General features: G+C 72.8%; 65 protein-coding genes and 1 pseudogene. 40 read left to right on the forward strand and 26 right to left on the reverse strand.

The genetic code is table 11. From position 1 onward, the window contains the following. Positions 1-104: 104 nt before the first annotated feature. The 5 genes from ACIRSS_RS34675 to ACIRSS_RS34695 all read right to left on the reverse strand — a co-directional run bounded on the left by ACIRSS_RS34675 (position 105) and on the right by ACIRSS_RS34695 (position 6,233). On the reverse strand, positions 105-317 hold the full coding sequence (locus tag ACIRSS_RS34675) for a DUF5988 family protein (protein ID WP_400902479.1): 213 nt from the start codon (positions 315-317) through the stop codon (positions 105-107). A 116-nt stretch (positions 318-433) separates the two neighbouring features. Further along, the gene (locus ACIRSS_RS34680) at positions 434-1,996 is read right to left on the reverse strand and encodes a helix-turn-helix domain-containing protein (protein WP_400902481.1); all 1,563 of its coding nucleotides are present in this window, start codon (positions 1,994-1,996) and stop codon (positions 434-436) included. Further along, positions 1,996-3,381 carry a carboxylesterase/lipase family protein gene (locus tag ACIRSS_RS34685; RefSeq protein ID WP_400902484.1) on the reverse strand — a complete coding sequence of 462 codons (1,386 nt, stop codon included), beginning with the start codon at positions 3,379-3,381 and terminating at the stop codon, positions 1,996-1,998. The genes ACIRSS_RS34680 and ACIRSS_RS34685 overlap by 1 nt, the downstream gene beginning before the upstream one ends. After that, positions 3,378-4,760: an FAD-binding oxidoreductase gene (locus ACIRSS_RS34690; protein ID WP_400902487.1), complete on the reverse strand. Its 1,383-nt coding sequence runs from the start codon at positions 4,758-4,760 to the stop codon at positions 3,378-3,380. Before ACIRSS_RS34690 ends, ACIRSS_RS34685 begins: the two co-directional genes overlap by 4 nt. A 96-nt stretch (positions 4,761-4,856) precedes the next feature. After that, a complete protein-coding gene (locus ACIRSS_RS34695) occupies positions 4,857-6,233 on the reverse strand; it encodes a dihydrolipoyl dehydrogenase family protein (RefSeq protein ID WP_400902490.1) in 1,377 nt (458 codons plus the stop codon). Positions 6,234-6,307: 74 nt separating this feature from the next. On the opposite strand from ACIRSS_RS34695, the gene ACIRSS_RS34700 reads away from it, so the two are divergent. Then, entirely contained in the window at positions 6,308-7,219 is a 912-nt protein-coding gene (locus ACIRSS_RS34700; RefSeq protein WP_400902492.1) for a cupin domain-containing protein, read from the forward strand. A 676-nt stretch (positions 7,220-7,895) separates the two neighbouring features. Continuing rightward, a complete protein-coding gene (locus ACIRSS_RS34705) occupies positions 7,896-8,276 on the forward strand; it encodes an STAS domain-containing protein (protein WP_400902495.1) in 381 nt (126 codons plus the stop codon). On the opposite strand, the gene ACIRSS_RS34710 is transcribed toward ACIRSS_RS34705, so the two are convergent. Then, the gene (locus ACIRSS_RS34710) at positions 8,273-8,674 is read right to left on the reverse strand and encodes an ATP-binding protein (RefSeq protein ID WP_400902497.1); all 402 of its coding nucleotides are present in this window, start codon (positions 8,672-8,674) and stop codon (positions 8,273-8,275) included. The two genes, ACIRSS_RS34705 and ACIRSS_RS34710, sit on opposite strands and share 4 nt — an antisense overlap. Positions 8,675-8,869: 195 nt before the next feature. Between ACIRSS_RS34710 and ACIRSS_RS34715 the strand changes: the two genes are divergently transcribed. Genes ACIRSS_RS34715 through ACIRSS_RS34725 form a run of 3 tightly spaced genes read left to right on the forward strand, consistent with a single transcriptional unit; the run spans position 8,870 to position 11,365 of the window. Next, a complete protein-coding gene (locus tag ACIRSS_RS34715) occupies positions 8,870-9,631 on the forward strand; it encodes a thioesterase II family protein (RefSeq protein ID WP_400902500.1) in 762 nt (253 codons plus the stop codon). After that, positions 9,624-11,189, forward strand: a complete 1,566-nt coding sequence (locus ACIRSS_RS34720) for an acyl-CoA carboxylase subunit beta (protein ID WP_400902503.1) — start codon at positions 9,624-9,626, stop codon at positions 11,187-11,189. Before ACIRSS_RS34715 ends, ACIRSS_RS34720 begins: the two co-directional genes overlap by 8 nt. Next, positions 11,189-11,365 carry an acyl-CoA carboxylase epsilon subunit gene (locus ACIRSS_RS34725; protein ID WP_400902506.1) on the forward strand — a complete coding sequence of 59 codons (177 nt, stop codon included), beginning with the start codon at positions 11,189-11,191 and terminating at the stop codon, positions 11,363-11,365. The genes ACIRSS_RS34720 and ACIRSS_RS34725 overlap by 1 nt, the downstream gene beginning before the upstream one ends. A 7-nt stretch (positions 11,366-11,372) precedes the next feature. On the opposite strand, the gene ACIRSS_RS34730 is transcribed toward ACIRSS_RS34725, so the two are convergent. Genes ACIRSS_RS34730 through ACIRSS_RS34740 form a run of 3 tightly spaced genes read right to left on the reverse strand, consistent with a single transcriptional unit; the run spans position 11,373 to position 14,424 of the window. Then, positions 11,373-12,026 carry a response regulator transcription factor gene (locus ACIRSS_RS34730; protein ID WP_400902509.1) on the reverse strand — a complete coding sequence of 218 codons (654 nt, stop codon included), beginning with the start codon at positions 12,024-12,026 and terminating at the stop codon, positions 11,373-11,375. 20 nt (positions 12,027-12,046) lie between these two features. Further along, a complete protein-coding gene (locus ACIRSS_RS34735) occupies positions 12,047-13,171 on the reverse strand; it encodes a sensor histidine kinase (RefSeq protein ID WP_400902511.1) in 1,125 nt (374 codons plus the stop codon). Next, a complete protein-coding gene (locus ACIRSS_RS34740; RefSeq protein ID WP_400902514.1) occupies positions 13,162-14,424 on the reverse strand; it encodes a nucleotide disphospho-sugar-binding domain-containing protein in 1,263 nt (420 codons plus the stop codon). Before ACIRSS_RS34740 ends, ACIRSS_RS34735 begins: the two co-directional genes overlap by 10 nt. 275 nt (positions 14,425-14,699) lie before the next feature. Between ACIRSS_RS34740 and ACIRSS_RS34745 the strand changes: the two genes are divergently transcribed. Both ACIRSS_RS34745 and ACIRSS_RS34750 read left to right on the forward strand, forming a co-directional pair. Next, positions 14,700-15,647, forward strand: a complete 948-nt coding sequence (locus ACIRSS_RS34745; RefSeq protein ID WP_400902517.1) for a proline iminopeptidase-family hydrolase — start codon at positions 14,700-14,702, stop codon at positions 15,645-15,647. Further along, the gene (locus tag ACIRSS_RS34750; RefSeq protein WP_400902520.1) at positions 15,640-16,599 is read left to right on the forward strand and encodes an ACP S-malonyltransferase; all 960 of its coding nucleotides are present in this window, start codon (positions 15,640-15,642) and stop codon (positions 16,597-16,599) included. The genes ACIRSS_RS34745 and ACIRSS_RS34750 overlap by 8 nt, the downstream gene beginning before the upstream one ends. Here the strand turns inward: ACIRSS_RS34750 and ACIRSS_RS34755 are convergent. Next, positions 16,592-16,837, reverse strand: coding sequence for a phosphopantetheine-binding protein (locus ACIRSS_RS34755; protein WP_086674110.1), 246 nt, complete (start codon positions 16,835-16,837; stop codon positions 16,592-16,594). The genes ACIRSS_RS34750 and ACIRSS_RS34755 overlap by 8 nt on opposite strands. 129 nt (positions 16,838-16,966) lie before the next feature. Here ACIRSS_RS34755 and ACIRSS_RS34760 point away from each other — a divergent pair, with 129 nt between their 5' ends. The 9 genes from ACIRSS_RS34760 to ACIRSS_RS34800 all read left to right on the forward strand — a co-directional run bounded on the left by ACIRSS_RS34760 (position 16,967) and on the right by ACIRSS_RS34800 (position 46,653). Continuing rightward, positions 16,967-18,439 carry an AMP-binding protein gene (locus ACIRSS_RS34760; protein WP_400902524.1) on the forward strand — a complete coding sequence of 491 codons (1,473 nt, stop codon included), beginning with the start codon at positions 16,967-16,969 and terminating at the stop codon, positions 18,437-18,439. A 480-nt stretch (positions 18,440-18,919) separates the two neighbouring features. Beyond that, a complete protein-coding gene (locus ACIRSS_RS34765; RefSeq protein WP_400902527.1) occupies positions 18,920-20,368 on the forward strand; it encodes an AMP-binding protein in 1,449 nt (482 codons plus the stop codon). Further along, entirely contained in the window at positions 20,365-21,579 is a 1,215-nt protein-coding gene (locus tag ACIRSS_RS34770) for a type III PLP-dependent enzyme (RefSeq protein WP_400902530.1), read from the forward strand. The genes ACIRSS_RS34765 and ACIRSS_RS34770 overlap by 4 nt, the downstream gene beginning before the upstream one ends. Further along, positions 21,576-22,052 carry a cobalamin B12-binding domain-containing protein gene (locus tag ACIRSS_RS34775; RefSeq protein WP_400902532.1) on the forward strand — a complete coding sequence of 159 codons (477 nt, stop codon included), beginning with the start codon at positions 21,576-21,578 and terminating at the stop codon, positions 22,050-22,052. Before ACIRSS_RS34770 ends, ACIRSS_RS34775 begins: the two co-directional genes overlap by 4 nt. Then, complete coding sequence (locus ACIRSS_RS34780; RefSeq protein WP_400902535.1) at positions 22,049-23,320, forward strand: methylaspartate mutase; 1,272 nt, start codon at positions 22,049-22,051, stop codon at positions 23,318-23,320. The genes ACIRSS_RS34775 and ACIRSS_RS34780 overlap by 4 nt, the downstream gene beginning before the upstream one ends. A 38-nt stretch (positions 23,321-23,358) precedes the next feature. After that, positions 23,359-24,516, forward strand: a complete 1,158-nt coding sequence (locus tag ACIRSS_RS34785; protein WP_400902538.1) for a cytochrome P450 — start codon at positions 23,359-23,361, stop codon at positions 24,514-24,516. A gap of 105 nt (positions 24,517-24,621) precedes the next feature. Then, positions 24,622-40,335, forward strand: a complete 15,714-nt coding sequence (locus ACIRSS_RS34790) for an SDR family NAD(P)-dependent oxidoreductase (RefSeq protein ID WP_400902540.1) — start codon at positions 24,622-24,624, stop codon at positions 40,333-40,335. Next, positions 40,332-45,611: a type I polyketide synthase gene (locus ACIRSS_RS34795; protein ID WP_400902542.1), complete on the forward strand. Its 5,280-nt coding sequence runs from the start codon at positions 40,332-40,334 to the stop codon at positions 45,609-45,611. Before ACIRSS_RS34790 ends, ACIRSS_RS34795 begins: the two co-directional genes overlap by 4 nt. A gap of 97 nt (positions 45,612-45,708) precedes the next feature. Further along, entirely contained in the window at positions 45,709-46,653 is a 945-nt protein-coding gene (locus ACIRSS_RS34800) for a hypothetical protein (RefSeq protein WP_400902545.1), read from the forward strand. A 216-nt stretch (positions 46,654-46,869) separates the two neighbouring features. On the opposite strand, the gene ACIRSS_RS34805 is transcribed toward ACIRSS_RS34800, so the two are convergent. Together ACIRSS_RS34805 and ACIRSS_RS34810 are read right to left on the reverse strand one after the other, a co-directional pair. Further along, complete coding sequence (locus ACIRSS_RS34805; RefSeq protein WP_400902548.1) at positions 46,870-47,136, reverse strand: hypothetical protein; 267 nt, start codon at positions 47,134-47,136, stop codon at positions 46,870-46,872. Between the two features lie 126 nt (positions 47,137-47,262). Beyond that, positions 47,263-48,042: a thioesterase II family protein gene (locus ACIRSS_RS34810; protein ID WP_400902550.1), complete on the reverse strand. Its 780-nt coding sequence runs from the start codon at positions 48,040-48,042 to the stop codon at positions 47,263-47,265. A 450-nt stretch (positions 48,043-48,492) separates the two neighbouring features. On the opposite strand from ACIRSS_RS34810, the gene ACIRSS_RS34815 reads away from it, so the two are divergent. Continuing rightward, positions 48,493-51,084 (forward strand): LuxR C-terminal-related transcriptional regulator, encoded by a 2,592-nt coding sequence (locus ACIRSS_RS34815; RefSeq protein WP_400902553.1) that lies wholly within the window; start codon positions 48,493-48,495, stop codon positions 51,082-51,084. Further along, positions 51,081-51,239, forward strand: coding sequence for a hypothetical protein (locus ACIRSS_RS34820; RefSeq protein WP_400902556.1), 159 nt, complete (start codon positions 51,081-51,083; stop codon positions 51,237-51,239). The genes ACIRSS_RS34815 and ACIRSS_RS34820 overlap by 4 nt, the downstream gene beginning before the upstream one ends. A 50-nt stretch (positions 51,240-51,289) precedes the next feature. Here ACIRSS_RS34820 and ACIRSS_RS34825 read toward each other — a convergent pair whose 3' ends face one another. Genes ACIRSS_RS34825 through ACIRSS_RS34835 form a run of 3 tightly spaced genes read right to left on the reverse strand, consistent with a single transcriptional unit; the run spans position 51,290 to position 54,285 of the window. Next, positions 51,290-52,252 carry an NAD-dependent epimerase/dehydratase family protein gene (locus tag ACIRSS_RS34825; RefSeq protein WP_400902559.1) on the reverse strand — a complete coding sequence of 321 codons (963 nt, stop codon included), beginning with the start codon at positions 52,250-52,252 and terminating at the stop codon, positions 51,290-51,292. Between the two features lie 13 nt (positions 52,253-52,265). Then, positions 52,266-53,558, reverse strand: coding sequence for a nucleotide sugar dehydrogenase (locus ACIRSS_RS34830; protein WP_400902561.1), 1,293 nt, complete (start codon positions 53,556-53,558; stop codon positions 52,266-52,268). A 43-nt stretch (positions 53,559-53,601) separates the two neighbouring features. Next, entirely contained in the window at positions 53,602-54,285 is a 684-nt protein-coding gene (locus ACIRSS_RS34835) for a PIG-L deacetylase family protein (protein WP_400902564.1), read from the reverse strand. Between the two features lie 289 nt (positions 54,286-54,574). On the opposite strand from ACIRSS_RS34835, the gene ACIRSS_RS34840 reads away from it, so the two are divergent. After that, positions 54,575-63,028, forward strand: coding sequence for an SDR family NAD(P)-dependent oxidoreductase (locus tag ACIRSS_RS34840; RefSeq protein ID WP_400902566.1), 8,454 nt, complete (start codon positions 54,575-54,577; stop codon positions 63,026-63,028). Positions 63,029-63,087: 59 nt separating this feature from the next. Here ACIRSS_RS34840 and ACIRSS_RS34845 read toward each other — a convergent pair whose 3' ends face one another. Then, on the reverse strand, positions 63,088-63,825 hold the full coding sequence (locus ACIRSS_RS34845; protein WP_400902569.1) for a TetR/AcrR family transcriptional regulator: 738 nt from the start codon (positions 63,823-63,825) through the stop codon (positions 63,088-63,090). Positions 63,826-63,895: 70 nt separating this feature from the next. Here ACIRSS_RS34845 and ACIRSS_RS34850 point away from each other — a divergent pair, with 70 nt between their 5' ends. From ACIRSS_RS34850 to ACIRSS_RS34900, 11 genes and pseudogenes are all read left to right on the forward strand, one after another. After that, positions 63,896-64,303, forward strand: coding sequence for a hypothetical protein (locus tag ACIRSS_RS34850; RefSeq protein ID WP_400902572.1), 408 nt, complete (start codon positions 63,896-63,898; stop codon positions 64,301-64,303). Positions 64,304-64,401: 98 nt separating this feature from the next. Beyond that, positions 64,402-64,635, forward strand: coding sequence for a hypothetical protein (locus tag ACIRSS_RS34855; protein WP_400902574.1), 234 nt, complete (start codon positions 64,402-64,404; stop codon positions 64,633-64,635). A 14-nt stretch (positions 64,636-64,649) separates the two neighbouring features. Next, positions 64,650-65,408: an ABC transporter ATP-binding protein gene (locus tag ACIRSS_RS34860; RefSeq protein ID WP_400902577.1), complete on the forward strand. Its 759-nt coding sequence runs from the start codon at positions 64,650-64,652 to the stop codon at positions 65,406-65,408. Then, positions 65,405-67,954: an ABC transporter permease gene (locus ACIRSS_RS34865; RefSeq protein ID WP_400902579.1), complete on the forward strand. Its 2,550-nt coding sequence runs from the start codon at positions 65,405-65,407 to the stop codon at positions 67,952-67,954. Before ACIRSS_RS34860 ends, ACIRSS_RS34865 begins: the two co-directional genes overlap by 4 nt. 97 nt (positions 67,955-68,051) lie before the next feature. Further along, on the forward strand, positions 68,052-68,873 hold the full coding sequence (locus ACIRSS_RS34870; RefSeq protein WP_400902582.1) for a nucleotide disphospho-sugar-binding domain-containing protein: 822 nt from the start codon (positions 68,052-68,054) through the stop codon (positions 68,871-68,873). 556 nt (positions 68,874-69,429) lie between these two features. Continuing rightward, positions 69,430-74,532 (forward strand): annotated as a pseudogene (locus tag ACIRSS_RS34875) (SDR family NAD(P)-dependent oxidoreductase); the annotation flags it as partial. A 26-nt stretch (positions 74,533-74,558) separates the two neighbouring features. After that, positions 74,559-79,229: a type I polyketide synthase gene (locus tag ACIRSS_RS34880; RefSeq protein WP_400904004.1), complete on the forward strand. Its 4,671-nt coding sequence runs from the start codon at positions 74,559-74,561 to the stop codon at positions 79,227-79,229. 14 nt (positions 79,230-79,243) lie between these two features. Then, positions 79,244-89,509 (forward strand): SDR family NAD(P)-dependent oxidoreductase, encoded by a 10,266-nt coding sequence (locus tag ACIRSS_RS34885; RefSeq protein WP_400902584.1) that lies wholly within the window; start codon positions 79,244-79,246, stop codon positions 89,507-89,509. Between the two features lie 121 nt (positions 89,510-89,630). Next, positions 89,631-90,557, forward strand: a complete 927-nt coding sequence (locus tag ACIRSS_RS34890) for an ATP-binding cassette domain-containing protein (protein ID WP_400902587.1) — start codon at positions 89,631-89,633, stop codon at positions 90,555-90,557. Next, positions 90,554-91,381 (forward strand): ABC transporter permease, encoded by an 828-nt coding sequence (locus ACIRSS_RS34895; RefSeq protein WP_400902589.1) that lies wholly within the window; start codon positions 90,554-90,556, stop codon positions 91,379-91,381. Before ACIRSS_RS34890 ends, ACIRSS_RS34895 begins: the two co-directional genes overlap by 4 nt. Before the next feature lie 132 nt (positions 91,382-91,513). Next, positions 91,514-92,092 carry a hypothetical protein gene (locus ACIRSS_RS34900; RefSeq protein WP_400902591.1) on the forward strand — a complete coding sequence of 193 codons (579 nt, stop codon included), beginning with the start codon at positions 91,514-91,516 and terminating at the stop codon, positions 92,090-92,092. A 67-nt stretch (positions 92,093-92,159) separates the two neighbouring features. Here ACIRSS_RS34900 and ACIRSS_RS34905 read toward each other — a convergent pair whose 3' ends face one another. Next, entirely contained in the window at positions 92,160-92,876 is a 717-nt protein-coding gene (locus ACIRSS_RS34905; RefSeq protein WP_400902594.1) for a BTAD domain-containing putative transcriptional regulator, read from the reverse strand. 331 nt (positions 92,877-93,207) lie between these two features. On the opposite strand from ACIRSS_RS34905, the gene ACIRSS_RS34910 reads away from it, so the two are divergent. Continuing rightward, positions 93,208-93,822 carry a ScbR family autoregulator-binding transcription factor gene (locus ACIRSS_RS34910; protein WP_400902596.1) on the forward strand — a complete coding sequence of 205 codons (615 nt, stop codon included), beginning with the start codon at positions 93,208-93,210 and terminating at the stop codon, positions 93,820-93,822. A gap of 158 nt (positions 93,823-93,980) precedes the next feature. Here the strand turns inward: ACIRSS_RS34910 and ACIRSS_RS34915 are convergent, their stop codons facing one another. Then, positions 93,981-94,610: a ScbR family autoregulator-binding transcription factor gene (locus ACIRSS_RS34915; protein ID WP_400902599.1), complete on the reverse strand. Its 630-nt coding sequence runs from the start codon at positions 94,608-94,610 to the stop codon at positions 93,981-93,983. Between the two features lie 273 nt (positions 94,611-94,883). Between ACIRSS_RS34915 and ACIRSS_RS34920 the strand changes: the two genes are divergently transcribed. After that, the gene (locus ACIRSS_RS34920) at positions 94,884-95,783 is read left to right on the forward strand and encodes a ScbA/BarX family gamma-butyrolactone biosynthesis protein (protein ID WP_400902602.1); all 900 of its coding nucleotides are present in this window, start codon (positions 94,884-94,886) and stop codon (positions 95,781-95,783) included. Continuing rightward, complete coding sequence (locus ACIRSS_RS34925) at positions 95,780-96,994, forward strand: NAD-dependent epimerase/dehydratase family protein (RefSeq protein ID WP_400902604.1); 1,215 nt, start codon at positions 95,780-95,782, stop codon at positions 96,992-96,994. The genes ACIRSS_RS34920 and ACIRSS_RS34925 overlap by 4 nt, the downstream gene beginning before the upstream one ends. 46 nt (positions 96,995-97,040) lie before the next feature. Here ACIRSS_RS34925 and ACIRSS_RS34930 read toward each other — a convergent pair whose 3' ends face one another. Next, positions 97,041-98,966, reverse strand: a complete 1,926-nt coding sequence (locus ACIRSS_RS34930) for a putative Ig domain-containing protein (protein ID WP_400902606.1) — start codon at positions 98,964-98,966, stop codon at positions 97,041-97,043. Between the two features lie 310 nt (positions 98,967-99,276). On the opposite strand from ACIRSS_RS34930, the gene ACIRSS_RS34935 reads away from it, so the two are divergent. Both ACIRSS_RS34935 and ACIRSS_RS34940 read left to right on the forward strand, forming a co-directional pair. Beyond that, on the forward strand, positions 99,277-100,269 hold the full coding sequence (locus tag ACIRSS_RS34935) for a permease (protein ID WP_400902609.1): 993 nt from the start codon (positions 99,277-99,279) through the stop codon (positions 100,267-100,269). Continuing rightward, the gene (locus ACIRSS_RS34940; RefSeq protein ID WP_400902612.1) at positions 100,266-100,955 is read left to right on the forward strand and encodes a TIGR03943 family putative permease subunit; all 690 of its coding nucleotides are present in this window, start codon (positions 100,266-100,268) and stop codon (positions 100,953-100,955) included. Before ACIRSS_RS34935 ends, ACIRSS_RS34940 begins: the two co-directional genes overlap by 4 nt. On the opposite strand, the gene ACIRSS_RS34945 is transcribed toward ACIRSS_RS34940, so the two are convergent. From ACIRSS_RS34945 to benA, 4 genes are read right to left on the reverse strand one after another with little or no spacing between them, the layout of a single operon-like run. Beyond that, on the reverse strand, positions 100,952-103,591 hold the full coding sequence (locus ACIRSS_RS34945; protein ID WP_400902615.1) for a LuxR C-terminal-related transcriptional regulator: 2,640 nt from the start codon (positions 103,589-103,591) through the stop codon (positions 100,952-100,954). The genes ACIRSS_RS34940 and ACIRSS_RS34945 overlap by 4 nt on opposite strands. Before the next feature lie 16 nt (positions 103,592-103,607). Further along, positions 103,608-106,070, reverse strand: coding sequence for a benzoate 1,2-dioxygenase electron transfer component BenC (gene benC, locus ACIRSS_RS34950; protein WP_400902618.1), 2,463 nt, complete (start codon positions 106,068-106,070; stop codon positions 103,608-103,610). Between the two features lie 9 nt (positions 106,071-106,079). Continuing rightward, a complete protein-coding gene (gene benB / locus ACIRSS_RS34955; protein ID WP_400902620.1) occupies positions 106,080-106,586 on the reverse strand; it encodes a benzoate 1,2-dioxygenase small subunit in 507 nt (168 codons plus the stop codon). Then, positions 106,583-107,944 carry a benzoate 1,2-dioxygenase large subunit gene (gene benA / locus ACIRSS_RS34960; RefSeq protein ID WP_400902623.1) on the reverse strand — a complete coding sequence of 454 codons (1,362 nt, stop codon included), beginning with the start codon at positions 107,942-107,944 and terminating at the stop codon, positions 106,583-106,585. The genes benB and benA overlap by 4 nt, the downstream gene beginning before the upstream one ends. Positions 107,945-108,120: 176 nt before the next feature. Between benA and ACIRSS_RS34965 the strand changes: the two genes are divergently transcribed. Genes ACIRSS_RS34965 through catA form a run of 3 tightly spaced genes read left to right on the forward strand, consistent with a single transcriptional unit; the run spans position 108,121 to position 110,995 of the window. Then, positions 108,121-109,026: a LysR substrate-binding domain-containing protein gene (locus ACIRSS_RS34965; RefSeq protein WP_400902625.1), complete on the forward strand. Its 906-nt coding sequence runs from the start codon at positions 108,121-108,123 to the stop codon at positions 109,024-109,026. Continuing rightward, on the forward strand, positions 109,026-110,129 hold the full coding sequence (locus tag ACIRSS_RS34970) for a mandelate racemase/muconate lactonizing enzyme family protein (RefSeq protein WP_400902628.1): 1,104 nt from the start codon (positions 109,026-109,028) through the stop codon (positions 110,127-110,129). The genes ACIRSS_RS34965 and ACIRSS_RS34970 overlap by 1 nt, the downstream gene beginning before the upstream one ends. A gap of 14 nt (positions 110,130-110,143) precedes the next feature. After that, positions 110,144-110,995, forward strand: coding sequence for a catechol 1,2-dioxygenase (catA, locus tag ACIRSS_RS34975; RefSeq protein ID WP_400902631.1), 852 nt, complete (start codon positions 110,144-110,146; stop codon positions 110,993-110,995). A 438-nt stretch (positions 110,996-111,433) separates the two neighbouring features. Here catA and ACIRSS_RS34980 read toward each other — a convergent pair whose 3' ends face one another. Next, complete coding sequence (locus tag ACIRSS_RS34980; protein ID WP_400902634.1) at positions 111,434-112,117, reverse strand: TetR/AcrR family transcriptional regulator; 684 nt, start codon at positions 112,115-112,117, stop codon at positions 111,434-111,436. A gap of 118 nt (positions 112,118-112,235) precedes the next feature. Between ACIRSS_RS34980 and ACIRSS_RS34985 the strand changes: the two genes are divergently transcribed. Continuing rightward, complete coding sequence (locus ACIRSS_RS34985) at positions 112,236-112,958, forward strand: hypothetical protein (protein ID WP_400902637.1); 723 nt, start codon at positions 112,236-112,238, stop codon at positions 112,956-112,958. A gap of 123 nt (positions 112,959-113,081) precedes the next feature. Here ACIRSS_RS34985 and ACIRSS_RS34990 read toward each other — a convergent pair whose 3' ends face one another. Further along, positions 113,082-113,972: a glycosyltransferase family 2 protein gene (locus tag ACIRSS_RS34990; protein WP_400902640.1), complete on the reverse strand. Its 891-nt coding sequence runs from the start codon at positions 113,970-113,972 to the stop codon at positions 113,082-113,084. A gap of 123 nt (positions 113,973-114,095) precedes the next feature. Then, complete coding sequence (locus ACIRSS_RS34995; RefSeq protein WP_400902643.1) at positions 114,096-114,293, reverse strand: hypothetical protein; 198 nt, start codon at positions 114,291-114,293, stop codon at positions 114,096-114,098. A gap of 164 nt (positions 114,294-114,457) precedes the next feature. On the opposite strand from ACIRSS_RS34995, the gene ACIRSS_RS35000 reads away from it, so the two are divergent. Then, positions 114,458-114,706: a hypothetical protein gene (locus ACIRSS_RS35000; RefSeq protein WP_400904006.1), complete on the forward strand. Its 249-nt coding sequence runs from the start codon at positions 114,458-114,460 to the stop codon at positions 114,704-114,706. The last annotated feature ends 637 nt before the right edge of the window (positions 114,707-115,343 follow it).

Raw genomic sequence — 115,343 nt, forward strand, 5'->3', positions numbered from 1 at the left:
CCCCGGGGCCGGGCCCACCCCCCCCCGGCGGGGTCTGGGCCGGGCGCCCCACTTGTTCTTTGGTGGTAACCCGGTTTTCCCCCCTGTACCCCCCCCACGACCGGTTATTCGGCGAGTCTGGTGCGGCCGCACCAGGCGAACACCGGGACCTGGTCGCCGCCGCTGGTCGTCGTGAACTCGCCCGCGTGGGAGAAGTGTTCGTAGCCGGCGCCGAAGCTGACCTTCGCGACTTCGCCGAGGCCGCCGACCGTCCATTCCCGGTGCTGTTCGCCCAGTTCTGCCGGGCCACCGGAAAGCGTCACCTTGATGTTCGTCATGGGTCATCTCCGTGGGTTCGTCGGCGCGGAGGAAAAATGTGTTGTTCGTCTCTCGACGATCCCCGACGTGCGCTCGCCGTGTCAATCGGCCCGGACAGGGGTTGACGGTAGGGGTGTTACGCGAGTTCTGCGGCCAGGCGGTGAATGCGCAGCGCCAAGTGGACGTCCAATGCCCGGTCGCCCTCTTGCCAGTCTTGGCCCAGCAACGCCGTGATGCGGTCCAGGCGCTGGTAAAGCGTGTTCGGGTGGATCGTCAGCTCCTCGGCCGCCGGGGTCTTGCGGCGGCCGTTGCGCAGGAAGACCTCCGCAGTGTGGACCAGGTCCGTGCCGCGCTCGTCGTCGTGGGCCAGCAGCGGCGCGAGCGTGCGGGTGACGAACGTGCCCGCGTCCGCGCGCCCGGCCTGGCTCAGCAGGTAGCGGTACGGGCCGAGGTCGGCCGGGGACGCCGTGGAACCTGTGCGTCCCAACGCGTTCAGGACCCGGACGCACGCGGCCGCGTCGTCGTAGGCGTCGGCCAGCGCGGCCGCTCCGGTGGCCGGGCCCGCCAGGCCCGTGGTACCCAGTGACCACGAGCGGACCGTCGCCTCGTCGGCGCGGACCAGGGCGACCACCCGACCATCCACTGTGGACTTCGACGTTGCGAAGTCCCGCAGCCGCGGGTCCTCGCTCACCACGACCAGGTGCGGCCGCCGCAGATCGCGGGCGTGGGCCGGAATCTCGCGGACCCGGCGGGTCACCAGCTGCTCCACCAGTTCCTCCGCCGTCCGGCGCTCGGCGCGCTCGACCGACGCCACGAGGGCGACCGTCATCGCCGAGCGCTCCAGCAACCGGACGTCCGCCTCGGCCAGTGGGGCCTCGGGAACCACTTGCAGTGCCCCGAAATACGCGTTCACCGACGCGAGTGGCACGGTGACCGTCCGCCCGTCCACGCGAGTCCGCCGGGCGGTGGCGAACAGCGCCGACGGCTTGCCGTCGAGCCGCGCGTCCACGAGCGAGCCGGCGCGGGCGGCCGCGCGGACCTCGTCGTGCTCGTCGGCGACCAGCACCAGGCCGCTCACCAGCTCCGACAGCGGGACGACGACGTCTTCGGCCGCGCCGCCGTGCAGCGCCACCTCGCCGAGCCGGTCGTGCAGCCGGACGGCCCGCTCCAGCCGGTCGTTCGCCTCGGCGAGCGCGGTGACCAGTTTCGCGTTCTCGATCGCGATCGCGGCGAACGAGCCGAGCGACGTCAGCAGCGACGACTCCGCCGCGGTGAACCGGCGCACCGCCCGCTGCGACACCATCAGCACGCCGGCCACCTTGCCGCGCAACCGCAGCGGCACGCCGAGGATCGTGCGCAGACCCTCGTCCTCGGCGACGCGGTCGACCTCGCCCAGGTGCGTCAACGCGGCGTCGCCGAGGTAGTCGGCGCTCTGCACGGGTTCGCCCGTGTCGGCCACCTGCCCGGCCAGCCCGCCGTGCGGCGGCAGCACGACCCCGCGCAGCCGCGGGCCGAGCGAGCCGTCGGTGACGCGGATGACGAGCGAGCCGTCCGGCTCGGCCAGCGCGAGGTAGGCGACGTCGACGCCGAGCAGCCGCCGCGCGTGGTCGACCACCTCCTGCACCAGCGCGTCGAGGTCGTGGACCGCCGACAGGCGCAGGACGAGGTCGTACAGCTCGCGCAGGCCGTGGGCGTCCATCAGCCCAGGTGCGTCGTCTCGGCCGGATCCCAGCCCGGGTCGCCGGTGGCGGCGAACCGCGTCCACGCGGCGTTGACCTCGCGGGCCAGCCCGGCCGGCGGCTCGTCGCCGACGAGCGCGGCGGACGCGGCCAGGGAGTCGAACACGAACGGCAGCTCCATGCCGTGGCACGCGCCGAGCCGCGGGGCCCGCCACTCGAACTCGTACCGGAACGAGCGGCCCTGGTGGCTCTCGACGAGTTCCTGGACGCCGTCGCGGAAGACGAGGTCGGTCATGGCCTCGACGAACACCTCGCCCGCCTTCCGGCCGTCACCCAAGCCGTACCCGCGAAGGACGTTCGCCGCGTCCGGGTGCGACGCCGACAGCATCGCCACGGCCTGCTCGTCGGTCAGCACGTCGAGCAGGCCGGTCGGGCCGAAGTACAGCAGCATCTCCTCGTGGCAGGCGCCGGCGATCAGGTCGACGTCGGCGCCCGCACCGGCGCGGATCGCCTCGCCCGGGTGCCGCGGCAGGACGTCGTCGCCGACCAACGGGAGGAACGGGCTCAGGCCGAAGCCGTGGTCCAGCCCGTCTTCGCCGCGCAGGTCGGGGCTGCCGCCGGGCTTGAGCAGCGCGTCCTGCGCGTCGAGCAGCTGCTCGGTGCTCAGCTTCCGGAACGCGTCGGCGGTGGGGGCGACGCGGAGGCGGTCGGCGACCGCCTGCGTCACGCGCTCCAGTTCCGCCCGGCCGCGCACCATGTTCGCGTGTCCACTTTGGACTATCGCGCGCCGGAAAAGGCCGGCCGACAGCGGGGAACCGAGCAGGCACGCGACGCTGATCGCGCCCGCGGACTCGCCGAGGAGCGTCACGTTGCCGGGGTCACCGCCGAACGCCGTGATGTTCTCCTGGACCCAGCGCAGCGCGGCGAGCTGGTCGCGCAGGCCGAGGTTGGTGCCGCCGCCGTCGAGGGGCAGGAAGCCGTCGACGCCGAGCCGGTACTGCACGGTCACCAGCACCGCGCCGCCGCGGGTGAAGGCCGTGCCGTCGTAGACCGGGGCCGAGCCGGTGCCGCCGATGAACGCGCCGCCGTGCACGAACACCAGCACCGGCAGGCCTTTCGCGCCCGGGTCCGGGGTCCAGACGTCGACCGTCAGGTACTCGGCGCCGGGCCGCCAGCCGTTGCCGACCACGGCGGACAGGTCGAGGCCGGGGATCGTCCGCTGCCGTTGCGGCGCGGTGGGCCCGGCCTCGCGGGCGTCGCGCACGCCGTCCCACGACGGCGCGGGCACGGGCGCGGCGAACCGAAGCTCGCCTTCGGGCGCGGCGGCGTAGGGGAGGCCGCGGAACCGGACGCCGGTGGCGATCGCCTCGCCGCGGACGTCGCCGGAGGTGGTGCGGACGATCATGCGGGTGTCCCTTCGGGGAAGACCTTGCCGGGGTTGAGGATGTTCCGCGGGTCCAGGGCGTTCTTGACCGCGCGGTGCAGTTCGAGCACCTCGGGACCGAGTTCGCGCGCGAGGCCGGGTTGCTTGAGCAGGCCGACGCCGTGCTCGCCGGTGACGGTGCCGCCGAGGTCGAGCGCGTCGGCGATGATGTCGTCGAACGCGGCCTGGGCGTTCCTCCGCGCGGTGTCGTCGCCGGCCGGCGTGACCAGCAGCGGGTGCAGGTTGCCGTCGCCGATGTGCGCGACGTTCGCGATGTGGACGCCGTGGCGCCGCGCTGCGGCATCGATGCGGGCGAGCATTTCGGGCACCGCCTGCGTCGGGACACAGACGTCCTCGGTGAGCAGCGGGCCGAGCCGCTCCAGCGCGGGGTAGGCCAGGCGGCGGGCGGCGAACAGCGCGTCGGCCTCGGCCTGGTCGGTCGACTGCGCGGCCCAGGTCGCGCCGGCCTGCTCGAAGCAGTCGAGGATCTCCGCGGCTTCGTGCTCGCCGAGCGCGCCGGGGGAGTCGGTGCGGGCGAGGAGCACGACGTTCGCGTCGGCGCTCAGGCCCATGTTCTTCCACTGGTCGACGGCGGCCAGGCAGTGCCGGTCGACGAGCTCGAGCGCCGAGGGCAAAACACCCCGGGCCGCGACCGCGGCGGCGGCCTGCCCGGCGGCGACGGTCGTGTCGAAGTACCCGGCGACCGTCCGCTCGGCCGCGCGGGCGGGCCGCAGCCGCACGGTCACCTCGGTGATCACGCCGAGCGTGCCTTCCGAGCCGACCATCAGGCCGGTCAGGTCGTAGCCTGCGACGCCCTTCGCGGTACGGCGGCCGAGCCGGACGAGCTCGCCGGTGCCGGTGACGACCTGCAGGCCCAGGACGTAGTCGCGGGTGACGCCGTACTTGACGCAGCAGACGCCGCCGGCGTTGGTGGCGACGTTGCCGCCGATGGTCGACCACGGCGAGCTGGCCGGATCGGGCGGGTACCAGAGGCCGCGCTCGGCACAGGCGGCGCGCAGGTCGTCGTTGACGACGCCGGGCTCGACGACGGCGTACCGCTCGTGCTCGTCGATCTCCTTGACGGCGGTGAGCCGGTCGGTGACCAGCACGACGCAGCCGTCGACGGCGTTCGCCCCACCGGACAGGCCGGTGCCCGCCCCGCGCGTGACGAGCGGGGTCCGGTGGTCCAGGCAGACCTTGACCACGGCCTGGACCTCTTCGGCGGTGTGCGGCCGGACGACCACGGCGGGCGGGGCGTAGGGCGCCCACTCGGCCTCGTCGTGGGCGAAACCCGCCACGACGTCCGGGTCGCGGACCAGCCGGTCCGCCGGCAGCACGGCGGCCAGGTCGTCGATCAGCATCCGCGGGAACCTCCTCGTCACCGGGTTCCCACGCTAGAGCCGCGGCGCCGGTCCGGCCATGGGGAAAGTCCCCACCGGACGCACCCGGGGGTGTGCTCACCCCACAGGGATGACCTCGTTGAACGCCTCGGTCGAGCTCGGGTGCGTGTAGATGGCGTTCCGCAGCTCGGTCGCGGTCACGTCGTGGCGGATGGCCAGCGCGACGGTGTTGACGACCTCCTGCGCGTCGATGCTCAGCAGTGCCGCGCCGAGGACCAGGTCGGTGTCGGCGTCCACGATGAACTTCATGATCCCGCGCGTCTCTTCGACGGTGTAGGCCCGGGGCATCGCGACGATGTCGGCCACCCGCTTCTTGCCGACCTTGATGTTCCGGCCCTGCGCGCGGGCTTCGCGCTCGGTGAGGCCGACGGTCGCCAGCGGCGGGGTGGTGAAGAGCGTGTGCGGCACGGCGACGCGGTCGGCCGTGGTGCGCTTGCCCTCGCCGAGCAGCTGGTCCAGCACGATCCGGGCGTCGTCGAGGGCCACGTAGGTGAACTGCGGGCCGCCGTTGACGTCGCCGACGGCGAAGATGTGCGGCTGGCTGGTGCGTAGGTGCTCGTCTACTTCGACGGCACCGGCCGGCGTGGTCCGGACGCCGGCCGCGTCGAGCCGCAGGCCGTCGGTGACCGGACGGCGGCCGGTCGCCGGCAGCAACGCACTGGCCTCGACTTCGTGCGTCTCGCCGTCCTTTTCGAAGACGACCTTCGCGACGGCGCCGCTGTCCTCGACCTTCGTGATCTTCGCGCCGGTGATGATCCGGATACCGTCGCCTTCGAGGATCTCGCGGGTGACCTCGGCGATGTCCTCGTCCTCACGCGGCAGCAGCCGCTCCGCGCCTTCGAGGACGGTCACGTGCGTGCCGAAGTGCTGGTAGATCGACGCGAACTCGAGTCCGAGGTAGCCGCCGCCGACGACCACCAGCCGCTCCGGCAGCGTCGCCGCCTGCGTGAGCTCGGTGCTGCTGACCAGGTGCTTGCTCGTGGCCAGACCGGGGATCGGCGCGACGACCGGCGCGGAGCCGGTGCTGAGGATGATCGTCGGCGCGGTGACGGTGATCCGGTCGTCCCCTTCGCCGACGGCGACGGTGTGCGGGTCGGTGAACCGGGCGGTGCCGGTGATGACGGTGACGGTGTCCTTCCCGTCGAGCGAGGCGAAGTTGCCCGCGCGGAAAGCGCTGGTCAGGGTGCGGACGCCGGCGATCGAGCGGGCGAAGAACTCCTGCGCGTCGTCTTCGAGGCGGCGGCCGTTCGAGTAGTGGACGAGCATCTTGGTCGGCACGCAGCCGACGTTCGGGCAGGTGCCGCCGTACATGTTTTCGGAGCGCTCGACGAGGACGACGCGCTTGCCGGCGTCGCCGAGCGCGTGCGCGGCGGTCTTCCCGCCCTTGCCGAAGCCGATGACCAGGACGTCCGAGGTGAGCTGGGTGGTTTCCATACGTCCGAGTCTGCTTCGGGCGCAGTGATCCGACCAGGCTTGCCAGTATCAAATAACTGCCCCAAAGTATCACCGTGGACACCGTCAGCCGCCTGCTGCGCATGGCCCAGCTCGGGGCGACGCTCGAGAAGCACTGCCTGCTCGGCGCGGGCACGCGGATGGACGTCGCCCGGTACGGCGAGCTCGAAGTGCCGTTCCACGTCCTCCTGGAGGGCGAGTGCCGGCTGTACGTCGGCCACGAGGTGTTCGACCTGCGGGCGGGCGACGTCGTGCTGATCCCGAGCGGCGCGGCGCACCGGGTGGTCACGGCGGGCCCGGGCCGGGCGCGAGGCACGGTCGAGACGGGCGGGGACGCCTTCACCACGACGCGCAGCGAGCGCGGCGGCGACCCGGTGATCGACCTGTTCTGCGGGCACTACACGGTCAACGCGGGCGCCGGCGCGCTGCTGTTCCGCAGCCTGCCGGGCGCGATCCACGTGGCGTTCGGGCAGTCCGCCGAAACCGACGAGGTCCTGCGCGGGCTGAGCGCCCTGATGCGCGCGGAGGCGAGCCGCGAAGGATCCGGAACGGCGGCGATCCTCGCGGCGCTGTGCACGGTACTGCTGGCAATGGTGCTCCGCACGGCCCGCGGTGCGGCGTGGACGGCGGTGGCCGACCCGGGCATCGCGGACGCGATCGGGAGCATCCTGGCCGACCCGGGGCAGGACTGGCCGATCGAGCGGCTCAGCAGGCAGGCCTCGATGTCCCGCGCGACCTTTTTGCGACGATTCGTCCGGGAGACGGGGACGACCGTGGGAGCGTTCCTGGCCCGCGCCCGCATGATGGCGGCGGCCGAGCTGCTGACCACCACGGACAAACCGGTGGCGGCCATCGCCGACCGCGTGGGGTACCGCTCGGAGTCGGCGTTCACCCGCGCGTTCCGCGCCGAGCTCGGCACCACTCCCGCCCGCTTCCGGCGGGAGTACGGCCCTGGGGTACCGGCCTGAAAGCTGTCGCGCGACACGGCGGCCGGCTGTAGACGGGAAGCCGGCAGCGCAAGAAGACCACGGCGTCACCAGACCTCCCCCGCCCTCCTCCCAAGCCGCTTTCCAGTCGACGACCGGGTTTGTCAAGGCACGCTTTCCCGCCTTGACAAACCCGGGCGGCGACGGACAATCCGAACGGAGGGCGGGGGAGGTCGGACCCGCCTAAGCCGCGGCAGACCTGAAACGGCGGTTGTCCTCTGCCGTGGCTTCAAAGAAAAAGCATGTCCTCGCCGGACGGGCAGGCTCTGGGATGACCGGGGCTTTCCGAGTCCCCTCACCTTTCGAGGTGGGCCGCTGGGTGGTCATCCCGTCGCCTGATCGAGGCCTATCACTTTGAGCCGGGCCCGCAAGCTTGCGCTGTCCTCTCGCTTTGGTCTGTGGGTTGCGGGCCCGGCTCAAAGTGATTTCACGGCCTCAGGCGACGGGATGACCACCCAGCTCTTCTTGTGGTTCGCGCTACGCGCGCCGGTTACTTCGGGAACCAGTGTGCAACGGTTGCGCATCGCTTGTAGGGTGGCAGGACAGCGGTTCAGCCTGAAGCCGTCGTGCCTCGACCCCGCAGCCCCCACCCGGGCTGCCGTGGGCCCGGACCCGGCGTCCGGCCGCCACGGCGTTGTGCCAAGGAGGCCTTCCGCGAATGTTCGCTCCTGAGATCTGCCCGCCCGCCGTCTTCGACGTCACCACCACCGCGCACGCCAGCGTGGTCGCCGCCACCGGTGAGCTCGACCTCGCCGTCACCGAACACCTCGAAACCCTGCTGCGCCGGGAACTCCGGCTCGCGCCGGCCCTCGTCTTCGACGCTTCGGCCGTGACGTTCTGCAGCGCCCGTGTCCTTACGATCCTGGTCGACACCGCCCAGGAGGCCGCCGCGAGCGGGGTGCCGTTCGCGGTCGCGAGCCGGTCCCGCGCCCTGCTGCGCCCGATCGCCGTGCTGCGGCTGGAGCACCTGCTGCCGGTGCGCCGGAGCACCGGGGAAGCGCTGGCCCGGCTCGGCCTGGTGGTGCGGGAGCCCGCCTAGGCTTCTTCGCAGCCGACGCGGGCCCAGACGAGCTTGCCGTCGTCGTGGTGGCTCACTCCCCAGTCGAGGCTGAGCTGGTCCACCAGCAGCAGGCCCCGGCCACCACCGTGGTCGGGGACCCGCAGCTTCGGTTCGCCGGTCCCGATGTCGGCCACCGCGACCGTCAACTCGCACGGGTCGTGCGTGCGGTGGATCCGCAGCTGGCGCGGTCCGCCGCCGTGGACGAACGCGTTCTCCAGCAGCTCCCCGACGACGATCAGCGCGTCGATCAGGTCCGCCTCCCGCAGGGGGCCCAGCTTGGCCTCGGCCCACCGCCGGGCGGCGGTCAACCCGGGCCGGTCGACACCGGCGACGTCCAGCACGTGCCACCCGGCTTGATCGGCTCCGCTCCAGCTCACGCGCACAGTGCGACTCCTCCCGAACACCGCGCTCCCCCACGAGCGCGGCGCGTTCGCAAATGGCGTACCCGCTCCGGCGGCTTTTACTCGCGCGTCCGCGGGGGACCTTAGGGGCCGCTAGGGGTCGTTGGGCCGCCCGCGCGCTGGCTAGCTTGGCCGGACGGAGGCTCCGACCCGGAAAGGCGGTGGGACGACATGGTCGCCCACGACGGCAACGCCGAGGAGAACTGGTTCCGCCGGTTCGCCGCGTCACCCGAGGCGAAGGCGCGGCTGGTCTGCCTGCCGCACGCCGGCGGCTCGGCCACCTTCTACTTCCCCGTGGCGAAGGCACTGGCCCCGGACGTCGAGGTCCTCGCCGTCCAGTACCCGGGCCGGCAGGACCGCCGCCACGAACCGTTCCTGACCAGCATCGGCGCCATGGCCGACCGCGTCGCGGACCTGCTGCGGGACAAGACCGACCGCCCGCTCGCCCTCTTCGGGCACAGCATGGGCGCGATGGTCGCCTACGAGACGGCCCGCCGCCTCGAACGGGACGGCGTGGCCGTCGCGGGGCTGTTCGTCTCCGGCCGGCGCGCGCCTTCGCGGGTGCGTGACGAGAGCGTGCACACGCGGACCGACGCGGGCGTGCTCGAGGAGCTGCGCAAGCTGAGCGGCACCGAGATGGACCTGCTCGGCGACGACGACGTCGTGCGGATGATCCTGCCCGTGGTGCGCAACGACTACCGCGCCGTCGAGACCTACCGGGACACCCCGGGCGAGCCCCTCGCGACCCCGATCGTCGCCTTCACCGGCTCCGCCGACCCGATGGCCACCCTCGACGAGGTCGCCTCCTGGGCCGGCCACACGACCGGCGGGTTCGAGCTGGTGGAGCTGTCCGGCGGCCACTTCTTCCTCACCCGCCACCAGGACGTGATCCTCGGGCGGCTGGCCGCCGAGCTGGGCGGCGTCCGTGTCTGAGGCACCGGCCGCGTTCGCCAACCGGCTCGTCGAACTGCGGGAGACCAAGGACGCGGCGCGCCGCGGGCCGGACGAAGCCGCGACGCGCCGGCAGCACGAGCGCGGCAAACTGACCGCGCACGAACGGATCGAGCTGCTCCTCGACCCGGGCTCGTTCACCGAGCTCGAGGCCCTGCGCCGGCACCGGGCGACCGGGTTCGGCCTGGAGCAGCGCCGGCCGCACTCCGACGGCGTCGTCTGCGGCTGGGGCACCGTCGACGGCCGGACGGTCTTCGTCTACGCCCACGACTTCCGAGTCTTCGGCGGCGCGCTCGGCGAGGCGCACGCCCAGAAGATCCACAAGGTGATGGACCTCGCCGAGGCCGCGGGCGCGCCGCTGGTGTCGCTCAACGACGGCGCCGGCGCCCGGATCCAGGAGGGCGTCACCGCGCTCGCCGGGTACGGCGGCATCTTCCGGCGCAACACCCGCTGTTCCGGGGTCATCCCGCAGATCTCGGTGATGCTCGGCCCGTGCGCGGGCGGCGCGGCGTACTCGCCCGCGTTGACCGACTTCGTGTTCATGGTCCGCGAGACGTCGCAGATGTTCATCACCGGCCCCGACGTCGTGCAGGCGGTGACGGGCGAGGAGATCACGCAGAACGGCCTCGGCGGCGCCGACGTGCACGCGGAGACCTCCGGCGTCGCCGCGTTCGCCTACGACGACGAGGCGACCTGCCTGGCCGACGTCCGGTACCTGCTGTCCCTGCTGCCGGCCAACAACAACGAGGCCCCACCGCGCGTGCCGGCCGGCGACCCGGCCGACCGGCGCACCGACCGGCTGCTCGACGTCGTACCGGTCGACCCCGCCCGCGCGTACGACATCTGCGACGTCATCGCGGAGGTCGTCGACGACGGCGAGTTCCTGCAGGTGCACGCGGGCTGGGCGACCAACGTCGTGTGTGCGCTCGCCCGGCTCGACGGGCACGTCGTCGGCATCGTCGCGAACCAGCCCGCGGTCCTGGCCGGGGTGCTCGACATCGAGGCGAGCGAGAAGGCCGCGCGGTTCGTGCAGACGTGCGACGCGTTCAACATCCCGCTCGTGACGCTGGTCGACGTGCCCGGCTTCCTGCCCGGCGTCGACCAGGAGCACGGCGGCATCATCCGCCACGGCGCGAAGCTGCTTTACGCGTACTGCAACGCCACTGTGCCGCGGGTGCAGCTGATCCTGCGCAAGGCTTACGGCGGCGCGTACATCGTGATGGACTCGCGCTCGATCGGCACCGACGTCTCGCTGGCGTGGCCGACGAACGAGATCGCCGTGATGGGCGCCGAGGGCGCGGCGAACGTGATCTTCCGCCGCGAGATCAACGCCGCCGACGACCCGGAAACCGTGCGGGCGTTGAAGATCAAGGAATACCGCGCCGAGCTGATGCACCCGTACTACGCGGCCGAACGCGGTCTCGTCGACGACGTCATCGAGCCGGGGGAGACGCGGTCGCTGCTGATCCGCTCGCTCGCGATGCTGCGCACCAAGCACGCCGACCTCCCGGCGCGCAAGCACGGGAACCCGCCGGTCTGATGGGCAACCCGGTGGTCCGCGTCGTGCGCGGCGCGCCCGACGAGACGGAACTGGCGGCGCTGATGGCGGTCTTGGCCGCCCTCAGCGCCCGTCCGGTGGAACCCGAGGTGCCGGCCCCGCGCCCGCGCCGCCGGCCGCCGTTCCGGACGGCGACCAGCTGGCGCACCCGCCGCTGAAGCTCGCTCAGGTCCGGACGGTCGTACTGTCCAAATAGGTCAGCACCGCGCGGATGCGGCGGTTCTCGTCGCGGCTCGCCTCCAGGCCCAGCTTCGCGAAGATGTTGCTGATGTGGTTCTCCACCGCGCCCTGCGTGACCACCAGCTGCTTCGCGATCGCCGCGTTCGACAGGCCCTGGGCCATCAACCCCAGCACCTCCGTCTCGCGTGCCGTCAGCGCGTGCAGCGGGTCGCGGTTGCGGGACAGCATCTGCGCGACGACGTCCGGGTCGATCGCCGACCCGCCGCCCGCCACCCGGCGGACCGCTTCCAGGAAGTCGGCCACGTCGGCGACGCGCTCCTTCAGCAGGTACCCGACGCCGGAGGTGCCCTCGGCGATCAGGTCGACCGCGTAGCTGCCCTCCACGTACTGCGACACCACCAGCACCGGCAGCCCCGGGACCTCCTTGCGCGCCGCGATCGCCGCGCGCAGGCCCTCGTCGGTGAACGTCGGGGGCATCCGGACGTCGGCGATGACCAGGTCCGGCTGGTGCTCGCGGACGGCGACCAGCAGGTCGTCGCCGTTGGACACGGCGGCCGCGGTCTCGATGCCGACGTCGGCGAGCAGGCTCTGCACGCCGGCCCGCAGCAGGACGGAGTCTTCGGCGATGACGACACGCATTGTTCCCACTCCCAGGGGGTTCACCAGCGGACGGGCAGGTCGGCGCGCACGACCGTGGGGCCGCCCACCGGGCTGACCACGGTGAGCACGCCGTCGATCGTGGCGGCCCGGTCGGCGAGCCCGGCCAGGCCGCCACCCGGGCGCACGGACGCGCCGCCGTGGCCGTTGTCGACGATCTCGACGACGACGGTCTCGTCGTCGCGGGTCACCCGCACCGTCGCGCGGTCGGCGCCCGAGTGCTTGGTGATGTTGGTCAGCGTCTCGCTGACGATGAAGTACGTCGTCGTCTCCACCGGCGCCGGTGGCCGCGGCTCGACGGTCACCTCGACGTCGACCGGGATCGGCATCCGCGCGGTCAGCGAGGACAGCGCCGCGTCCAGGCCGCGGTCCTGCAGCACCGGCGGGTAGATCCCGCGGGCGAGGTCGCGCAGCTCGGACACCGCGAGCTTGGCGTCCGCGTGCGCCGCGCCGATCAGCTCTCGCACGGCTGCGGCGTCTGCGGGATCGTTCACGTCGAGTTTCAGCTGCGCCCGGCCCAGGCTCATCGCGACGGCTACCAGCCGCTGCTGCGCGCCGTCGTGCAGGTCGCGTTCGATGCGCCGGCGTTCGGCCTCGACCGCGTCGACACCCCGGGCACGCGAGTCACTCAGCTGCCGCGTGCGGGCTTCGAGCTGCTGCGTCCGGTTCGGGCCCAGCATCGACGCCGTCAGCGCGGCGTGCATCGCCCCGATCCGCGGCGCGACGAAGATCCCGAACGGCGGCACGGCGACCGAGACGATCCCGGCGACGAACTCCACGATGCCGAGCGGGAACGCGAGCAGCACGTAGTTCACCTCGTGCCAGGTGACGGGGTCGACCAGCCGGGCCTGCCACGTCTGCAGCAGCCCCGGCCCGTGCGGACGCCGCCGCGGCGCCGGGACGCCGGCGTCGAGCATGGCGCCGGCCCAGCGCCGTTCCAGGTCCGCGAACCCGCGGACGAGCGAGGTGGCCGCGATCAGGATCGGGATGCCGACCCACAGCATGGTGGTCGCGATGCCGAGCACCATCGTGACGAGCACCAGCACGAAGGCGAAGATCCGCAGCGGCAGGCTCGCGATCAGGAAGCCGATGGTGCGCACCACCTTCGGCCGCCCGGTCACCGGCATCGCGCGATCCGTTCCAGCTCCGGCACGAGGTCGTCGAGGGTCGGCGTCGCGAGCATCTCGTCCCGTACCTCGAGCGCGCAGGACCGGAACGACGGTTCCTCCAGCAGTCTCTTCAGTCCACTTCGGACGGACTGCGGCGTGACGTCCTCGAGGTCGAGCACCAGCCCGTTGCCGCGCTTCTCCTGCGCGACGGCCGAAACCCGCTCGCTCCACGTGGTTCCGGGGATGATCAGCTGCGGCACGCCGTTGACGACGGCGTTGCCGATCGTAGCCCCGCCGCCCTGGTGCACGATGGCCGAGCAGCTCGCGAGGAGCTCGTACATCGGCACGAAGTCCACCGCGCGCACGTTGTCCGGGATCTTCTTCACCGAGGCGAGCTGGGACTCGTTGAGCGTCGCGATGACCTCGACGTCGAGGTCGGCGAGCCCGTCGAGCAGGTCGGCCACCGACGTCTCCTCGACGCCGAGCACCTGCCGGTTCGAGATGCCCAGCGTCAGCATCACGCGCGGCCGCTCCGGCGGCTCGAGGACCCAGCGGGGGATCGCCATCGGCTTGTTCTGCGGGATGAACCGCGCCGGCACGTAGTCGACGTCGACGCCTTCGTAGCGCAGGTAGGACGGGTGGCAGTCGAGGGTCTTGACGCCGTGGCGCAGCGCCTCGTCGTAGTCGGCGCCGAACCGCCCCACCGCGGCGGACATCCATTCGACGAACGGGTCCGGCGAGGTGTCCTCGGGGTGGCTCGCGCGCAGGTCGCGGTACTGCGCGGCGATCCGCGCGGTCTGGTCGGCCGCGTACATCATCCGCAGGTGCGGGACGCCGAGCACGTGCGCGACGATCGGGGCCGCGTAGATCATGGGGTCCCAGACGACCAGGTCCGGTTTCCAGCCCTTCGCGAACCGCACGAGCTCGTCGAGCAGCGCGTCCGGGGTGGTCCAGCGGAAGACCTCGACCCAGTGCTCGTAGACCGTGCGGACGTACTCCTCGGTGTAGCGCTCGGGCCGGCTCTCGGAGATGCGGAAGCCGCCCTGCATGGCGTTGTCACCGTCCATCTGCAGCTGCCGGTGGCGCGCGATGTCCAGCTCGTCGCCGAACCACATCGCGTCGAGGCCCGTCTCGGCGAACGACGCCACCTCACGCGGGTTGCGCTGGCCCACGAACCGGACCTCGTGCCCCGCCGCGGCCAGCGCCCAGCCGACCGGGGCCATGCTGTAGACGTGCGTCCTCGTCGGGAACACCATCATCATGACGCGCATGGACGCACTCCCCGGAAGTCGGCTGCTGCTGTCCTCGAAAGTAGTGCGCGTGCGCGGCCACGCCGACCCGGCAACGCGCCGGTAGGGGTCGGCAACCCCTGTTCCCCCACGGAATCCTTCCTCTCGGACGCTGCCGTGCGCTAGGGAGTTCGAGTGGGTTTGGAACGGCTTTAGACGCCCCTTAGGGGCTGGTTCCGGCGGGCCCGCGACGGCTAGACATGAACGTGGGTCCGGCCGCGTGTGCCGGGGCGAGGGATACGAACGAGGTGATGAGCATGGCCGTGGCACCGATCACGAAGGGCTGGGTGCCCTTCGGCGGGTACCGCACCTGGTACCGCGTCACCGGGGAGACCGGGGGCGAAGCGCCCGCTGTCGTCGTGGTGCACGGCGGGCCGGGGAGCACGCACGACTACCTGCTGAACCTCTGCTCGCTCGCCGGGCACGGGTTCCCGGTGGTGCACTACGACCAGCTGGGCAGCGGCGGCTCGACGCGGCTGCCGGGCAAGGGCGCGGACTTCTGGACGCCGGAGCTGTTCGCCGACGAGCTGGACAACCTGGTGCAGCACCTGGGCATCGAGGACAACTACGTCCTCTTCGGACAGTCGTGGGGCGGCCTGGTCGTCGCGCGGCACGCCGCGCAGCGCCCGGACGGCCTGCGCGGGCTGGTGATCGCGAACTCGCCGGCGTCCTACCCGCTGTGGCGCCGGGAGATGGACGTGCTGCGCGCCCAGCTCCCGCCGGGCGTCGACGACCAGCTGCGGGCGCACGAAGCCGCCGGCACCACGGGCGCGCCGGAGTACTTCGAGCTGATGCGCGCGTTCTACGACCGGCACGTCTGCCGCGTGCTGCCGTGGCCCGCCGACTACCTGGCCTCGTTCATGGAGATGGCCGACGACAACACCGTCTACGCCACGATGAACGGGCCGAGCGAGTTCACCGTCACCGGAACGCTGAAGGACTATTCGGTGATCGACGAGCTCGACGACATCGAAGTGCCGACGCTGCTGATCTCCGGACGGCACGACGAAGCCACCCCCGTCACGGTCCAGCCGTACTTCGACCGGATCCACGACGTGCGCTGGGAGATCTTCGAGGACTCCAGCCACGTCCCGCACCTCGAGGAGCCCGAGCGGTTCCGCGAAGTCCTGCTGGGATTCCTGCGGGACATCCACCCCACCGCACCCGCGAGCCGGGTCGAACGAGAGGTCGCCAGTCATGGATGAGGCCACCCGGCCGGGATCGGCGGTCGTCTTCCCCGGGATGAGCCCGTGTCGCTTCGCCGACTTCGGCAAGTTCCTGCTGATCAACCCCTTCGCCCGCCGGCTGATCGGGGAGGCGAACGAGCGGCTCGGCTACTCGCTGGTCGACCGCTTCCGCGAAACCGAGGGCGACTACTCGGCGTACGCGCAGGTCGGGTTCATGCTCACCTGCGTCGCGCTGGCCGAATGGGCCGAGGAGGAGCAGGGGATGAGCCCCGACTTCTGCGCCGGCCCGAGCTTCGGCGAGAAGCCGGCCAGTGTGTACGCCGGGTCGCTGACCTTCCCGGACGCGGTGTGGATGACGGCGGAGCTCGCGCGCTGCCTGACCGAGTTCTTCGACACCGAGTACACCGACGTCGTGACGCACTCGTTCGTCCGCACCCCGGAAGAGAAGCTGAAGGACGCCCTGTCCCAATTGGACGCCAAGGGCGAGTGGTTCGACATCTCGTGCTACATCGACCACGACTTCTACATGGTTTCCGTGCGCGAGAAGAACCTCGACTGGCTCAAGCAGACGGTCCGGAGCATGGGCGGGCTCTCCCTCTACACGATGCGGCCGCCACTGCACTCGCGCGCGTTCGGGGCGCTGCGCCGCAAGGCGGAGGACGAGGTGCTCGGCGACCTGGAGTTCCACGACCCCCTGCTGCCGATCGTCGCCGACCAGGACGGCGAGATCCTGCGCACCGGTGACCAGGTGCGCACGATGCTGCTCGACAGCATCGTCAAGCCGATGCGCTGGCCGGACGTCGTCCACACGCTGGCGGACAACGGGGTGCGCAAGCTCTGGGTCGCGGGGCCGGACACGCTGTTCGGGCGCGTCCGCGTGACCACGAGCCGCTTCGAAGTCGTCACGGTCAACCCGCGCATGGCCCTGCAACCCCGCCGCCGGGGCGCAGGACCGTCGCGGGTCAGCTAGCGGGCTGCAGCGCGGACAGCGTGGTCCACAGCCGGCCGGGGTTCTCGAACGTCTCCAGGTTCAGGGCGTCGTCCTCGAACCGCACGTTGTAGCTCTGCTCCAGCACGGAGAGCAGCTCCACGGTGGCGAGCGAGTCCAGCCCGTACTCGCGGAGCGGGGTCTCTTCGGTCAGTGCCTCCTCGGCGGGCAGGAAGGGGAGGAACGTGCGAAGCGTCTCATCGAAAGTGCTGTCCCACATGGCTACTCCGGATCGCTAGGTTGGGATCTACCGAGAGGAAACCGACCGCCCGGTTCGGTTTTGGACTCTACCGCGCGTCGCCGTCCCGGATCGACGCACTGACACCCCTATTCATTGCGGAGGACTTCGATGGACACGGTTGCCACCAGCGGGCTGCACACGCGGTTCCTGCGCGGCCTCGAACGCTCCGGTGGCGGCGTGGCCGTCCACGTGGGCGACCAGGCGCTGAGCTACGAGCGGCTGCACGAGCTGGCCCTGTTGTGGGGCGGCGCGCTGGCCGAGAGCGGCGCCCGCACCGTAGGGGTGCTGGCGGGCAAGGGCGTCACGGCGTACGCGGGGATCCTGGCCGCGCTGTACGCCGGTGCGACGGTCGTCCCGCTGCGTCCGGACTTCCCGGCCGCGCGGACCGCCCAGATGGTTTCGGCCGCCGGGGTGGACGTGCTCGTCGCCGACGAACGGGGTCGCGCGGTGGCGCCGGCGGGGGTTCCGGTGCTGGGCGACACGCGTCCTTCGGTCGCTTTGCCGGCACCGCTGGCGCCGACGTCGGACACCGCGTACGTGCTGTTCACGTCGGGTTCGACCGGACGCCCCAAGGGCGTGCGGATCGGGCACGAGGCCGTCGACCACTACTTCGGCCTGCTCGACGCCCGCTACGACTTCACGCCGGACGACGTGTTCTCGCAGACGTTCGACCTGAACTTCGACTGCGCGATGTTCGACCTGTTCTGCGCGTGGGGCGCGGGGGCACCGGCGGTGGTGCTGCCGGGAGGGGCGTACCGCAACCTGCCGCGGTTCGCGGCCGAGCGCGGGCTCACGGTGTGGTTCTCGACGCCGAGCGCGATCGACCTGGTCCGCCGCACGGGCGGCCTGACCCCGGGCGCGCTGCCGGGGCTGCGGTGGAGCTTCTTCGCGGGCGAGGCGCTGACGGTCCGCGACACGGCGGACTGGCGGGCCGCGGCGTCGTCGTCGCTCGTGGAGAACCTGTACGGGCCCACCGAGCTGACGATCACGGTGTCGGGCTACCGCTGGGACGACGTTTCGACGCCGCGGGTGGCGGTCAACGGCGTGGTGCCGATCGGTTCGGTGCACGAGGGCCACGACTACGTGCTGCTGGACGGCGACGACGTCGAGGGCGAGCTGTGCATCGCGGGCCCGCAGATGACCCCGGGCTACCTGGACCCGGCCGACGAGCAGGGCCGCTTCCTGGACCGGGACGGCCGGCGTTTCTACCGCACGGGGGACCGCGTGCGGCGCCTGTCCGACGGCTTGGCGTACCTGGGCCGGCTGGACTCCCAGGTGCAGGTGCTGGGCTGGCGCATCGAGCTGACGGAGGTCGAGCACGCCCTGCGCGACTGCGGAATCCAGGACGCGGTGGCGCTGGGCGTGGCCGGAGATGTGGGGACCGAGCTGTTCGTGTTCTACACGGGCGGGGAAAGGCCGGTGCTGGAGATGGTGCGGGCGCTGCGGGCGGTGCTGCCGGAGGGGGTCATCCCGCGGCACTACCGGCACGTGGCGGAGTTCCCGCTGAACTCGAACCGCAAGATCGACCGCAAGACGTTGGCGGCCCGCGCGGCGGAGATCCTGGCGCCGACGCCAGCCTGACGAGGTGAATGACCCACCCGCCCGCGGCCTGACCGAGGGCGGCCGGGACCGAAGGCCGACGCGGGATCGCGGCCGGAACCGGCGAGGGTTGCGGTGGGGGATAGGTAGGCCGTCGCCAGGGACCGTGGCCAGGCGCGGCCCGCGGCCGGGGCGGGGCCGGCAGGGAGTGACCGGCGCGGGCTGCTGTCGGGCCGGCCCGTGCGGCCGGAAGACCGTCGGGCCGACTCAGGAGCGGGCAGGCGGGCCCTCGACTCACCCCCGCCTGACGCAGGCTGCCGCAGCTGGTCGTGAGTGGGAAACAGGGCTAGAACCCCGTTTCCCGCTCACGACCGCTTTGGCGTGCCCGGACCCCGGCCGCGCGGGGCTTAGGGGCCGTTAGGGGTGTGGATCCGCAGGCCGGCGCGGCTAACTTTCCGTACGTCTCCAGGTGTGTCTTCCACGCCGGCCCGGTCATCCTTCGAGTCCTACGGAGTGGCAGTCGTGAACGATTCTCTGGTCCATTCTCTGCTCGACGCCGCGGCGGCTGACGCGGCCGGGGCGTCGGCCGTCCGGGACCGCGTCGGTGCCTGGACCTACGGTGAGCTCGAGGCGTGGAGCCACGCCGTCGCCGTGGTGCTCTCCCGGCACGGCGTCGGGCACGGCGACCGCGTTGTCGTGCAGCTGCCCACCGATCGGGCGCTCGTCGCGCTCTTCTACGGGACTTCGCGCCGCGGGGCGGTCTTCGTGCCGATCAACCCGGCCATGAAGAAGTTCCACTTCGACTCCGTCGTGGCCAACGCCGAACCGGTCCTGGTGCTCACCCCGGAGAACTTCAGTCCCTTTTGGACGGAAGTCGAAGAGGCAAACGGACAGCAAGCCGAAGAAGCAGCGGTAAGCGAAGACGACATCGCCGTCCTCGTCTACACCTCCGGCAGCACCGCCGCGCCGAAGGGCGTGATCGGCCCGCACCGCCAGGTCACCTTCGCCTCCCGCGCCATCCAGGCCGTCCTCGGCTACCGCCGGGACGACGTCGTCTTCTGCCGGTTCCCGATGTCCTGGGACTACGGCCTCTACAAGGTGCTGCTGAGCACGCTCGGCCGCAGCGAGATCGTGCTCGCCGACGCCGAGTCGGACCTGCGGCTGCTGCAGCGGATGCGCGAGGTCGGCGCCACCGTCGTGCCGATCGTCCCGTCGCTGGCCACGATGATCGCCACGCTCGCCGCTCGCGACACCCAGCCGGCCGCGCCCGTGCGTCTCTTCACCAACACCGGCGCGGCCTTGCCCGACGCCACCATCGCGCAGCTGCGGGCCGCGTTCCCCGGCGTCAAGGTCGTCCGCCAGTTCGGCCAGACCGAGTGCAAGCGGATCACGATCATGCCGCCGGACGAGGACACCGAGCGCCCCGGTTCGTCCGGGCTGCCGCTGCCCGGTACGTCCGTGCTGATCCTCGCCGCCGACGGCACCGAGCTGCCCGCGGGGGACATCGGCGAGATCGTCGCCGCCGGCCCGCACGTCATGCCCGGCTACTGGCGGGCCCCGGAGATCTCCGCCCGCGCCTTCCGCCGCGACGAGACCACCGGCGAGCCGCGCCTGCACACCGGCGACTACGGCCGCCTCGACGCCGACGGCTACCTCTACTTCGAAGGCCGCCGCGACGACATGTTCAAGCGCAAGGGCATCCGGATGTCCACTTTGGAAATCGAGGCCGCGGCGATGGACATCCCCGGCGTCCGCGCGGCGGGCGCGATCCCGCCGAGCGAGACGCGGGACCTCGCCATCTGCGTCGAGACCGACCTGCCGCCCACGACCGTGCTGCGCGAGCTGGCCAAGCGCCTCGAGCCGCAGAAGGTCCCGTCGCTGTGCCACGTCGTCGAGGAGTTCCCGCTCACGGCGCACGGCAAGAACGCCACCAAGGAACTCGCGCAGCTGGTTGAGGGGGCCCGCGCATGAGCAAGTACGACGACATCGCCGCGAAGTACGGCACGCCCGCCTACGTCTACGACCTCGACGTCGTCGCCGAGTCGCGGGACCAGCTCTTCGGCCTGCTGCCCGAAGGCTTCCAGCTGTTCTACGCGCTGAAGTCCAACCCCCACCCGGAAATCGGCCGCGAGCTGCGGCGCGGCGGCTGCCGCGCGGAGATCAGCTCCACCGGCGAGCTGGTGAACGCCCTCGAAGCCGGCTTCGACCCGGCCGGCATCCTCTACACCGGACCGGGCAAGACGAACGAGGAGCTGGAGCACGCGCTCGCCGCCGGGGTCCGGCTGTTCTCCGTCGAGTCGCTGACCGACCTGCAGCACGTCGGCGCGGCGGCGCAGCACCAGGGCGTCACCGCGTCCGCCTTGCTGCGCGTCAACACCACCGCGAGCAGCGGCGGCACCGGCATCCGGATGATGGGCCGCCCGTCGCAGTTCGGCATCGACGCCGAGACGCTGCCCGACCTCATGCCCACGCTCAAGGCGGTGCCGGGCACGCGGGTCGTCGGCGCGCACTTCTTCACCATGAGCAACGCGCAGGACGAGGACGCTCTGCTCGGCGAGTACGAGTTCGTGCTCACCTCGGCCGCGCGGCTGCGCGACGAGGTCGGGCTGCCGCTGGAGGTCCTGGACATCGGCGGCGGTTTCTCCTCGCCGTACGCGGTCCCCGGCCCGCGCACCGACTACCCGAAGCTGCGCTCGGGCCTGGAAACGCTGCTCGACCTGCACCTGCCCGAGTGGCGAGACGGCGGGATCGAGCTGGCCTGCGAGTCCGGCCGCTACCTCTCCGGCAGCTGCGGGTCGCTGCTGGCCGGCGTGGTCAACGTCAAGGACAGCCGCGGCAGCCGGTTCGTCGTGCTGGACGCCGGGATCAACGTCGTCGGCGGCCTGTCCGGGATCGGCCGGCTGCTGCCCGCGGCCGTCGGCGTCGAGGAGACCGGGGACGTGGTCGGCAGCCTCGTCGGTCCACTGTGTACTCCCGGCGACTCGCTCGCCAAGGCGGCGAAGCTGCCCGAGCTGGCCTCCGGCGACGTCGTCACGGTGCCGAACGTCGGCGCCTACGGCGTCACCGCCAGCCTGATCAGCTTCCTCGGCCGGCCGACGCCGGCGGAAGTGGTGGTCCGCGGCGGCAAAGTCCTCTCGGTGTCGCGATTGGACTACCAGCGCGTCTACGAGGTTTCGCCATGACCGAAGAACTGCGGGCCTACGGCACCGGGATCGTCACCGAACCACTGCGGCGGACGGTGATCGTCAGCAGCATGGCATCGGACTCCCACACCTGGAACCTGGTCTACCTGGAGCTGCTCGTCGGCGAACTCGGCTTCGACGTCGTGAACCTCGGCGCGTGCGTGCCCGACGAGCTGCTGGAGTCGGAGTGCCTGAGCCGCCGCCCGGCGATGCTCGTGCTGAGCAGCGTCAACGGCCACGGCCACCAGGACGGCCTGCGCGTGATCCAGCGGATTCGCGCCCTCCCGGAGCTGCGCGGGCTGCCGGTGGTGATCGGCGGCAAGCTCGGCGTCGGCGGGGCGCTGACCGCGGAGGAGACGGCGCAGCTGCTGCTCGCCGGGTTCGACGCGGTCTTCGACGACCAGCAGGGCGCGGGGTCCTTCCGCCGGTTCGCCGCGACGCTGTCGGCCGGTGCGACTCAGGTGGAGGCGTGAGCTTCGAAGAGTTCGTCGCGCGACGGCACGCCGCCGGCGAGCTCGTCGTGCAGCCCCGGATGGGGTTCGCGGACCCGGCCGTCATGCGCGCCGGGCTGGCCGCGACGAAGAACGCGGCCGCCGCGACCGTCGGCACGGTCACGCTCGACAGCTACACCCGCGTCTGCGACACCGCTTCCGTGGCGCACGCGCTGGGCAACGGGATCGCGCTCAACGGCTACCCGATCGTCAACCACCCGCCCGAGGTCACCCGCGGCATGCTCGACGGCCTCGAGGGCAGAGACTTCCCGGTGCAGGTGCGCCACGGTTCGGCGCGGCCGGCGGACATCTTCCGCGCCATGATCGCCGCCGGCCTGCACGCCACCGAGGGCGGCCCGGTGTCCTACTGCCTGCCCTACAGCCGCACGCCGCTCGACGAGTCCGTGCGCAACTGGGCGCACTGCTGCGACCTGCTCCTGGACGCCGAGCACCCGGCCGGCCGGCCGCACCTGGAGACGTTCGGCGGCTGCATGATGGGCCAGCTGTGCCCGCCGAGCGAGCTGGTGGCGCTGTCGGTGCTGGAAGCGTTGTTCTTCTACCGCAAGGGCGTGCGCAGCATCTCGGTGAGCTACGCGCAGCAGACGAGCATGGCGCAGGACCAGGAGGCGGTGTCCGCGCTGCGCCGGCTGTGCGCCGAGCTGCTGCCCGACGCCACCTGGCACGTCGTCATCTACGCCTACATGGGCCTGTTCCCGCGGACTTCCGATGGCGCGCGAAGCCTGCTGGGCCGGGCGGCCGAGCTGGCCGTGACGACCGGGTCGGAACGGCTGATCGTCAAGACGACCGCGGAGGCGCACCGGATCCCGACCGTCGCCGAGAACGTCGCGGCGCTGGAACACGCCGGCGCGGCGGCCCGCGCGGTCACCGAACAGGCCGTGGTGGACCCGGACAACCAGGTCTACCGCGAGGCGTACGCGCTCGTCGACGCCGTGCTGAACAGCCACGCCGACCTCGGCCGCGCGATCGTCGTCGCGTTCAAGCGCGGCCTGCTCGACGTCCCGTACTGCCTGCACCCGGACAACGCCGGGCAGGCGCGCAGCTACCTCGACCCGGCGGGCCGGCTCGGCTGGTCGGAGCTCGGGTCGCTGCCGCTGCACCGCGTGGTGGAACGCCGCCACGCCGACCGGATCACCTCGTCGACGCTGATGTCGGCGCTTTCCCACGTCCAGCACGCCTTCGACGCCGAGGCGCTGGAACAACCGATGAGAGCGATTGGGGGCGAGTCGTGACGAGTTCACGCCGGACAGTCCGTGCGTATCCGTTCGACATGCACGAGATCTCCGTTTCCGAGCAGTACCACGTCCTGCAGCGCGAAGAGCCGATGAGCCGGGTGCAGATGCCCTTCGGCGAACCGGCCTGGCTCGCGACGAAGTACGCCGACGTCAAGCTGGTGACGACCGACCCGCGGTTCAGCCGGGAGCTCGCGCAGGGCCTCGACCAGCCGCGGATGCGCCGTCAGCAGATGGGCGACGGCATCATGGGGATGGACCCGCCGGACCACTCCCGGCTGCGCCGCCTGGTGGGCAAGGCGTTCACCGCGCGACGGCTGGAGCAGATGCGCGACGGCGTGAAGGACCTGGTCAACCGCCTGCTCGACGACATGCAGGCCCACGGCGACAGCGCCGACCTCGTCGAAGAACTTGCTCGGCCGCTGCCGGTCACCGTGATCTGCGACCTGCTCGGCGTGCCGCAGGAGGACCACAAGATCTTCCGCGAGTGGACCCAGGCGCTGGTCAGCGACGCGACAGCCAAGGGTGACGTGCTGGACGTCTACGGCGACCAGCTCGACAACTACGTCGCCGGGCTGGTGGCCCAGCGCCGCGAGGAGCCGACCGACGACCTGCTCGGCGCGCTGGTCTACGCCCGCGACGCCGGCGACAAGCTGACCGAGAACGAGCTGATCTCGATCGCCGGCGCGGGCTTGCTCACCGGCGGCGTCGAGACGGTGTCGACGGCGTTGCCCAGCTTCGTCTTCACGCTGCTGACGCAGCCGGAGCTGCTGGATCAGCTGCGGGCGAACCCGGACATCATGCCGACGGCGATCGAAGAGCTGCTGCGGTACGTGCCGATCAACACGGCGGCGATGTTCGCCCGGTACGCGACCGAGGACATCCGCTTCGGCGACGTCGTGGTGCGCGCGGGTGACCCGGTGCTGCCGGCGCTGCACGCGGCCAACCGCGACCCGGAGGTCTTCGCCGACCCCGACCGCATCGACCTGACGCGCAAGCCGAACCCGCACGTGGCCTTCGGGCACGGCCCGCACCACTGCATCGGCGCGCAGCTGGCGCGGCTGGAGCTGCAGGAAGCGCTGAAGGCGATCCTGGCGCGGTTCCCGGACCTGCGGTTCGCGGACGGCCGCGAGGGCGTGAAGTGGGAGTACGGCGTGATCGTGCGGGGGCCGTCGCTCCTGCGCATCGCCTGGTGATTTCCCGCCCCTAGAACGGTTTTCAGGGGATCCGGCCGCGGTGCGCGCCGACCTACGATCGAAAAGACGACCTTGTGCTGGCTTGCTACAGCGGTGGAGTGCGGAATGCGTGAGTTTGAGACCGAATCGAATCGGGCGTCCGGGTTCGCGGAGCGGCTGACCGAACTGCCCGCCGGTGACCGCGCGGCATTCCTGGCCGACGTCGTCCACGACGCCACCCGGGCCGCGCTGCTGGCGGCGCGCCCGGACGTCCCGGCGGTGCTCGACCCGGAAAAGGCGTTCTCCGACCACGGGTTCGACTCGCTGGCGGCGGTGGAGCTGCACGCGCGGCTCACCGACGCCACCGGGCTCGACCTGCCGGTCACCCTGGCCTTCGACCACCCGACCCCGGCCGCCGTCGCGCGCTTCCTGCACGCGGCGGTGTTCGGGGCCGAGGTCGTCCACAGTGGACTCCCGGCGGCGGGCGACCACGACGAGCCGGTCGCGATCGTCGGCATCGGCTGCCGGTACCCGGGCGGGACGGCGTCGCCAGAAGACCTCTGGCGGCTGGTCGATCAAGAGGTGCACACCATCACCGGGTTCCCGACCGACCGCGGCTGGGACCTCGACGGCCTCTACGACCCGGACCCCGACCGCCCGGGCAGCAGCTACGTCACCTCCGGTGGCTTCCTGCCCGACGCGGGCGAGTTCGACGCGGGCTTCTTCGGCATCGCCCCGCGCGAGGCGTCCGCGATGGACCCGCAGCAGCGCCTGGTCCTCGAGACGGCGTGGGAAGCCCTGGAGCGCGCCAAGATCGACCCGACGACGCTGCGCGGCACGCCCGCCGGCGTCTTCATCGGCGCCGAGGCCCAGGAGTACGGCCCGCGCCTGCACGAAGCCCCCGACGGCCTCGACGGTTACCTGCTCACCGGAAACGCGCCCAGCGTCGTCTCGGGCCGCGTCGCCTACGCGCTCGGCCTCGAAGGCCCGACGCTGACCGTCGACACCGCGTGCTCCGGCTCGCTCGTCGCCCTCCACCTCGCCGTGCAGGCCCTGCGCCGCGGCGAAACGCAGCTCGCGCTCGCCGGCGGCGTCGCCGTCATGGGCGGGCCCGGCACGTTCACCGCGTTCAGCCGCCAGCGCGGCCTCGCCGAAGACGGCCGCTGCAAGGCGTTCGCTGCGGCCGCCGACGGCACCGGCTTCGCCGAAGGTGTCGGCGTCCTGGTCCTGGAGCGGCTGTCCGACGCGGTCGCGAACGGCCACGCCGTGCTCGCCGTCGTCCGCGGCACCGCCATCAACTCCGACGGCGCGTCCAACGGCCTGACCGCGCCCAACGGCCCGTCGCAGCAGCGCGTGATCCACCGCGCGCTCGCCGACGCCCGGCTCGAAGCGTCCGAAGTGGACGCCGTCGAGGCGCACGGCACCGGCACCCGGCTCGGCGACCCGATCGAGGCGCAGGCCCTGCTCGCCGCTTACGGCCAGGACCGCGAGACGCCGCTGCTGCTCGGCTCGATCAAGTCCAACATCGGCCACACGCAGGCCGCGGCCGGCGTGGCCGGCGTGATCAAGATGGTCGAGGCGATCCGCCGCGGCCGGCTGCCCAAGACCCTGCACGTCGACGCGCCGACCCCGCACGTCGACTGGACCGCGGGCGCGGTCGAGCTGCTCACCGAGGCCCGCGAGTGGCCGGCGGTCGAGCGGCCGCGCCGCGCCGGGGTGTCGTCGTTCGGCGTCAGCGGCACCAACGCCCACGTCATCATCGAGCAGGCGCCCGCGACCGCCGACGAGCCGGGCACCACCGAGCCGTTGCCGGTCGTGCCGCTGGTCGTCTCCGCACGCAGTGAGGAAGCCCTGCGGGCCCAGGCGGGCAAGCTCGTGTCCACTGTGGAGGGCGCGGACCTGACCGAGGTCGGCTTCTCGCTGGCCGGCACCCGCGCCGCGCACGACCACCGTGCCGTCGTCGTCGCCGAGAGCACCGAAGACGCCGTCCGCGGCCTGCGCGCGCTCGCCGCGGGTGAGCCGGACGCGTCCGTCGTCACCGGGACCCGCACGCCGGGCAAGCTCGCGATGCTGTTCACCGGCCAGGGTTCGCAGCGGCTCGCCATGGGCAAGGAGCTGTACCTCGCGTACCCGATCTTCGCCGAGGTCTTCGACGAGGCCCTCGACCACCTCGACGTCCAGATGGACCGCCCGCTGCGCGACGTCCTCTTCGGCGACGACGCCGAGGAGCTGAACGGCACCCAGTACGCGCAGTGCACGCTGTTCGCGATCGAGGTCGCGCTCGCGCGGCTGCTGGAGTCGTGGGGCGTCAAGCCGGCCGTCCTGCTCGGGCACTCGATCGGCGAGCTGGCCGCCGCGCACATCGCCGGCGTCTGGTCCCTGGAAGACGCCTGCCTGGTCGTCGCCGCACGCGGCCGGCTCATGCAGGCTCTCCCTGAGGGTGGCTCGATGGTCGCGATCGCCGCGACCGAGGACGAGGTCGGCCCGCTGCTCACCGACGGCGTCAGCCTCGCCGCGATCAACGGACCCACGTCGGTCGTCGTGTCCGGCGAGCGCGCCGAGGTCGACGCCGTCGTCGAGGCCTTCCGCGCGCAGGGCCGCAAGACGAGCGAGCTGCGCGTGTCGCACGCGTTCCACTCGCCGCTGATGGAGCCGATGCTCGCCGAGTTCCGGGAGGTCCTGGAGGTCGTCGAGTTCTCGCCGCCGTCGATCCCGGTGATCTCGAACGTCACCGGCCGCCAGGCGACGCCCGAAGAGCTGTGCTCGCCCGGCTACTGGCTCTACCACGTCCGGCGGGCGGTGCGGTTCGCCGACGGCGTCGCCGCGCTCGCCGCGGCCGGCGTCACCACCGCGATCGAGGTCGGCCCGGACGCCGTCCTCGCGGCGCTGGCCGCCACCGGCCCGCACGGTTCGGACATCTCGTTCGTGCCCGCGCAGCGCCGCGGCCACGCCGAGGTCCCGGCCCTGGCCGGCGCGCTCGGCCGGCTGCACACCCGCGGCGTCCCGGTCGACTGGACCGCGTTCTTCGGCCCGGCCAACGCGGTCGACCTGCCGACGTACGCCTTCCAGCGCAAGCACTACTGGCTCACCGCGCCCGGCCGCGGCGACGCGGCCGACTTCGGCCAGCTCGCCTCCGGCCACCCGCTGCTGGCCGCCGAGATCGGCCTGGCCGACCACGACGGCCTGGTCCTGACCGGCCGCATCGGCCTGCGCTCGCACCCGTGGCTCGCGGACCACGCGATCGCCGGCACGGCCCTGCTGCCCGGCACCGCGTTCGTCGAGATGGCCCTGCACGCCGCCGAGCGCGCGGGCTGCGACGTCGTCGACGAGCTGACCCTGCAGGCACCCCTGGCCGTCCCGGACGGCCGGGGCGTCGAGGTGCAGGCCGTGGTCGGCCCGGTCGAGGACGGCCGCCGCACCATCGAGTTCTACTCGCGCGCCGAGCAGGACGTCGCCTGGACCCGCCACGCCGTCGGCGTGCTGGCCGAGGCGGCGGCCGCCGAGCCCGCCCCGCTGACCGAGTGGCCACCGTCCGGCGCCGAGCTCGTCGCCACCGGCGAGCTGTACGACGAGCTGGCGGCGCAGGGTTACGGCTACGGCCCGCTGTTCCGCGGCCTGCGCACCGCGTGGAAGCGCGATGACGTCGTGTACGCCGAGGTCGCGCTGCCGGAGCGGGACGACTCCTTCGGCATCCACCCGGCGCTGCTCGACGCCGTCCTGCACGCCACCGACTTCGCCCCGGGCGAGGCCCGGGAAGCCGGCGAGATCCGGCTGCCCTTCGCCTGGACCGGCGTGCGGCTGCACGCCTCCGGCGCGGCCGAGGTCCGGGTGCGGATCACCTCGCCGGCCACTGGTGGCGTCTCCATCGACGTCACCGACGCGGCGGGCGCGCCCGTGCTGTCGGTGGAGTCGTTCCGCTCCCGCCCGGTCAGCGGCGCCGACCTGGGCCCGCGGGCCCAGGACCTGCTGCACACGGTCGAATGGACGCCGGTCGCGGCTTCGGACGCGGATCCGGGTGAGGTGCGGCTCGTCAGCGTGCCGGGCGAACGCGGACGGGTTCCGGCCGCCGCCCGCCAGACCGCTCACCTCGTCCTGGAGATCCTCCAGCCATTCCTCGCCGAGGACACTTCGGCCAAGCTCGTGCTGCAGACGCGCGGCACGCTGGCCGACTCCGTCGTGCGCGGGCTGGTGCGCTCGGCGCAGGCCGAGCAGCCGGGCCGGATCGTCCTGATCGAGGGCGAAACCACGGCCACGACGCTGGCCACCGCGCTCGCGTCCGGCGAGCCGGAGCTGCGCGTCGACGGCGACCGCGTGCTGGCCCCGCGGCTCGTCCGCCTGGCCACCGACGCGCCGGCCTGGCAGCCGGACGGCACCGTGCTCATCACCGGCGGCACCGGCGGCCTCGGCGCGCAGGTCGCGCGCCACCTCGTCACCACCCACGGCGTCCGCAACCTCGTGCTGCTCAGCCGCCGCGGGACCGACGCCCCCGGCGCGGCCGAGCTGGTCGCCGAGCTGTCGGAGAGCGCGACGGTGCAGGTCATCGCCTGCGACGTCACCAAGAAGCGGTCGCTCTCGGCCGCGCTGAAGAAGATCGAGCAGCCGCTGACCGCGGTCGTCCACACCGCCGGCGTGCTCGACGACGCCCTGATCGGCTCGCTCACCGAAGAGCGCCTCGACACCGTCCTCGCGCCCAAGGTCGACGCGGCCTGGGCGCTGCACGAGCTGACCTCGGACCTGGCCGCGTTCGTCCTCTTCTCCTCCTCGGCCGGGCTGGTCGACGGCGCGGGCCAGGCCAACTACGCGGCCGCCAACACCTTCCTCGACGCCCTCGCCGAGCACCGCCGCGAGCAGGGCCTGCCCGCGACGTCGCTGGCCTGGGGCCTGTGGACCGACGGCGGCACCGCGCTCGGCATGAGCGCCGGACTGTCCGAAAAGGACTTGAGCCGGATCGGGCGGCTGGGCCTCGCCCCGCTGACCGCGGCCGAAAGCCTGGCCGCGCTGGACGTCGCCATCGCCTCGGGAACGGCCACCGTCGTGCCGACCCGCGTCGACCGCGCCGCCCTGGGCGCCCGCGACGACGTCCCGGCGCTGCTGCGCGGCTTCGTCCCCGCTCATCGGCGTCGCATCGCCGCGACCGCGGGTGAACTCACGCCCGAACGGCAGTTCGCCGAGCGGTTCGCCTCGCTGTCGGAGGCCGACCGCGACCGCGCGGTGCTCGACCTGGTCCGCACGCACGTCGCGGCCGTGCTCGGCCACGACGGCCCGAGCGCGATCAGCCCGGCACGCCCGTTCGGCGAGATCGGCTTCGACTCCCTCGCCGCGGTCGAGCTGCGCAACATCCTCGACTCCGTCACCGGCATGCGGCTGCCCGCCACGCTGGTGTTCGACCACCCGACCCCGCGCGCGCTGGCCGAGTACCTCGTCACGCGGCTCGGCGGCCTGGCCCCGGTCAAGCCGATCGCGCCGGTGACCACGGCCGACCCGGAGGAGCCGATCGCGATCGTCGGCATCGCCTGCCGCTACCCCGGCGGCGTCGCGACGCCGGAGGACCTGTGGCGGCTCGTCGCCGGTGGGGAAGAGGCGCTGACGCCGTTCCCGGCCGACCGCGGCTGGAACGTCGACGCCCTCTACGACCCCGAGCCCGGCAAGCCCGGCCACTCCTACGTCAAGCACGGCGCGTTCCTGCACGACGCCGCCGAGTTCGACGCCGACTTCTTCGAGATCAGCCCGCGCGAAGCGGCCGCCATGGACCCGCAGCAGCGGCTGCTGCTGGAAGTGTCCTGGGAGGCGTTCGAGCGGGCCGGCATCGACCCGGTTTCGCTGCGCGGCAGCGCGACCGGCGTGTTCGCCGGCGTCATGTACCACGACTGGGGCACCCGCCTCGGCACGGTGTCCGACGACATCGCGGGCTACCTCGGCAACGGCAGCCTCGCCAGCGTCGTCTCCGGCCGCGTGTCCTACGCGCTCGGCCTGGAGGGCCCGACGGTCACCGTCGACACGGCGTGCTCGTCGTCGCTGGTCGCCCTGCACTGGGCGGTTCAGGCCCTGCGCCGCGGCGAGTGCACGCTCGCCCTGGCCGGCGGTGTCACGGTGATGTCCACTCCGGACACGTTCGTCGACTTCAGCCGCCAGCGCGGCTTGTCCGCCGACGGCCGCTGCCGCTCGTTCGCCGACGCCGCCGACGGCACCGGCTGGGGCGAGGGCGCGGGCATGCTGCTCGTCGAGCGGCTGTCGGACGCCCAGCGCAACGGCCACCCGGTGCTCGCGCTGCTCAAGGGCTCCGCGGTCAACCACGACGGCGCGTCCAACGGCCTCACCGCCCCCAACGGTCCCTCGCAGCAGCGCGTGATCGCGAAGGCCCTGGCCGACGCGGGTCTCGCACCGTCCGAAGTGGACGCTGTCGAGGGCCACGGCACCGGCACCACGCTGGGCGACCCGATCGAGGCGCAGGCACTGCTCGCGACCTACGGGCAGGACCGCGCCGAGGACCAGCCGCTGTGGCTCGGTTCGATCAAGTCCAACATCGGCCACACGCAGGCCGCGGCCGGCGTCGCCGGCATCATCAAGATGGTCATGGCGCTGCGCAACGAGCAGCTGCCGCGGACCCTGCACGTCGACCGTCCGTCCACTGTGGTCGACTGGGACACGGGTGCGGTGCGCCTGCTGACCGAGGCGCAGGACTGGTCACCCAACGGCCACCCGCGCCGCGCCGCGATCTCGTCGTTCGGCATCAGCGGTACCAACGCCCACGTGATCATCGAACAGGCTCCGGCCGACGCGGAGATCAACCAGCCCGCCGAACCGCAGCCGGAAGCCGTCGTCCCGGTCGCGCTGTCCGGCCGGTCCGCGGCCGCCGTGCGCGGCCAGGCCGCCCGCCTGCGCGAATACCTCGCCGACCACGAGGACGTCCCCGTCGCCGAGCTGGCGCGGTCGCTCGTCTCGACCCGCGCCGCGCTGGAGCAGCGGGCCGTGGTGGTCGCCGGGACCGCGGCGGAGCTGGCCGCCGGCCTCGACGCGCTGGCCGCCGGCGAGCAGAGCAGCGAGCCCGTCACCGAGGGCAAGCTCGCGTTCCTGTTCTCCGGGCAGGGCGCGCAGCAGGTGGGGATGGGAGCCGAGCTGTCGGCGGCCTACCCCGTCTTCGCCGACGCCTTCGACGCCGTCTGCGCCGCGATCGACCCGCTGCTCGACGTGCCGCTGCGCGACGTCGTCTTCGGCACGACCGCGCTCGCCGACCGCGGCCTCCTGGACCAGACGCAGTACACCCAGACCGCGTTGTTCGCGGTCGAGGTCGCGCTGTTCCGGCTCGCCGAGTCGTGGGGGATCGTGCCCGACGCGCTCGCCGGCCACTCGATCGGCGAGCTGGCCGCGGCGCACGTCGCCGGGGTGCTCTCGCTCGCCGACGCGGCGAAACTGGTCGCGGCGCGTGGCCGCTTGATGGGTGCCCTGAGCACGCCGCCGGGGGCGATGGTTTCCCTCGCCACCACCGAAGAAGCCGCGCGGGAGCTGATCCGCGGGTACGAGGACGACGTCAGCATCGCCGCCGTCAACGGTCCCGCGTCGGTCGTCATCTCCGGTACCGCCGACGTCGTGACCCGCATCGAGCGCGCCACCGACGTCCGGACGCGCCGGCTGCGCGTCAGCCACGCGTTCCACTCGCCGCTGATGGCCCCGATGCTCGACGAGTTCCGTGAGGTCGCCGCCGGGCTGACGTTCCACGAGCCGAAGATCCCGATCGTCTCGACGGTCTCGCCGGACGCGGACCTGACTTCGCCGGAGTACTGGGTCACCCACGTCCGCGAAGCCGTCCGCTTCGCCGACGCGGTGACGGCGCTCGCCGCCGACGGCGTGCGGACGTTCCTCGAGCTGGGCCCGGACAGCGTGCTGACCGCGCTGGGCCGCCAGATCGACCCGGACGCCGCGTTCGTGCCCATCGGGCGCCGCGACCGGGACGAGGTGCGCACCGCGCTGACCGCGCTCGGCCGCCTGTACGCCCGTGGTGCCGCCGGCCTGGGCAAGGTGCTCGGCGACGGCCCGATCCGGCTCGACCTGCCGACGTACGCCTTCCAGCACAAGCGCTACTGGCTCGACGCGACCCCGTCCGGCGACGTGACGGCGGTCGGCCAGCAGCCGCTGCCGCACCCGATGCTCGGCGCGGTCGTGCCGCTGTCCGGTTCGGACACCACGGTGCTCACCGGCCGGCTGTCCGCCGGGTCGGTGCCGTGGGTGGCCGACCACGTCGTCAAGGGCGCGATCCTGGTGCCCGGCACCGGGTTCGTCGAGCTCGCCATCGCGGCCGGCGACCAGGTGGGGCACTCGACGGTCGAAGAGCTGACGCTGCAGGCGCCGCTCGTCCTGCCGCCGGACGGCGCCGTGGCGCTGCAGGTCGTGGTCGGCCCCGCCGACGGCGACCGGCGCCCGATCACCGTCTTCTCGCGGCCGGCCGACGGCGACGAGTGGACCCAGCACGCGATCGGCACGCTGTCCGCGGCGCCGCGGCCCGAGCCCGCCGGGCTCACCGAATGGCCGCCCGCCGGGGCGACCCCCATCGTGGTCGAGGGTGCGTACGACCGGCTCGAGGAGCGCGGGTACGGCTACGGCCCGTCCTTCCAGGGGCTCACGGCCGCCTGGAAGCGCGGCACCGAGGTGTTCGCCGAGGTCGCGCTGCCGGAACCGGCGGCGTCGACGGCGAGCCGGTACGGCCTGCACCCGGCGTTGCTCGACATCGCGATGCACGCCGACCTCCTCGGCGACCCGGACGGCGCGACGCTGCTGCCGTTCGTCTGGAACGGCGTCACGCTGCACGCCGCCGGCGCTTCGGTGCTGCGGGTGCGGATCGAACGGCTGAACGGCGACGAGGTGTCGGCCATCGAGGTGGCCGACAGCGAAGGCCGTCCGGTCGCGACGATCGACTCGCTGGTCTCGCGGCCGGTCCGCCGGGAGCTGACCGCGGCGGCCGGTGAGGTGGACGGCTCGCTGCTGAAGATCGCCTGGCAGCCGGTGTCCGTGCCGCAGTCCGACGCCGAGGTCGTGGCCGTGGGCCGCGGCCGGGTCGGGGTGGCCGCCACCTACGCCGGGTTCGCTGACCTCTTCGGCGCCGTCGACCGCGGCGAGCCGGTGCCGGGCGTGCTCACGCTGAGCGTGCCCGAGCGCACCGGCGACGTCCCGGAGACGGCGCGGGCGAACGCCGCTTGGCTGCTCGCCGAGCTGCAGGCCTGGCTGGGCGACGCCCGGTTCGCGGCCACGAAGCTGGCGGTCGTGACGCAGGACGCGGTCCCCGCCGGAGAGTCCACTGTGGACGTGACGCAGGGCCTGCTGTGGGGCCTGGCGCGCGGTGCGCAGGCCGAGCACCCGGGCCGGGTGTTCGTCGTCGACGCCGATGCGGCCACCACGGCCGAGACGCTGGCGGCGGTCATCGCCTCCGGCGAACCCGAAGCCGCGGTCCGCGCGGGGGCTACGCTCGTGCCTCGCTACGCCAAAACTCTCGTGAGTGAGAAACAGGGTTCTAACCCTGTTTCTCACTCACGACCCTGGGGGAGCGGGACCGTGCTGATGACCGGGGGCACCGGCGGGCTCGGCAGCCTGCTGGCCCGCTACCTGGTGGCCGAGCACGGCGTCACGTCCCTGGTGCTCACCAGCCGCCGCGGGCTCGGCGCGCCGGGCGCCGGGCAGCTGGTCGAGGACCTGACCGACCTCGGGGCCCGGGTGCGGGTCGCCGCGTGCGACGTCACCGAGCGCGCCCAGGTCGAGAACGTCCTCGGCGCGATCGACGACCTCACCGCCGTGGTGCACGCGGCCGGGACCGCCGACAGCGGCGTCTTCGACTCGCTGACGGCCGACCGGCTCGACGCGGTCCTGCGGGCCAAGGTCGACGCCGCCTGGCACCTGCACGAACTGACGCATGACCTGGCCGCGTTCGTCTTGTTCTCCTCCGCCGGCGGCCAGGTGCTGCCCGCGGGCCAGGCGAACTACGCCGCCGCCAACGCGTTCCTCGACGGTCTCGCCGCGCACCGCCAGGCCGCCGGTCAGCCGGCGACGGCGCTCGCGTGGGGGCTGTGGGCCGAGAACACCGGCCTCGGCGGCGAACTGGCCGAGGCCGACCTCGCCCGGATGGCGCGGCTCGGCCTGCCCGCGGTCACCGCGGAGCAGGGGCTCGCGCTGTTCGACGCGGCGACCGCCACCGCCGACGCCGTGATCGCCCCGCTGCGGGTCGACGTCGCGGCGCTGCGGGCCCGCACCGACGACCTGCCCGCGTTGCTGCGCGGGTTCGTCCCGCCGAAGGCCCGTCGGACCGCCAAGGCGGCGAAGGCGGCCGACAACGCACTGGCCGCGGAGCTGGCCGCGTTGGCCGACAACGAGCGCGACCGCGTGCTGCTGGACATCGTCCGCACGCAGGTGGCCACCGTGCTCGGCTACGCCGACAAGTCCGAAGTGGATGGTGCGCGGGCGTTCAAGGAGCTCGGCTTCGACTCGCTCGCCGCGGTGGAGCTGCGCAACCTGCTCGGCAGCGCGACCGGCCTGACCCTGCCCGCGACGCTGATCTTCGACCACCCGACCGCCAAGGCGGTGGCGGACTTCGTCAAGGGCAAGCTGCTCGGCGCGGTCGCCAAGGTGCCGGCCACGACGACCCGGACGAACGCGTCGATGCAGGAGCCGATCGCGATCGTCGGCATGGCCTGCCGGTACCCCGGTGGCGTCCGGTCGCCGGAGGACCTCTGGCAGCTGCTCGTCGACGAGGTCGACGCCGTGTCGGAGTTCCCGACCAACCGCGGCTGGGACATCGACAGCATCTACGACCCCGAGCGCGGCAAGCGGGGCAAGACCTACGCCCGGGAAGGCGGCTTCCTCCACGAAGGCACCTTGTTCGACCCGGCGTTCTTCGGCATCGGCCCGCGCGAGGCGCTGGCCATGGACCCGCAGCAGCGGCTCCTGCTGGAGACGGCGTGGGAGGCCATCGAGCGGGCCGGCATCAACCCGACCGCGCTGCGCGGCAGCATGACCGGCGTCTTCACCGGCGCGATGTACGACGACTACGGCAGCCGCGTCCCCGGCGCGCCCCTCGACGTCGCCGCCTACATCCCCAACGGCAGCTCGGGCGCGGTCGTCTCCGGCCGCATCTCCTACCTGCTGGGGCTGGAAGGCCCGTGCATGACGGTCGACACCGCGTGCTCGTCCTCGCTGGTCACGTTGCACCTCGCGGTGCAGGCGCTGCGAGCGGGGGAGTGCGGGCTGGCCCTCGCGGGCGGCGTCACGCTGCTCTCGCAGCCGGATCTCTTCGTCGACTCCAGCCGCCAGGGCGTGCTTTCGCCCAACGGCCGGTCGAAGTCCTTCTCGGCCGCGTCCGACGGTGTCGGCTGGGCGGAAGGCGCGGGCCTGCTCCTGCTGGAGCGCCTGTCCGACGCCCAGCGCAACGGTCACGAAGTCCTGGCGGTGGTCCGCTCCAGCGCCGTCAACCAGGATGGCGCGTCCAACGGCCTCACCGCGCCGAACGGGCCGTCGCAGGAACGCGTGATCCACGCGGCCCTCGCGGCCGGCGGCCTCAAGCCGTCCGAAGTGGACGCCGTCGAGGCGCACGGTTCGGGCACGAAGCTGGGTGACCCGATCGAGGCGCAGGCGCTGCTGGCCACCTACGGCCAGGACCGGCCGGACGGGCAGCCGCTGTACCTGGGCTCGGTGAAGTCCAACATCGGCCACGCGCAGGCTTCGGGCGGCGCGGCGGGCGTGATCAAGGTCGTCCAGGCCATGCGGCACAACATGCTGCCGAAGTCGCTGCACATCGACGCGCCGTCCCCGGTCGTCGACTGGACCACCGGCGACATCGAGCTGCTGAGCGAGGCCCGGCCGTGGCTGCCGAACGGCCGCCCGCGCCGCGCGGGTGTCTCGTCCTTCGGTATCAGCGGGACGAACGCGCACATCATCATCGAAGAAGCGCCGCCGTCCACTGTGGAGCGTCCGCGCCGGACCGCGCCGCCGCTGGCGTCGGTTCCGCTGCCGATCGCCGGGACCACGGCCGCGGCGCTCGCCGACCAGGCCGCCCGGGTCGCCGCGCACCTGCGGGCCAACCCGGAACTGGACCTGACCGACGTCGGCTACTCGCTCGCCACCGGCCGGGCCGCGCTCGACCACCGCTCGGTGGTCTTGGCGGCGAACCGCGACGCGGCCTTGAAGGCCCTCGACGGGCTCGCCGGCGGCGGGACCCCGGCGGGCACGGTCACCGGCACGACCAGCGCGGCCGACCTGACCGCGTTCCTCTTCACCGGCCAGGGCGCGCAGCAGCCGGGCATGGGTCGCGAGCTGTACGAGGCCTTCCCGGTCTTCGCCGGCGCGTTCGACGAGGCGTGCGGGCTGTTCGACACCGAGGTCCCGCTCAAGGACGTCATCTGGGACGGCAGTCCGCTGCTGAACAAGACGGCGTACACGCAGTGCGCCCTGTTCGCGATCGAGGTCGCGCTCTACCGCCTGGTCGAGTCGTGGGGCCTCACGCCGGACTACGTCGCCGGGCACTCGATCGGCGAGCTGGCCGCGGCGCACGTCGCCGGGGTCCTCTCGCTGGCCGATGCCTGCGCCCTGGTCGCCGCTCGCGGCCGGCTGATGCAGGCGCTGCCTTCGGGCGGTGCGATGGCGGCGATCGCGGCCACCGAGGACGAGGTGCGCGCCGCACTCCCGGCCGGGGTGGACGTCGCCGCGATCAACGGCCCGCGGTCGGTGGTCGTCTCCGGTCCCGAGGACGCGGTGAAGGCCGCGATGGCGGTCTTCAAGGAGGCCGGCCGGCGCGTGAAGCAGCTGGTCGTCTCGCACGCCTTCCACTCCGCGCTGATGGAGCCGATGCTGGCCGACTTCGCCGTGGTGGCGGAGAAGCTGACGTACTCGGCCCCGGGCATCCCGGTCGTCTCCAACGTGACCGGCCGGATCGCCACCGCCGAGCAGCTCTGCTCGCCCGAGTACTGGGTGAACCACGTCCGCGACGCCGTGCGCTTCGCCGACGGCGTCGGCACGCTGCTCTCGGCCGGCGTCACCCGGTTCGTCGAGCTGGGCCCGGACGCGGTCCTGACCGGCATGGCCCGCGAGTGCGACACGTCGGTCGCCGACCGGCCCGACCGCGTCGTGGGCGTGCCCGCGCTGCGCCGGGGCCGCGACGAGGTGCAGACGCTGTTCACCGCGCTGGCCACGGTGTACTCGCGGGGCGCGAAGATCGACTGGCGGGCCCTGTTCGCCGGCCGCGGTGCGTCCACTGTGGACTTGCCGACCTACGCGTTCCAGAACAAGGAGTACTGGCTCAACGCGACGAAGCCGGCCGGCGACGTCGGTTCACTGGGCGCCAAGTCCGCCGCGCACCCGCTGCTGGGCGCGCTGGTGGAGCTGCCCGACGGCGGCGCGGTGCTCACCGGCCGGCTCGCGGTCGACAAGCAGACCTGGCTGGCCGACCACGTGGTGCTCGGACGGACGATGCTGCCGGGCACGGCCTACGTCGAGCTGGCCCTGCACGCCGCCGACCAGGTCGGCTGCGACCTCCTGGAGGAGCTGACCCAGCAGGCTCCGCTGCTGCTGCCCGAGGAGGGCGGCGTCGACCTCCGCGTCGTCGTCGGCGCTCCCGGCGCGGACGGCCGGCGCGAGCTGTCGGTGCACTCCCGCGCCGAGAGCGGGTGGACGCAGCACGCGGCGGGCACGCTCGCCACGGGTGCACAACCGGCGGAGTTCGACCTGACGGCGTGGCCGCCCGAGGGCGCCGAAGCCGTCGACCTCACCGGGCTCTACGACGACCTGGCCGGGCTCGGCTTCGGCTACGGCCCGGTGTTCCGGAACCTGCGCGCGGTGTGGCTGCGCGAGGGTGAGGTGTTCGCCGAAGTGGCGCTGCCCGAGGGCACCGCGGCGAGTGAGTTCGGCCTGCACCCGGGGCTGCTCGACTCGGCGCTGGGCGCCACGGACTTCCTCGTCCCGGGCGGCCCGAAGGCGCTGACCGAGACGACGATCCCGTTCGCCTGGAACCAGGTTTCGCTGCACGCTTCCGGAGCTACGACGCTGCGGGTGCGGGTCCGCAAGGAAGGCAAGGACGCTTCACTGGCCCTCGCCGACGCGGCCGGCACACCGGTCGCGTGGATCGAGTCGCTGGTGACGCGGCCGGTGTCGGAAGGCCAGCTGGGTGCCAAGGTGCCCGACTCGCTCTACCGCATCGACTGGCAGCCCGCGGCGGGTGTCCGCCTGGTCAAATCCCTCGAGGGCTGGGCCGTGCTCGGCACCGACGACCTCGGCCTCGGCGTCCCGACGCACGACGAGCCGGTGGCCGCCGACGTGCTGGTCCTGCCGGTCGTCTCCGCCGACGGAGACGTGCCCACCCGGGTCCACGCGACTGTCCAGGCCACGCTGAAGCAACTGCAGGCTTGGCTCGACGGCTCTTCCGACGGCAAGCTCCTGGTCGTCACGCGCAACGCCGTGGCCGACGACCCGGACCTCGCTCAGGCGCCGGTCTGGGGCCTGGTCCGGGCCGCGCAGGCGGAGAACCCCGGCCGGGTCCAGGTGGTCGACGTTGACGACCTGCCCCAGTCGCTGCGGGCCCTGCCCGCGGTGGTCGCCTCCGGTGAGCCGGAAGCGCTCGTCCGGGTCGGCGAAGTCCGCGTGCCACGGCTGGCGAAGGTCACGACGGTCGGCGACCCGGTCGAGTGGGATGCGGACGGCACGGTGCTCATCACCGGTGGCGCCGGCCTGCTCGGCGGCCACCTGGCCCGGCACCTCGTCGCCCGAGGGGCGCGGAAGCTGGTCCTGACCAGCCGGCGCGGTCTCGATGCACAGGGGGCTCGCGAGCTGGTCGAGGAGCTGGGTGCTTCGGTGACCGTCGCGGCCTGCGACGTCACCGACCGGGACGACCTGGCTCGGCTGATCGAGTCGCTGCCCGATCTGACCGCTGTCGTGCATGCTGCCGGGCAGATGGACAGCGCGGTGCTGACCGCGCTCACTCCTGCGCAGGTCGAGAACGTGCTGCGGCCCAAGGTGGACGCGGCCTGGCACCTGCACGAGCTGACCGCGTCGCTGGACCTGAAGGCGTTCGTCCTCTACTCCTCGGCGGGCGGCCTGCTGCTCGCCGCCGGGCAGGCGAACTACGCGGCGGGCAACGTCTTCCTGGACGCGCTGGCCGAGCACCGCACGGCGCTGGGCCTCCCGGCGACGTCGCTGGCCTGGGGGCCGTGGGAGGGCAGCGGCGACGCCGTCGACCTGACGCACGTCGCCCGGTACGGGCTCGCGGAGCTGGCCGTCGCCGACGGTCTCGCGCTCTTCGACGCCGCCCTGGCGGCCGGTGAGCCGACGCTGGTGCCGGTGAAGCTGGCCGACCTGCGGGAGGCCGACCGGATCGCGCCGCTCCTGCGGGGCCTGGTCACGGCCACCCCACGGCGGGCCGCCGCGGCGGGTCCGGTGACCGCGGCGCCCGAGGCGGGCTTCGCGGACAAGCTGACCGGGATGTCGGCCGACGAGCGGGAAACCGCGCTGCTGCAGCTGGTCTGCGAGCACGCGGCGGCCGTCCTCGGCTACGACGACGCTTCGGCGGTCGGCGTCGAGAAGGGCTTCACCGACCTGGGCATCGACTCCCTGGCCGCGCTCGAACTGCGCAACCGGCTCGGGGCCGCCTGCGGGCTGCGCCTGCCGGCGACGCTGATCTTCGACTACCCGAGCCCGCTGCCGCTGACCCGGTTCCTCCTCGGCGATCTGCTGCCCGAGCTCGGCGAGCCGGTCGAAGAGGTGGCCGAGGCCAACGGAACCGACGAAGTGGCCGCCATCGCCGGGATGGACCTGGCCGACCTGGTCAAGTCCGCGATGGCGGGCACCCAGACCGACGGAGGGGACTCCCAGTGACTCAGGCGCCGTCCACCGAGCAGATCGTCGCCGCGCTGCGCCAGTCCATGATGGACAACGAGCGGCTCAAGGCGGACAACCAGAAGCTCACCGCGGCGATGAGCGAGCCGATCGCCATCATCGGGATGGGCTGCCGGTACCCCGGCGGGGTGACCACGCCGTCGCAGCTCTGGGACCTCGTCGCCGGCGGCACCGACGCCGTCGGCGAGTTCCCCGAGGACCGCGGCTGGGACACCGCGGCGCTCTTCGACCCCGCCGGCCGGCCCGGCACGACGTACTCGAAGGAAGGTGGCTTCCTCTACGACGCCGCCGACTTCGAGCCGGAGTTCTTCGGCATCTCCCCGCGGGAGGCCCGCACGCTCGACCCGCAGCAGCGGATCGTGCTGGAAACCGCGTGGGAGGCCGTGGAACGCGCCGGGATCGTGCCGTCGACGTTGCGGGGCAGCAAGACCGGCGTCTTCGCCGGCGTGATGTACCACGACTACGGCGCGGGCAGCAGCGACGGCAGCCTCATCTCCGGCCGCATCTCCTACACCCTCGGGCTGGAAGGCCCGTCGGTGTCGGTGGACACGGCGTGCTCGTCGTCGCTGGTCGCCCTGCACTGGGCGGCCCAGGCGCTGCGCCGCGGCGAGTGCTCGCTGGCGCTGGCCGGCGGCGTCACGGTGATGGTGACGCCGGACATGTTCGTCTACTTCAGCGAGCAGCAGGGGCTGTCCCCGGACGGCCGGTGCAAGGCCTTCGGCAGCGGAGCCGACGGCGTCGGCTGCTCCGAAGGTGCCGGAATGCTATTGCTGGAAAGGCTTTCCGACGCGCGTCGCAACGGCCACCACGTCCTGGCCGTGCTGCGGGGGAGTGCGGTGAACTCCGACGGCGCGTCCAGCGGCATCACCGTCCCGAACGGACCCGCGCAGCAGCGGGTGATCCGCGCGGCGCTGGCCGACGCCGGGCTGAAGCTGTCCGATGTGGACGCTGTCGAGGCGCACGGCACCGGCACCAAGCTCGGTGACCCGATCGAGGCGCAGGCGCTGATCGCCACCTACGGCAAGGCGGCCACGGCCGACCGGCCGCTGCACGTCGGGTCGTTCAAGTCGAACGTCGGCCACACGCAGGCGGCCGCCGGCGTCGGTGGCGTGATCAAGATGGTGGAGGCACTGCGGCGCGGCGTCCTCCCGCGCACCCTGCACGCCGACGAGCCCTCGCCGCACGTCGAATGGACGGACACGGTTTCGCTGCTCAGCGAGCCGAAGCCGTGGCCGGAGACCGGGCGGCCGCGCCGCGCCGGCGTGTCGTCGTTCGGGATCAGCGGGACCAACGCGCACGTGATCGTCGAGCAGGGCGACCCGGTGGCGCGTTCTTCGGACGACGGACCGGTGACTTGGCTGCTGTCCGCCAATGACCCGGAGGCCCTGCGGGCGCAGGCGGGCAAACTCGCTTCGTCCGTCGGTGAAGCGTCCACTGTGGACGTCGGGTTCTCGCTGGCGACCACGCGGACGCCGGCCGAGCACCGCGCCGGGGTCGTGGCCGCCGACCGGGCCGCCGCGATCCGCGCGCTGACCGAGTACGCGGCCGGCCGGACGCCGGCGGGTGTCGTCGAGGGCGTGGCTTCCCCTGGCCGGACGGCGTTCCTGTTCACCGGCCAGGGCGCGCAGCGCGCCGGGATGGGCCTGGAACTGGCGGCGGCGTACCCCGCGTTCGCCGAGGCCTTCGACGTCGTCGCCGCCGAGCTGGACAAGCACCTCGACGTGTCGCTGCGGACCGTGCTGGGCTCCGACGAGACCGGGTACACGCAGCCGGCGTTGTTCGCCGTCGAGGTCGCGGTGTTCCGGCTGATCGAGTCGTGGGGCGTCACGCCGGACTACCTGCTCGGGCACTCGATCGGCGAGCTGGCCGCGGCGCACGTCGCCGGGGTGCTCTCACTCGAAGACGCGTGCACGCTGGTGACGGCCCGGGCGCGGTTGATGCAGGCGCTGCCGGCCGGAGGCGCGATGGTCGCCGTGGCGGCGGCCGAGGCGGACGTCCTGCCGCTGCTGACCGACGGCGTGTCGATCGCCGCCGTCAACGGCCCGGCGTCGGTGGTGCTGTCCGGGGACGAGGACGCGGTCCTCGCGGTCGCTTCGAAGTTCGAGAAGACTTCGCGGCTGAAGGTGTCGCACGCGTTCCACTCGGCGCTGATGGAGCCGATGCTGGCGGACTTCGCGTTCATCGCCCGGAACCTGACTTATGCCGAGCCGTCGATCCCGATCGTGTCGACGGTTTCGCCCGATGCCGACCTGACCTCCCCGGAGTACTGGGTGAGCCAGGTGCGCGACGCCGTCCGGTTCGCCGACGGGATCCGCACGCTGCTCGACGCGGGCGTCACGACGTTCGTCGAGGTCGGCCCGTCGGCGGTGCTGACCGCGATGGGCCAGACGTGCCTGGGCGCGGACGACCCGGCGGCGTTCGTCCCGGTGCTGCGCAAGGACCGGCCCGAAGGCGAGTCGGCGGCTGTCGCGGTGGCTTCGCTGTTCGTCGCGGGGGCCACTGTGGACTTCTCGGCGTTCTACGCGGGCGGTGCGCAGGTGGAGCTGCCGACGTATGCGTTCCAGCGCAAGCGCTACTGGCTGGAGAACCCGACCGGCGCCCGCGTCCGCGGCGTCGCCGAGGTCGGGCAGCGCGACGCCGAACACCCGCTGCTGGGTGCCGTCGTCGTCGCGGCCGACTCGGGCGGTGCCGTGCTGACCGGCCGGCTGTCCGCGCGGACCCAGCCGTGGCTCGCCGACCACGTCGTGCAGGGCTCGATGCTGTTCCCCGGCACGGCGTTCGTCGAGCTGGCGATCCGCGCCGGGGACGAGGTCGGCTGCGGGCGGCTCGACGAGCTGACCCTGGCCGCGCCGCTGATCGTGCCCGCGGAAGGTGCCGTCCGGCTGCAGGTCGTCGTCGGTGCGCTCGAATCGGAGCAGCGCTCGCTCGCGATCTATTCGCAGGCCGAGGACGCTTCCGAGTGGGTGCAGCACGGCAGCGGCCGGTTGTCTGCCGCTTCCGGCACTCCGGTGGCGGTGCCGGAGTGGCCGCCCGCCGGGGCGACCGAGATCGACGTGACCGCCCGCTACGACGAGCTGGCCGCGCAGGGCTTCGACTACGGCCCGGTGTTCGCCGGGCTACGGCGCGTGTGGCAGGTGGGCGACCGGCTCGCCGCCGAGGTGGCGCTGCCCGAGGGCACCGACGCTTCGGCGTTCGGCCTGCACCCCGCGCTGCTCGACGCGGCGCTGCACACGATCGGCCTCGCCGGGCCGACCGAGGACAAGCCGGTGCTGCCGTTCGCGTGGTCGGGTGTGTCGCTGCACGCCGCCGGCGCGTCGGACCTGCGGGTCGTGCTCGCTTCGGACGTCGAGAACACCGTTTCGCTGACCGCGACGGACACCGCCGGCGCGCCGGTGCTCAGCGTCGAATCGCTGTCGCTGCGGCCGATCGCGGCGGACGCGTTCCGCGCCACGCGGTCGGCGGTGGACGACTCGCTCTTCCGCGTCGAGTGGCAGCCGTACGCGGGCGACGCCGTTTCGGGCGTCTCGTCCGCGGTGCTCGGTACTGGTTTCGACTTGCCGGGTAAGTCCTATGTGGACCTTCCCGCGCTGGTGGCCGACGGCGTGCGGCCGGACGTGGTGTTCGCGCCGTTCGTGGCGCCTGCGACGGCATCGCCGGTGGCGGCGCGCGAGGCGACGCACCGGTTGCTGGCGCTGGCCCAGGCCTGGGTCGCCGAGGAGTCCTTGGCGTCGTCGCGGCTGGTCGTCGTGGCGCGCCGGGCGATCGGGACGCGGCCGGACGAGGGTGTCGAGGACCTGACGCACGCCGCGCTCTGGGGCGTGATCCGGACGGCGCAGCTGGAGTACCCCGACCGGTTCATGGTCGTCGACGTCGATGGCGGCGAGCTGCCCCTGGACGCGGTGCTCGGCGCGATGTACGCCGACGAGCCGGGGGTCGCGGTGCGCGACGGCGCGGTGCTGGTGCACCGGCTGGCGAAGTACGTACCTTCTCCGGTTCCGGTTGCGCTGGATCCCGACGGAACGGTGCTGGTCACCGGCGGCACCGGTGTACTGGGCCAGCTGATCGCCCGGCACCTGGTGACCGAGCACGGCGTCAAGCACCTGCTGCTGACGAGCCGTCGCGGGGCCGCGGCGCCGGGGGCCGGCGAGCTGGTCTCGTCGCTGACTTCCCTGGGAGCCGAGGTTTCCCTGGTGGCGTGCGATCTCGCCGACCGCGAAGCGGCGGCGGAGCTGCTCGCGGGGGTCGAGCTGGCGGCGGTGGTGCACACCGCGGGTGTCGTCGACGACGGCGTCCTGCTGGCGCTGACGCCGGAGCGGATGGACGCGGTGCTGCGGCCGAAGGTGGACGCGGCGTGGAACCTGCACTCGCTGACCGCTTCGCTGGACATCCCGTTCGTCCTGTACTCGTCGGCGGGCGGCACGCTCGGCGCGGCGGGACAGGCGAACTACTCGGCGGCGAACGTCTTCCTGGACGCGCTGGCCCACCACCGGGCGGCCACCGGGCGGCACGCGGTGTCGCTGGCGTGGGGCCTGTGGTCCGAGGGCGGCATGTCGGGCGAGCTGGCGGAGACGGACCTGATCCGGATGGCGCGTTCGGGCGTGTTCGGCCTGTCGTTCGACGACGGGCTTTCGTTGTTCGACGCGACTTTCGGGACGTCGGAGCCGGCGCTGGTGCCGGTCCGGCTGGACATGTCCGGCCTGCGGGCGGACGCGCACAGCGTCCCGGCGATGCTGCGGGGCTTGGTGCGCGGCGGTCGTCGCCGCGTGGAGGCTTCGGACGACTCGTGGGCCCGGATCGTGGCGTTGCCGGCGGCGGAGCGCGGTCGTGCGGTGCTGGACCTGGTGTGCGGCACGGCAGCGGTGGTCCTGGGCCACGAACGCCGGGACGCGGTCGACCCGCGCAAGGGCTTCATCGAACTGGGCTTCGACTCCTTGACGGCGATCGAGCTGCGCAACCGCCTGGAATCGGTGACGGGCCGGCGCCTGCCGGCGACGTTGATCTTCGACCACCCGTCGGCCTCGGCGCTGGCGGAGTTCCTGGGCGCGGACCTGGCCGACCCGCCATCGGCGGTCGAGGTCCGGTTGACGGACCTGGAGGCCGAGCTGCGCTCACTGGACGCGGCCGCGCGCGCGGCGATCGTGGGCCGGCTGCGCGAGCTGGTGGCGACGTTCTCCCCGGCGGACCGCGAACTCGAGGAGGCGGGCGCGGACGAGCTGTTCGCGATGCTGGACGAAGAGCTGGAGTCCCAGGGGTAGGTTTCCCGGCTGCCTCCCCCGGCCGGGACAGGGGACCGCTTCCGCCAACGACGCCGGAAGCGGTCCCTTTTGCGTGCCGTTCTGGGACGATGCCCCCATGATCGCCGGGGGGAAGCCGCAGACGGTGCCGCTGCCCGGTCAGGTCTGGGGCCTGGCCGCACCGGGCCCGGCCGGTCCGCTGGTCGCGACCACCTACGACGGCGGCACTCTCTCGGACACCGTGCTGACCGCACTCGACCGGTCGGGGACCGTGTTGTGGCAGCACCGGGCCGAGGGGCACCTGTCGCCGCCCCGGGTGAGCGTCGACGGGACGGTTTGGATCGCCCGGCGCGGCCCCGACGGCTACGGACTGACCGGACTGGACCCGGGCGGGTCGGTGCTGCGCTCGGTCGTGCTCGACCACGAGCCCCACGAGCACCTCAGTGCGTTCGTCCTGCTGGCCGACGGGTTCTGCGCCGCGTGGACGCCCGCCGAACGATTCCACGTCGTGGCGCCCGGCCGCACGCCGCGCGTCTACCGCCACGACGGTGCCGGCCGTGCGGTGTGGTCCACGACCGTCGAGCTCGAAGCGGAACGACCCAGGCCGCGGACGATCACGGCGTCGCACCGGCAGCCGCTGCTGGTCTCCGCCGATCGCGTCGCGGCCGCCTACGAGGACGGTGGCAGCGGGATCGGCGTGACTTTCTTCCTCGACACCGCGACCGGGGAGCTGGTTTCGCGGACCCGGCCGGGACCGGCCGGGTTCAACGCGATCGCCGGACCGGGCGAGTTCCTGATCGGCGAGCAGGGCTACGGCATCCGCCGCACCACCCGCTACGACCGGGCGGGCAAGCCGGTGCGGCAGTGGACGAGCCACGGCCTGCTGCTGGTCGACCGGGGACGGCGGCATCCGCGGCCCCGAACACGAAAACGTCGTGTGCTCGCGCTCGCGGTTCCGCGGCTTCGCGGAGGACGGCACGCTGGCCGGCGGACCGGCGCTTTCCGGCTACCACACCACGTATCCGGCGCTGGACGGCAACGGCACCGCGGTGTTCTGGCGTGACGGGCGGCTGGTCACCGTCGACGCCGGCTTCGAGCTGCGCGAGCTGTTCGCCCGGGCCGACGACCGCGCGGCCATGAGCCGGGTACTGCTGCTCGCCGGCGGGCAAGTCGTCTTCGCCCGGCGACGGCAATCTCGCCGGGAACCCGGTCGCTTACCGGTAGGAACGGCAAAGGCGGCGCACGGCGACCCGATCCGTGCACCGCCTCGACGGGTCGATCAGACTTCGGCGAGCAGCCCCAGCGAGCACAGCGAGCCCGCCAGCAGCTCCATGTCGTACCGGGTGTCCTCGACGTCCGTCTCCCACAGGGCCGCCAGGACCGTGCTCGCGCGGTCCACGTCGCCGTTGTGCTGCTTCAGCGCGATCCACATCGCCGCCGCGACCGGCTCGCAGTCGACCTGGCGGCTCGTGCCGCGGCACGTCAAGCGCAGGTGGCCGTTCGGGAGCATCCGCTGGGTGACACCGGGAACGGTCTGGATCGCCATCATGACTACCTCCGGGGGCGGGTCGTTTTCCTCGATGTACCCAGTTTCGCGGATCGGGACCCGCCGAACCATGGGGTCGGCACCTGAACACCGGCTGGGGTTTCCCCACCCCTGCCGCTGCCCGGTTCAGGGGGTTGCGCCGGCACCCCAGTCGCGCAGGCGGGCCGCCACGACCTCCAGGACGCCGTCGAGCTGAGCGTTCAGGTAGAAGTGCCCGCCGGGGTACACCTCGACCGCGCAGCCGCCGGTCGTGTGGACGCGCCAGGCGTCGGCTTCGGCGAGCTCGGTGACCGGGTCGTCGTCGCCCACCAGGACCTGGATCGGGCACGCCAGCTCGGTGCCCGGCCGGTGCCGGTAGGTCTCGACGGCGGTGTAGTCCCCGCGGACGGCGGGCAGCACCATGCGCAGCAGCTCGTCGTCGCCCAGGACGGCGCTGTCGGTGCCGCTGAGCTCCTTCAACGCGGCGATCAGGCCGTCGTCGTCGCGCTGGTGGACGTACTCGATCCGCTGCGCCGACGGCGCCCGGCAGGCGGAAGCGAACAGTCCGAGCGGCCGCGCACCCCGCGCTTCGAGCCGGCGGGCGACCTCGTAGCCGAGCGTCGCGCCCATGCTGTGGCCGAACAGCGCAACGGGCCGGTCGAACCAGGGGCCGAGGTCGTCGGCGATCGCGTCGGCCATGGCGTCGACGTCGTCGAAGCAGCGTTCGCCGAGCCGGTCCTGCCGGCCGGGGTACTGGACGGCAACGACATCGGCATCGAGGCCGGCTTGTGCGGCCGCACGCGAGAACGCGAAGTAGGCGGTGGCGGAACCACCGGCGTGCGGCAGGCAGACGAGCCGCGCGGCGGCGTCGTCGGCCGCGTGGAAGCGCCGGATCCACCGGCTCGTTCTTTCGTTAACGGCAGTCATGGTTCCCGAAGTTTTCGGGGCTTTCCCGGTCGTGGCAACCCCTATGGCAGGTGTTCGCCGACGCGCGCGCCGCCTGCCGCACCGAGACCGGAGCCGCCGGGCGGCGCGAGCTTCGCGCTCGACCGCGCGCGATCGGGCGGCTTCGGCTGCGGCCGGGGCGCGGGACCGGCCGGGTGGGATGCGGTCGAGTCTCGACTAGCCCGGAGCGCGCTGCGTGGGGGACTTCGTGCGGTCGGCCGGCTCCCGCCGCGGCCGGAGCGCCGGACTCGCCGGGTGGAACGCGGCCGACTCGCCCGGAGCGCGCACCCGAGATCAACCAACGACAACCATCGCGAAACTGTGTCCGATTCACTCCGTTGGGTGACTTTAGATCGCTGTTGGCCCTGCTTAGGCGCCTGCTGCGAGTGTCGTCAGGGCAGGAAGACAACCGCCTGCTTCGAGGAGCTTGCGATGGGCGTGATCTGGGGGCAGAACCGCCGAGACAATCCGCACGGGGCCTTGGGTTTTCTCGAGGACCTGTTGATCGAATGCGACGCCGGCGTCGGGGAGACCGTGCTCGTCGGCGGTGGCCCGGCCAGCGGGAAGACACACCTGCAGCACCAGCTGGTGGTGCGGGCCAAGGAACTCGGCATCGTGACGCTGACCGCGACCGGTGCCGCCGACGAACGCGACGTGGACGGCGGGGTGCTCGACCAGCTTTTGGCGAGCCCGCTGCTGCCGCCGTCGCTGACCGACCTCCCGGCCGCCGACTCCGTCGACGACCGGATCGCCGGGCTGTGCAACGCACTGCACCGGCTGGCCCGCGAACGCGCGGTGCTGGTGGCCGTCGACGACCTCCACCACGTGGACGAGACCTCCGCGCGGCTCCTGCTGCGCCTGCAACGCCGGACACCCTCCGCCGCGCTGCTGCTGGTCCTCAACCACGCCGACGGGTCCTACGCGGACCTGCCGTTCACCTCGCTGCCGCACCGGCACGTCGAACTGACGCCGATGTCGGTCCAGGCGATCGCCGAACTGGTGCAGGGCGACGGGCTGCCCGAGCGGATCCACGAGCTGAGCGCCGGGAACCCGCTGCTGGTCCGGGCCCTGATCGACGCCCACCGCGGCAGCGCGGACACCGGCTCGGCGTACTCCGAGGCCGTGCAACGGCTGCTGCAGCGCTACGGTTCGCCGCTGCGTGAGGTGGCGACCGCGATCGCGGTGCTGGACAGCGACGTCACGACCGAGGCCGTCGCCATCGTCGCCGGCGTCGACCCCCTGGAGGCGGAGGCGTCCACCGGGCGGCTCGCCGACGCGGGGCTGGTCGCGGGCGTCCGGTTCCGGCCGCCGGCCGCGGCCGCGGTGCTGGGCGGGCTGCGCGGACCGGAGAAGGTCCGGCTGCACGTGCGGGCCGCCGAGGTGAAGCACGCCCGCGGGCTGAGCCCCGCCGACGTCGCGCGGCACCTCGTCGCCGCGGGAGAGGCGCAGCCCGACTGGGCGCTTCCCGTGTTGGTCGCGGCGGCGGAGCAGGTGATGCTCGGGGACGACATCGAGTTCGCCACCCGCTGCCTGAAGCTCGCCGACTCCGTCTCGACGGCCCGCTGGGAGCGGCAGACCATCTCCCAGCTGCTCGCCAAGATCACCTGGCGCGTCAACCCGGCCGCCGCGGCGCCGCACCTGAAGTCGTTGCGCGAGGCCGGTTCGCTGGACCGGTCCGACCGGATCGGGCTCGCGCGGCAGTCGCTGTGGCTCGGCGACCGCGACACCTTCGAGCACGCGTTCGCCGCGCTCGAGCACGACGTCGAGCCGCTCGACCCGCGCACCTCCGCGGAGCTGGCCCTGGCCGGCTACTGGCACTACGGCGTCTCGGCGACGACGGCCGACGCGGGCGATCCCTGGCTGCACACGGCGAATTCACTGGCGTCGATGTGGCGCTCCGGCGGCACCGAGGCGACTTCGGCGTGCGCGGAACGGATCCTGCAGAACTGCCGGCTGTCCGACACCTCGCTGGAAGCGCTCGCCACGGCGATCCTCGCGCTGGCCCACGACGACAAGGCCGACCGCGCCGAAGGCTGGTGCACGTCGCTCAGTGAGGAAGCCGAATACCGCGGCGCGATCACGTGGAAGGCGATGCTCGACGCGATCCTCGCGAGCCTGCGGCTGCGCCGGGGTGACGTCGCGGGCGCCGTCGACCTCGCGAACCGGGCGCTGGGCATGCTGGACGCGCCGAACTGGGGCGTCGCGATCGCCCACCCGCTCGGGACGCTGCTGATCGCGCACACCGCGGCCGGGGCGTTCAAGGACGCGGCGGCGGTGCTGCGGCACCCGCTGCCGGACGCGGTGTGGGGAACCCTCGGCGGTGTCCGCTACCTGCGGGCCCGCGCCCAGTTCCACCTGGCGACCAACCGCGGCCTCGCGGCGGTGAGCGACCTGCAGCAGTCCCGGCGGATCCTGCGCGAGCAGGACCTGGACCTCCCGACGATCCTGCCGTGGCAGGCCGACCTCGCGGAGGCGAACCTCGGGCTGGGCAACACGGCGGTCGCCGTCGAGCTGGCCAAGCAGCAGCTGGCCGGCGCCGGTCCGGGCGACGCGTACTCGCGGGGTCTCGCCCTGCGGGTGCTGGCGCTCGCCGGCGACGCGGCGGCGCGGCCGGGGCTGCTGAACCGGGCGGCGGAGAGCTTCAAGGCCTCAGGCGACCGGCTGGAGCTGGCGAAGACGATGCGCACGATCAACCAGCTGAGCCAGCGCGCGGAACGCGGCGGCAGCCTGGTGAAGCCGGTGCACGTACCCCGCCAGGGCCGCGCCCGGCCGCCGACGGCTCCCCGGCCGGTTCCCCGCCCGGAGCCGGCTGCGGCCTCGGCGTCGGCATCGGTGCTGAGCGAGGCGGAGCTGCGGGTGGCGGAACTGGCCGTGGACGGCCGCACGAACCGCCAGATCGCCGCGACGCTGTACATCACGGTGAGCACGGTGGAGCAGCACTTGACGCGGGTGTACCGCAAGCTGGGGGTCGCCGGCCGCGCGGCGTTGGCGGGCGAGTTCGACGGCGTCGAGAGCGGGCAATGACCGTGCTGCTCACCGAAACCGAGCTGAAGGTCGCCGAGCTGGCCGCGGACGCGACGGCGATCGAGGCGATCGCGGAGAAACTGGGGATCGCGGCCGGGGACGCGGCCGGGCTGCTGGAGACGGTGTACCGCAAGCTCGGACCGGGCGAACGGTGAAGGCCGCCACCACGAACGCGGAGTCCGTGGTGGCGGCCGTCGAAGGCGGGTCAGGAAGCGCGGCGGTCGGCGACGACCGCCGAGATGATGTCGTCCAGCGTCCGCGTGGGCGCGAAGCCGATCTGCTGGTTGGCCCGCGTGCAGTCCGGGATCCGGCGCTGCATGTCCTCGTACCCGTCGCCGTAGGCCTCCTCGTACGGGACCTTCGCGATCGTGCTCGCCGAGCCCGTCGCCGCGATCACGCGTTCGGCGAGCTGGGCGATCGTCGTCTGCTCGGTGCTGCCGAGGTTGAACACCTTGCCGTACGCCGTTTCGTCGGACAGCAGGGCCACCAGCGCCGGGACGACGTCGTGGACGTGGCAGAAGCACCGCGTCTGCTGGCCGTCGCCGAACACCGTGATCGGCTCGCCGGCCAGGGCCTGCTTCACGAACCGCGGGATGACCATGCCGTAGCGGCCCGTCTGGCGAGGCCCGACCGTGTTGAACGGCCGGACGATCACCGTGCGCAGGCCGTGCTCCACCGCGTACAGGTACGCGAACGTCTCGTCCAGCGCCTTCGCCTCGGCGTAGGACCAGCGGTTCTTCAGCGGCGAGCCGATGATCCGGTCGGCGTCCTCGGTGAGGCCGTCGGCGGTGTTCTTGCCGTAGATCTCGCTCGTGGAGGCGACCAGGATCGGGACGTCGTGCTGCAGCGCCGCGTCCAGCATCGTCTCGGTGCCGTGCAGGTTGGTGCGGAGGCTTTCCATCGTCTTGTCGAGGATGGTGAAGACGCCGACCGCGGCAGCCAGGTGGAAGATCGCGTCGATGCCGGCCATGCAGGCCTCGACGGCCGAGGGGTCGGTGACCGAGCCGCGCACGAAGCGGAAGCCCGGGTTGTCCCGGAAGCCGGCGAGGTTGTCGAGCGTGCCGGTGCTGAGGTTGTCGAGCGCGACGACCTCGTGGCCGCGCTCCAGGAGGTGCTCGGTCAGGTGGGAGCCGATGAAGCCGGCACCGCCGGTGATGAGGTAACGCACGTCGGATGTCCTCTCAGTTCGCGAAAAGCGACGGGTCGAAACGGTAAGTGGCGTCGATGACGAGCGGGCACTGCCCGAGCCAGTCGTAGCCGTGGCCGGGCTGGACGGTGTGGATCAGCGCGACGTCCCAGTCGCCGCCCTCGGGCTCGGCGACGCTGTCCAGCTGCCCGCCGGTGACGCGGATGGTCGGCACCAGCGGGTCGTGGTAGCCGACCTTCGCGCCCCTCGCCGCCAGCAGGTCGATGATGTCCAAAGCGGACGACGACCGGACGTCCTGGACGCCGGGCTTGTACGTCACGCCGACCACCAGCACGCGGGCGCCGCCCAAACCCTTGCCGTCGCGGGACAACGTGCCGCTGATCCGGTCGACGACCTGCTTGGGCCGTTCGGCGATGGCGTGCATGGCCTGGGTGACGAGCGGCGCGTTGTGCTGCGTCGCGCGCAGCTGCCAGAGCAGGTAGTGCGGGTCGCACGGGATGCAGTGGCCGCCGACGCCGGGGCCGGGGTGGAACGCCATGAAACCGTACGGCTTGCTCGCCGCCGCGTCGATCACCTCGATCGGGTCGATCGCGAAGCCGTCGCTGATCTCCGCGAACTCGTTGGCCAGCGCGATGTTCACCGCGCGGAAGGTGTTCTCGTACAGCTTGGTCAGCTCGGCGGCCTCGGCCGAGCTGACGCAGTGCACGGCCGGTGTCAGCAGGTTGATCACGCGCTGCGCCATCGCGGTGCACGTCGGCGTCACGCCGCCGAGCACGCGCGGGGTCTCCTGCTGCGTGTGCGTCACGTTGCCGGGGTCGATGCGCTCGGGGCTGGACGCGACGAAGATGTCGCGGCCGACCTTGAACCCCCGGGCCACCAACGGTTTCACCAGCAGCCGCCCGGACGTGCCGACGTAGCTGGTGGAGGTGAGGATCAGCGTTTGCCCGGGCCGCGCGTGCTTGACCAGCGCCGCGCAGGCGCTCTCGAGCGGGCCGAGGTCGGGCATCAGGTACTCGTCGAGCCCGGTCGGGACGCACACCAGCACCGCGTCGGCCTCGGCCATCCGCGCCGAGTCGGCGGTGAGCCGGAAGTCCTCCTGGTGCACGGCTTTCTCCAGCCGGCGGTGGTCAGCCTCGATCAGGTCGACCTCACCGGAACGGATCGCGTCGAGGCGGTTCTGCGAGAGGTCGATGCCGATCACCTCGACGCCGCTCTCGTGCAGGCCGAGCGCGGTGGGGAGGCCGACGTACCCCATCCCGATCACCGCGACCGAAGTCAGTTCGTTCAGTTCGGCGATGGTTTCGAATTCAGCGACAGTACTCGTCATTGCGGTTCACCCGTCTCTTGCACGGTGGAATGTGATCGGGAGGTCAGTGCACGACCCGGACGATTTCGAAGGCCTCGGCGAGGCCGGTGGAGATCTGCGAACCGCGGTACTCCGCCAGGGCGCGGACACCCCGCTCGCTGCGGGGGTGCGGCCACGGCTCGAGCTCCTTGCCGTACGCGCGCAGGGCTTCGATCTTGCGGTCGACGTGCGAGTCCTCGAGGCGCTGCCAGCAGTTGGGGCGGAAGGTGACCGGCAGCCCGGACGCCTCGCCGACGTCGGTGGCGGACCGGATCTCGAACGTCCGCACCTCCTGCACGCTGCCCTTGCCCGGCCGGCCCGCCACCCGCGCGGCCCGGCTGACCAGCGCGTGGTCGGTGCTCAGGTCGCACATGCTGGTGGTGAGGATCGTGTCGGGCTCGAAGTCGCGGACCTCGTTCTCCACCGTCCGGTTGAGCTCGAGGTGGCTGACGGTGTCGAGGCGGTTGTCCCCGAACTCGTGGATGCGCACGCGTTCGATGCCGAGCGTCTTGGCGGCCAGCTCGATCGCGGCGGTGCGGTTGACGACGCCGGCGCCGTCCGGCGACCGCGAACCGTCGTCGTTGGTCAGGATGCAGAGCGAGACCGACACGCCTTCGTCGGCGAGCCGGGCGATGGTGCCGCCCGCGCCGAGCGTCTCGTCGTCGCCGTGCGCTCCCACGACCAGCAGTTTGCGAATTTTCCTGTGCATACCGGATCCCCAGTCTTGGTGCTGAACGGAAGTGCCGTCGCACGGCAACACGAGCGGAAATGTCTCCCGGAAATCTGACATCCGCGTGTCACGACCGACAACCCCTAAAGACCGTCTAAAGCGGACCTTGGCGGCCGCGCGGCACCGGCCCTAGGGGCACGGTTTTCCGTCGCAACCGGGGCCGTTAGGGGTGGGTGCGCCCGCGGTGCGCTCGTATCGTCGGTCGCATTGCTGTGGGGGTGCGCGATCCCCCTTTCCAGCGCAGGCGACGTGGAAGGAAAGAGGACTCGTGGGCAACTCCGAAGACAAGCTGGTCGGTGCGCTCCGTGCCTCCCTCAAGGAGAGCGAACGGCTGCGCGACAAGAACCGGCGGCTGACCGAAGCCGCCCGGGAACCGATCGCGATCATCGGCATGGCGTGCCGGTTCCCCGGCGGCGCCACCACCCCGGAACAGTTCTGGCGGCTGCTCGACGAAGGCGTCGACGCGATCGGCGAGTTCCCCGCCAACCGCGGCTGGGACCTGGACCGGCTCTACGACCCCGCCGGCGAGCGTCCGGGGTCGAGCTACGTCCGCGAAGGCGGCTTCCTCCACGACGCGCTGGACTTCGACGCCGACCTCTTCGGCATCAGCCCGCGCGAGGCCCTGCTCATGGACCCGCAGCAGCGGCTCCTGCTGGAAACCTCCTGGGAGGCCTTCGAACGCGCGGGCATCGCGCCGCACTCGGTGAAGGGCAGCCCCACCGGCGTCTTCGCCGGCACGATGTACCACAACTACCAGGGCAGCTACGGCTCCTCCGGCGTCATCTCCGGCCGGCTCGCCTACACCTTCGGTCTCGAAGGCCCCGCCGTCACCATCGACACGGCGTGCTCGTCGTCGCTGGTCGCGCTGCACCTGGCCGTGCAGGCGCTGCGCTCCGGCGAGTGCTCGCTCGCGCTCGCGGGCGGTGTCTCGGTGATGTCGACGCCGCGCACCTTCGTCGAGTTCAGCCTCGACGGCACGCTCGCCCGCAGCGCCCGCTGCCGTGCCTTCGCCGACTCCGCCGACGGCACCGGCTGGTCCGAAGGCTGCGGGATGCTGCTGGTGGAAAAGCTTTCCGACGCCCGCCGCAACGGTCACCCCGTGCTCGCGATCGTCCGCGGCACCGCGATCAACCAGGACGGCGCGTCCAACGGCATGACCGCGCCCAACGGGCCCGCCCAGCAGCGCGTGATCCGCCAGGCGCTCGCCAACGCGCGCGTCACCCCGGACGAGGTCGACGTCGTCGAGGCGCACGGCACCGCGACGAAGCTCGGCGACCCGATCGAGGCCGGCGCGCTGCTCGCGACCTACGGCCAGGGCCGCCCCGAGAACTCCCCGCTGTGGCTGGGGTCCGTCAAGTCGAACGTCGGCCACACGCAGGCCGCGTCCGGCGTCGCCGGCGTGCTGAAGATCGTGCTGTCGCTGAACAACGGCGTGCTGCCGCAGACCCTGCACGTCGACCGGCCGACCCGGCAGGTCGACTGGAGCGCCGGGCAGGTCGAGCTGCTCACCGAGCGCCGCGCGTGGGAGCGCAACGGCCACCCGCGCCGCGGCGCCGTTTCGTGCTTCGGCCTGAGCGGCACCAACGCGCACGTCATCATCGAAGAGGCCCCGGAACCGGAAGAGGCCGAGGAGGTCCCGCGCGACACCGCCGCGATCCCGTTCGTGCTCTCCGGCCGGACGCCGCAGGCGCTGCGGGCGCAGGCCGAGCGGCTCGCCGAGCGCCTCGCCGACACGCGGGCGGAGCCGCTCGACGTCGCCCGCACGCTGGCCGTCGGGCGCACGCACCTCGACCACCGCGCCGCCGTGATCGGCCGCGACCGCGACGAGCTGCTCGCCGCGTTGCGCGGATTCGCCGACGGCGAGCCGGGCGCGCTGACCGGCGTCGCCCGAGGTGAGACGAGCACCGGTTTCCTGTTCTCCGGCCAGGGTTCCCAGCGTCCCGGCATGGGCCGGGAGCTGGCCACCGCGTACCCGCGGTTCGCCGAGGCGTACGCCGAAGCCTGCGCCGAGCTCGACCAGCACCTCGACCGCCCGATCCGCGAAGTGATCGACACCGACACCGAAGCCTTGGCCCAGACGGGGAACACGCAGGCCGCGCTGTTCGCGTTCGAGGTCGCGCTGTTCCGGCTCGTCGAGTCGTGGGGCCTGGTCCCGGACGCGGTGTGCGGCCACTCCATCGGCGAACTCGCCGCCGCGCACTGCGCCGGCGTCCTGTCCCTCGCCGACGCCGCCAAGCTGGTCGCCGCCCGCGGCCGGCTGATGCAGGCGCTGCCCGCCGGCGGCGCGATGGTCGCCGTCGAAGGGACGCCGGACGAGGTCGCCGCCCACGATCCACAGGGGACGGTCGACGTCGCCGCCGTCAACGGCCCGCGTTCGGTCGTCCTGTCCGGCGACGAGGCCGCGGTCATCGCGATCGGCGACAAGTTCGTCGAAGCCGGCCGCCGGACGACGCGGCTGAAGGTCTCGCACGCGTTCCACTCGCGCCTGATGGAGCCGATGCTCGCCGAGTTCCGCGCCGTCGCGAAGACGCTCACCTACGCGCAGCCCGAGCTGACCGTCGTCTCCAGCGTCACCGGCGCGGAGGTCTCGGCCGAGCTGACCGACCCCGGGTACTGGGTGCGCAACGTCCGGCAGCCGGTCCGGTTCGCCGACGCCGTGCGCGCCCTGGCCGCCGAGGGCGTCAACCGGTTCTTCGAGCTGGGCCCGGATGCGCCGCTGACCGCCGTCGTCCCGCAGTCCACATCGGACACCGCGGTCGCCGTCGCGGCCCAGCGCCGGGACGTCCCGGAGGACGTTGCGCTCGCCACCGCGCTGGCCGGCCTGCACGTCCGCGGCGTGGTGCCGGACTGGGCCGCGCACTTCGCCGCCCGCGGCGCTCGCCGCGCAGACCTGCCGACCTACGCCTTCCAGCACCAGCGCTACTGGCTCGAGGTGTCGTCGGACTCCGGCGACCTGTCCTCGCTCGGCCTCGACCCGGTCGACCACCCGCTGCTCGGCGCGGCCACGCTGCTGGCCGACGCCGACGGCGTGGTGCTGTCCGGCCGGATCTCCGCGGCGACCCACCCGTGGCTCAACGACCACGTCGTCGGCGGCGCCATCCTGCTGCCCGGCACGGCGTTCGTCGAGCTGGCCGTCCGCGCGGGCGACGAGGTCGGCTGCGGCCGCGTCCGCGACCTGACCCTGCACGCCCCACTGGCGCTGCCGGCGAAGGGCGCCGCGCGGATCCAGGTGCGGCTCGGCACCCCGGCCGCCGACGGGGCCCGCACGATCAGCGTCCACTCGCGACCGGACGACCTCGCCGCGACCGGCGGCTGGGCCCGGCACGCCGACGGCACCCTGGAACCGGCCACGGCCGGGACCGCGTTCGACCTGAGCGTGTGGCCGCCCGCCGGCGCCGAGGTCGTCGACATCGAGGGCATGTACGACCTGCTCGCCGAAGCCGGCATGGAGTACGGCCCGGTTTTCCAGGGCCTGCACGCGGCCTGGCGCGTCGGGGACGACGTCTTCGCCGAAGTCGCGCTGCCCGAGCAGGACCGGCTCGGCGCCGAGGCGTTCGGCCTGCACCCGGCGGTCTTCGACGCGACGCTGCACGCCATCGGCCTCAGCGCCGCCGCGGGGGAGGGCACCACGCTGCCGTACTCGTGGTCCGGCGTCGAGCTGCTGGCCGCGGGCGCTTCCTCGCTGCGGGTGCAGGTGCACCCCGTCGGCGACCAGACGGTCGAGCTGCGGCTGGCCGACTCGACGGGCGCGCCGGTCGCCCGGGTCAGTGCGCTGGGGCTGCGCCGGATCAGCGAGGAGCAGTTGGCCGCCGCCCGCGCGGTGCCCGCCGGCACCGACTCCCTCTACCGCATCGACTGGGTCCCGGCGACGCTTCCGGAAAGCACCGAGGACGTCGTGGTGTACGAGGTCGACGCGGGAACCACCGCGGCCGCGGCGAAGAAGGCCGTCCACAGTGCGCTGTCAGAGCTCAAGAACCGCTTGGCGGGACCGGATCGGCTGGTCGTGGTGACCCACGACGACCTGGCCGGCGCCGCCGTCGCCGGGCTCGTCCGCTCGGCCCAGGTCGAGAACCCGGGCCGGATCGTGCTCGTCGAGGGCACCGCGACCCCGGACCAGCTGGCCGCGATCGCCGCCGCCGACGAGACGTCGGTCCGCGTCGCCGGCGGCGAAGTGACCGTGCCCCGGCTGACTCGTGCGACGCCCGAAGCCGGCGACGCGCCCGGGTGGGGCACGGTGCTCATCTCGGGCGGCACCGGCGCGCTGGGCAAGCTCGTCGCGAAGCACCTCGCGCGGCAGCACGGCGTCGAGCACATCGTGCTCGTCAGCCGCCGCGGCCCGGAGGCCGAGGGCGCGGCCGAGCTGGTCGCCGAGCTGGCGGAGCTGGGCGCGTCGGCGACCGTCGTGGCCGCCGACCTCGCGAACCGCGCGAAGGTCCGGGCCCTGCTGAAGAAATACCCGATCAACTCGGTCGTCCACGCGGCGGGCGTGCTCGACGACGGCGTCCTGGCCTCGATGACGCCGGAGCGCGTCGACGGCGTCTTCGACCCGAAGGCCCTCGCCGCCTGGCACCTGCACGAGCTGGCCGGCGACCTCACCGCGTTCGTCACGTTCTCCTCGGCCGCCGGCGTGCTCGGCGCGCCCGGCCAGGCCAACTACGCCGCCGCCAACGCCTTCCTGGACGCCCTCGCCGCGGTGCGCCGCGCCGAAGGCAAGCCGGCGCACTCGCTGGCGTGGGGCATGTGGGAGTCGGCGGCCGGCATGGCCGGCGAGACGAACGGCAAGCGCGGCCTCGGCGCCTTCGGCGTCGACGAGGGCCTGGCGCTGTTCGACGCGGCGGTCGGCGCGGAAGGCGACCTCTACGTCCCGATCAAGCTCGACCTGCCCGCGTGGCGCGACGCCGGCGGCGTCCCCGACCTGCTGCGCGGGCTCGTCCCGGCGGCCCGGCGGACGGTGTCCGACCGCGAGGCGGGCGCGGACTCGCTGCTGGGCAAGCTGATCCGGCTGCCCGCGGACAAGCGCCTCGACCACGTGCGCGACCTGGTGGTCAAGCACGCGGCCGCGGTGCTCGGCCACGGCTCGGCCGACCTGGTCGACGCCGACCGCGCGTTCAAGGACCTCGGGTTCGACTCGCTGACCGCGGTCGAACTGCGCAACGCGCTCAACGAAGCCACCGGCCTCAGCCTGACCGCGACGCTCGTCTTCGACCACCCGACCGCGGGCGAGCTTGCCGCCCACCTGCACGAGTCGCTGCTGGGCGACCTCGCCGACGCGGGGGAGCCCGAGGAGGTCGTGACCGGCGCCGGTGCCGACGAGCCGATCGCGATCGTCGGCATGGCCTGCAGGCTGCCCGGCGGCGCCGACAGCCCCGACGCGCTGTGGCAGCTGGTCGCCGGGGGCGGCGACGGCATCACCGCCTTCCCCGAAGACCGGGCCTGGGACATGGAGTACTGGCTGCCCCAGGTCGCGCCGGACGGCGGCACGCCGCACGGCGGGTTCGTCCACGACGCCACCGACTTCGACGCCGCGTTCTTCGGCATCAGCCCCAACGAGGCCGTGATGATGGACCCGCAGCAGCGGATGCTGCTCGAGTCCTCCTGGGTCGCGCTGGAGAACGCCGGCGTGGACCCGCTTTCGCTGAAGGGCAGCACCACCGGCGTCTTCGTCGGCGTGATGCAGTCCGACTACGACCCGGGTGACGCGCTGGCCCAAGGTGGCGGGCTCTACCGCGGGTCGGGCGCGCTGAGCAGCGTGGTCTCGGGCCGCGTCGCCTACGCGTTCGGCCTCGAAGGCCCGGCCGTTTCGGTGGACACCGCGTGCTCGTCGTCGCTGGTCGCGCTGCACCAGGCCACGCAGGCGCTGCGCGGCGGGGACTGCTCGCTGGCGCTGGTCGCCGGCGTGTCCGCGCTCGTCTCGCCGGCGCCGTTCGCGCAGTTCGTGGACGGCGCGGTAGCCCGCGACGGCCGCTGCAAGCCGTACTCCGCCGCGGCCGACGGCTTCGGCTGGGGCGAAGGCGTCGGCGTGCTGGTGATCGAGCGGCTGTCCGACGCGCGCCGCAACGGCCACGACGTCCTCGCTGTCGTCAAGTCCAGCGCCGTCAACGCCGACGGCGCGTCCAACGGCCTCACCGCGCCGAGCGGGTCCGCCCAGGAGCGGCTGATCCGCCGCGCGCTGGCCACCGCCGGCCTCGAACCGTCCGAAGTGGACGCAGTCGAGGGGCACGGCGCCAGCACCCCGCTGGGCGACCGGATCGAGACCGGCGCGCTGCTGGCCACCTACGGCAAGAACCGCACCGGCGAGCCGCTCTGGCTGGGGTCGGTGAAGTCCAACATCGGGCACACCCAGGCCGCGGCGGGCGTCGCCGGCGTGATCAAGATGGTGCAGGCGATGCGGCACGGCCTGTTGCCCGCGACGCTGCACGCGGCGGAGCCGACGGCCGACGTCGACTGGTCCGCCGGAACCGTCCGGCTGCTCGACGAAGCCCGGCCGTGGCCCGAAGTCTCGCGTCCGCGTCGCGCGGCCGTGTCGGCGTTCGGGTACAGCGGCACCAACGCGCACGTGATCCTCGAGCAGGCCCCGGCCGCAGAGACCGTCGCGAGCGAACCGGCCGGGGACACCGGCGGCGTGCTGCCGCCTCTCGTCCTGTCGGCCCGGACCCCCGCGGCCCTGCCCGACCAGGCGCGGGCGCTGCTCGCGCGGCTCGACTCCTCGTCAGACCTGGTGGACGTGGCTTACTCACTGGCTCAACGGCGTCCGCTGTTCTCGCACCGGGCGGCGGTGGTCGGGGCCGATCTGGACGAGATCCGGACGGCGCTGTCCACTTTGGACGTCACTGGCCGGGCGCGTCCGGGTGGCACGACGGCCTTCCTGCTTCCCGGTGAAGGAACGCAGTGCGCTGAGCTGTACGCCGCTTTCCCGGCGTTCGCCCGGGAGGTCGACCGGGTGGCAGCCGGGTTCGACACCCACCTCGGCCGCTCGCTGCGCGAGGTGATGCTCGCCGAGTCGGGTTCGGCGGCCGCGCAGCTGCTCGACCGGACCGAGTTCGGCCAGGCCGCGGCGTTCACGCTCGGCGTCGCGCTGGCCCGGTTGTTCGAGAGCTGGGGTCAGCGGCCCGACGTGCTGGCCGGCGTCGCCGTCGGCGAGATCGCCGCCGCGCACCTGGCCGGCGTGCTGTCCCTGGCGGACGCCGTGAAGCTCGTCGCCAACCGGGGTCAGCTGATGGCCGAGGGACCGCTCGACGACGACCTGCTCGAAGAGCTGGCGGAGATCGCGGGGGAGCTGACCTACGACGAACCCCGGGTCCCGCTCGCGTCCGCGGCCGACTTCCGTGACCCGCAGCACTGGGCCCGTCCCGCGGCGGTCCCGGAGATCGAGGCGACGCACACCTTGGACTTGGGTGCGCTCCCGACGGTGCGCTCGGTGCTGCTGGCCGCCGCCCGGCTCCACGTGACAGGCGCCGGGCTCGACGTGACGCGGATGTTCGCCGGACGTTCCGCGAAGACGGTGCCGCTGCCGGACTACGCGTTCCACCGCGACCGTTACTGGCCCACTGTCGACATGGAGGCACGGAACGCGATCGGGGACCACGACCTGCCCGCGCCGCGCACCGAGGCCCCTGTCTCCTTCGAGCGGACCGAAGAGGGCGTGCGGCGGTTCGTCCTCGCCGAAGCGGCCGGGCTGCTCGGGTACGCCGGCGCGGACGCGATCGACCCGGACGCGCACTTCCTGGAGTTCGGCTTCGACTCCCTGACGGCGTTGAAGCTGCGCAACCGGATCGCGGAGACGACCGGGGTCACCCTGGCGGGGTCGGCGGTGTTCGACCTCGGGACCCCGGCGGCGCTGGCCGCGCACCTGCTGGAGCTGCTGACCACTGAGCCGGCCGTGACGATCGGGGACCCGGTGAAGGAGCTGTTCGTCGAGGCGGTCCGCGGTGGCCAGGTCGAGAACGGCATCGCGCTGCTGGGTGCCGCGGCGAACCTGCGGCCGAAGTTCACCGGCGTCGCCGGGCTCGGATCGGCGCCCCGGCCGCTGGAGCTGGCCGACGGCCCGGACGGCCCGCGGCTGCTGGCCGTCCCGTCGCCGGCGGCGCTGGGCGGGGAGTACCAGTACGCGAAGCTCGCGGCCCGGTTCCGCGGCCGGCGCGGGGTGTCCGCGCTGCCGACGCCGGGGTTCCGCACGGGCGAGCCGGTGCCCGCCGACGTCGACGCGCTGCTCGAGGTCCTGGAGGAGAGCGTCCGGCTCGGCGCGGGCGACCAGCCGTTCGCGCTGCTGGGGTATTCGTCCGGCGGGGTGCTGGCGTACGCGCTGGCGGCCCGGCTGGAGAAGGCCGGCATCGCCCCGGCGGCGGTGGTCCTGCTGGACAGCTACGAGATGGACAGCGGCGGCGACGCGACCGCGGACACGGTGGCGGACATGGCGTCGGGCATGATCGAGCGCGAGGAGCAGTTCGGCCCGTTCGACCGCGACAAGCTGACGGCGATGGCCCACTACCTGGGCTTGCTGGAGTTGGCGGTCCTGGGCGAAGTGGCCGCCCCGACGGTGCTGGTCCGGCCCGAAAACCGGTTCGCGGCCGGCGATCCGGCGCCGTCCGACGACTCGTGGCGCTCGACGTGGAGCCGGGCGGACGCGAAGGTGACGGTGCCGGGCGACCACTTCAGCCTGGTGGACACGGACGCCGAGACGACCGCGGAAGCCGTCGACACCTGGCTGGGTTCACTGTCCTGACCCGCCGAAGCCAGGGCGGCGCCCCTCCCTCCCCCTCGGGGCGCCGCCCTTCCCACCGCTCAGGCGCGGGAGGTGGTCAGCAGCCCGGCTATCCCGTCCAGCACCCGGTCCAGCCCGAAGTCCACCGAACCCGCCCCCGGGTACTCGCCCCGGGCGGCGAGCGCGGCCAGCTGCGGATAGCCGCCGTCGACCAGCAAGGGCCGCAAAAACGCGCGAACGTCGCCGGCCCGCACTTCGGAGTCCGCCGAGTCCGGATCGGCGCGGGCACGCAGACGGTCAGCCGTCGCGCGGGCGAAGTCGGCCACCAGCAACGCGCACCCGAGAGCGTCCACATCGGACAGACCAGCCCCGGAGAACGCCGCCAGCAGCTGCTCGGTCCACCGCAGCCGGTGCGGCGTGATCGCACTGCCCCGCGAAGGCAGGTCCAGCAGCCACGGCCGGGCTCGGTAACGCTCCAGCGCCGCGTACGTCCAGTCCCGCGCCGCGGTGCGCCACGGACCGGGTGACGACGGCGGCGGTGGCCCGAACCCCGCGTCACCCAGCAGCACCAGCAGCTCGTCCTTCGAACCGACGTACCGGTACAGCGCGTTGGTGCTCAGGCCGACCGAAGCGGCGATGTTGGGCAGCGACGCCGCCGTCAGACCGTCGGCGTCCGCGAGTTCGACGGCGGCGGCGACGATCCGGTCCAGGCTGTGCGACGGCTTGGGGCCGCGGCGGGGCCGCGGCGCGGCACCCCACGCCGGGGCCAGCCCGGGCGGCAGGTCCGGACGGTCGTCCGGTTCGGGTTCGGTCGGCATCTATCGCTCCGCGGTCCGTTTCAGTAAACTGTGCAAGTCTTACACTAATCGGAGCTGGGGGCGAGTGCTTGTGAGCGAGAGCAGCCGGTTCGGGCTGGGCCGGGTCACCGAGCTGGACCGGAAGCTGGCGGCCACCGAGATCGAACACGGCCGGTCGACCGGTGGCTACGACGGCGGGGAGGCCGCCCGGCGGCTCGCCCGCGTCCGGCTGGCCACCACCCAGGCCGCGCTGCGGGCCGCCGTCGCCGGCGAGACGGGCTCGGTCGCGCCGCCGGCGCTCGAAGCGGCCCCGCGGATCGCGGGCGCGCTGTGGGCGTTCGTCAGCGTCACCAACTTCGTCGTCTGGCTGCTCATCGGGCTGATCGGCGGCCAGTGGGACCCGTTGTGGCTGGTCTGGGTGGTGCTCGGCGGCGGCGTCCTGGCGGTCGGCGTGTGGGGGATCCGGGACTGGGACCGCCGCATGCGCGTCGCCCCCTAACCGGGGCCTGCTTCCCCGTTCGGCGGCCTTGCGCTAAACTGTGTAAGGCTTACACGATTAATCCGACCGTGCGGCCGGACGTCGACAGGGGGAGATGGATGCCCGAAAGCACCGAAGGAAGCCGGTTCTCAAGCGGTCTCGCTCGCCGCGTCGTCACGGTCGTGTGGGCGGTCGTCAGCGGCGTCCAGTTCGTGATCTGGCTGCTCATGAGCTTGATCAGCATGTCGTTCAAGGCGCCGTTCTGGCTGTGGACGATCGTCGGCGGCGGGATCGTCCTGGCCGCGTGGTGGTACCTCGACCCGGCGCGCCGCGCCCGGGAAGGATCGGAGTGAACGACGTGCCCACGATGACTTCCGTCGAGTCGCCGGTCCAGCTGGACTCGGTGCACAAGACCTACGGCTCCGGCGAAAGCGCGGTCGAAGCGCTCGCCGGGGTCACCGTCAGCTTCCCGGCCGGCACGTTCACCGCGGTGATGGGCCCGTCGGGGTCCGGCAAGAGCACCCTGCTGCACTGCGCGGCGGGCCTCGACAAGCCGAGCTCGGGCCGCGTGACGCTGGTGGGGACCGACCTGAAGGGCAAGAGCGAGACGAAGCTGACCGAGCTCCGCCGTCAGCACGTCGCGTTCATCTTCCAGTCCTTCAACCTGATGCCGGCGCTGAACGTCGAGCAGAACGTCACCCTGCCGACCCTGCTGGCCGGCCGCGAGCCGGACCGGAAGTGGGTCGACGAGGTGATCGCGCGCGTCGGGCTGACCCAGCGCGTCAAGCACCGCCCGGGCGAGCTGTCCGGCGGCCAGCAGCAGCGCGTCGCGATCGCCCGCGCGCTCGCCGGCCGGCCTTCGGTGGTCTTCGCCGACGAGCCGACCGGCGCGCTCGACACGAACACCGCGCTCGAGGTGCTGAACCTGATGCGCGAGCTGGTCAGCGCGGGCCAGACCATCGTGATGGTCACCCACGACCCGGTCGCCGCGTCCTTCGCGGACAACGTGCTCTTCCTGGTGGACGGCCAGATCGTCACGCAGATGGCGACGCCCAGCGTCGAGGCCGTCGCGTCGACCCTGGCTCAGCTGGGCGCACGGGCCAAGCAGGCACGGGGGCAGCGGTGAGTTCGCGGCGGGTGGTGCTCAACCTGGCGCTGGCGAGCCTGCGCTACCGCGCGGCCGCGTCGCTGGCGTCCTTCGTCGCGATCCTGATCGGCTGCGGCCTGCTCATCGCGTGCGCCGGGCTGTTCGAGACGGCGATCGTGCTGCAGGCGCAGCCGCAGCGGCTCGCCGCGACGCCGGTCGTGGTCGGCGGATCGTCGGCGTTCAAGCTGCCGGACGAAGAGTCCGAGACCGTGCCCTACGCCGAGCGCGCCGGGCTCGCCGCGGACCAGCTCGTGAAGATCGGTGCGGTGCAAGGCGTCCAGCGCGTCGTCCCGGACGTCTCGTTCCCGGCCGTGCTGCTGAAGGACGGCGCGCCCGAGGGCACGTCCGTCCTTTCCGGACACGGCTGGGACTCGGCCGCGCTCGGCGGCTACGTCCTGCGGGACGGCACCCAGCCGCAGGCGCCGGGCCAGGTCGTCGTCGACTCGGCGACGGCGGAAGCGGCCGGGCTCAAGGCCGGCTCGCCCGTCGACCTCGCGGTCGACGGCCGCAAGCTGACCTTCACCGTCGCGGGCGTCGCGGAACCGGGCCAGACCGTGAAGGCACCGGCGTTCTTCTTCTCCGCTCCGGACGCGCAGCAGTTCTCCGCGCACCAGGGCCGCGCCGACCTCGCCGGGGTGTTCCCGGCCGAGGGCGTCGACGCGGGTGAGCTCGCCGCGCGCGTCGCGGAGCAGGTGCCGGGTATCAGCGTGCTGACCGGTGACGACCGCGGTTCGGCGGAGTTCCTCGGCGTCGACGGCAGCCGGCTCCCGCTGATCCTGCTGGCCGCGGTGTTCGGCGGCATGGTGCTGGTGGTCATGGCGCTGGTCGTCTCCGCGACGATCAGCCTCACCGTGCGCCAGCGCCAGCAGGAGCTCGCGCTCCTGCGGGCAACCGGGGCGACGCCGAAGCAGGTGCACCGGATGGTGGTCGCCGAGACCATGGCCGTCGGCGCGGTCGCCGCGTTGTGCGGGGTGGTCGCGGGCAGTCTGCTCGGCAACCGGATCTTCGCCACCAGCGTGTCGATCGGCATCGTGCCCGACGAACTGGTGTTCCGGCAGGACATCATCGCGTTCGGCGCGGGAATCGTCGCGACGCTCGTGATCGTCTACGCCGCCGCGTGGTTCGCGGCGCTGGCCGCGTCTCGGGCCCGGCCGATCCAGGCGCTGGCCGAGGCGTCGATCCCGAACGCCAAGGTGAACCCGTTGCGGCGCATGGGAGCCGTGGTCTTCGGGGTCGCGACGGTGCTGCTCGCCGGCACCACGCTGTTCATGCCCGCCGACACCGCCAGCGCGATCGGCGGCCCGGCGGTGCTGACCGGCGCCATCGCGGTGGCGTTGCTGGGGCCGGAGATCATGGCGTACGTGGCGGACCGCTTCGGCCCGTTCGTCCGCCGGGTCGCGGGCCGGGACGCCACGCTCGCGGTGATCAACTCGCGGGCGCGGGCGGTGGCCTTCGCCGCGGTGCTCACGCCGATCACGCTGGCCACGGCGGTCGCGCTCGGCAACGTGTACTCGGAGACGACGGCGCAGAAGGCGCAGGTCGCCGCCTACGCCGAGCAGCTGAAGGCCGACGCCGTGGTCAGCACCGCGGCCGGCGGCATCGCGCCGGAGGCACTGGCGCAGATCCGGAGCACGCCGGGCGTCGCGACCGCGTCGCCGCTGGTGACCAGTTCCGGCTGGATCGAGCAGCCCTACGACGGCAACGGCAGCGACCCGCTGCGCCTGCTCGGCGTCGCGGCTGAAGACCAGGGCGGCACGGTGCTCGCCACCGAAGTCACCCAGGGGTCGCTGAAGAACCTGACCGGTGAGTCGGTCGCGCTGCCGGCGTCCGTCGCCGACGACCTCGAGCTCAAGGTCGGCGACAAGATCACCATGCGGCTCGGCGACGGGGCGCAGGCGCAGGTGACCGTCGTCGCGCTGCTCGACAGCCCGTCGAGCTACGCGAGCATGGTCCTGCCGGTGGACCTGCTCGCCGCGCACACCACGAGCGGGATGGCGACGCAGGTGCTGGTGAAGGCGGCCGACGGCAGCGACGTCGTCTCCGCGTTGACCGACCGGCTGAAGGACTGGCCGGGCATCGCGGTCGGCGGCGACGACGCGCTGCTGGAGAGCTTCCAGGCCGGCGCGGACGTCGAGGCGATGATCAACTACCTGCTGGCGGTGCTGGCGATCGCGTACGCGGCGATCGCGGCGGTGAACACCCTCGCCGTCGCCGTCCTGGCGCGGCGCCGGGAGTTCGGCGCGCAGCGGCTGGCCGGCGCGGACCGCGGGCAGGTCCGCCGGATGCTGTTCATCGAGGGCGGCATCGTGGCGGTGGCCGGGCTCGTGCTCGGCATCGTGATCTCGTTGTTCACGGTGCTGCCGATGGCGATCAGCACGGGCCAGATCATCCCGTCGGGGCCGATCTGGGTGTTCCTCGGCGTGGTGCTCGCGGTGTTCTTGATCATTTGGCCGGTGACTTCGCTGTCCGCGCGGCTGGCGATGCGCAAGAGCCCGATCGAAGCGGTGACGTTGCCGGGGCAGTGATTGTTTTAGGGGTTCGCGGGCCGGGCCGGCGTGGATAGTGTCGAATTCGACTATCCGCACCGGGCCGGCCCGGTTTCCTTTTTCTGGAGTGGATCCCATGCGCGTACTCCTGGCCGCCCCGTCGACGACCGCGCGGCTGCACAACCTGGTCCCGCTGGCGTGGGCGCTGCGAACCGCGGGCCACGACGTGAAGATCGCGGGCGAGCCGTCGTTCGTCGCCGAGATCCTGACGACCGGCTGCGTGGCGGCCGACTTCGAGCCGGCGGAGTTCGCCGAACTGTGGCGCCCGCGGGTGGTGGTCGCCGACGCGGCGGTTCCGGCGGGGGCCGAGGTGGTCCGGCTGCGGGGCCCGCTGGACGAGTCCGGTCCGGGTTTCGACACGGTGCCGCCGTCGCTGCGGGATCCGGTCGCCGACGCCCGCCCGATCCGGCACGTGCCGTACTTCGGGCCGGTCGAGGTGCCGGGCTGGTTGCGCCGCAAGGCCAGGCGCAGCCGGGTGCTGCTGTCGCTCACGGACGCGACGCTCGCCGGGCCGGTGTTCGACGCGGTCGCGGGCCTGGACGCCGAGGTCGTGTGGGCGACGGACCCGGCGAGCATCCCGGCGGGGGTGACGATGCCGCCGAACGTGCGCCTGGTCGACGCGGCCCCACCGGCGGCGGTCCTGCCGACGTGCACGGCCCTGATCCACGACGGCGACGCTTCACTCGCCCTCGCGGCGGCGGCGTACGGGCTGCCGCAGCTGTCCCTGACGGAGACGCCGATCGCCGCGCGCATCGCCGCGGTGGGAGCAGGGTACGTGGGGCCGGCTGCCGCGGTTGCCGAGCTGGGCTCGTTGCGCGGGGCGGCGGAGGCGCTGCGGGAAGAGATCGCGGCCCTCCCGGCGCCGCGCGCGGTGGCGGCGGAGTTGGCTGGGGCGTAGGAGTCTGCCGCAGCCCGCTTGCCTCCCGACCTGCTGATCGGCGCCGGCCGGCGCCCGCGCCGAGCAGACCGAAGCTGATCCCGGGTGGCCCGCCGGTCCGGCCGGTCCGCGCCGAGAGGGCTCTCGCCGGCGCGGGTTCCCCGGCTCCGGTGGGCAGACCGCGGCCGCGGGGAGCGCGGCCAAGAGCCCCCGCAGGTCCGCTGCCGCTCGTGCCGTGCATCGAGCGGGCAGTCGGGCCTGCCGCGGGAGCGCTGCTGCTCGTGCCGTGCACCGAGCAGGCAGTCGGGCCTGCCGCGGGAGCGCTGCCGCTCGTGCCGCGCACCGAGCAGGCAGTCGGGCCTGCCGCGGGAGCGCGGGCCAAGCGCCGCGGCCCGACCCGGCTGATTGTGGGGCCGCCTCCGCCCCGTTAGGGGTGGGGCGGCCCAAACTCCCTCGGTAGCGTTTTCGGCGTGGCACCTTCCACCCTTTTCCGCGGTTAGGTGGGCGATTACGTGAGTACCGTTCTTCTTGCCATTTTCCAGGGGGTAATGGCGTGAGCGCCGAAAACGAGCGGAAACTGCTCGACTACCTGAAGCGCGCCACCGCTGATCTGCGTGAGGCCAAAGGCGCCCTGCACGAGGTCCGGCGGCGCGATACCGAGCCCATTGCGATCGTCGGCATGGACTGCCGGTATCCCGGGGGCGTCGAGAGCCCCGACGACCTCTGGGAGCTCGTCCGCACCGGGACCGACGCCATCGGCGCGTTCCCCGCCGACCGCGGCTGGCCGCTCGACCGCCTTTACGACCCGGCGGGGGAGAAGCCCGGCACCACCAACACCCGCGAAGGCGGCTTCCTCCACGACGCCGCCGAGTTCGACCCCGAGTTCTTCGGCATCTCGCCCCGCGAGGCGCTCACCATGGACGCCCAGCAGCGGTTGCTGCTGCAGACTTCCTGGACCGCCCTCGAGCGCGCCGGCATCGTGCCCGAAACCCTGCGGGGCAGCAGCACCGGTGTCTTCGCCGGTGTGATGTACCACGACTACCTCGGCCACGCGGCCGCCGGCAGCGTCGTCTCGGGCCGGGTCGCCTACGCGCTCGGGCTGGAAGGCCCGGCCGTCAGCGTCGACACCGCGTGCTCGTCCTCCCTCGTCGCCCTGCACTGGGCCGCGCAGGCGCTGCGCCGCGGCGACTGCTCGCTGGCCCTCGTCGGCGGCGTCACCGTCATGGCCACGCCCGAGACCTTCGTCTACTTCACCGAGCAGCGCGGCCTGTCCGACGACGGCCGCTGCAAGGCCTTCGCCGCCGGTGCCGACGGCACGGGCTGGGGCGAAGGCGTCGGTGTCCTCGTCGTCGAGCGCCTGTCCGACGCCCAGCGTCTCGGCCACAACGTTCTCGCCGTCGTGCGCGGCAGCGCGGTCAACTCCGACGGCGCCTCCAGCGGCCTGACCGTCCCCAATGGACCCGCGCAGCAACGCGTGATCCGCCAGGCCCTCGCCACCGCCGGACTGTCCACAACGGACGTCGACCTCGTCGAAGGTCACGGCACCGGCACGAAGCTCGGCGACCCGATCGAGGCGCAGGCCTTGCTCGCGACCTACGGGCAAAGCCGCGAGGAGCCGCTCTGGCTCGGCTCGCTCAAGTCCAACATCGGGCACACCCAGGCCGCGGCCGGCGTCGGCGGCGTGATCAAGGTCGTGCAGGCCATCCGGCACGGCGTGCTGCCGAAGACCTTGCACGTCGACACGCCGTCGCCGCACGTCGACTGGTCGGCCGGCGCCGTCGAGCTGCTCACCGAGGCCCGCGACTGGCCCGCCGCCGGCCGGCCCCGCCGTGGCGCGGTGTCGTCGTTCGGCATCAGCGGCACCAACGCCCACGTCATCATCGAGCAGGCCGAACCGGCCGAAGATGAGCCCGCCACCGAGGTTCCCGTGTTCGCGTGGCCCGTCTCAGCGGACTCCGCGGACGCCGTCGCCGCGCAGGCGCAGCAGCTCCTGGACCACGCCGGAAACCCGACCGACATCGGGTTCTCGCTGGCCACGACCCGCTCGGCGCTCGACTACCGGGCCGTCGTCGTCGGCGCCGGACCCGACGAACTGCGCGCCGGCTTGACCGCGCTGGCGAACGACGAAGACGCGCCGAACGTCGTCCGCGACCGCCGCGGCACCGGCCGGACGGCCTTCCTCTTCACCGGCCAAGGCGCCCAGCGCGCCGGGATGGGCCGCGAGCTGGCGAAGTACCCGGTGTTCGCCGAAGCCCTCGACGCCGCGTGCACCCGGCTCGGCCTCGACCGCGCCGTCCTGGACGACGCCGATGCCTTGGCGCAGACCGGTTCCACGCAACCCGCGCTGTTCGCGTTCGAGGTCGCGCTGTACCGGCTTCTCGAGTCGTGGGGCCTGAAGCCCGACCACCTGCTGGGCCACTCGATCGGCGAGCTGGCCGCGGCGCACGTCGCCGGCGTCCTCTCGCTCGACGACGCCTGCACGCTCGTCGCCGCCCGCGCCCGGCTCATGCAGGCCCTGCCCGCCGGCGGGGCGATGGTCGCGCTCCCGGCGACCGAAGCCGAGGTGACCCCGCTGCTGACCGACGGCGTGAGCATCGCCGCGATCAACGGTCCGGCCTCGCTGGTCGTTTCGGGTGCCGAGGACGCGGTCGCCGCCGTCGCCGCGCACTTCGAGCGCGCCAAGAAGCTGCGCGTCTCGCACGCCTTCCACTCGCCGCTGATGGAGCCGATGCTGGCCGAGTTCGCGGCCGTCGCGGCGAAACTCACCTACGCCAAGCCCGAAATCCCGATCACCTCCACTGTGGACGCGGGCGCCGATCTGACTTCCCCGGAGTACTGGGTGGATCAGGTTCGCGCGACCGTCCGGTTCGACGACGGCCTCCGCGCCCTCGCCGACGACGGCGTCCGGACGTTCGTCGAGATCGGCCCGGCGCCGGTCCTGACCGCCGCCGCGCGCACCGCGCTGGACGACGAAACCCTGGCGTTCATCCCAGCCGTCCGCCCCGACCGCGACGAAGCCCAGGCCGTCGTCACGGCGGTCGCCGCCCTGCACGCCCGCGGGATTCCCGTGGACTGGCAAGCGTTCTACCCCGGTGCCCGACGCGTCGAGGTGCCGACGTACGCCTTCCGCCGCACCCGCTACTGGCTGCCCGCCACCATCGCGACCGGCGACGCCGGCGACCACGGCCAGCAGGCCGCCGCCCACCCGATGCTCAGCGCCGTCGTCCGGGTACCGGAGACCGACACGATCGTCCTCACTGGACGTCTGTCAACGGACACCGTGCCGTGGGTCGCCGACCACGTCGTCCTCGGCACGATCCTGTTGCCCGGCACGGCGTTCGTCGAGCTGGCCCGCGCCGCTGCCGACGAGGTCGGCTACGCCGGGATCGACGAGCTGACGCTGCATGCTCCGCTCGCCTTGACCGCGGGTGCGGCGCTCCAAGTCACCCTGGAATCCGAAGAGGACGGACGCCGTCGGCTGACCGTCCACTCGCGACCCGACGGCGACGACGCGTGGACCCGGCACGCCGAAGGGGTCATCACGGCCGAAGCGGCCGCGCCGGCGTTCGACCTCACCGAATGGCCGCCCGCCGGAGCCACCGAGATCCCCCTGGACGACCCGTACGCGCAGCTCGCGGACCTCGGCTACCGCTACGGCCCGGCGTTCCAAGGCCTGCGTGCGATGTGGCGGCGCGGTGAGGACGTCTACGCCGAGGTCGAGGTCTCCGAGGACGCTCGCGACTACGGCCTGCACCCGGCGCTGTTCGACGCCGCGATGCACGCCCAGCTGCTCGGCCCCGCGTCCGCCGACGGCGACGCGAAGCCGATGCTGCCGTTCGCGTTCAGCGGCACGACCTGGCACGCCGCCGGAACCGGCGCGGTCCGGGTCCACGTGTCGCCGACCGGCCCGGAGACCATCGCGCTGCGGATCGCCGACTCAGCCGGGCTCCCGGTGCTGACGGTCGATTCCCTGGCCGCACGGGCGATCTCGCTCGACAAGCTGACGCCGAACGCGCTGTTCCGCACCACCTGGGAAGCGGTTCCCGCGGGCACCGCGACCACCGCGCGCGTCCTGGAGGTGTCCACTCCGGACGGTCCGGTCCCGGATCGGGCCCGCGCGGCCGCCCGCCAGGTGCTGACCGCCATCCAGGACTCGAAGGACCGCCTGGCCGTCGTCACGCGCGGCGCGGTGTCGGTCGACGGCGAGGACGTCGACCCGGCCCTCGCGACGGTTTGGGGCCTGGTCCGCGCGGCCGAAGCCGAGAACCCGGGCCGGTTCGTGCTCATCGATGGCGAGGACGTCGAAACTGCGCTGGCGACCGGCGAGCCCGAGGTGGCCGTTCGCGAGGGGACGGCCTACGTCCCGAGGCTGGTCGCGGCGACGCCGTCCGGCGAGCTGGGCTGGAATCTCGACGACACGGTCCTGATCACCGGCGGCACGGGCGGCCTCGGCGCCGTCGTCGCGAAGCACCTGGTGACGAACCACGGCGTCCGGCACCTGCTGCTGACCAGTCGCCGCGGTGTGGACGCCCCGGGAGCGGCCGACCTGCGCGACGAGCTGACGCGGCTGGGCGCCGAGGTCACCATCGCGAGCTGCGACGTCACCGACCGGGCATCGGTGGCCGGGCTGGTCAAGGGCGTCCCGCTGACCGCGGTCGTGCATGCCGCCGGAATCCCGTCCGCCGGCCGCGTCGAGAACCTGACCGACGACGAACTCGACCGCGTCTTCGCCCCGAAGGTCGACGGCGCCTGGCACCTGCACGAGCTGACCGAGGGTCTCGACGCGTTCGTCCTGTTCTCCTCGGCCGCGAGCACCGTGCTGGCCGCCGGACAGGCCGGGTACGCCGCGGCCAACGCGTTCCTCGACGAACTCGCCCGCCACCGCCACGCGCACGGGCTCCCGGCGACGTCGCTGGACTGGGGCGCGTGGGCCGACGACGGCGGCATGGCCGGCGAGCTGACCGAAGCCGACTTCCGCCGCCTGCGCCGCCTCGGCACCCCGCCGATGGCGACGGCCGACGCCCTCGCGTTGTTCGACGCGTGCCTCGTCGCCGACGACGCCGTCCTCGCGCCGGTGAAGCTCGACCTCGCGGCCCTGCGATCCCGCGCGGACTCGCTCCCGCCGGTCCTGCGCGGGATGGTCCGGCAAGCACCCCGCCGCACGGCCGCGAAGACCGACGGCGCCGTCGCGGCCCGCCTGGCCGCCCTGCCGGAGTCCGAGCGCGAGGCGTACCTGCTGGAGGTCGTGTCCGGGCAGGTCAAGGCCGTGCTGGGCCTCGGGTTCGTCGAGCCCGGCCGCGCGTTCCAGGAGATGGGCTTCGACTCCCTGACGTCGGTGGAGCTGCGCAACCAGCTGGGCGCCCTTACCGGCCTGAAGCTGACGGCGACCATCGTGTTCGACCACCCGACACCGGCGGCGCTGGCCAAGCGGCTGCACGCCCTGCTGGGCCCGGCCCGCGGCGCGGCGGACTCACTGCTGGCCGAGATCGACCGCCTGGAGGCGCTCCTGACGGGAGCGGGCTCGCTGAACGGCTCGACGGCGAAGGTCACAGCCCGCCTGGACGCGCTGCTGCGCAAGTGGACCGAGGCGAACACGACCACCACCGAGTCCGCCGACCTGGACGAAGCCACCGACGACGAGCTCTTCGCCGTGCTCGACGAGGAACTGGGGATCTCATGAGCAACGAGGACAAGCTCCGCGACTACCTGAAGCGCGCGACGGCGGACTTGCAGGCGGCTCGCCGCCGGGTGCAGGAACTGGAAGCTCAGCACACCGAACCCATCGCCATCATCGGCATGAGCTGCCGCTACCCCGGGGGCGTCCGGACGCCGGACGACCTGTGGGACCTGGTCGACCAGGGGCGGGACGTCATCGGGGAGCTCCCCGCCGACCGCGGGTGGGACCTCGAGGGCATCTACGACCCCACCCCCGACCGGCCCGGCAAGACCTACACGCGCCACGGCGGTTTCCTCTACGACGCCCCGGGTTTCGACGCCGACTTCTTCGGCATCAGCCCGCGGGACGCCCGCCGGGCCGACCCGCAGCAGCGGATCCTGCTCGAAGCTTCCTGGGAGGCTTTCGAACGCGCCGGGCTCGACCCGCACTCGCTCAAGGGCAGCCCGACCGGGGTCTACGCCGGCGTCATGTACCACGACTACAGCGGCGGCAGCCCCGACGGCAGCCTCGTCTCCGGCCAGGTCTCCTACACCCTCGGCCTCGAAGGCCCGTCAGTCTCGGTCGACACGGCGTGCTCGTCGTCGCTGGTCGCGCTGCACATGGCCGCCCAAGGCCTGCGCGACGGCGACTGCTCCCTCGCGCTCGCCAGCGGCGTCGCCGTCATGGGCACCCCCGAGATGTTCGTCGACTTCAGCGGCCGGCGCGGTCTCTCCGCCGACGGCCGCAGCAAGTCCTTTTCGGACGACGCCGACGGGACGTCGTGGGCCGAGGGCGTCGGCGTCCTGGTGCTGGAGAAGCTTTCCGACGCGCGCCGCAACGGACACCGCGTCCTCGCGCTGCTGCGCGGTTCCGCGATCAACCAGGACGGCGCCAGCAACGGCTTCTCCGCCCCGAACGGGCCCTCCCAGGTCCGCGTGATCGAGGCCGCGCTGGCCGACGCCGGGCTGTCGCGGTCCGATGTGGACCTCGTCGAGGCGCACGGCACCGGCACCGCGCTCGGCGACCCCATCGAGGCGCAGTCGCTGATGGAGACCTACGGGCAGCGCACCACGGGCGAGCCGCTGCTGCTCGGCTCGATCAAGTCCAACATGGGCCACCCGCAGGCCGCGGCCGGCGTCGCCGGCGTGATCAAGATGGTGCAGGCGCTGCGCCACGGCAAGGCGCCGCGGACCCTGCACGTCGGCACGCCCTCGACGCACGTCGACTGGACGGCGGGCGCGGTCGAGCTGCTCACCGAGCCGCGCGACTGGCCCGAGGTCGGCCGGCCGCGTCGCGCCGCCGTGTCGTCGTTCGGCGTGAGCGGCACCAACGCGCACGTCATCCTGGAGCAGGCCCCCGAGAGCGACGCCGTCGAGCCGCCGCTGCCCGCGGTGCACCCGCTGGTGCTGTCGGCCAAGACCCCGGCCGCGCTCGCCGAGGCCGCCGCGCAGCTCGCGTCCCATGTGGACGGAAACCTCGTCGACGTCGCGCACACCCTCGCCACCGGCCGCGCGCAGCTCGACCACCGCGCGGTCGTGCTGTCCACGGATCCGAAGCAGGCCCTGGAGACGCTGGCCGCGGGCGGCTCGCGGCCCGACGTCGTCACCGGGACCGCCGACGTCCGTGGCAAGACCGTGTTCGTCTTCCCCGGTCAGGGCTCCCAGTGGACCGGCATGGCGACCGAGCTGCTGACGCAGTCGCCGGCGTTCGCCGCCCGGATGGCGGAGTGCGACGCCGCGCTGCACGAGTTCACTGGCTGGTCGGTGATCGACGTGCTGCACGGCGAGCCGGGCACCCCGCCCGCCGACCGCGTCGACGTCGTGCAGCCGATGCTGTGGGCCGTGATGGTCTCGCTGGCCGCGCTGTGGCGCGCGCACGGCGTCGAGCCGGACATGGTGATCGGCCACTCGCAGGGCGAGATCGCCGCGGCGAGCGTGTCCGGTGCACTGTCCCTTCAGGACGGTGCTCGGGTGGTCGCGTTGCGCAGCAAGGCGATCGGGGACGTCCTCGGCGGCCGCGGCGGTGGCATGCTCGCGGCCGGCCTGCCCGCCGCCGAGCTGCTGACCCGCCTCGACGCCTGGGACGGCCGGATCTCCCTGGCCGCCGACAACGGCGCCACCTCGGCCGTGCTGTCCGGCGACGGCGACGCCCTCGACCAGCTGCGCGACCAGCTCGTCGCCGAGGGCTTCCGCGCCAAGCGCGTCCCGGTGGACTACGCCTCGCACTCGGCGCACGTCGAGCACCTCGCCGACCGCCTGCTCGCAGACCTCGGCCCGATCACCCCGGGTGCCGGGACCGTCGCGATGACGTCCACGGTGACCGAGGAACCCGGCGCCACCATGGACGCGCGGTACTGGTTCACCAACCTGCGCACGACGGTCCGGTTCGCGCCGGTCGTCGCGAAGCTCGCCGAGGCGGGCTACACCCGGTTCGTCGAGGTCAGCCCGCACCCGGTGCTCGCGATGAGCATCCAGGAGACCCTCGACGAGGGTGGGCACAGCGGGTCCGTCACCGGCACCCTGCGCCGCGACGAAGGCAGCATGACGCGGTTCGCGACGTCGCTGGCCGAGCACTCGGTCCGCGGCGGCGCGGCGGACTGGGCGTCGCTGGTGCCCGGCGGTCGGCTCGCTGACCTGCCGACCTATCCGTTCCAGCACAAGCGCTTCTGGCTCGAAGAGGAAGCCACCACGGCACTGCCGCAGGCATCCGTCGCCGACCAGGACTTCTGGCAGGACGTCACGAGCGGCGACGTCGACGCGCTGGCCACCAGGCTGGGCGTCGAAACCGCGCCCCTGGCCGAGGTCGTCCCGGCCCTGGCCGCGTGGCACGGCCGCCGCACCGAGCTGTCCACAGTGGAGTCCTGGCGCTACAAGGTCTCCTGGGCGCCGGTGACGGTCATCGGCGGGCTGATCGGCACCTGGCTGGTCGTCGTCCCGGCCGACGTCCCCGAGGCGGCCGAACTGGCCGACGCACTCGCCGGGCAGGGCGATGTTGTCCGGGTGATCGCCGAGCACGGGGAACTGGCCGAGGCGCTCACGGAAGCGACGGCGTTGCGGCCGTTCGACGGCGTGCTGTCGCTGCTGGCCTTCGACACCCGCGAACACCCGGAGCATCCCGCGCTCAGCACCGCGGTCGCCGCCACCATCGCCCTGCTGCAAGTCCTGCGTGACAGCGACGCTCCGGTGTGGGTCGTCACCCGCGGCGCGGTCGCGGTGGACGCCTTCTCCGACGCCGACCCGGCCGCCGCGGCGGTCTGGGGCCTCGGCACGGTCGCCGCGCTCGACCAGCCCGCCACCTGGGGCGGCCTGGTCGACGTCGACGGCTCCGCCGACGCCGCCCGCCTGGCCGCGGTGGTGTCCGGTGTGGACAGTGAAGACCAGGTCGCGATCCGGCCGTCCGGGGTGTTCGCCCGGCGCATGGTGCACGCCCCGCTGACCGGCACCGCGGACGAGTGGAAGCCACGCGGAACCGTCCTGGTCACCGGCGGGACCGGCGCGGTCGGCGCGCACGTCGCCCGCTGGCTCGCCGGCCGAGGTGCCGACAAGATCGTGCTCACCAGCCGTCGCGGCCTCGACGCCGAGGGCGCGCGGGAGCTGGTCGACGAGCTGGGCGTCACCGTCGTGGCCTGCGACGTTTCCGACAAGCAGCAGCTCGAAGCGCTGCTGGCCGAGCACCCGCCGACCGCTGTCGTGCACGCGGCCGGCGTGCTCACCGCCGAATCGCCGCTGGCCGACGTCACGCCCGCCGAGTTCGCCGCGGCCACCCGGGCCAAGGTCACCGGGGCCGCGCTGCTCGACGAGCTGCTCGGCGACACTGAACTGGACGCCTTCGTGGTGATGTCTTCCGGGGCCGCGGTGTGGGGCACCTCCGGCCAGCCCGCGTACGCCGCGGGCAACGCCTACCTCGACGCGCTCGCCCGCCGCCGTCGCGCCGCGGGCCGCACGGCGACCGCGATCGCGTGGGGTTCCTGGGGCGGCGGGGGCATGGTCGACGCCGAGGCGAGCGACCTGCTGCGCCGCATGGGCCTGGCCGAGATGGCACCGGAACTCGCCGTCGAAGCCCTGGGCCAGGCACTCGACCACGACGAGACCCACCTGGTCGTCGCCGACATCGACTGGGCCGCGTTCGCCCCGGTGTACCAGCTCGCCCGGCCGCGGCCGTTGCTGCGCGCACTGCCCGAGGTCGCCGAGGACAAGACCGAAACTCCGGCCGGCAACGGCGACCTCAAGGCGAAGCTGGCCGCACTCACGCCCGCCGAACAGAAGCGGACGCTGCTGGAGCTGGTGCGCGGCGAGGTCGCCGTGGTCGCCGGCTACGACGGCGGCTCGGCGGTCGAACCCGCGCGGGCGTTCAAGGAACTGGGCTTCGACTCCGTCACCGCGGTCGACCTGCGCAACCGGCTCGGCGGGGCCACCGGCCTGAAGCTCCCGGCGACCGTCGCGTTCGACCACGTCAACCCGCAGGCGCTCGCCGAGCACCTGTGGACGCAGCTGGGCGGCGGCGAGGCCGCGGTCCCGCTGGAGGTCGAGCTGGACCGGCTGGAAGCCGCGGCGTCCACTTTGGACGCGGCCGAGATCGACCGGTCCCGGATCGTCGCCCGGCTGCAGGCGATGGTCACCACCCTGCACAAGACCCTGTCCGGCGCGAAGGCCACCGACGTGCTGGAGACCGCGACCACGGATGAGCTGTTCGCCCTCATCGACAACGAGCTCGGCGCCTGAGAGGTATGTCCACGATGACTGACGAAAGCAAGCTGGTCGACTACCTGAAGCGGGTGACCGCCACCCTGCAGGAGACGCGGGAGCGGCTGCGCGAGGTCGAGGCCGCCGACGCCGAGCCGATCGCCATCGTCGCGATGGGCTGCCGGTACCCGGGCGACGTCCGCTCCCCGGAGGACCTCTGGGAGCTGGTGGCGCAGGGCCGGGACGCGATCGGGCCGTTCCCGGCCGACCGCGGCTGGGGCCTGGACACGATGTTCGACGCCGACCCCGACAGCCCGGGCACGAGCTACGTGAGCGAGGGCGGGTTCATCCACGACGTCGCCCAGTTCGACGCGCCCTTCTTCGGCATCTCGCCGCGCGAGGCGCTCGCGATGGACCCGCAGCAGCGGCTCACTCTGGAGCTGGCCTGGGAGACCTTCGAACGCGCCGGCATCGCGCCGCACTCACTGGCCAAGCAGCAGGTCGGCGTCTTCCTCGGCAGCGGCGACCAGGACTACTACGACGAGCTGCCCCCGGCGGTGCTCGCCGGCGAGGTCCAGGACTACCTGAGCACCGGCAACGCCGGCTCGGTCATCTCCGGCCGGATCGCCTACGCGCTGGGCCTGGAGGGCCCGGCCATCACGATCGACACGGCCTGCTCGTCGTCGCTGGTCGCGCTGCACCTGGCCGTGCAGGCGCTGCGGCAGCGCGACTGCGCGCTGGCGCTCGCCGGTGGCGTCATGGTGATGTCGCGGCCGGGCCCGTTCGTCGCGTTCAGCCGCCAGCGCGGCCTCGCCGCCGACGGCCGCTGCAAGCCGTTCTCCGACAGTGCCGACGGCACCGGCTGGGCCGAGGGCGCGGGCACGCTCCTGCTGGAGCGGCTGTCCGACGCGCGCCGCAACGGCCACCCCGTCCTCGCCGTCGTGCGCGGCACCGCGGTCAACTCCGACGGCGCGTCCAACGGCCTCACCGCCCCGAACGGCCCGTCCCAGCAGCGCGTCATCCGCCAGGCGCTGGCCAACGCGCAGCTCTCGGCGTCCGATGTGGACGCCGTCGAGGGTCACGGCACCGGCACCACGCTCGGCGACCCGATCGAGGCGCAGGCCCTGCTCGCCACCTACGGCCAGGACCGCGACCGCCCGCTGTGGCTCGGTTCGATCAAGTCGAACATCGGCCACGCCCAGGGCGCGGCGGGGGTCGGCGGCGTGATCAAGATGGTGCAGGCGCTGCGCAACGGCCTGCTACCGAAGACCCTGCACGTCACCGAGCCGAGCACCGAAGTCGACTGGACCGCCGGGAACGTCGAGCTGCTGACCGAGGAGCGGTCATGGCCGGTGGGTGAGAAGCCGCGCCGCGCCGGGGTTTCGTCGTTCGGCGTCAGCGGCACCAACGCGCACGTGATCGTCGAAGAGGCCCCGGCCGTCGAGGTCGAGGAGACCACGCCGAGCTGGCCCGCCGAAGTGCCGGTCCCGTGGCCGCTGTCCGGTCACGGCACCACCGCGCTCAAGGCCCAAGCCGCGAAGCTGCTGTCCGTTGTGGACGGTGTGTCCCCGCTCGACCTCGGGTTCTCGCTGGCGACGTCCCGGTCGCCGCTGAGCCACCGCGCCGTCGTGCTCGACGGCAAGGCCGGGCTCACCGCCCTGGCGGCCGGCGAGCTGGTCACCGGTAGCCCCGTCGAAGGGCTCACCGCCTTCCTGTTCTCCGGCCAGGGCGCGCAGCGCGCGGGCATGGGAGCCGAGCTGGCCGCCGCGTTCCCGGTGTTCGCCGCCGCGTTCGACGAGGTCTGCGCGGAACTGGACCAGCACCTCGACCGTCCACTGAAGACGGTCGTCTTCGACAAGCCGCGCCTGATCAACCAGACCGGCTACACCCAGCCCGCGCTGTTCGCGATCGAGGTCGCGCTGTTCCGGCTGCTGTCCTCGTGGGGCATCAAGCCCGACTTCCTGCTCGGCCACTCGGTCGGCGAGCTGGCCGCCGCGCACGTCGCCGGAGTGCTGTCCCTGGCCGACGCGTGCACTCTGGTCGCCGCCCGCGCGAAGCTGATGCAGGCGCTGCCCACCGGGGGCGCGATGGTCGCGCTGCAGGCCACCGAGGACGAGGTCACGCCGCACCTGACCGACGGCGTCAGCATCGCCGCGATCAACGGTCCCGACTCCGTCGTGCTGTCCGGCACCGAGGACGCCGTCACCGCCGTCGTCGCGCAGTTCGAGGGCCGCAAGTCGTCGAAGCTGAAGGTGTCGCACGCGTTCCACTCGCCGCTGATGGAGCCGATGCTGGCCGAGTTCGGCGAGGTCGCCCGCACGCTCACATACTCCCAGCCCGAGATCCCGCTGGTCTCGAACGTCTCCGGCGCGCTCGCCGGGGGCGAGGTCGCCACGCCGGAGTACTGGGTCTCGCACGTCCGCGCGGCCGTCCGGTTCCACGACGGCCTCACCACGCTGAGCGCGCAGGGCGTCTCGCGGTTCGTCGAGGTCGGCCCGGACGGCGTGCTGTCGGCGTTGGCTCGCCAGAGCTTCGACGCGGTCGTCGTGCCGGTCCTGCGCAAGGACCGTCCCGAGCCCGCCACCGCGCTCACGGCGCTGGCCGAGCTGTACGTCAGCGGCCTGACCCCGGACTGGGCCGCGGTGTTCGAGGGCCGCGGCGCCCGGCGCGTCGACCTGCCGCCGTACGCCTTCCAGCGCAAGCGCTACTGGATCGACGCCCGCGCCAACCGCGACGAGGTGTCCGCCGCCGGCCTCACCTCCGCCGGGCACCCGCTGCTCGGCGCGGCCGTCGCGCTCGCCGACACCGACGGCGTCGTCCTCACCGGCCGCCTCTCGCTCGAGACCCACGCGTGGCTCGACGAGCACCGGCTCGGCGACGTCGCCACCGTGCCCGGCACGGCCTTCCTGGAGCTGGCGATCCGCGCCGGCGACCAGGTCGGCTGCGGCCGCATCGAGGAGCTCACCCTCGGCAGCCCCTTGGTCGTCCCGGACCGCGGCGGCGTCCAGGTGCAGGTCACGGTCGGGGCCGCGGGCGAGAACGGCGTCCGCGCCGTCAGCGTCCACTCGCGCCTCGAGGACACCGACGACCCGTGGACGGCGCACGCCGACGGCACCGTCGCCCCGCAGGCGCACCGCGGGACCGAACTGACCGAGTGGCCGCCCGCCGGCGCCGAGCCCGTCGCGATCGACGGCCTCTACGACGACTTCGCCGGCACCGGCCTCACCTACGGCCCGCTCTTCCGCTCGCTGCGCGCGGTCTGGAGCCGCGGCCGCGAGGTCTTCGCCGAGGTCGCCCTGCCCGAGGACAGCGACGCCGAGCGCTTCGGCCTGCATCCGGCCGCGCTCGACGCCTGCACGCACGCCCTGCGCGTCGCGGGTGGCGGTGACGGCGGAGTCGGCCGCGTCCCGTTCTGCTGGACCGGTGTCGAACTGCACGCCACCGGCGCTTCGGCGCTGCGGGTGAGGTTCACGCCGACCACCGAGGACGGCTTCGCGGTCGCCCTCGCCGACTCCACCGGGGCACCGGTCGCCACCGTCGCCGAGACCGTGTTCCGCGCGTTCACCGCGCCGGTCGCGACCGAAGCCCCGCTCTACCGGGTCGAGTGGCGGCGCATCGGCGCGGAGTCCACTGTGGACACCGCGAACGCCGAGATCTTCGACGCCACGGGTTCCGACACGCACGAGCTGGCCCACCGCGTGCTCGGCGCGCTGCAGAACTGGCTCGCCGAGGAGCACCCGGAGGACGCGCGCCTGGTCGTCGTCACCCGGGGTGCCGTCGCGGCGGCCGGGGGCGTCACCGACCTCGCCGCGGCCGCGGCCTGGGGGCTCGTGCGCTCGGCGCAGGAGGAGAACCCGGACACGTTCGTGCTCCTGGACTTGGACGCCGAGAGCACCGCGGCCGAGGTACTTCCGCAGGTCCTCGCCACCGGGGAACCGCAGGCCGCCGTCCGCTTCGGCGCGGTCCTCGTCCCGCGGCTGGTGCGCGCCTCGGCGGCCGCCGAACCGGCGTACTTCCACCCGGGCGGCACGGTCCTGGTCACCGGCGCGTCCGGCGCGATCGGCGGCGCGCTCGTCCGGCACCTGGCCGCAAAGCACGACGTCCGGCGGTTCCTGCTGGTCAGCCGCCGCAGCACGCCCGCGCTGGAAGGCCTGGGCGCCGAGCTGGGTGTACACGTCGACATCGCGCTCTGCGACGTCGCCGACCGCGCCGCGCTGGCCCGGGTCCTGGCCGCGATCCCGGCCGAGCACCCGCTCACGTCCGTGGTGCACGCCGCGGGCGTCCTCGACGACGGCGTCATCACCGCGCTCACGCCCGAGCGCCTCGACACCGTGCTGCGGCCGAAGGTCGACGGCGCGCTCAACCTGCACGAGCTGACCCGCGACACTGCGCTCTCGGCGTTCGTGCTGTTCTCCTCGGTCTCCGGCGTGCTCGGCGCCCCGGGCCAGGGCGGGTACGCCGCCGCGAACGCGTTCCTCGACGGCCTCGCCGCCCACCGCGTCGCGCACGGCCTGCCCGCGTTGTCGCTGGGCTGGGGCCTGTGGGGCGAGGTCGGCGGCATGGGCGGCACGCTGACCGAGGCCGAGGTCGCGCGCCTGGCTTCGGGCGGCATCGTGCCACTGTCCACTTCGGACGCTCTCGACCTCTTCGACCGCGCGCTGGCGTCCAGGCAGGCCGCCGTCGTGCCGGTCAAGCTCGACCTGCCGGCGCTGCGGAAGCTGGACCGGATCCCGAAGACCCTGGAGGAGCTGACCGGACGGCCGACCCGGCGCGTCGCCGCGAGTGCGTCCGCGGCTGCCGAGGACTCCTTCGCCGCCCGCGTCCGCGCCCTGCCGGAGGCCGACCGGGCCGACGCCGTGCTGGACCTGGTCCGCGGGCACGCGGCCACCGTCCTCGGCTACGGCGGCGGGCACGAGATCGAGCCGGCCGCGCAGTTCCAGTCGCTCGGCTTCGACTCGCTCACCGCGATCGAGCTGCGCAACGGCCTCACCGCGGCGACCGGCCAGCGGCTGCCCGCGACGCTGATCTTCGACCACCCGACGCCGTCGGCGCTGGCCGCGCACCTGCTCACCGAGCTGGTGGGCGGGGTCGCGGAGATCGCCACGGCGTCGGCCAAGGCGTCGGACGAGCCCATCGCGATCGTCGGCATGGCCTGCCGGCTGCCCGGCGGGGTCACCTCGCCCGAGCAGCTGTGGGACCTCGTCGCCGGCGGGCGCGACGCCATCGGCGACTTCCCGGCCGACCGCGGCTGGGACGTCGACGGCCTGCTCGACCCGACCGGCCGCCGCCCCGGGACCACCTATGTGGCCCGCGGCGGGTTCGTCCACGACGCCGGCGACTTCGACGCCACCTTCTTCGGCGTCTCGCCGAAGGAAGCTCCGGCGATCGACCCGCAGCAGCGGCTGCTGCTGGAGGCCTGCTGGGAGGCCCTCGAGCGCGCGGGCATCGACCCCACCTCGCTCAAGGGCAGCCCGACCGGTGTCTACGCGGGCGTCCAGTACCACGACTACGTGGGCGCCAACAGCGCCGGCTCGATCGTCACCGGCCGGGTGTCCTACACGCTCGGACTGGAGGGCCCGGCGGTCAGCGTCGACACGGCGTGCTCGTCTTCGCTGGTCGCGATGCACATGGCGGCCCAGGCCCTGCGCGGCGGCGACTGCTCCCTGGCCCTGGCCGGTGGTGTCACCGTGATGGCGACGCCGGAGACGTTCGTCGAGTTCAGCCGGCAGAAGGGGCTGGCCGCCGACGGCCGCTGCAAGGTGTTCTCCGACGACGCCGACGGCACCACCTGGTCCGAGGGCGTCGGCGTGCTGGTGCTGGAGCGGCTGTCCGAGGCCCGGCGCCTCGGCCACCCGGTGCTCGCGGTGCTCAAGGGCAGCGCGGTCAACCAGGACGGCACGTCCAACGGCCTCACCGCCCCCAACGGCCCCGCGCAGCAGCGCGTGATCCGGGCGGCGCTGGCCGACGCGGGCATCACCGCCGCCGACGTCGACGCCGTCGAGGCGCACGGCACCGGCACGAAGCTGGGCGACCCGATCGAGGTCCAGGCGCTGCTGGCCACCTACGGCAAGGAGACCTCGGCCGACCGTCCTCTGTGGATCGGTTCGGTCAAGTCGAACCTCGGCCACACGCAGGCCGCGGCCGGCGCGGCCGGTGTCATCAAGATGGTGATGGCCATGCGCCAGGGCGAGCTGCCCGCGACGCTGCACGTCGGCCGCCCGTCGAGTGAGATCGACTGGTCGTCCGGTGGTGTCCGGCCGCTGGTCGAGCCGGTGAAGTGGCTGCCGAACGGGCACATCCGCCGCGCCGGCGTCTCGTCGTTCGGCGTGAGCGGAACCAACGCGCACGTGATCCTGGAGGAGGGCGACCGCCGCGAGGTGACCGGCGGCGGGCACGACCACGACGGCCCGGTCGCGTGGCCGGTCTCCGGCCGCGGCGCGGCGGCGTTGCGCGCCCAGGCCGAGCAGCTCATGTCCTATGTGGACGAAGACCCGGAGGGCAGCCTCGCCGACATCGGCTTCTCGCTGGCCACCACCCGCGGCGCGTTCGACCGCCGCGCGGTGCTGATCGGCCAGCGGTCGCCGCAGTTCGTCCGCGGTCTCGCCGCGCTGGTCGACGAAGAGGAGGCGCGCGGCGTCGTCAGCGGTATCGCCACCGCGGGCGGACGCACGGCGTTCCTGTTCGCCGGCCAGGGTGCGCAGCGCGTCGGCATGGGGGCCCGGCTCGCCGAGCAGTTCCCGGCGTTCGCGGCCGCCTACGACGAGGTCTGTGCGGAAGTCGACCGGCACCTGGACCGCCCGATCCGCTCGGTCACCGACGAGCTGGACGAGACCCGGTACACCCAGCCCGCGCTGTTCGCGCTGGAAGTCGCGCTGTTCCGCTTGGTGCGGTCGTGGGGCGTCAAGCCGGACGTCCTGCTCGGCCACTCGATCGGCGAGATCGCCGCGGCCCACTGCGCGGGCGTGTTCTCCCTGGCGGACGCGGCCAAGCTGGTGGTCGCCCGGGGTGCGCTGATGCAGGCGCTGCCGACCGGCGGCGCGATGGTGGCGATCGAAGCGACGGCGGAGGAAGTGCGCGACGACAGCGTCGACATCGCCGCGGTCAACGGGCCGAACTCCGTCGTGATCTCGGGAGCGGCCGACGCCGTGGCCGCGGTGGCGGCGAAGTTCGAGCGCACCAAGCAGCTGAAGGTGTCGCACGCGTTCCACTCCCGCCTGATGGAGCCGATGCTCGAGGAGTTCCGGGCGATCGCCGCGGAGCTGACCTACGCGTCGCCGCGGATCCCGGTCGTCTCGACGGTCGCCGAGGGCGCCGACCTGACCTCGCCGGAGTACTGGGTCCAGCAAGTTCGCGAAGGCGTCCGGTTCGCCGACGCGGTCACCCGCGCCGCGGCCGAGGGCGTCAACCGGTTCCTGGAGCTGGGTCCGGACACCACGCTCGCCGCGATGACGGCCGCGTGCTTCGACGAACGGCCGGACGTCGTGGCTTCCTTGCTGCACAAGGAGAACGACGAGGCCGTCGCCGCCCTGACCGGCATCGCGCAGCTGCACGTCAGCGGCGTCGACGTCGACTGGACCGCGGTGTACGAGCCCACCGGCGCGAGGCCGGTCGCGGTGCCGACCTACCCGTTCCAGCGGCAGCGCTTCTGGCTGGAGAGCACCACCGGCGCGGTGAGCCAGGAGGACCACCCGCTGCTCGGGTCGGCCCTCGAACTGGCCGGCGCCGACGGGCTGCTGTTCACCGGACGGCTGTCCGTGGGCACGCACTCGTGGCTGGCCGACCACGTCGTCGGCGGTGCGATCCTCTTCCCCGGCACCGGGTTCGTCGAGATGGCGATCCGCGCGGGCGACGAGGCGGGCTGCCCGCGCCTGGACGAGCTGACCCTGGAGTACCCGCTGGTCGTGCCGGAGCGGACCGGCGTCCGCGTCCAGTTCGCCGTCGAGGCGCCCGGCGCCGACGGCACCCGCGCGTTCAGCGTCCACTCGCGGCCCGAGGGCGCGAGCGGCGCGTGGACACGGCACGCCACCGGCAAGCTCGCCAAGGCCGGTCCGAAGGTGGGCTTCGGCCTGACGGCCTGGCCGCCCGCCGGCGCCGAGCAGGTCAACCTGGACGGGACGTACGACGAGCTGGCGGCCGACGGGCTGGCCTACGGTCCCGCGTTCCGCGGGCTCGTCGCGGCCTGGAAGCGCGACGGCGAGGCGTTCGCCGAGATCCGGCTCCCGGCTTCGGTGTCCGATGTGGACCGTTACGGCGTCCACCCGGCCGTGCTCGACGCGGCGCTGCACACCATCGGCGTCTCCGGCGCGGCGGGCAGCGAACCCGCCCTGCCGTTCGCGTGGGAAGGCGTGCGCCTGCATGCCGTCGGCGCGACGACGCTGCGGGTGCACGTCCGGCCGGTGGGCACCGGCGCGGTCGCGCTGGACATCGCCGACGGCGCCGGGGCTCCGGTCGCGTCGGTGGAGTCGCTGCTGCTGCGCCCGATGTCCGCCGTTCCGCAGGCCGCGCCGACCGGCGGTGGCGACACGCTGTTCCGCGTCGCCTGGGAACCCGCCGAGCTGGACGCGGTCGCCGAGGTCACCGACTGGTCCGTGCTGGGTACCGACGCCTTCGGTCTCACCGAAGCTTTGGGCGCCGAGGCGGAGGCGACCGGCCCGGCCGTGCTCCCGGTGGCCGGCGACGACCTGCACGCCGAACTGCACCGCGTGCTCGGCCTGCTGCAGTCCTGGCTGGCCGGACCGGGGGAGTCGCTGATCGTCGTGACCCGCGGCGCGGTGGCGACCGAGGCGGACGAGAACCCCGACCCGGTCGGGGCCGCGGTGGCCGGCCTGGTCCGCTCGGCGCAGGCCGAGCACCCGGACCGGATCACCCTCGTCGACCTCGGCGCGGGTACCCCGGCGGGCCGGACGCTCGCCGCGGTGGCGGCGTCCGACGAGCCGCAGGTGGCGCTGCGGGCCGGCGCGGTGCTGGTGCCGCGGCTGGCCAAGGCGCCCGACGCGGTGGCGGCCCCGGTCTGGGACGCCGAAGGCACGGTCCTGGTCACCGGCGCGACCGGCGCGCTGGGCTCGGCCGTGGCCCGGCACCTGGTCACCGAGCACGGCGTGCGCAACCTGCTGCTGGTCAGCCGCCGGGGCGCCGACGCACCGGGGGCGGCCGAGCTGGCCGCGCTCGACGCCGACGTCACCATCGCCGCCTGCGACGTCGCCGACCGCGACGCCGTGGCCGCGCTGCTGGCCGGGATCCCGGCGGAGGCGCCGCTGCGAGCCGTGGTGCACGCGGCCGGCGTGCTCGACGACGGCGTCCTGACGTCGCTGACCCCGGAGCGCCTGGACACGGTGCTGCGGCCGAAGGCGGACGCGGCCTCGGTGCTCGACGAACTGACCCGGGACCTCGACCTCACGGCGTTCGTGCTGTTCTCCTCGGCCGCCGGCGTCCTCGGCGCACCGGGGCAGGGCAGCTACGCCGCGGCCAACGCGTTCCTCGACGCCCTGGCGGCCCGGCGGCGGGCCGACGGCCTCGCCGGGACGTCGCTGGCGTGGGGCCTGTGGGCCGACGGCATGGGCGAAGCCCTGGACGACGCGGACGCGCACCGCATCGGCGAGACCGGCATCACCGCACTGTCCACTGAGGACGGACTGGCGCTGCTGGACGCGGCGGCCGGCGGCGCGGAGGCGCTGCTGGTGCCGATCGCGCTGGACACCCGCGTGCTGGCGTCGTCGGGTGACGACGACCTGCCCGCCGTCCTGCGCGGCCTGGCCGGCACCCCCGGCCGCCGGGCGGCGCAGGAGGCGGCCGAGGACACCGAGTCGCTGGCTCGCAAACTGGCGGGCCTGCCGGTCGCCAAGCGCGTCCCGACCGTGCTGACGCTGGTCCGCACCCACGCGGCGACGCTGCTCGGCCACGCCGGGCCGGAGGCGGTGGAACCGGACCGCTCGTTCAACGAGGTCGGCTTCGATTCGCTGTCCGCCACCGGGTTCCGCAACAAGCTCAGCCTCGTCACCGGCCTGAAGCTGCCGGTGAGCCTGATCTTCGACTACCCGACCCCGCGGGTCCTCGCCGAGCACCTGGTCGGCGAACTGGCCCCGGCCGAGGTCGAGGTCGTCGAGGAAGCCGTTACCGAGCAAGGGGTTCGCGAGGCGCTGGCGGGCATCCCGCTGGAGAAGCTGCGCGCCGCCGGGCTCCTGGACGGCCTGCTGGAACTGGCGGGCGTCCGCCTGCCCGAAGACACCGTGGAGCCGGAAGCCGTCGAAGAGGCCACGATCGACGACCTCGACACCGACGCGCTGATCAGCATGGCGATCGGCGGTGGTGACGACGATTAGTCGACCCCTATTCCGGCCCGGCCCGGCCATTATTGCCGCCGCGGAGGCGGCTATGGCCCACTGGTACGGAGAGTTTCCCGTGCTTCACCACGATCTTGACCCGAACGAGGAGAGGTAACCCATGGTCACCGGCTACGCAATCGAAGCACGGGGGCTGCGCAAGTCCTATGGCGACGTGGACGTCCTGGAAAGCGTCGACCTGAGCGTGCGGCGCGGCACGATGTTCGCGCTGCTCGGCCCGAACGGCGCGGGCAAGACCACGACGGTGCGGATCCTCAGCACCCTCCTGGACGCCGACGGCGGCACCGTGACGATCAACGGCCACGACCTCGCCGGGCCCAAGCGGAAGGTGCGCGAGCAGATCGGCCTCACCGGCCAGGACACCGCGGTCGACGAGCTGCTCACCGGCCGCGAGAACCTGGAGATGATGGCGCGGCTGTTCCACCTGGCCACGCCGGCGGCCAAGAGCCGCGCCACCGAGCTGCTCGCGCAGTTCGACCTGTCCGAGGCCGGCGACCGCCCGGTCAAGACCTACTCCGGTGGCATGCGCCGCCGGCTCGACCTGGCGATCAGCCTGATCACCTCGCCGCCGGTGCTGTTCCTCGACGAGCCGACCACCGGTCTCGACCCGCGCAGCCGCTCGGCGATGTGGGACGCGATCCGCGAGCTGCTCGACGGCGGCACCACGATCCTGCTCACCACGCAGTACCTCGAGGAAGCCGACCAGCTCGCCGACCGGATCGCGGTGATCGACAAGGGCCGCGTGGTCGCCGAGGGCACGGCGGCCGAGCTGAAGCGCAAGGTGGGGACCGAGCGGCTGAAGCTCACCTTCGCCACCGCCGCCGAGGCGGCGCGCGCGCACGACGTCACCGGCGGCGTGCTGACCGACGGCACCGTCAGCGTCGGGATCGACCAGCCCGCGCAGGTCCGGCTGGTGCTCAACCGGGTCGCCGACGCGGGCCTCGAGACCACCGGGCTGGAGCTCTCCGAGCCGACCCTGGACGACGTTTTCCACACCCTTACCGGAACCGCGGGAGAGAAGCGATGACCCAGACCCTGTCCAGGGAGGTCGAAGGGACGCAGATCCCCGACACCCCGAGCCGCTCGTCCTTCGCGCTGGCGCTGTCCGACTGCCGCGTCCTGATCGGGCGCAACGTCAAGCACATCGCCCGCAACGCGGAGATGCTGATCCAGGCGGTCTCGCTGCCGATCGTGCTCCTGCTGCTGTTCCGCTTCATGTTCGGCGGGGCCATCAACCTGCCCGGCATGGCCTACATCGACTACCTGGTGCCCGGCCTGGTCGTCGTCAGCATCGGCTTCAACTCGACGACGACCGTCGTCGGCGTGGCCGCGGACCTGACCCAGGGCCTGGTGGAGCGGTTCCGCTCGATGCCGATGGCCGGCCCGGCCGTCCTCGTCGGCCACGTCGTCTCCGGCGTGCTGCGCAGCATGCTTTCCCTCGTCGTGATGGTCGCGGTCGGCCTGGCCGTCGGGTTCCGCCCGGCGGGCGGCGTGCTCGGCTGGCTCGGCGCGATCGGCCTGCTGGTGCTGTTCGCCTCCGGCATCTTCTGGCTCGCCACGCTGCTGGGGTCGATCGCCAAGACCGTCGAGGGCGCGGGTGGCCTGGGCATGATCCTCGTGTTCATCCCCTACGCCACCAGCGCGCTCGTGCCGACGGCGTCGATGCCGTCGGTGCTGCGGGCCGTCGTCGACAACCAGCCGGTGACGGTGCTGATCGACGCCGTCCGCGGCCTGATGAACGGCACCGACCTGGGCTCGACCGGCTGGCTGGCGCTGGCCTGGTGGGGCGTCATCACCGCCGGTGCCGCGTACCTCGCGATCCGGAAGTTCCACCAGCGCTCCCGCGGCTGAGCGTTCCCGCGTCACCGAAGGCGGCCCGTGCCCCGCGCACGGGCCGCTTTCGCGCGCGCAAGGTCGACTTTAGGTCGGTCGGGCACTCTGCGTAGAGGAGATCCGACCAGTCCGTGAAGTGAGGTGGCCCCGATGCCGACCCGCATCGCCGAGAACCCGGCCGTGACGCTCGACGCGTGGTCCGCCCCGCTGGCTGCCGATCCGGCCGGCGCGGCGGCGTTCCTCGCCGAGGTCGCCGACCGCGTCGCGAGCCGCCCGCGGGTGCTCGTCCTGAACGCGGGCCCGGTCGCGGACGAGCTCGCGGAACTGGGGTACGCCGTCACGGAGGCGGGCTTCGACAGCCTGCCCGGCCGGCGTTTCGACGTCGTGTACGCCGGTGCGGACGTTCTTTCCCGGCTGCTCGTGCAGCGGGAGCAGGTGCGCGCGGTCCGCAAGCTGGCGGCGCTGCTGCGGCCCGGCGGCGCCCTCGTCGTGCAGGGCCACCACCCCGACCCGGCTCGCTGGGCTTCGCACCCGCTGGTGACCGGGCACGACTGCGCGCGTCAGACGCTGTTCCTGGCCGACGCGCGGGTGCCGCTGCGGTACGTGTGGCCGTCGGAGCTGGACCTCATGGCCGAGCTGGCCGAGCTGGCGCTCGACAGCCGCTGGGGTGGCTGGTACGGCGAGCCCGCCGCGTGCGGTTCGCCGGTCGTCTCCCTCTACCGCAGCTAAATGTAAAGAGGCCCGGTCCCCGCTCGTGGCGGTGGACCGGGCCTCTCGGGGCCGGACGCGGACTCGGTCAGACCGCGTCCGACATCTCGCCGACGAGGATGCTGTGGTGCAGCTTCCGCAGCGAACTGCCGGGTTCGATGCCCAGCTGCTGAACCAGGTGCTGCCGGGCGGAAGCGAAGGTCTCGAGGGCCTCCGCACGGCGGTTCGAGCGCAGCAGGGCGGTCATCAGGTACTCGTAGAACGTCTCGCGCAGCGTGTGTTCCTTCGCCAGCGCGGACAGCTGACCGACGACCTCGCGGTGCCGTCCGATCAGCAGCTCGGTTTCCATCAGCAGTTCCAGGCACTCCAGCCGGCTTTCCTCCAGCAGCGTCGCGTAGGCCTGGACGTCGGGGGAGTCGGTGAAGCCGCCGAACGCCTCACCGCGCCATAGATTCGCGGCCTGGCGCAGGACGGCCGCGGCCTCCTTGTAGTTGCGGTCCCAGTACAGGGCCCGGCCGCGCTCGTAGAGGCGGGTGAAGCGGTCGGCGTCGAGCTCGCCGTCGGTGACGTGCAGCGAGTAGCCGCGCGGGCTGGTGACGACGGGGCTGTCGTCGGCGTCGTCACCCGTGCCGCGCAGCAGCTTCCGCAGCTGCGAGACGTAGACGTACAGCGCGGCGCTCGCGCGGGCCGGCGGGTGCTCTCCCCAGAGCTCGCCGATGAGGTGTTCGGTGGTCGCCACCTGGTTGCGCTTGACCAGCAGCACGGCGAGCAGCGTCTCGATCTTGCGTGCCCGCGGGGCGCTCACGCCAGGCCGCCCTTCGACTCTGATCTGCCCCAGTATCCCGTAGTCCATTTCCAGTGCCCTCCGGTGTCCGCGTCGATCGGATCTGCCCGGCCCGGCGCCCCCAGTGTTGTCCTCCAGCGCCCAACTGCCCGGTCCCACTCCGGCAGCGTACTAAACCGACCTCCCGGTTTTCAAGACAAAACCGGGAGGTCGGTCGGTTTGTTCTGTGAGCGGTCGCGAACCCCGTTGTCTGGGGCCGGTTTCTGGGGTTCCCCTAGTTGTAAACCGGGCGGTTGGTATGTAATCATGATCGAGACGCGCAGACCCCTGCGCCGGGACGAGGGGACCGACGGTGACCAAGCAGGCACGCTCGGAACACACGCGGCGCCTGTTGCTGGAAGCCGCGGCCGAGCTGCTGCACCGCGACGGGTACGCGGCCACCAGCATGGTGGGCATCGCCCAGGCGGCGGGCGTCACCAAGGGTGGCCTGTACTTCCACTTCTCGTCCAAGGACGAGATCTGCGACGAGGTCCAGGAAGCGGCGACGGCGGTGCTGCGCGAGCACGTGAGCAGGCAGCTGGCGGTGTCCCGCCCGGCGTTGCCGAGGCTGGCGGACCTGAGCCGGGCGCTGATGCACTGGCTCGACGCGGACCCCAAGGTGGGCGCGAGCTTCCGCATGGCCCGCGAGATGGGTTCCGTGGACGAGCGGTTCGTGGTGTTTTCCCGGGCGTGGCTGGCGCAGGTCCACGAGTACGTGACGGAGGCACTGGCCGGCGGCGAGCTGGGCGCGGACGTGCCGGTCGAGACCGCGGAGCTGCTGGTGGTGGTGACGTGCGTGGGCCTGGAGTCGGTGGTGTCGAGCCGGATCGTGGTCCCGGACAGCGACTTGGCCTCGACGCTGGGCAAGCTGTGGCGGCTGCTGGAGCTGTCCCACCGCCCGGCCCCGGTCCGCACGGCCCGGACCTGAGGGCGCCGTCGAGCCGTCCCCGCGCTCCCATCCGCGAGCCTCGGCGCCGCGCGAGGCCGTGGATGCGCGGCCCGGCAACCAGTCCGGAGCCGCCTCGCCTGCGCCAGGGCGTGAAAAAGGCGGCCCGCAACCACCGGACCGCCCGTTCCCGCGAAACCTCAGACCGCGGCCGTCACCTGCGCCGTCCCCTCCGGGACGAACCGGTGCAACCGCCGCGGCGGGACCACCGAGCTCAAGATCGTGGTCCACATGAACGTCACCCGCTCGAGCAGGTCCATCCGGCCGGTCAGCACCTGGGAGCTCAGCTGGATCCCGGTGAACGACGCCTGCACGAACACCGCCAGGTCGTACGCGTTGACTTCCTTGCGCAGGTCGCCCGCGGCCTTGGCCGCGAGCAGGCAGCCGTGGATCGTGTCGATCCACCGCTTGTACGCGTTGCCGGCCGGCGCGATGAACGAGCCCTGCTCGATGACCAGCCGGATGCTCGCCCGGACGCGCACGTCGGACTGCAGGCTGGCCGCCATCTCCTGGGTCAGGTCGATGACCGTCTGCAGCCCCGGGTTCTCGATCTCCGCGAGCGGGTCCCAGACGGTGAACTGCTCGTCGATCAGCGCGTCGGCGAGGTCTTCCTTCGACTTGAAGTGGAAGTACAGCGCACCCTTCGTGACACCCGCCTCCGTCAGGATGTCCGAGAGGCTCGCGCCGAGGAAGCCGACGGCGTCGAACCGCGAGGCGGCCGCCTCGAGGATCGCGTTCCGTGTCTGCTCCGCACGCTCTTGGCGAGCCACGTCAGCCCCTCTCACTCTGGCCGATCAGTCCACAGTAGACCATTCGGCGGTACTCCCGGGTCAGAGGGACAGTCTACGTCCCCGGGGCCGGGAAAGCCATCAAAAAAAACCGCTCGGTTGGTATGGTTTTACGTGTCCGATTCCGCTAAAACTGAATGCGGGGGGCACTGGGGTACTGGGGTTGGACATTCTAGGAGGACCGTCATGGTCGGCATGATGCTTCAGGAGTCTGTGCGCGAAATACCGGAAACCAAGATCGACACGATCCCGTCGGTGAGCTCGGTCGACTTCCAGCAGACGATCCCGCGGAGCCTCGTGCACCGCGCGGCCGTCTCGGAAGTTTTCGTCACCGACCTGCACATCCTCGGCGAAGGCCGGTTCGAAGTCGGCGCGCAGTGGCCGCGCCGGCACAGCTTCTTCGGGCCGCGGACGCCCGTGTTCCACGATCCGATGCTTTACGCGGAGACCGTCCGCCAGGCCGCGCTGCTGATCGCGCACCGTGCGTACGGTGTTCCGCTCAGCCACAGCTTCCTGTCGGACCACAAGGCGTACGACGTCGACGAGCCGGGCCTGGCCACCCGGGGCCGGCCGGTCGACGTGGTCCTGCGGGTCAGCGCGCACGAGCTCGAGTTCCGGGGCAAGAACGTCGGTGGCATGCGGCTGGACTTCGAGTGCTTCCGCGACGGGCGCCTGATCGGCACGGCGTCGGAGCGCTGGCGCTGCGTGTCCTCGGCGGTCTACCGCCGGGTGCGGGGCGACCACTTCGCGGCGACGCCGTTCCAGGCCGCGGTGCTGCCCGCGGTCGTGCCGGCGTCGGTCGGCCGCGACCGCGTGGAGGACGTCCTGGTGGCGGCGACGCCGACGGACGGCACGTGGGCGCTGCGCTTCGACCCGGACCACGCGGTGCTCTTCGACCACCCGGTCGACCACGTGCCGGGCATGGTGCTGCTCGAAGGGGCCCGCCAGGCGGCGCTGCTGGCGGTCGGCGACCCGTACGCGCTGCCCGAACGCGCGGACTTCCGCTTCGACTCGTACGTCGAGTTCGATTCGGAGTGCCTGCTGGTGGTCGACGCGGACCCGGCCGGCCCGGGCCGCACCCGGACCGTGCGGGTCGACGTCCGCCAGAAGGGCGCCACGGCCGCGAGCTGCACGCTGGCGCTGCACTTGTCGTGAGAACCGGTGAGCAGGACCTCCTGGTCACCGGCGCGACCGGCTTCGTCGGCACGGCGGTGCTGCGCGAGCTGGTCGCCCGCGGCGAGGGCGCGCGGGTCCGCGTCCTCGCCCGCCGCCCGCTGCCGGGGTGGATGACCGACGCGGGCGTGACGACCTGGCGCGGCGACGTCACCGACGCGCCGGGCCTGGTGGGGCTGTGCACCGGCATCACGACGCTGGTGCACCTCGCTTCGCAGGTGGGGGGTGACCAGGAGCTGTGCACGGCCGTCAACGAGGACGGCACGGCCAACCTCCTGGCGGAGGCCCGCCGGGCGGGCACGGCGGAGGTGCTGTACCTGAGCACCTGCGCGGTCTACCAGGACGGGGTGCACCGGGGAGCGCTGGAACCGGCGAGCGAGCAGGGGGCCGGCCCGGCGGACGGGGGCAAGGGGGCTGGGTCCGGTCCGGGGACGGACCCAGCGGTGGAGGCCGGTCGCGGCGGGTCGAGGTCCGATCTGGGGGCCCTGGCCGGTCATGGTGGGCTGTGGGGCGCCTCGGGTTCGGGGTCGCCGGCCGGTCGTGGCGGGTCGGGCTCGGCCCCGGCTTCGCCAGCCGGCGGGCCGGGCGGCGAGTCCGATCCCGGTGCGCCGGCCGAACCGCAGAGCGCGCCCGCGACCGGGCCCGCGTCCGCCACCAGCCGCAGCAGGCTGGCCGGTGAACGGCTCGTCCTCGCCGCCGGTGGGGTCGTGCTGCGGCCGCACCTCATCCACGGTGACGGTGACCGGCACGTCGTGCCCGCGCTGGCCCGGTGGATCAGCGCGGTCCCGGCTTGGGCGGCGGGCGGCGAGGCCCGCACCTCGCTCGTGGCGGTCGCCGATCTGGCCGCCGCGATCGTGGTGCTCGCCCTCAACCCCGGCACCGGCGGGACGGGCGAGGTCTACCACGTGGCCGACCCCGACCCGGTCCGGCTGCGCGGCCTCATCACGGCCGTGTGCGAGCTGCTCGACCTCCCGGTACCGGTCGCGGACCTCTCGCTGACCGAGCACCGGGACCGCACGCGCGCGGCCCTCCCGGCCCTCACCGACCACCAGTACTCCCTGCTCACGCGGGACCACTGGTACGACAGCACCCGCATCTGGGCCCTGACGGGCGTTTCGCCGGGCCCGGGCTTCGGCCCGCGCCTCGCCGAAGCGGCCGCCTGGTACCGCGGGTCACTGGGGGCGGTCCGGTGAACGAAGGTGGACCGTCCATTGCGGACGGTCCACCTCGTTCACGCACTCAGCTCAGCGTCACCGCCGTGTCGTCGAGGCAGAAGGACGTCTGCAGGGACGAGTCTTCGGTGCCGGTGAAGGTCAGCGTCACGGTCTGCCCGGCGAACGCCGAGACGTCGACCGTGCGCTGCTGGTAGCCGGTCGCCTTGTCCAGGTTGGAGTAGGTCGCCAGCGTCGTCGACCCGGCCTTGACCGTCAGCTTGTCGTACTGCGTCGTGGTCGTGGTCTCCGCCGAGTCGATGTGCAGGTAGTAGCTCAGCGAAGCGTGGCACCCGCTGGGGATGGTCACCGCCTGCGAGAGCGTGTCGGTGTGCGTGGTGCCGTAGCCGTTCAGGTAGGCGAGGTACGTGCCGGAGTGCGGCGCTTCACCGTCGGCGGACGTGGTGATCACGCCGCTGGACGCCGTCCACGCCGTCGCGCCGCTTTCGAAGCCGGGGTTGGCCAGCTTCTGGCCCGAGCAGCCGCCGCCCGGGGACGTGATGGTCCACGTGAACGTCGTGCTGCCGGTGGCGCCGGAGGAGTCCTTGGCGGTGGCGGTCACCGAGTACGTCCCGGCCGTGGTCGGGGTGCCGGAGATCAGCCCCGAAGAGCTGATCGACAGCCCGGCGGGCAGGCCGGTGGCGGTCCAGGTGTAGCCGCCGCTGCCGCCGGACGCCGACAGCTGCAGGCTGACCGCCGTCCCGGTGACGCCGCTCTGGTTGCCCGGGTTCGCCGCGGTGACCCCGCCGGAGGACGTCCCGGCGGTGAAGGCGGCGGTCCCGTTGGGCGTGCCGAGCCCGGTGGGGCCGTCCCAGCCGGCGCCCGCCTTGCACTGCACGGTCGTCGAGCAGCTGCCGTTGCTGCCGGACGTGACGTCGTTGAGGTTGCCCGCGTGGGAGTAGGGGTACGCGGCGGGCGTGTCGGACGCGCCGGGCGTGCCGGCGAGCGCGTAGACCGACGCGATGATCGGGGAGGACGCGCTGGTCCCGCCGTAGACGGCCCAGCCGCTGCCGCCGTAGGTCTGGTAGACCGCGACGCCGGTCTGCGGGTCGGCGACCGCGGAGACGTCGGCGTTGGCGCGCTTGGCGCACCCGGTCGTCACGTTCTGGAACGCCGGCTTGGGCACGCTGGTCGAGCAGCCGCTGCCCGCGCCGCTCCACGCGGTTTCGGTCCAGCCGCGGGTGCCACCGCCCTGGGTGAGGGAGGTGCCGCCGACGGCGGTGACGTACTGCGACGAGGCCGGGTAGCTGATGCCGTAGCCGTTGTCGCCGGTGCTCGCGGTGATCGCGACGCCGGGGTGGTGGAAGTAGCTGGAGTCGGAGGTGTTCTCGGTGCCGTCCTCACTGCCGCCGTAGCTGTTGGAGACGTACTTGGCGCCCAGGGAAACGGCGGTGTTCACCGCGGTGCCGAGGTCCGCCATGCTCGGCTGGTTCGACTCGACGAGCAGGATGTGGCAGTTGGGGCAGATCGCCGAGACCATGTCGACGTCGAGGGAGATCTCACCGGCCCAGCCGCTGTCCGCCGTCGGAAGTGGGCTGCTTTGCCCGTTTTCGTTGACCTTCTTGAAGCAGCCGTTCGCGGTGGTGCAGGCGGGCAGGCCGTACGTCGACCGGTAGGTGGCGAGGTCGGCTTCGGCGTTCGGGTCGTCGTTGGAGTCCACAATGGCCACGGTGGCCGACGCGCTGCCGCTCGCCGTGAGGTTGTACGCGGAGCGCAGCCCGCTCGGCCCGAACCCGCTCGGCAAGGCGTTGGGGGCGAGCGCGGCGCGCATGGTGTCGGTCTGGCGTTCGGCGAAACACGTTGCCATGCCCGGTTTCGCCGTCTGCGCGCACACGCGGGCCGTCGGGTGGACGGCGGTCGTGGCGGACGCCGCGGTGGCCGGGAGCGCGGGGGTGGTCAACGCCAGTGCCGCGAAACCGGCGACGGCGAGGATTCTTCGGGGTGGACGGCGCATCGAGTCCTCCTGGAGGGAAGTCGTGCGGACGGGGGACCCATGGGTGTCCTGTTTATACAGTCCGCCGCGGGCCGGCGGACCCTTTCCGAAGGGGGGCAATGAATTGCTCCGCCGCGGTTCCGCCGAATGGCCCGCGGACCAATCGGCCACGGCGGCCCGTTCCCGCCCGATCGGGACGAATCGGCGGGTGCGCGCGGCCGACTTTCGTCGCGAACCGCCCGCGACTTTAGTCGGGCCGGGCGCGGTGAACCCCGTGGCGCCGCCGTCCGTGTCAGGAACGGGGTACGGAGCGGAAGTACGGGAGCCTGTGGTGACTGCCATCGACGAAGACCGGGACCGGCGCGCGCAAGCGGGCTGGAACGTCGACCCGGTCCTGATCTTGACCTTGGTGCTGCTGCTCGGGTTCCTGGCCCAGGGGCCGGTGCGGCGGCTGCTGGCCACCCCGGTGCTGCAGAGCTGGCTGACGGTGTTCGTGGCGGTGGTCGTGCAGGCGCTGCCCTTCCTGGCCGTCGGCGTGCTGCTGTCGGCCGGGCTCGCGGTCTTCGTCCCGCCGTCGTTCTTCACCCGCGTGCTGCCGAAACGGCCGGCGCTGGCGGTGCCGGTCGCCGGGCTGGCCGGGGCGGTCCTGCCGGGCTGCGAATGCGCGTCGGTGCCGGTGGCCGGCGCGCTGGTGCGCGGCGGCGTGACGCCCTCGGCCGCGGTGGCGTTCCTGCTGTCGGCGCCGGCGATCAACCCGGTGGTGCTGGCGGCGACCGCGGTCGCGTTCCCCGGGCAGCCGCGGATGGTCGTCGCCCGGTTCGCGGCGAGCCTCGCGGCGTCCTGCGTGATGGGCTGGCTGTGGCAGCGGCTCGGCCGGCCGGACTGGCTGCGGCCTCGGGCGCACGCGCACGGTGCGGGCGAGGGCTGCGGCGAGGCGTTCTGGGGCTCGGTCCGGCACGACGTCATGCACGCGGGCGGGTTCCTCGTCGGCGGGGCGATGGCCGCCGCCACCCTCAAGTCCGTGGTGCCCTCGAGCTGGCTGTACGCCGCGGCCGGCAACCCCGTGGTGGCGGTCTTGGCGCTGTCGGTGCTCGCCGTGCTGCTGTCGATCTGCTCGGAGGCCGACGCGTTCGTCGCGTCCTCGTTGACGCAGTTCTCGCTCACGGCGCGGCTGGCGTTCTTGGTCGTCGGCCCGATGATCGACCTGAAGCTGTTCGGCATGCAGGCCGCGACGTTCGGCCGCGGGTTCGCGCTGCGGTTCGCGCCGGTGACGTTCGTCGTGGCCGCGGGGACCGCGGTCCTGACCGGGGCGGTGCTGCTGTGAACCGCACGGTGCAGGCGATCCTGCTGTTCCTCGTCGGCGGGGTCCTGCTCCACGCCGGCGCGACCGGGCTGTACCTGCGCTACGTCAAGGCCGGGTTGCGCCCGCTGGTGCTGGCGGCCGGGGTGGTGCTGGTGGTCGCGGCCGTCGCCACCGTCCGGTACGCGCGGCGCCGCCCGGCCGGGCCGCCGGGGCCGCGGATCTCGTGGCTGCTGGTGCTGCCGGTGTTCGCGCTGGTCCTCGCCGCGCCACCGGCGCTGGGCTCCTACAGCGCGATGCGCACCGGTACGGCGGTGACCGCCCCGCGGATCGTCGTCCCGCTCCCGGCCGGCAACCCGGTCCCGTTGACGGTGATCGGTTACGCGGATCGCGCGGTGTACGACCACGGCCGGTCCCTGGCCGGGCGCACCGTCACGCTCACCGGGTTCGTGGCGTTCGACCACGACGGCGCGCCCTACCTGATCCGCATGCTCCTCAACTGCTGCGCCGCCGACGCGCAGCCGGTCAAGGTCGGCCTGACCGGGCAGGTGCCCCCGGTGCTGCAGCCCGATTCGTGGCTGGAGGTCACCGGCGCCTTCACCTCAACGCAGGCGAAGGACCCGGTGAACGGCGGCACCATCCCGTTCCTCGACGTCGCGCGGGCCCAGCCTGTGCCGGCGCCGGACGACCCGTACGAAAGCCTCGGTTAAGGAGTCCCTTCGACGCCGTACCGGGCCGCCAGCTCGGTCCGCGACCGGATGCCGAGCTTCGCGTACACCCGGGTCAGGTGGTACTGCACGGTCTTGCCCGAAAGGAACAGCTCCGCGGCGACTTCCTTGTTCGACCACCCCTGGGCGACCAGCCGGCTGACGGCCTCCTCCTGGGGCGTCAACCGCGAGCCGGAGCGGGCGAGGTGCACCCCGCCCGCCTTCAGCTCGCGGTCGCACCGCTCGACGTAAGTCGCCGCGCCCATCGCGGCGAAGCCGTCGCGGGCCGCCGTCAGCACGACGTCCGCGCGGGCGCGGCGGCCCAGGCGGCGCAATGTCTGCCCGTAGCCGAAGTTGACGCGCGCCTGGTCGTAGCGCAGGGGCAAGGTGCTGATCAGTTCGAGGGCTTCGTCGAACGACGCGGTCGCGGCGGTGACGTCGCCGCGGGCACCGTGCAGCCGGCCGCGCGCCGCGGCGAGCCGGGCCCGGGCCGAACCGTGGCCGCGCTTGGCAGCCAGTTTTTCGTGCGGCGCAAGGAAGTCGTCGGCTTCGTCGAGCCGGCCGAGCAGGACCAGCGCGTGGGCGTACATGTCTTGCCACGGCCAGTGCCCGGGTTCGTCGGTGCTCAGCGCGGGCCGGGTCAGCGGGTACAACGCGCGTAACACGCCGGCGGAGTCGGCGCGGGCCTCGGCCAGCTGCGCCCGCGCGAGCTGGCTCGGCACGCGCATGATCGCGTAGTCGCCCGCGCCGGTAGCCGCCTGCAGCAGCACGGCTTCCGCGTCGTCGAAGTCGCCGCGCAGGGCGTGCACCGCCGACGCCGTCCACAGCAGCAGCGGGCCGGTGAGCAGGATCCCGGTCCGCTCCTGCAGGTCCAGTGCGTCGCGGATGGTCGCCAGCGCCTCGGTCCACTCGCCGGTGAGGAACTGCGTGCGGGCCAGCCAGGCCCGCGCCCACAGCGAAATCCGGGCGGACCCGCCGAGGTAGCTGGTCGGGATCGCGCTTTCCAGGTCGACGCGGGCGTCGTCGAGCCGGTCGGTGAGCAGGTTGAGCCAGCCGCGGGCCATCGTCGCGCGCTGGGCCTGCGCGCCGTGCGGCAAGCGCGCGGTGAGCTGTTCGTAGTCGCGTCGAGCCTGCTTCGCGCGCCCGGTGGCGGCCAGGCCGAGACCGCGGATGGCGGCGGCTTCGACGGCCGGGGGCGTGTCGGCGCCGGCCAGCTCGATGGCGCGGTCGGCCCAGCGCACGAGGTCGCCGCCGTCGTAGCGGGCGAGGGCGTCCAGGACGTACCGCTGGCAGATGAGCGCGGCGGTCTCCGGGTCGCGCTCGGCGTTGACGATGTCCCAGGCCCGTCGCAGCCGCGTGCCCGCTTCGGCGGCCCGGCCGCGGACCACGGCCAGGTACCCGAGAACCGCGTCCCGCAACGGGGTTTCGCGGCCGCTCTCGACTTCCGGCACCAAGGCCGCGGCGCGGAACATGTCGCCGGCGCCGATCAGCGCGTCGACGGCGCGGGTGAGCCGGGCCTGCCGGTGCCGGGGGTCGTCGGTGAGCCGGCTCGCGTCGCTGAGCAAGGTCGCGGCGGTGCCCCACGCGCCCTCGGCGGCTCGCTCGCGGGCGAGGTCTTCGAGCCGGTCCGCCAGCCCGGGATCGGGCACGGGACTGGCGGCGACCAGCAGCCGCAGCGCCCGGACCGGGTCGTCGACCAGCCCGGCGGCCCGGCGCTGCAGCCCGGCCCGCCGCGCCGGCCCCAGGTCGCTCAGCACCGCGGCCCGGACCATCGGGTCCGGCGGGCCGACGTGGGTGAGGCCGCGCGGCGCGAGCCGGACGAGGCCGGCGGCGACGGTCTCGTCGATCAGCGCGAGCGGCTCGACGTCGAGCTCGGCCAGCGACAGCACCGCGCGCACCGGGGTGTCCGCGCCCAGCACGGCCGTGGCCTCGGCGAACCGCCGCGCGGCCGGCGTGCAGGCGGCGAGGCTTTCGCGCACCCGGGCGTCCGTGCCGGCGGGCGCGGGCAACGCGGGGTCGAACCGGGACCAGATCGCGCGCGGGAGTTCGGTGAGCAGCTCGACGGCCGGGCGCGGCCGGCCCTCGGTGTGCCGGCGCAGGCGTTCGGCCATCGTCGGGTGCAGCGCGACGCCGTAGGCCGCGGCCAGCTCGCCGACCTGCGCGGCGTCCAGCGGCGGGAGGCGCGGGACGTCGGTCGCGAGCTTCGGCAGCAGGTCCAGGGCGTCGGCGGCCGCGCGCCGGGCACCGAGGTTCGCGGTCGCCAGGACGTGCAGGAGGACGTGGTGCCGGCGGGCGGAGCCGAGGGTCCGCAGCGATTCGACGTCCGCGAAGTGCGCGTCGTCGAGCACCAGGAGGGCGCCCGGTTCGACGCGGGCGGCGAGCTCCGCGGCGGTGCCGAGCGGGTCGGCCACCGGTAGGTCCGGGAAGGCCTGGGTCAACAGGGCGTACGGCCGGCGCGACTCCCACTCGGCCGCCGCCACGCGAAGGACCGGGCCGTCGTGGCGGCCGGCGAGGTGGGCGGCCAGCGCGGACGTGCCGATCCCGGGCGGCCCGGCGAGCAGGACGAACCGGCCCGGACCGGGCCGGAGCGCCTGCTCCAGGCCGGCCACGAGCTCCGCGCGCCCGATCAGCGGTGCCACGCTCACCTCACCGGTCTCAGCCGAGGTCGCCCCCGGCCACGGGCAGGACGGTCCCGGTCACGTACGAGGCCTCGTCGGAGGCCAGGAACGCGATCGCCGCGGCCTGCTCGTCCAGCGTGCCGTATCGCTTGAGCAGTGACGACTCGAGCGTCTGGTCGATGTGCGCCTGGAACCAGGCCCGCTCCCGCTCGGACTCCAACGCGGACCCGCCGCGGGAGACGCGCCGGGGCGGGGCGTCGGTGCCGCCGGGCGCGGTGGCGACCACGCGGATCCCCGCGCCGGCGTACTCGACGGCGAGCGACGCGGTGATCGCGTTGATCCCGCCCTTCGCCGCGGAGTAGGGGATCCGGTGGATGCCGCGGGTGGCCGCCGAGGAGACGTTGACGATCACGCCACCGCCCCGCTCGGCCATCGACGGCAGCGCGGCCCGGCAGGCGAAGAGCGTGGTCAGCAGCGACCGGCGCAGCTCGGCCTCGATCTGCTCGGGGGTGAACTCGGTGAACGGCTTGAACCAGATCGCCCCGCCGACGTTGTTGACCAGCACGTCGATCCGGCCGTGCCGGGCGAGCGCGGCGTCGACGACGGCCTGCGCACCCGCCCAGGTCTCCAGGTCGGCAACCACGGCGTCGCCCGCCAGCTCGCCGGCCAGGCCTTCGACGAGGTCCGAGCGGTCGGCCAGCACCAGCGCGCCGCCCTCGCCGGCGATCCGGCGGGCGGTCCGTTCGCCGATGCCCTGGGCGGCGCCGGTGACGACGACGACCTTGCCGTCGAACCGGCCGGGCGTGACGAACCGCGGCCGCTCGCCGGCGGCCATGGCCCGGCGGGTCGTGAGCTTCGACCGGTCGGCGTGCTCGGCGACCAGCCGCCGGGCCGTGGTGCGATCGCCGGCCTCGAACGCGGTGACGATGTCGAGGTGGTCCTGGGTGCAGCGGGGGTGGCACCAGGTGGCCTCCCGCAGTGTCGTCTCCATGTGGCCCTTCACGCCGAGCGCGCGGTAGGCCTGCAGGAGGTGCTCGTTGCCGGTGAGGGTGAACAGGTAGTCGTGGAAGGCCGCGTTGGCTTCGGTATACGCGGCGGCGTCGACGAACCGGTCACCGTCCACATAGGGCACGGCCGACTCGGCGAGCAGCCGGTAACCGGCGAGCTGCTGCGAGGTCAGCCGGCCGATGGTGAGTTCCAGGGCGCCCAGTTCGAGAGCCTGGCGGGCCTCGAATACGGCGTCCGATTCGTGCACCGACGGGTGTTCCTCACCGATCTCGTACCGCCCGGGCGCCGGGGGAGCCGGGAAGACGCCCTGGCCCGCGATCGTCCGCGCGACAGCGGCCTCTTCGGTCGCCGAAAGCGGCGTGCCCGCTCGCAGCGGCGTGACGGTGACGGCCGGGAACACGTCCTGCCCGGCCAGGTTCCGGCTCGCGGCCGGTTGCTCCACAATGGACTCAGGCTCGGGCTCGGGTGCCGCGGCGGGCTGCGGCGCGGCCGCGAGGGCGAACTTCTCGTAGTAGAACCCGGTGGGCTCGAACCCGGCGTCGGCGAAGTGCGTGCGCACGGCCTCGACCATCGGCGGCGGCCCGCACAGGTAGACGGCGACGTCGCCGCCGTGCAGGTGCTCGTCCCGGATGAGCGTGGTGACGTACCCCTTGTTCGGGGCCGCGCTGCCCGGGTCGGCGACGCAGTAGTCCCACGTGAGGTTGTCGACCTGGGCGGCCAGCTCCCGCAGCGTGCCGACCTCGACGAGGTCGTCGTCGGTGCTGACGCCGTAGACCAGGTGCGCCGGCCGGGTGGAACCGGCCGCGCGCAGCGCGCGCAGGATGGACAGGATCGGCGCGAGCCCGGTGCCGCCGGCCAGCAGGAGCACCGGGCGGTCGGTCTCCCGCAGGAAGAAACTGCCGTGCGGGCCGGTGAACGTCAGTGCGTCCCCCGGCTTCGCGCGCCGGGTCAGGTACTCCGACATCACGCCGCCGGGCGTGATCTTCACGAGGAACGTCAGGTGCTTGTCGTCGGGGGCGTTGCTGAACGAGTACGAACGCGTCTCGTCGGTGCCGGGCACGGCGATGTTGACGTATTGGCCGGGCAGGAACGCCAGTTTGTCCCGCTCCGGCGCCTCGAGCGTGACCGCGACGGTGGTGGGGGAGAGCCGGTCGAGCGCGGTCAGCGTGGCGGGGAAGGTCGCCGCCTGCGTCTTCGCGACCGCCGACGTGCTCGCGATCCGCAACACCAGGTCCGACTTCGGTTTCATGCTGCACGGCAGCACGTACCCGCGGCCGGCCTCGTCTTCGGTGAGCGCGTCGTCGATGTAGCTGCCGCCGTCGTACTCGCCGGACTCGCAGAACGCCTTGCACGTGCCGCAGGCGCCGTCGCGGCAGTCGAGGGGGATGTTGACGCGCTGCCGGTAGGACGCGTCCGCGACGGTCTGGTCCGGCGCGCACTCGATGAACCGGGTGACACCGTCCTCGAAGGACAGTGCTACTTGGTGCGTCATGGCGGGACCTCAGATGTGGTAGACGTCGACGACGTGGTGGATGTAGTCGTTCTTGAGCACCACGGTCTTGCGGCGGATCAGCGGCGCGGGACCGGAGAAGTCGATGGTGTAGAACGAAGTCCCGTAGTACGGGTCCACGGTCTTGTACCGGAAGTACATGGTGTGCCAGTTGAACCGGACGTCCACGACCTCCCCGCGCCGCTCGATCAGCTCGACGTTGGTGATGTTGTGGCTGGTCCGCGGCTCCGGGATGGAAGTCGCGCTGGAGCGCTCGGTGCGGATGCGGAACACCCGGTCCTCGAGGCCGCCCTTGTTCGGGTAGTAGATCAGCGAGATCGACGTCTGCGGGTCCTCGGTGAGCAGGTCGTCGTCGCCCCAGGAGGGCATCCAGTAGACGACGTCGTCGGCGTAGCACTCCAGCCACTTCTCGAACTCGCGGTCGTCGAGGTAGCGGGCTTCGCGGTAGAGGAACTGCTCGATGTCGTGCCGGGTGATCGTCTTTTCGGCGGTGGTCATCGGGTTTCTCCTCGCTCCGCGGCGATGGCGGCTTGCAGGGTTTCGCGCCAGTAGCCGTGCTGGACGGGGTAGAGGCCCTCGTCCTCGTTCTTCCGGCCGGCCGAGATGACGCCCTTCATGTCGAGGGCTTCGGCGACCTCGTCGGGGCCGGTCAGCCAGTGCTGCGCGCCGCGGCTCATGTCGTTCCAGGGCGCGGCGGTAGCGCGGAAGGTGAGCTGGCAGGAGCGGAACTCCTCCAGGTCGTCGGGGGTCGCCATACCGGAAGCGTTGAAGAAGTCCTCGTACTGGCGGATCCGCCACGCCCGCGCGTCGGCGCTCTCGCCCTTGGGGGCGATGCAGTAGATGGTGACTTCGGTCTTGTCGGGCGCGATCGGCCGGAAGTGCCGGATCTGCGTCGAGAACTGGTCCATCAGGTACACGTTCGGGTACAGGCAGAGGTTGCGGGACCCGCGGACCATGAACTCGCCCTTGGCGTCGCCGAACTCCTCCTTCAGCTCGTCCAGGCGGTTCCACAGTGGACGGTCCTGCGGGTTGCCCGCCCAGGTCCACAGGCACAGGTGGCCGTTGGGGTAGGACCAGTAGCCGCCGCCGGACTTGCCCCAGCTGCCCGCGTCGAGGGTCTTGGTGCTGTTCGTGGACTCGCCGGTGTTCCGGCGCGCGGTCGTCGCGGCGTAGTTCCAGTGCGTCGCCGTGACGTGGTAGCCGTCGGCGCCGTTCTCCGCCTGGACCTTCCAGTTGCCGTCGTAGGTGTAGGTCGACGCGCCGCGCAGCACCTCGAGGCCATCGGGGGACTGGTCGACGAGCATGTCGATCACCTTGGTGGTGTCGCCGAGGTGCTCTGCCAGCGTCGTGACGTCCGGGTTGAGGCTGCCGAACAGGAAGCCGCGGTAGGAGTCGAACCGGGCGACGCGCGTCATGTCGTGCGAGCCGCCGGTGTCGAAGCTCTCCGGGTAGCCGGCGCCGTCGGGGTCCTTGACCTTGAGCAGCTTGCCGTCGTTGCGGAACGTCCAGCCGTGGAACGGGCAGGTCAGCGTGGTCCGGTTGTCGGTCTTGCGGCGGCAGACCATCGCGCCGCGGTGGGCGCAGGCGTTGATCAGGCAGTGCAGCTCGCCGTTCTTGTCGCGCGTGATCACGACCGGCTGACGCCCGATGTAGGTGGTGAAGTAGTCGCCGGGGTTCGGCAGCTGGCTCTCGTGGGCGAGGTAGATCCAGTTGCCCTCGAAGATGTGCTTCATCTCCAGCTCGAAGACTTCTTCGTCGGTGAAGATCCGCCGGTTGGCGCGGTACACGCCGGCTTCGCGGTCTTCGACGACCGCGTCGGCGACGACGGCGGAAACGTGCTCCAGCATCTCTGTCATGGCTCCGAACCATGACAGGCCGTGGCGCCGGTCACCCCAGGCAAAAGCCTAGAGCTGACCTAGGGTGTGATTGAGAAACGCTGTTTATCAATCACCGTGAACCAGGTCTTTGTCTTCGATCAGCGACGTCCTTACCGTGAGGAGATCGGCGACAGAGCACCGGGAGGAGGCCCGCCGTGGAACTGCGTCACCTGCGCTACTTCGCCACCGTCGCCGAGACGTGCCACTTCGGCCGCGCCGCCGAGCAGCTGCACATCGCCCAGCCGGCGCTCTCGCACACGATCCGCCAGCTGGAGGACGAGCTGGGCGTCGCGCTGCTGGCCCGCACGACCCGGCAGGTCCGCGTCACCCCAGCGGGCGAGTTCTTCCTCGGCGAGGTCCGGCGCGTGCTCGCGGCCGTCGAAGCCGGGGTCCGGGGCGTCCGCCGCATCGGCGACGGCCGGCTCGGCCTGGTCCGCGTCGGCTTCACCGGGACGGCGGCGTTTTCCCACCTGCCGCGGCTGGCCCGTGCGCTCGCGCAGCGGGTCCCGCAGGTCGAGCTGGAGGTCACCGCCGACCTCCTCACGGCCGAGCAGTGCGCGCTGCTGCGTGACGGTTCGCTCGGCATCGGCGTGCTGCGCCCGCCGGTGACCGGTGACGACATCGGCTACCGCGTGATCGAGGTCGAGCCGCTGGTCCTCGCCGTCCCGGCCGACCACCGGCTGGCCGTCGAGCCGATCGTCGCGGTGGCCGACCTGCGGGCCGAGCCGTTCGTCACCTACGACCGGCGCAACTCGGTCGTGCACGAAGCCGTGCTGCGCAGCTGCCGCGACGCCGGGTTCACCCCGGACCGCCAGCACGAGGCGCCGGGCACCGCGGCGCTGCTCGCGCTGGTCGCCGGCGGCCTCGGCGTCGGGGTCGTGCCCGCGTCGGCCCGGTCGCTGCCGCTCGCCGGGGTCGTCTTCCGGGACCTGGCCGGCGCGGCGAGCGTCGAGCTGGCGCTCGCGTGGCACCGCGAGACGCGCTCGCCCGTGGTCACCACCGTCCTCGCCGCGCTCGAGGACGTGTTCCCGTCCGCCCGACCACCAGCGGAGGTCAGCTGATGAAGATCACCCGGGTGGAGGCGATCCCGTTCGCCATCCCCTACCGCAAGCCCCTGCGGTTCGCCTCCGGCGAGGTGCACGCCGCCGAGCACGTCCTCGTCCGCGTCCACACCGACGACGGCATCACCGGCATCGCCGAGGCACCGCCGCGGCCGTTCACCTACGGCGAGACCCAGGCCGGGATCGTCGCCGTCATCGACTCGATCTTCGCGCCGCAGGTCGTCGGGCTCAGCCTGCTCGACCGCGAGACCGTCCACACGCGACTGTCCCGGACGGTCGGGAACCCGACCGCGAAATCGGCTCTGGACATGGCGATCTGGGACGCGCTGGGCCGCTCGCTGGACGTCTCGGTGACCGAGCTGCTCGGCGGCTACACCGATCGCATGCGCGTCTCGCACATGCTCGGGTTCGACGAGCCCGCCGCGATGGTCGCCGAAGCCGAGAAGATGCGCGACACCTACGGCATCACGACGTTCAAGGTGAAGGTCGGCCGCCGCCCGGTGTCTTCGGACACCGCGGTGGTGCGGGCTTTGCGCGAAGGTCTCGGCCCGGACGTCGAGCTGTACGTGGACGGCAACCGCGGCTGGACCGCCGCCGAGGCCGCCCGCGCGATGAAGGAGATGGCCGACCTCGGCCTGCTGTTCGCCGAAGAGCTCTGCCCGGCCGACGACGTCCTCGGCCGTCGCTGGCTCGTGCAGCAGCTGGACGTCCCGTTCATCGCCGACGAGTCCGCCGTGTCGCCCGCCGACGTCACCCGCGAGATCCTCGGCGGTTCGGCCACCGCGGTCAGCATCAAGACCGCGCGCACCGGCTTCACCCGCTCGCAGCGCACCCACCACCTCGCCGAAGGCCTCGGCCTGGAAGTCGTGATGGGCAACCAGATCGACGGCCAGCTCGGTTCCCTGTGCACGGTCGCGTTCGGCGCGGCCTACGCGCTGACGTCGCGGCGCGCGGGCGAGCTGTCGAACTTCCTCGACATGAGCGACGACCTGCTCACCGAGCCGTTGCGCATCGCCGACGGCGAACTGGCCGTCCGCCCCGGCGCCGGCCTCGGCGCGTCGATCGACCCCGAAAAGCTCCGGCGCTACCGCCAGGACCGCTGAACCAAGGAGGATTCATGACCACCACCCACGAGACCGCGACCGCGGCGGCATCGGGCGCCAACGCCACCGAGCGCTTCAAGTCCGACAAGCTCGCCGGCGTGATCGGGACGCCGCCGGAGCGCGTCAGCCTGCTGGCGCGCGAAGTCCTCGAAGCGGTGCACGGCACGATCCGCAAGCACAAGGTCACCTACGACGAGTACAACGCGCTCAAGTCGTGGCTGATCGCCGTCGGCGAGGACGGCGAGTGGCCGCTGTTCCTGGACGTGTGGGTGGAGCACGTCGTCGAGGAGGTGGCGACCGAGCACCGCGAAGGCAACAAGGGCACGATCGAGGGCCCGTACTACGTGCCGGACGCGCCGGAGCGCGGTGCCCGCGGCACGGTCCCGATGCGGGAGAACGAGCCGGGCACACCCCTGACGTGGACGGGCCGGGTCACGTCGACCGACGGCTCGGCGTTGCCGGGAGCGAAGATCGAGCTGTGGCACGCCGACGCGGACGGCTTCTACTCCCAGTTCGCCCCGGGCATTCCCGAGTGGAACCTCCGAGCGTCGTTCACGGCGGACGAGTCCGGCCGGTTCGAGATCCACACGGTCCGCCCGGCGCCGTACCAGATCCCCACGGACGGAGCGTGCGGCAAACTGATCGCGGCGGCGGCCTGGCACGCCTGGCGCCCGGCGCACCTGCACGTCAAGGTGTCGGCCCCGGGCCACGAGCTGCTGACGGCCCAGCTGTACTTCCCGGGCGACGAGCACAATGAAGACGACATCGCATCGGCGGTGAAGCCGGAGTTGCTGTTGTCGCCGAAGGTGGCCGAAGCCGCCGAGGCCATCGAGTACGGCTTCGTATTGGACAGGGAGAGGCCCTGATGCTGTACCACGTCCGCACGGACGCCGCGCGGAAATCGTGCGGGTTTCACCTGGACCCGACGGCGTACACCGCAATGCTTCCTTAGTTGCAGAACCGGCTCCCCGCCGGAGCGTGGGCGATGGTGCCGATAACGCGCGGAGCCGAGGGGGTGTACGTCGAGGTGAAGCTGGAGAAGAACCCCTTCCCAGCACGGTTCCGACTTGGTGATCGCCTACTCGGGGGTGCGAGAGTTCGCACTGACCCGTTCCGCGGGCGACCGGCTCCAGCTGTCCGATGACGAATGGTCGCCTGTTCGTGACGTGTCGAGATCCTCAGGCCCGATGGCAGGCCGGCTGAGTTCCGGACGGGTTCCCCCTGGTGGTGGATCCGCGCGAACCTCATCCCAGGGACCCAGTCAGCACACCCAGCTCGGCGTGAGCGGACGTTGGTCGATGTGGTCAGGGTGCGGCGCCGGAGGCTTGCTGAGGCATCCGGCTGAGGCCGTCGAGGATGAGGTCGAGCCCGAATTCGAACTCGTCGGCGAACGTGAACCCGGTCTTCGCCAGTTCGGTGACCACCTCCGCGAGGTAGGGGTAGTCCTCGAGTCCCGACGGCTGCCGGTCCACGACGGCTTCCTGCCGCCGCGCGGCTTCCGCCGGGATGTCGCCGGCGAGGTTCTTCTCCTGGAGGGCGAACCCGTAGACGTACGCGTCCATCAGGTTGTACGCGTGCACGGCCATGCGGAAGGGAAAGCCCGCGTCACGGCGGAGGCATCGCATCACGGCGTTGTGGTGGTGCAGGTTCGCCGGTCCCGGAGTGCCCGTCTCCATCCGGCCGACCGCCCACGGGTGGCGGAGCAGAGCCAGCCGCATCGACGCCGCACGGCGGTGCATGGCAGTCCGCCAGCCGACGTCGACGGGTACCTCGACCTCGGCGAAGACCAGGTCGACCATGCCGTCGAGGAGCTCGCGCTTGTCCGCCACGTGCTTGTAGAGCGCCATGGGTACGACGCTCAACCGGGCCGCGAGCCTGCGCATGGTCAGGGCCTCGAAGCCGCCTTCATCCGCCAGCTCGACGGCGGCGCCCAGCACTTTGGCGCGGTTGAGCCGCTCCCGGCCGCTGGCCGCGGCGGTGTCCTGCATCGGGGGCCTCCACCTCCTGACCGGGGGCCCGGTCTTGACAGGTGTACATCGTACGCCTAGCTTGAGCGCCGTAAAGGTGTACGTTGTACACCTCCTATTCCGCTCGGAGGAGCAAGGCATGAGTGCCACGCCAAGACCCGGCAAGACGAAGCAGTTCTCCTTGGCGCCCAGTGAAAGGAGCCTCTCGCAGGCCGCCGGAATCGCTGCCGCGATCGCGGGGGCACTGTTCATCGCGGTCCAGATCGGCCACCCGGCCATGGACGTCTCGCTGGTCACCACCACCGACTGGGCCGTGCGCAGCGCGGCGAAAGCGCTCATGGCCGCGCTGGCGCTCGCCGGCATCACCGGCATGTACCTGCGTCAAGTCCGACAGACGGGAATCCTCGGCTTCCTCGGCTACGCGTTGTTCGCCGCCGGCTACCTGCTCATGTTCAGCATCGAGGTCGTCGCCGCCGCCGTTCTGCCCGCGCTGGCACCCACGGCGCCCGGCTACGTCGCCGATGTCCTCGCCGTCGCCTTCGGCGGCACCGCAACCCATGGCATCGGCGGCATGCAGATCGTCATCGTGGTCAGCTCCGTCGGCTATCTCGCGGGTGGATGCCTGTTCGGCATCGCGTTGTTCCGGGCCCGCGTCCTCGCCCGGTGGGCGTCGGTACTGCTGGCCGCGGGCACTGTCGCGACGGTCGCGCTCGCGGTGCTCCCGGAGTCGTTCAACCGGCCGTTGGCCGTTCCGACCGGAGTGGCGTTGATCGGCTTGGGCATCTCGCTGTGGCGCGCCCGACCAGCCACGGGCAGCGACAACTCGCCGCGTCCCACTGTGGAACACGTCGCCGCGCGATGATCATCGACGTCGGCACCACCCGCACTGCGCGCGTGGCGGGGATGAGGCAGCATCCCGGTCCCCATGACTCACGCTCGTCGGCATGACCGGACGTGAACGCCGAGGACCCCTTTGTTGCCGAGGCTACGGTTCGCGGAGGACGTCTTTCAGGGCGTCGGGGATGACCGCGGTCGGCAGGAGTTCGGTAAGCCGGTCCGTGAGCCGGCTGTCGCGGACGAGGGTTCCCGCGGCGAGGCCGGCGCTGACGGCGGCCGCATCCGGCTGCCGCTGAGCCCAGGCTCGCGCCAGGTCGTCGTCGAGCAGGAGTTGGTAATCCTCGCGCATGTGCCAGCCGATACCCGGGTCAAGTCGCGTGTTGGCGGCGAACGCGGAGCCAGCGTTGGCGACTTTGCGCGTGAACTGCTCCAGCCCGCGGTCGGGCACGTGCAGGATCCCCAATGGCCGCTCGGCGGCAACTCCGCCCGCAACGCCGGTCGCGCTGTGGTTGCCGAAGCCGACCGTCACCCCGGGATCGGCGCGGTGGCACACCTTGTTCCCGATCCGTGTACCCCGAGCCGACAAAGCCAGTGTGTCGCGCAGGACGTGCGTCGACGGCCACGGGCCTTTGCGCGTGGGATCGGCCACGAGGTTGTCGCGGACCATCTCCACGGTGCCGCATCGGCTGTCGATGGTGGCCAGCGCGTCCGGGATGGCGGCGCGGTCGACATCGGTGGCAGTGCCGGGCCAGAGGAACTCGTCGGCGTCGCCGTTGATCACCCAGTCGGCGCCGTGCGACACCGCCGCGCGCCGGGCCATGGCCGTGACCCATCGGGCCTGCTCGTAGTCGCGGCCTGGCTCGTGCCACAGCTCGAGTACCCCGGCGTCGCGGTAGCGTTCCAGGATTTCGGTGGTGCCGTCGACGGACCCGTTGTCGGTCGCCACGATGAAATCCACTCCCGCGGCGAGGTGGTGCTCCACCGTGGCGGCCACGATGTCTGCCTCGTCGCGCACCAGCAACGTCATCACGATCCGCACTCGCCAACCCCCAGTCGCGTGGAACGGCGATCAGCATACAAAGGCGGAAACCGAGCGAGTCCACGGCTCGTCCCGATGTTCGAGGAGGCGGCGGAGCAGCGTTCCTCTGCGCTCTTGCATCAGTTACGTCCTGCGATTGCGCAGAAGAACGATCAGCGCGCCGACAAGCACAACACCTCCGGCCACCATCAGTACCGTGCTGACGACATCGACAGCCTCACCGGCGTCGGGTGAGACCCGCAGCAGTGTAAAGACCGCAGCCAGCACGACCAGCACGCCGATGGTGACGCCGAGGAAGATCTTGCGTTGTCGCGTACCCATGAGCAGCTATCTCTCGGAGGTCCTTATTTCGATCGCCGACGTTTGCTTCGCCGGACTGCGATCATGCTCAGCGTGACAATCCTTACTGTCAATGGCGATACCGACGCCGAGCAGTGTGACACCAACAATGGCACGACAGCGCGGTCACGGTGGCGGCGTGGGTGGTGCGGTGGTTCCGGTTGCTGGATCTGGATCCGCGGACGATCGAGAGCTACCGGAGCCGGTTGCGGTGTCACATTCTGCCGAAGTTCGGCCACCTGCCGCTAGGCGCGATCACGACGCTGGGTGTGACCGAGTGGGCTCGGAGCTGGAGCGGGACGCGTACGCCCCGTCGACGACGAGCGGCTGATTCCGTTCAATCCGGTGCACCGGCGGCGGCGCCGTGGCCGAAGGTCACGCCGGGGCAGGGGTGATGCGGTGGCACGGCCCGCCGAAGACCCGGGCTTCCGCGCGGACGATCGCGCTACCGCCGTTCCTGGTCGCGCTGCTGCGCGAGCATCTCGCGCGGCACCCGTATGGCTTCGTGTTCACCACGCCGAGCGGGAGGTGGTTGTGGCGCTCGACGTTCCTGCGGCGGGTCTTCCGCTCCGCGGTCGACGGCAGCAATGCGTGCGGGGCGAAGGCGGGCTGCGCAGCGGCCCGGCCGGGTAGGCGTTCCACAGGCTGCGGCACAGCCACAAGACCTGGCTGATCGCCGGCGGCGCGCCGGAGATCGCGCAGGCCCGTCGGCTCGGGCATCACCTGGACATCCGGGTCATTGAGACCTACTCCGACGTCGCCCCGGAGGTCGAGCACCGGCTGCTGGAGGATCTCGAGCGCCGCTGGCGCGCGGCGGCTCCACTGCCGTCGACGCCGTCACCGGGTGTGGTCGACGGTGGACGAGTGGCGCCGGTTGTCCCCCTCTTCGCCACGGTGGGCGTCACTCGCCGAGCGAGCCGGGGAGCAGCGGGAACGCCGCACCGACGCCGAAACGGGGATGGGGCATTGCTCCAGCTCTGCCCCACCAGGAGCACAAGATCACGCCGCAAGCCGATCACCGCTGATCGAACC

Source organism: Amycolatopsis sp. NPDC101161 (assembly GCF_044768185.1).
Classification (GTDB): Bacteria; Actinomycetota; Actinomycetes; order Mycobacteriales; family Pseudonocardiaceae; genus Amycolatopsis.

What these genes read in the sequence shown, in the direction of transcription:
- ACIRSS_RS34675 (WP_400902479.1), bottom strand. Translation starts at nt 317, where the DNA reads ATGACGAACATCAAGGTGACGCTTTCCGGTGGCCCGGCAGAACTGGGC.
- ACIRSS_RS34680 (WP_400902481.1), bottom strand. Translation starts at nt 1,996, where the DNA reads ATGGACGCCCACGGCCTGCGCGAGCTGTACGACCTCGTCCTGCGCCTG.
- ACIRSS_RS34685 (WP_400902484.1), bottom strand. Translation starts at nt 3,381, where the DNA reads ATGATCGTCCGCACCACCTCCGGCGACGTCCGCGGCGAGGCGATCGCC.
- ACIRSS_RS34690 (WP_400902487.1), bottom strand. Translation starts at nt 4,760, where the DNA reads ATGCTGATCGACGACCTGGCCGCCGTGCTGCCGGCGGACCGGCTGGTC.
- ACIRSS_RS34695 (WP_400902490.1), bottom strand. Translation starts at nt 6,233, where the DNA reads ATGGAAACCACCCAGCTCACCTCGGACGTCCTGGTCATCGGCTTCGGC.
- ACIRSS_RS34705 (WP_400902495.1), top strand. Translation starts at nt 7,896, where the DNA reads ATGTTCGCTCCTGAGATCTGCCCGCCCGCCGTCTTCGACGTCACCACC.
- ACIRSS_RS34715 (WP_400902500.1), top strand. Translation starts at nt 8,870, where the DNA reads ATGGTCGCCCACGACGGCAACGCCGAGGAGAACTGGTTCCGCCGGTTC.
- ACIRSS_RS34725 (WP_400902506.1), top strand. Translation starts at nt 11,189, where the DNA reads ATGGGCAACCCGGTGGTCCGCGTCGTGCGCGGCGCGCCCGACGAGACG.
- ACIRSS_RS34730 (WP_400902509.1), bottom strand. Translation starts at nt 12,026, where the DNA reads ATGCGTGTCGTCATCGCCGAAGACTCCGTCCTGCTGCGGGCCGGCGTG.
- ACIRSS_RS34735 (WP_400902511.1), bottom strand. Translation starts at nt 13,171, where the DNA reads ATGCCGGTGACCGGGCGGCCGAAGGTGGTGCGCACCATCGGCTTCCTG.
- ACIRSS_RS34740 (WP_400902514.1), bottom strand. Translation starts at nt 14,424, where the DNA reads ATGCGCGTCATGATGATGGTGTTCCCGACGAGGACGCACGTCTACAGC.
- ACIRSS_RS34745 (WP_400902517.1), top strand. Translation starts at nt 14,700, where the DNA reads ATGGCCGTGGCACCGATCACGAAGGGCTGGGTGCCCTTCGGCGGGTAC.
- ACIRSS_RS34750 (WP_400902520.1), top strand. Translation starts at nt 15,640, where the DNA reads ATGGATGAGGCCACCCGGCCGGGATCGGCGGTCGTCTTCCCCGGGATG.
- ACIRSS_RS34755 (WP_086674110.1), bottom strand. Translation starts at nt 16,837, where the DNA reads ATGTGGGACAGCACTTTCGATGAGACGCTTCGCACGTTCCTCCCCTTC.
- ACIRSS_RS34760 (WP_400902524.1), top strand. Translation starts at nt 16,967, where the DNA reads ATGGACACGGTTGCCACCAGCGGGCTGCACACGCGGTTCCTGCGCGGC.
- ACIRSS_RS34770 (WP_400902530.1), top strand. Translation starts at nt 20,365, where the DNA reads ATGAGCAAGTACGACGACATCGCCGCGAAGTACGGCACGCCCGCCTAC.
- ACIRSS_RS34775 (WP_400902532.1), top strand. Translation starts at nt 21,576, where the DNA reads ATGACCGAAGAACTGCGGGCCTACGGCACCGGGATCGTCACCGAACCA.
- ACIRSS_RS34785 (WP_400902538.1), top strand. Translation starts at nt 23,359, where the DNA reads ATGCACGAGATCTCCGTTTCCGAGCAGTACCACGTCCTGCAGCGCGAA.
- ACIRSS_RS34790 (WP_400902540.1), top strand. Translation starts at nt 24,622, where the DNA reads ATGCGTGAGTTTGAGACCGAATCGAATCGGGCGTCCGGGTTCGCGGAG.
- ACIRSS_RS34800 (WP_400902545.1), top strand. Translation starts at nt 45,709, where the DNA reads ATGATCGCCGGGGGGAAGCCGCAGACGGTGCCGCTGCCCGGTCAGGTC.
- ACIRSS_RS34805 (WP_400902548.1), bottom strand. Translation starts at nt 47,136, where the DNA reads ATGGCGATCCAGACCGTTCCCGGTGTCACCCAGCGGATGCTCCCGAAC.
- ACIRSS_RS34810 (WP_400902550.1), bottom strand. Translation starts at nt 48,042, where the DNA reads ATGACTGCCGTTAACGAAAGAACGAGCCGGTGGATCCGGCGCTTCCAC.
- ACIRSS_RS34815 (WP_400902553.1), top strand. Translation starts at nt 48,493, where the DNA reads ATGGGCGTGATCTGGGGGCAGAACCGCCGAGACAATCCGCACGGGGCC.
- ACIRSS_RS34820 (WP_400902556.1), top strand. Translation starts at nt 51,081, where the DNA reads ATGACCGTGCTGCTCACCGAAACCGAGCTGAAGGTCGCCGAGCTGGCC.
- ACIRSS_RS34830 (WP_400902561.1), bottom strand. Translation starts at nt 53,558, where the DNA reads ATGACGAGTACTGTCGCTGAATTCGAAACCATCGCCGAACTGAACGAA.
- ACIRSS_RS34835 (WP_400902564.1), bottom strand. Translation starts at nt 54,285, where the DNA reads ATGCACAGGAAAATTCGCAAACTGCTGGTCGTGGGAGCGCACGGCGAC.
- ACIRSS_RS34845 (WP_400902569.1), bottom strand. Translation starts at nt 63,825, where the DNA reads ATGCCGACCGAACCCGAACCGGACGACCGTCCGGACCTGCCGCCCGGG.
- ACIRSS_RS34855 (WP_400902574.1), top strand. Translation starts at nt 64,402, where the DNA reads ATGCCCGAAAGCACCGAAGGAAGCCGGTTCTCAAGCGGTCTCGCTCGC.
- ACIRSS_RS34860 (WP_400902577.1), top strand. Translation starts at nt 64,650, where the DNA reads ATGACTTCCGTCGAGTCGCCGGTCCAGCTGGACTCGGTGCACAAGACC.
- ACIRSS_RS34870 (WP_400902582.1), top strand. Translation starts at nt 68,052, where the DNA reads ATGCGCGTACTCCTGGCCGCCCCGTCGACGACCGCGCGGCTGCACAAC.
- ACIRSS_RS34885 (WP_400902584.1), top strand. Translation starts at nt 79,244, where the DNA reads ATGACTGACGAAAGCAAGCTGGTCGACTACCTGAAGCGGGTGACCGCC.
- ACIRSS_RS34890 (WP_400902587.1), top strand. Translation starts at nt 89,631, where the DNA reads ATGGTCACCGGCTACGCAATCGAAGCACGGGGGCTGCGCAAGTCCTAT.
- ACIRSS_RS34895 (WP_400902589.1), top strand. Translation starts at nt 90,554, where the DNA reads ATGACCCAGACCCTGTCCAGGGAGGTCGAAGGGACGCAGATCCCCGAC.
- ACIRSS_RS34900 (WP_400902591.1), top strand. Translation starts at nt 91,514, where the DNA reads ATGCCGACCCGCATCGCCGAGAACCCGGCCGTGACGCTCGACGCGTGG.
- ACIRSS_RS34930 (WP_400902606.1), bottom strand. Translation starts at nt 98,966, where the DNA reads ATGCGCCGTCCACCCCGAAGAATCCTCGCCGTCGCCGGTTTCGCGGCA.
- benC (WP_400902618.1), bottom strand. Translation starts at nt 106,070, where the DNA reads ATGACGCACCAAGTAGCACTGTCCTTCGAGGACGGTGTCACCCGGTTC.
- benB (WP_400902620.1), bottom strand. Translation starts at nt 106,586, where the DNA reads ATGACCACCGCCGAAAAGACGATCACCCGGCACGACATCGAGCAGTTC.
- benA (WP_400902623.1), bottom strand. Translation starts at nt 107,944, where the DNA reads ATGACAGAGATGCTGGAGCACGTTTCCGCCGTCGTCGCCGACGCGGTC.
- ACIRSS_RS34970 (WP_400902628.1), top strand. Translation starts at nt 109,026, where the DNA reads ATGAAGATCACCCGGGTGGAGGCGATCCCGTTCGCCATCCCCTACCGC.
- catA (WP_400902631.1), top strand. Translation starts at nt 110,144, where the DNA reads ATGACCACCACCCACGAGACCGCGACCGCGGCGGCATCGGGCGCCAAC.
- ACIRSS_RS34980 (WP_400902634.1), bottom strand. Translation starts at nt 112,117, where the DNA reads ATGCAGGACACCGCCGCGGCCAGCGGCCGGGAGCGGCTCAACCGCGCC.
- ACIRSS_RS34985 (WP_400902637.1), top strand. Translation starts at nt 112,236, where the DNA reads ATGAGTGCCACGCCAAGACCCGGCAAGACGAAGCAGTTCTCCTTGGCG.
- ACIRSS_RS34995 (WP_400902643.1), bottom strand. Translation starts at nt 114,293, where the DNA reads ATGGGTACGCGACAACGCAAGATCTTCCTCGGCGTCACCATCGGCGTG.